Source organism: Salinarimonas sp. (assembly GCF_040111675.1).
In the GTDB taxonomy this organism is placed as follows: domain Bacteria; phylum Pseudomonadota; class Alphaproteobacteria; order Rhizobiales; family Beijerinckiaceae; genus Salinarimonas.
In genome coordinates this window covers 1,120,219-1,233,252 of record NZ_CP157794.1, presented here as the reverse complement: position 1 = coordinate 1,233,252, position 113,034 = coordinate 1,120,219, and the positions used below count along the sequence as shown (strand labels likewise).

The window sequence follows — 113,034 nt, the reverse complement described above, 5'->3', positions numbered from 1 at the left end:
CCTGCGCCGGCGCGCGGAAGAACACGATCGTGTCGCTCATCGCCCACAGGACGAGGCCGAGCGCGATCGCGAGCGTCGCGCCGGCTGCGCCGATCATGGTGAGGCGGCGTTGCTTTCTCGTCATCGCTCGCTGGTCCCGAACTCGGTCATCGTTCCACGGATCATTGTTCCACGGTTCACTGGGCCTGCGCGGCGGGCGGCAGGCCCATCTCGGCGGCGGCGGCGTCGAGCGCGGAGAGCGCCTGCGCGTCCCCCGCGAGCGCCGTCCGCGCGTCCGCGAGGGCGCCCTGCGCCTTGTCGCGCTCGCCGAGGACCGCGTAGGAGCGCAGCAGCCGCACCCACTCGTCCGCCGTGCCGCCTTCCTCCTTCAAGCGCGAAGCGAGGCCTTCGACCATGCCGCCGATCGCCGCAAGGCGATCCGCCTCGGGGAGCGCGGCCAGCGCGGCGCCGGCCTCCGAGCCGGGCGCGCCGGCGAACGGGTTCTCGCGCGGGGCGAGGGGCTCGCCGCCGACGGCGACGAGGCGCTCGTTGACGATGCCCATCCAGGGCGCGTTCGCGGGCGAGCGGCGGGCGATCTCCTCGTAGGCGGCGCGGGCGGCGTCGACGTCCCCGTCCTGCTCGAGGGCCTGGGCGAGGTAGAAGCGCGCCTTGGGGTGGTTCGCGTCGAGCGCCAGCGCCCGCTCGAAGGCCTCGCGCGCCTGCGCCTTGATGACGCCGGCCTCGGCGTTGACCAGCGCCTCGCCGAGATTGGCGAGGCGCGTCGGGTCCTCGCCGAGCAGGCGCATCGCGTTGAGATAGGCCCCGGCCGCGTCGCGGTAGCGGCCCTCGCGCATGTAGACGGGGCCGAGCACGTCCCAGCCGCGACCGTCGTCCGGATCGGCGGCGAGATGCGCCTCGATGCGGGCCACCGCCTCGGTGATGTCGAGATTGCGCGGGTCGATGGTCTGCTCCAGCCGCGCGGAGAGCGGCTGGGCCGGAAGGTGCGGCGAGCCGTAGGCGCCGTAGACGGCCAGCGCGAGCAGCGGCACGGACGAGAGCGCGATGGCGGAGGCCGCGCGGCGCCGGCGCAGGGCCGGCTCGTCGACCGCATCCTTGGGGTCGCGCTCGTTCGAGGCGGCGCGGATCAGGCGGCGGGCGGCCTCGGCCTTGGCGGCGCGCATCTCCTCGGCGGTGATCAGGCCGCGGCCGTGGTCGCGCTCGATCTCGGCGATCTGGTCCTCGTAGAAGAGACGCTCGCCCTCGGCCGCGCTCGCGGCCTCCGTCGGCTTGCGGCGGGACAACGGCACGAGCACCGCCAGCACGGCGGCGCCCGTCATCACGGCGAAGAGGATCCAGATCGTCATGGCCCCGAATGTACTGCGTCGAACGCGGCGGAACGATGCTACCGCTCGGCGACACGGTGTCACGCGAGGAGAAGTACGCACAAAAAAGGGGCTGATCCAGCCCCTTTTCCCGGCGTCCAGCCGCTGAATTATGCGCTTCGGCTCAGCCGACGATCTGCCAGGAGCCGTCCGGCTGGCGGCAGGCGGTGCCGTAGGCCTGCTGCGGACGCCCGCCGATATAGACGGTGTGCTGGTACTCGCGGCAATAGCCGGCGCGGGTCTGGACGGGCTCGAAGGCGATCACCTCGCCGTAGGCGTCGTCGCCCTGCCAGCGCACCGGCCGGCCGGAAGGCGCGGCGAAGGCCTGCTGCTGGGCGATGTAGGCGCGGCGCTGCTCCTCGGCGTCGAGGTTGGCGCCGATCTGGCCGCCGATCAGGCCGCCGATCGCCGCGCCGAGCGCGCCGGCCGCGATGCGCTCGGCGGTGCCGCCGCCGAACTGCGAGCCGATGGCGCCGCCGATCAGCGCGCCGGAGAAGCCGCCGACCTGCTGGTTCGGGCCGGCCCCGGCGCAGGCGCCGAGGGTCAGGGTGGCGGCGACGACGCCCGCCAGGGCGATACGGGAAGTCTTCATGGTGGTCACGACTCGCATGAATGTGAACGGTGTCGCTTGTTCACGCCCATAAAGCGGCAGGATGATGAACGGCGGGTGAATGGCGGGACTGCGGGCCGCGGCGCCGACCCGCATCGCCACCTTACCGAATTGTCATCTTCGGGTGAGGACGCGGCAAGCTCGGCCGTGGCAGGATCGGTCGCGAGGATTCCGCCACAGCACAGGAGCCATGCCGCCATGCCGCGATCGCTCGTCGTCACCGCCCGCGCCGGCCTTCTCGCCGCCGCCGGCCTCGCCGCGCTCGCAGGCGCCGGGGCCGTGGGCACGGGCATGCTGCCGCCGCCGCCGGCGCAGGCCGACCCGCTGACGCTCGAGCAGCCCCTGGTGATGCCCTCCTTCGCCGACGTGGTCGAGCGCGTGCGCCCGGCCGTCGTGTCGGTGCGGGTGCGGGCGCAGACGGTCGCGACCCGTGGGCCGGAGGTCTTCGGGGGACCGTCGCCGCTGCCGGGGATCGAGCCGGGACACCCGCTCTACGACTTCTTCCGCCGCTTCGAGGACCGCGAGCCGCGCGGGCGCCGCGGGCCGCCGCCGGAGCGCTTCGCGGCCTCGCAGGGCTCGGGCTTCTTCGTCTCGCAGGACGGCTATCTCGTCACCAACCACCACGTCGTCGAGAACGCCGCCGAGGTGGAGATCCTGATGGACGACGGGCGCGTCTTCGACGCCCGCGTGGTCGGCACGGATCCGCGCACCGACCTCGCCCTCGTCAAGGTGGACGCCGACGGCGCGCGCTTCCCCTACGTGGAGTTCGCCCCGGAGGCGACGCGCATCGGCGATTGGGTGGTGGCGATCGGCAACCCGTTCGGGCTCGGCGGCACGGTGACGGCGGGCATCGTCTCGGCACAGGCGCGCGACATCGGCGCGGGGCCCTACGACGACTTCATCCAGATCGACGCGCCGATCAACCGCGGCAATTCCGGCGGGCCGACCTTCAACCTGCGGGGCCAGGTGGTGGGGGTGAACACGGCGATCTTCTCGCCGTCGGGCGGAAACGTCGGCATCGCCTTCGCCATTCCCGCCCACGTGGCCGAGGACGTGACGAGCCAGCTGCGCGCGGACGGGGCGGTGACCCGCGGCTTCCTCGGCGTGCAGGTGCAGGCGGTGACGCCGGAGATCGCCGAGGCGATCGGGCTCGGCACGGCGCGGGGCGCGCTGATCGCCCAGCCCCAGCCGGGCACCCCGGCCGCCTCCGCGGGGCTGCGCACGGGAGACGTCATCCTCGCCGTCGCCGGCGAGGCGGTGGAGGACCACCGTGATCTCACCCGCCGAATCGCGGCGATCGCGCCGGGGACGCAGGTGCCGCTCACCGTCTTCCGCAAGGGCCGCGAGGCGACGATCGACGTGCGCATCGGCCGGCTGGGGACGTGAGCGATCGCGCGGGAGCGGGCCGAGAACGGCCGGCTGGGGCGGCCTCGCCACCGTCATCCCGGGCGCCGAACGGCGACCCGGGACCCATACGCGCCGACGCCGGTTTCGCAGCCTTCAGGCTGCGTCGCGCGACATTCGCGTACCCCACTGTCGCGCGACGAGCGCGGCATGCGCGCTCGAGCCAGCGTCGCGGGTATGGGTCCCGGGTCCGCTTCGCGGCCCGGGATGACGGACCTCCACATGCCCCTCTCCCATCCGGGAGAGGCGTTCCTATCTGCCAGGGACCATGAAGATCCTCATCGTCGAAGACGACCGCGAGGCGGCGGCGTATCTGGCCAAGGGGCTGCGCGAGGCGGGGCACAGCGTCGACCAGGCCGAGACCGGGCTCGACGGCTACGCGCTCGCGGAGGCCGGCGAGCACGACGTGCTGATCGTCGACCGCATGCTGCCAAAGCTCGACGGGCTCTCGCTGATCCGCTCGCTACGCGAGCAGGGCGTGGCGACGCCGGTCCTCATCCTCTCGGCGCTCGGCCAGGTGGACGACCGGGTCAAGGGCCTGCGGGCGGGCGGCGACGACTACCTGCCCAAGCCCTACGCCTTCTCCGAGCTCCTCGCCCGCATCGAGGTGCTGGCGCGCCGGCGCGGCGGGCCGGCGCCCGCAGCCGAGCCGACCGTCTACCGCATCGGCGATCTCGAGCTCGACCGCCTCGCCCGGCGCGTGACCCGTGCGGGCCAAGAGATCGAGCTGCAGCCGCGCGAGTTCCGGCTGCTCGAATACCTGATGGCGAACGCCGGGCGCGTCGTCACGCGGACGATGCTGCTCGAGCACGTCTGGGACTATCATTTCGACCCGCAGACCAACGTCATCGACGTCCACGTCTCGCGGCTGCGCGCCAAGGTCGACAAGGGTTTCGAGCCGCCGCTGATCCAGACCGTGCGCGGGGCGGGATACCGGCTGCGCGGGGCGGCGGAGTGAGGGCGCTCGGCAAGCTCCTGCGCACGACGGCGTTCAAGCTGTCGCTGTTCTATCTCGGGATCTTCGCGCTCTCGATCGTGCTGGCGCTGGGCTACGTCGCGTGGAGCGCCGAGCGGATCATGACGCGGGGCATGGTGGAGACGATCGAGGCGGAGATCGCCGAGCTCGAGCTCGTCTATCGGCGCGGGGGGCTGCGGCGGCTCTACGGCGCGGTGGAGCGGCGCGCGCAGACGCCGGGCGCCTCCGTCTACCTGTTCACGACGCCGCTCGGCGAGCGCATCACCGGCAACGTCGTCTCGGTCTCGCCCGGGGCCCTCGACGATCCGGGCCAGCGCGTCATCGAGTACGGCCGCATCGCCGCCGAGGACGACGGGGGGGTCGCGGTGCACCGGGCGCTGGTGCGGGTGTTCGTGCTGCCGGGGGGATTTCGCCTGCTGGTCGGGCGGGACATGGGCGAGCGCGACCGGCTCGTCGAGGCGATCCGGGGCGCCTTCGGCTGGTCGCTGCTGGTCCTCGTCGCGCTCGGCTTCGTCGGCGGCTGGCTCGTCTCGAAGCGCGTGCTCGGCCGCATCGAGGCGATGACGGCGACGACGCGCACGATCATGGGCGGCGACCTCTCGGGCCGGCTCGCGGTGGGACCGTCGGGGGACGAGCTCGATCGGCTGGCGGAGAACCTCAACGCCATGCTCGACCGGATCGGGGAATTGATGGAGGGGATGCGCCAGGTCTCGGACAACATCGCCCACGACCTGAAGAGCCCGCTGGCGCGCCTGCGCGCCCGCGCCGACGAGGCGCTGCGCACGGCGGAGTCGCCGCAGGCCCTGCGCGAGGCGCTGGAGCGGACGATCGCGGAGACCGACGACATCATCCGCGTGTTCAACGCGCTCCTGATGATCGCGCGGCTGGAGGCCGGCAACGCGGAGGCGCCGCTCGCGCGCATCGACGCGGCCGAGATCGCGCGGGGCGTGGGCGAGCTCTACGAGGCGGCCGCCGAGGAGGCGGGCGTGCCGCTCGTCCGCGACGTCGCGGCCTCGCTCCCGATGGACGGCTCGCGCGAGCTCCTGGGGCAGGCGCTCGCGAACCTCCTCGACAACGCCCTGAAATACGCCGCCGAAGCCGCCCCCGGCGCGGCCGTGACGCTGGAGGCGCGGCGCGTCGGGGGCGAGGTTCTGATCGCGGTCGCGGATCGCGGGCCGGGCATTCCCGAGGCGGAGCGCGCGCGCGTGCTCGAGCGCTTCGTGCGGCTCGAGACGGCGCGCACGCGCCCCGGCTTCGGGCTCGGCCTCTCCCTCGTCGCCGCGGTGGCGCGGCTCCACGGGGGAACGCTGAGCCTCCTCGACGCCGGGCCGGGCCTGCGCGCGGAATTGCGCCTGCCGGCCGCGGCGTGAGGCGCGTCAGCCGCGCAGGCGGCGCGTCGCCACCACGCGGAACACGCTCGAGGCGACGAAGCTCGCCGCCGCGACGAGCGTCGCGCCGGCCTCGACGAGGCGCTCCTGGTCGAGGCTCGCCGTGTCGAAGCCCGCGAGCGGCAGGACGAGCGCCGCGAGGCCGACGAGGTTCGCCCAGACGGTGCGGCTGGCGAGGGGGGTCTTGGTCTCGGTCATCGGGGTGGTGTCTCCTTCGGCTGGAGGGGCGCGCGCGAGAAACGGCGCGCGCTCGCGCCCCGGCCGCGAGGGCGGCCGGGGGTGCGAGGGGGATCGGAGGTGGGCGGGGGCGGGGACGGCGTGCGCGGCTCTACCCGATCAGCGCCGCACGCGCGTTCTTTTGGTCGCGTACTGTGTCTTCTGCAAAAATCCGATGCTAAGATCGGCGGTCATGGCACGCTGGTGATGTCTGAAGTCACCGACCCCTGGAGGGTGCATGCCATGACCGGAGAGAAGGGTAAGTCCGTCACGTTGGATGTCCAGGCGCTGCTGTCGCGGGACGAGGATTATCTGCCGCGGATGGTTCAAGCGATCGTGGAGGCGACGCTGGAGGCGGAGATGACGGCGGTGCTGAACGCGGAGAAGAGCGAGCGGACGGAGGGGCGCCGGGGCTACCGTGCGGGCTACTACACGCGCTCGCTGGTGACGCGGGTCGGGACGCTGGAGCTGCGGGTGCCGCAGGATCGGCACGGGCTGTTCTCGACGCAGCTGTTCGAGCGCTACCAGCGCTCGGAGAAGGCGCTGGTGGGCGCGCTGGCGCAGATGTACGTGCAGGGGGTCTCGACGCGCAAGGTCAAGGCGATCACCGAGGAGCTGTGCGGACACTCCTTCTCGGCCTCGGCGATCAGCGCGATCAACAAGCGTATGGACGCGGAGCTGGAGGCGTTCGCGCGCCGGCCGCTGACGGAGGCCTATCCCTACCTGATCCTGGACGCGCGCTACGAGAAGGTCCGCGAGATCGGGATCCAGAGCCGGGCCGTGCTGGTCGCGATCGGGATCGACGGGGAGGGGCGGCGCAACGTGCTGGGCGTCGAGCTCGCCAACCGGGAGAGCCGCTCGAGCTGGCGGGACTTCCTGCTCGGGCTGAAGGCGCGGGGGCTGTCGGGCGTGGAGTTCGTGGTCTCGGACGATCACGAGGGGCTCAAGCGCGCGGTGACGGAGACGCTCACCGACGCGGCCTGGCAACGCTGCTACGTGCACTTCCTGCGTAACGCTCTCGACCACGTGCCGCGCAAGCACGACGACGACTGCCTGCAGGAGCTGCGCTGGTTCTACGACCGGCGCGACCTCGCCGAGGTCCGCCAGGATCTCGCCCGCTGGCTGAACAAGTGGCAGGACAAGTACCCGAAGCTGACGCAGTGGGTCGAGGACAACGTCGAGGAGACGCTGACCTTCTACCGGCTGCCGCGCCAGCACCATAAGCATCTGAAGTCCACGAACATGCTCGAGCGCTTCAACCAGGAGATCAAGCGCCGCACGACGGTGGTGCGCATCTTCCCCGACGACGCGGCCTGCCTGCGCCTCGTCCGCGCGCTGGCGGTCGAGATCCACGAAAACTGGCTGGAGGGCACGCGCTACCTCAACATGAGCCACCTGGCCGAGCACAAGAAGGAACAGATGCGGCAGCTGGACCGCGCAGAAGCCGCCTAACGGCGGCTGGGGCGGGGCGAGCGCCCTGCTATTGAGGAGCCAGCGCTCGCCCCGCCCCCGAACCCCACCGGCGCGCCAAACCGCCACGCTTTTGCAGAAAACACTGGACGTAACTGTTCTTTTCCTTCGTGGACCATGCTCGCCCGCGCGCCGAACCCTTTCCTTCCCTGTAGGGGAAGGTGTCGCCGCGCGAAGCGCGGTGACGGATGGGGCGCGCGGAACGCGCGTTCGGCGAAGCCGAAACAGGGCGGTGGAGCGTGACGGCCGCCGGCGATGTTCCGCTGCGCGGAACGCGTCGCTTCGCGCCGCGCCCCATCCGTCTCGGCTTCGCCGAGCCACCTTCCCCTACAGGGAAGGAAAGCGTCGGTCGTCTGCCCTGCGCGCCGCACAGGGTAGGCCGACGGCGTACTGCCCCGGCTGAAGCCTACGGCGGACTTCAGCACGAGGACGAAGGATGCATTGGCGGGGGTGCGCGAGGCATAGCTTCCTCTCGGGATATCGGTCGGCGCCTCGCGCCACGGCGCGCGCCCTCACAGCTCCGCGTCGAAGGGCAGCCGCCCGGAGCCGTAGGCGCGCCATTGTCCGGCGCGGCCGCGGGGGGTGACGATGCCGGTGGAGAGGCGGAAGCGGGCGGTCTCGCGGCCGGCCTCCAGGAACTCGAGCAGGGTGAGCGTGCGCTCGGCCCAGCCGGTGTCGTCGTCCACCGCCAGCGCGAAGTCGCCGGCGCCGGAGGGGATGCAGGCCGGGGCGGCGCGCATGGCGACGGGGAAGGCGATCAGCGCCTGGTGGTGGGTGTCGTCGAGGCCGGCGGTCGGGGCGATGGAGCGGTTCGTGGCGTCGAGACCGCCCATCCAGAAATAGCGCCGGCACAGCGTCTCCTCGAGGCCGGGCGGGCGGCGCTCGAAGGCGCTGGGCGAGGCGCCGGCCTCGAGCTGCACCTGCCGGAAGGTGGTCTCGCTCGCGGCCTCGATGCGCACGGTGACGTCGCCCACGGCCTCCCAGGGCACCTGCAGCGTCGCCGCGCGCCGCCCCGCGCCGGCGGGGATCGTGCCGCTCGCGAAGACGGTGTCGGCGCCGACGGAGACCGAGAGCGGGCCGGACGGATCGGAGACCGAGAGCGTCACCGTCTCGCCACGCAAATCGGGGCTCTCGATCACCTGCTCGACGAGGCCCGTGAGGGTGAGCGTGCCCTCCCAGGCCCGCGACAGCGTCGCCCCGGCAGCGCCCGCCTTCCAGCGGTCGAAGCCGTAGGCGCCGGCGGCGAGGGCGCCGCCGGCGAAGCCGCGCTGGTTCACGGCGAAGGTCGGGTTGATCAGGAGGTTGCGCCAGCCAGCGCCGAGCCCCGGCAGGCCCGAGGGGAAGCTCGCCTCCCCCGTCGCCGCCGCGATGCGCAACCCGTCGCGCCAGGTGGCGCCGTCGGCGGAGACGCGGATGCGGAAATCGTCGTCGCCGATCAGGCCGGTCTCGGCGCGGCCGGAGAAGCCCGCCTGATAGAGCTGCGAGACGGTGCCCGCCGCGCCCTCCTTGTCGAGCACGAAACGCAGATCGCCGCTGCCGCCCTCCGCGGCCCGGAGCGCCGTGAAGAGCGCGGCGTTCAGCTTCGCGGCGAGCCGGTTCGTCGCGTCGGGCGCGGTGCCGATGCCGAGCTGGGGCAGCTCGACCGGGTCGGGCACGAAATCGCCGATGGGCCGCCAGGCGGCGCCGTCGTGCACCAGCACCGCGTCCGCCGCGGCGTCGTAGAGCCGCCAGCCGGCCTGCGGGGCGAGGAAGCGCCAGGCGCCGGCGTCGAAGAGCGCGATCCGCCCGGCCTGGCCGGCGAAGGCGCCCGTCGGCGCGGGATCGACCAGGAGCCGCATGCCCTCCGCGGGCTCGGCGGGCGCGTCGGCCGCCGTGCCTGCGACCGCGAGGTGGACGAGCGCGTCGAGCAGCGCCAGCGCCTCGTTGTGGGTGACGTGCTTCATCGCCTGCGCCGCCGCGATCAGCGGCAGCGCGAGATGGTTCGTGGTGGTCATGGGAGGGCCTCGTTGGTTGATGACTCGCGCCGCCCCTCGTCCTTCCCTGTAGGGGAAGGTGGCGCGCCGCCGCAGGCGGCGTGACGGATGGGGCGCGCCGAAAGGCGCGTCGGCGAAGCCGAGCTTTCGGTAGAGATCGGGGCTACGGGCCACTTCGGCTTCGCCGAACGCGTCGCTCCCGCGCCGCGCCCCATCCGTCTCGGCTTCGCCGAGCCACCTTCCCCTACAAGGAAGGAGGAGGAGGGCGCCCCGCTATCGCACCGTCACCGTCGCGGTGGTCGCGGCGCCGGGGCCGACGAGGGCGCTGTCCTGGGCGATGCGGAGCGTGAGCGCGGCCTGCGGCGCGCCGAAATCGGCGAGCTCGTCGGCGGCGGGGTAGAGGACGCTCGGCGTCGCGGCGGCGAGCGTGCGCAGGACCGCGCCGCCGGGGGCGAGGATCTCGACGCGGTAGGCCTCCGAGGCCTCGCCCAGCGGCACGTCGACGACGTCCCACGCGTCGGCGTCGAGGCGCGAGCGGCGGGTCCAGGCGAGGACGACGCCCTCCCCCGTGCGCCGCGCCGCCGGGTGGACCGGCGCGAGCGGGAGGAGCGCCGACGGCCCGGCGGTGGCGGTGATCTCGACCACCGCCTCGTCGGCATGGTCGCGATCGGCGGGGCCGATGCGCCAGCGCCAGGTCCGGCCGAGATCGCCGGCGGCCCGCGTCAGCGGCACCAGCGTCTCGTCGAGGCGCACCAGCGCGCTGCCGGCGGGGAAGCCAGCCGCGGCCGCCGCCTCCGAGCCGCCGAGCCCGCGCAGGAGCCGCGAGAGCCGGTAGGTGCGCTCCCCGATCAGCTCGGCCGCGCCCACGCCGACGATCTCGAGCGTCCCGTCCGGCGCGCGCAGGGCGAAGCGGTTGGCGCCGTCGAAAAGCGCCTCGTCCGAGACGCCGGCGACGGCGCCGGAGGCGAGGCGCACGTCCACCGTCCCGGCGGGGTCGATGCGCCAGAGCGGCCCCGGCGCGAGCGGGGTGAGGGTCTGGCCGACCTGCGCCGGCACGTCCGCCACGGCGTGAACCGCGAACGAGGCGCCCTCCCCCGCCCGCCACACCGCCATGGCCCCGGGCCAGGGCGCGGCGTGGATCGCCGCGAAGGAGAGGACCGTCGGGTCGCCGAGGGCGAGGGGCAGGTCGAGGACGAGCACGAAGGGCCGCCCGAAGGTCGCGGGCGCGGCGCGCGCGGCGAGAACGCCCTTCGGCGCGGGCGCGGCGAAGAGCGTCGGCTCGACGGCGCGCGCCTCGATGCGCCGCGCCTCGGCGTCGACGATCCGGGTGATCCGGTAGAGCCCGCCGCCGGGCGCGGCGATCACGTCGCCGGGCTCGAGATCGACGCGCCGCGGCGAGAGCGCCAGCGACAGGCTCTCGCGGCCGGACCAGGCGTCCTGCAGCACCACGTCGGCGAGGAGCCGCGCCTGCGCCCGGCGCAGCACGGCCGCGGTCTCGGCGCGGGCGAGGCGCCGCGCCCCGCCGGCGAGCCGGCGCGAGGCGATCGCGGCGCGGCGATACTCGCCGGCGGCGTCGACGAAGGCGATCTCGACCTCGGCCGGGAGGTCGGTCTCCTGCGCGCGGGTGCGCCGCTCGAGCGGGCCCTCCCCGGCCTCGACGCGATCCTCCGCGGCGATCGGCACGGCGGGCCGCACGCCGCGGCCGATGAAGGCGAGCGCGCCGTCGCGCGCCACGGCGTCGACGCCGAAGAGGCGCAGGAGCGGCTCCAGCGCCTCGCGGGCCGACATCGGGCGGTCGATCACGTAGCCGTCGAGGAAGCCGTCGCACGCGGTCTCGACGGTGAGGTCGACCCCGTGCGCGGCGAGGACGCGGCGGATCAGCTCGTCGAGGGGCAGGCCCTCGAGCCGGCCGTTGAGCCAGTGCCCGGTCTCGTGGTTGCCCCCGTCCGACCAGACGCTCGCGAGGTCCGGCCAGGCCGGAAAGGGCCGCGCGTCGAAGGCCCAGACAGCCATCCGGTCCGGGTCGATCATCGGCCCGCCGTAGAGCGGCGAGATCGGGTTGTGCGCCGGGTCGTGGCCGACGATGCGCGGGTCGAAGCGGCGCATCAGGGCGCCGAGCCCGCGGGCCTGGGCGAGGTCGTCGCGCGCGCCCGACGAGAAGGGCGGAAAGGCGCTCTCCGACGACTTGGCGTCGGGGAAGACGTTGGGCCCGTTCGGCCCCTTGTCGACGGCGGGGATGCCGATCTCGGTGAGCCAGATGGGCTTTCCCCGCGGCACGAAGGCCGTCTGCCCCACGGGCGCGCCGCCGACGCGCTCCACGTGCGGGCTCGACCACCAGCCCACCAGATCCTTGCGGCGGAAGGCGAAATCCTCGCTCTGCGGGTCCGCGATGGGGGTGCGCGCCTGCGCGGCCCGGGCCGAATCGTCGGCGTAGAACCAGTCGAAGGCCTCGCCGGCGCCGAGGCGGCGGTGGAGGTAGTCCGGGTCGAGCCCGCTCCGGGCCTCCGCCTGGTCGAGATGGCTCGCCTCGTCGCGCCAGTCGGAGATCGGGGGGTAGTAGTCGATGCCGATGGCGTCGATCGCCGGGTGCGCCCAGAGCGGATCGAGGGGGAAGCGCAGCTCCTGGCCGCCGTCGCGAACGTGCGCGCCGTACTCGGTCCAGTCCGCCGCGTAGGTGATCCTCGTCGCGGGCCCGAGCAGCGCGCGCGCCTCGGCCGCCAGCAGGCAGAGCTGCTCGACGGCGGGGTAGACGCCCGGGCCGGCGCGCACCCGCGTCAGCGCCGGCAGCTCCGTGCCGATGACGAAGCCGTCGACCCCGCCCGCCGCCTGGGCGAGCGCCGCGCAATGGAGGATCTGGCGGCGGAAGCTCCATTCCGCCGGGCCGCCATACGAGACGCCGTCGCCGACGGGGGTGAAGTGCCCGGCGCTCGCCGTACCGAAGAACGCCGCCACCTGCGCCGCCGCGGCGCTCGTGCCGTCCGGCGAGCCGGGGCGGTCGGCCGCGGGATCGCAGGTGATGCGCCCGCGCCAAGGGTAGGCCGGCTGGCCCGCCGCGCCCGTATAGGGGTCGGGCAGCGCGTTGCCGGCGGGGACGTCCATCATCTGGAAGGGATAGAGCGTGACGGAGAGGCCGCGCTCCTTCAGGTGCCGGATCAGCCGCACCACGCTCGCGTCCGACGGCGTGCCGCCATAGGCCGGCAGGCCGTTCGCGCTGGAGACGATCCGCGCGTCCCCGCGCGCGAGCCCGGAGACGGACCAGGTGGCCCCCTCCGTGGTCTTGTCCGCCACCTCGACCCGCGGGGCGATCGTGCAGGAGCCGACGCGCAGGTCGTCGCCGAACCAGCTGACCACGAGGAAGACGTGGGTTAGGTTCGGGCACAGCGCCTGCAGCTGGTCGAGGGAGGCGAGAACGTCGCTCGGCGCCTGGAGCTGGTGGCGGTTCTGCGGCTGCGAGGCGCCCATGCCCAGCGCCGCGCGCACCGGCGCGGGCTCGTAGCCGAACTCGGTCGCGCCGGGGATCAGGCACACGGCCCGGATCGCCTCGCCGAGCGCGCCCCCGCCGCGCACCACCTCGAAGGCGAATTGCGGCACGCGGTTGGAGAACGGCTCCAGCGGCAGGCGCTCGAACACGACGTAGGCGAGGCCGCGATAGGCGGGGGCGATCCCCTCCTTGGCGACGATCAGGGGATCGGGCGCCTGCGTCTCGTCGCCGCGATGGACCCGCATGGCGATCGTCGAGAGATCGAGCTCGCGCCCGTCGGCCCAGACCCGGCGCACGAAGGCGATGGGGCCCTCGCACAGGCCGATCGCCAGGTTGGCGTAGTAATGGTAGGTCGTCGTGGTGGTGGTCTGCGCCCGCGCCCGGCCGCCGCCGCCCTTGCCGCCGCGGCGGGGCTCGCGCTGGACGGTGACGCGGGTCTCCTCCTCGAAGCGCGTCGCCCAGATCACCTGGCCGCCGAGCCGCACCCGGCCGAAGGCGCGCGGGATCGGCGCGCCCTCGGTGGAGGCGAGCCCCGACATCTCGGTGAGCCGCGGGCCCTCGAAGGCGCGCGTCCCCCCGCTCGCGGTGGAGGACAGGAGCGCGCTGTCGAGCGCCGCGCCGGCGAGCCCGCCGATCGCCCGCCCGACCATCGCGCCGAACGGACCGCCGATCATCCCGCCGACGGCCGCGCCGGCGGTTTGCAGGACGAGTGTGGCCATGGCTGTGTCCTCGGATGCGAGAAGGCGCGACGCCGCCGTCTCCCCGCAGGAGAGGCGGGCCGCGACAAGCGATGAAGCGCGCGACGGAATCCCCCTCTCCCGGGAGTCGGCGGGCGCGCCGAACACTTTCCTTCCCTGTAGGGGAAGGTGTCGCCGCGCGAAGCGCGGTGACGGATGGGGCGCGCGGCACGCGCGTTCGGCGAAGCCGAAATCGACGGGCGCGACCGCCGGCCAACGGAGCACTTCCGCTTCGCGGAACGCGTCGCTCGCGCCGCGCCCCATCCGTCTCGGCTTCGCCGAGCCACCTTCCCCTACAGGGAAGGAAAAGTGGTACGCCGGTCCGGCACGCTCCGCAGCGTCGCCCTGTCGGCGCAGGAGACATGTGAATCGCCTGACCTCGTCAGTCCGTCGGCGCCCGCCGGCTCCTCCCCTCCGGGCCGCTCGCGCGGCCCACCTCCCCTGCGGGGAGATGGCGGCGCGCCGCATCGGGAAACCCGAACACTCCCGCGATGCGCCGCCTCCAGAACGGCGGGATCGTCACCTCGCAGACGCTCGCGCCGTCGTGGGCGTGGACCATGGTCGTGGCCGAGGTGGCGATGGCGCAATGCTTGGCGGGGAGGTTCGGGCGCCAGCGGAAGAGGAGGACGCGGCCCGGCGCGACGCCGTGGGCCGGGACGAGCCAGCGGGTCGCGGCGCGCATCAGCGCGTCGTCCGGGCTCGCCTCCGCCCAGTCCGGCGCGTAGGGGCCCGGCGCCTGCGGCTCCGCGCCGATCACCGCGCGCCAGACGCCGCGCAGGAGGCCGAGGCAGTCGCAGCCCACCCCCTTCAGCGAGGCCTGGTGGGCGTAGGGCGTGCCGATCCAGGCGCGGGCTTCCGCAACGACGCGGCTGTCGAGATCCGGGCTCATCGGAACAGGCTCCCGCCGTCGAGGCCGGGCTCGCCCTGCCGCGGCAGGCGCAGGACGAAATCGTTGCCGGGCATGTGGGGAAAGCCGCGGAAATTGTCGGTGTTGGCGAACTTCGTGCGGCAGGTCTCGAAGGACTTGTCGCAGCCGGGCGTCACCGTGAAGGCGTCGCCGATCGCGATCGCGCGCGGCGCGCGCCGCCACAGGTCGAGCACCCCGCCGGGGCGATGGGCGCGCACCTCGATCGCGACGCCCGCATTCGCGCCCGAGGTGAAGACGAGCCGGCCGTGGGCGAAATGCTCCGGCGCCTGGCCGGCGAGCGCCGCGGCCGTGACCGAGAGCGCGCCGTCGGTGGCGTCCACGCTCGCGGGGACCGGCGGGGCGTTCGCCTTGCAGCGCGCGTCCCCGAGATCGGCCGAGCAGGTGGCGCGGTAGAGCCGGCCTCGCTCCTCGTCGAGCCGGTGCATCGGCCCGCGCAGCTCGGCGACGAAGGCGCCGTCGGCGCGCTTGACCTCGCCGATCGCGGCGACCTCGAGCCGCAGGCGGTTCTGCGGCGCCTCCCAGTCGACCAGGAAGACCTCGACGCGGGCGTCGTCCCACAGCCCGGCGAGGAGGTCCTCCTCGGTGAGCCCGGCCGAGACGAGGGCGCCGGCGACCTCGCCGCCGCCCACCGCGAAGCCGAGCTCGGAGGCGGCCTCCGCCGCCTCGAGCCCGGTCGCGGCGCGGAAGGTCGTGTCCTCGAAGGCGAGGTCGCGGTCGTGATCGGTGAAGCCGAGGACGATTCCGTCGGCCCGCGTCACGCGCCAGCAGCGCGCGAGCGTCGTCGCCCCGCCGCTCAGGCGAGCGGCGAGATCGGGGGGGATGGTGCGCATGGGGGGTGCTCCGATCCTCGGATCAGCGCTTTCGCAGGATCCGTTCGTAATCGCGGCCGCGATAGAAGACGCGGACGATCGTGACTGTCTCGGCCTCGATGCGAAAGGACACGACGCAGCTCCGGTCGACCGGGGCGACGCGGAGCCCCGGCCTCAGATCGGCTCGTGGCCGACCGCGTTCCGGGAAGGTCGCGAGGCCGATGCAGAACGCACGAATTCGGCGAACGTAGGCGATGGCGATCGTGGGTTCGCCACGGCGCTCGCAAATGTACTCGTAGAGTCGTTCGAGATCTCGCTCTGCCGTGGGCCTGAACGCGACGCTACGAGCCATCTCGGCGAGCCGCCATGTCGGCGGCGTATCTGCGCTCGAGACGGTCGAAGACCTCGTCTCCCGGCACCGACGGGCTCGGGTCGTCGAGCGACTCGGCGATCGCGTCGGCGAGCCAATCGTCGTCCTCGGCCCGTTGCCGCTCCCGCTGCTCCAGGAGCGCCAGGGCGGCGCGCACGACGTCGGAGGCGTTCGCGAAGCGCCCCTCGGCGATCTGCCGCGTGATGAAACGCTCGTAATGGTCGCCGAGATCGAGCTCCGGCAAGACCGTCTCCATGGCTGCGCGCATCCCCAACCCCTTCAGAACCGGCGACCCGTGTCAAGGTTCGGCGAGCACGGGACCTTCTCGTAGGGCGCCACGTGCCGCGCCATGTCTTCTCTCGACGACGATATTTCGGAACCCGCAGATTAGTCGATGGCCGACGCCTCCACAAGCCAGATTGCTGATCCGCAAGCAAAGCATCTATAGGTTAAGCCACGGTCTCCACCAGCGGTATCTTCGGCGCCATCCCGGCCGCGCAGGCCTGGAGGTCGATCTCCGGCGTCCTTTTCGAAAGCGAGGTCGCAGTCGTGATCGGTGCAGCCGATCGCGCCTTACAGGTTGAAAGTCAGGCGACTCGACCGAGAATAGCAAATTAACTGAATACAAGAAGGCTCATCGACTATAGGGTGTGGAAAGTCCGCCTACCGTTGCGGACGGCGATCCACAGGCGGACGGGACATGACGTTTTCTCTCAACCAAAGCTACACGGGCCACGGCGTTCCGTCGGGCAATACCGGCTTCTTGACGCTGGCGGGCCAGAGCACCGGCGGCACGACCTTGACGGGCAGCATCACGTGGACGACCGCGGGAGGCCAGAAGACGGCGAACCTCGAGGGCGTCTGGCTGGCCGATCCCAACGATTCGAACGCCCTCTACATCGCGCTCTCGGGCCAATGCAGCAACCAGACGGGCACGATGTCGGTGACGGGCTACACCGAAAGCAGCTACCTCAACCTGACCGTCGCCTACGCCGTCGCCCTGCCGGGCAAGGCGCATGACGGCGCCTGCGAGGTGGCCCACTTCACCCCGACCTGAGTCACGCAACGATCTCCACCAGCGGGATCTCCGGCACCGCGCCCGCCGCGAACGCGGCGAGGTCGATCTCGAGCGCGTCGGTGTCGAAGCGCGCCGGCGTGTCGAAGGCGAAGCCCGCGCTCACCGCCGCGCCCGGCGGCGGCGGCGTCGCGAGCGTGACGATCCCGGTCGTCGCGTCGACGGAGAAGCCGACGCTCTCCGCCAGAGCGACGCCGTCCACCGCGACGAGGACGCTCCCCGCCACCGGCTTGGCGATGGTGCGCAGATAGGGCAGGTGCGCGCCGCCATAGGTCTTCGTCAGCTGGAAGGCGATGCGCGCGCCGTCCCCGATCCCGATCGCCTGGTCCGTCGCGGCGGGCTCCGCGGAGGGGGCGGAGCTCTTCCAGTCGGTACGGTCGTGCAGGCGAAAGCCGATCAGCCGGCCCCGCCGCTCCTCGAAGAAGGCGATCACCGCGTCGAGCGCGTCGAGCGTGCGCACGCCGAGCCCCGCCTCCCAGCGCCGGCGCGAATGCGCCCAGCGCGCGTTGCGGTGCTCGCGGCCCGAGGCGAGCGTGACGATCTCTGTGCGCCGCGTCGGCCCGCCGCGGCTGCCGAGCGCCACGTCGAGCGGAAAGCGCACCTCGTGGAAATCCTGCATCGTCGTCTCCCGAACGCGGATGGTTTGACCTCGCGCAAAGCGCCGGCGACCGCGCTTGCGGCAGGGTGACGCCAGACGGTCGCAGCGGCGGCCGATCGCACGAGAAGGAAGGAAGCACGATGAGCCATGTCCCCCACGAGCTCGCCGAGGAGTTCCCCGAGGCCGTGGAGCAGATCCACGACCTGAAGACCTCGAACGCGCATTTCGCGCGGCTCGCCGACGAGTATCATGAGCTCAACCGGCAGATTCACCGCATCGAGACCCGGGTCGAGCCGGCCTCCGAGGAGGTGGAGCAGGACCTGCGCCGCAAGCGCCTCGTGCTCAAGGACGAGATCGCGGCGATGCTCTCGGCCGCCGCGGCCTGAGGTCAGAGCGCGCGCCGCCCACGCGACACCGCGCGGGCGAGCGCCGCGGCGACCTGCGCCTCGGAGCGGCGGAAGCTCTCCGCATCCGGCGTGTTGATCGTCACGTTGATCGTCGGCGCGCGACCCCCGCTGGCGCCGGCGCGCACGCCGAGCCGCCCGTCCGGCCCACGCGCCAGCGGCAGGATCGCCTCCGCCCCGCGCTCGCCCATCAGGCCGAGCCCGCCGCCGAGCGGAAAGTAGGTCGGCGCGGCCACCACCCCGCCCTTGGCGAAGGGCCGCACCGGCGGCAGCGGCGGGAAGGCCGTCCCCGGGCCCGGGTGGAAGATCCCGCCGATGAGCCGCGAGACGCCGCCGGACAGGGCCTGCTGCAGCGGCGAGAGCGCCGCCTTGAGGCCGATGTCGACGAGCGAGCGGCCCATCTGCCGCAGCATGTCGTCGAAGCGCCGTCCCTCGGACACGCCGCGCGCGAAGGTCGACGCGAAGCTCGCGCCGAGCCGTTCGGTGAGCTGGGTGAGGCGCGCGATCTCCTGCGCGCGCTCGGCCGGCATCAGGGGGCCGGTGAAGGGGTTCTCGCTCTCGCCGAACATCGTCGCCTCTCTCTCAAGTCCGATCGGGATGGGCCGCCATCAGGGCGGCGAGCGCCTCCCGCGACGGCGCGTCCCGGCCTGCGCCGAAGCGGACCGCGAGCGCGGCCGCGAGCTCGCGCGGCGTCGCGCGCCAGAGCGTCTCCGGCGTCCAGCCGAGCCCGCCGAGAGCGGCGGCCAGTACGTCGTCCCAGGGAAACGGCGCGGGCGCCGCGCTCACGCCCGCGCCGGCGGAGGGTTTCCCGCGCCCTCCCCCGCCGTGCCGAAGGCCCGCGCCAGGGCCTCCATCGCCGCCCGGGCGAGGGGCTCGAGCCCGTGCTCGAGCGGCAGCGCCGCGATCTCCGCGTCGGAGATCTCCCGACCGCCCCCACGAAGCGCCGCGCCGAGGATCGAAACGAGGTCGCGCGCCTTGAGCCGCCCCTCCGCCAGCCGCGCCGCCAGCGCGCCGAGATCCTCGGCGCAGAGCGCGTCCTCGAGCTCGGCCAGCGCGCCGAGCGTGATGCGCAGCGTCCAGGTCTCGCCGCCGATCGTCACGGCGACGTCGCCGCGTCGTGCGTTCGCCATCGTCTCCCCTCCCCGCTCAGAGCGCCGCGAAGGCGATCTCGCCCGCCGATTCGAAGGCGGCCTCGAAGGTCACCTCGCCGGCGTGCTCGCCCCGATATTCGAGGCCGGTGATCTGGAACGGGCCTGTCAGCGTGCCGAAATCCGGCACGATCGCCTCGTAGGCGCGGATCTCGCCGGCGAAGAACACCGCGCGCATCAGCGCGTCGGAGGCCTGGTCCCGGAACACCCCGGAGCCCGCGATCGCCGCCCGGCGCACGCCGGCGCCCGCGAGCAGCTCGCGCCAGCGCCCGGCGCTCTCGGCGTTGGTTACGTCGACGATGTCCGCGTTGAGCGCGATCTGCCGCGCCCGCAGGCCCGCGATCGTGACGAAGACGCCCGTGCCGTCGTCGATCTTGATGAGGAGGTCCTTGCCCTTCTGCGCCGCCATGTGTCCGTCTCCGTCAGGTGAGCGCCCAAGTCAGGTGAGTGCTTCGGTGAGCGCGGTGAGCTTGAGCCAGGCCCGCGCCGCGCCGGACCCGGGATCGCGGGTCGCGCCGCTCTCGGCGACGCGCAGCCGGATCAGCCGGTGGCCGGAAAGCGCGAGATCGGCGTCGTCGAGGAGCGTCGCGATCCGGTCGGCGACGGCGAGGCCCGCCGCGGCCGAGCCGGGGCGCGACCACACGACGATGTCCGCCTCCTGCGCATGCGCCCGCACGCCCTCGCTGGAGGCGTCCCGCGCGACGGCGCGGCCGAACAGCGCGTAGACCGGCAGCGCGCCGCGGGGCGGCTCGTCGTGCAGGCGCACGCTCCCGCCGAACAGGTCGGCGAGCGCCTGGTCCGCGCCGAGGGCGGCGAGGATCGCCGTGCGCAGCGCGAGGACGGGTCCGGGATCGCTCACGGCTTGATCTCCTCCACGAGGCAGACGGTCTCGCGCCGCATTCCGTCGGGGTCCGTCGCCGCGCGGATCCGGAAGCGGCGCGCGCCGAGGATCAGGCGCATGCGCCCGTCGACGTCGGCGCGGTGGCGCAGGCGCACGCGGTGCGTCACGGCCTCCTCGGGCCGGCCGGCGCGCTCGCGCTCGTCGAGGTCGAGCGCCTCGATGGCGCCCCACACCCGAGGCCCGGGCTGGAAGGTGCGGATCACGCCGCCGAAGCCGTCGGGGCTCTCCTGCGGCAGGTCGAGGGTGAACAGGCGCCGGCGGGCGCCGATCGCGGTGCGTCGCGGCTTCATCGCCTCACCCCATGCGCAGGCGCCGGAACGGCGCGATCAGGGCCGCGACGTCGAGGGGCAGGCTCGCCTTCTCCGTCGGAGGCGGGCCGTCGCCGCGATTCTCGAACCAGTGCGCCGCGAGAAGCCGGATCGCCTGGACGAGCGGCGCGGGCGCGGCCTCCGGCGCGGCGCCGTAGCCCGCCGCGAGGTCGATCTCGAGCCCGCCCGTGGCCTCCAGCCCCGCGCCGGAGAGGATCACCTTGGCCGGATCGGCCCGCGTCTCCAGCCGCCAGTCGGCGGTCGCGAGCACGCTCGCCGCGCCGGCGGCGTCGAAGACGCGTACCTCGGAGACGGCGCGGATCGGCGCGAGCGGGAGGCGCACCACGCCGTCCGCGGGAACACGCTCGAGCGCGATCCGCCAGGTCTGCTCGAGCACGACGAGCCGCGTCGTCGCCTCGATCACGAGGCGCGCGGCCTTCAGGAGCGCGCCCAGCAGCGCGTCCTCGTCCATGTGATCGAGGCGCAGGAAGTCGCGCATCTCGGGCACGCCGACGGGCTCGACGGCGGGGCCGGCGAGATATAGGGGGATCATGGTTCCCTCCGGTTCGTTCAGGAGATCTCTCGGTGAGACGTGGCGTTTCGGCCGCCTTCGCGGCGGCCTGCCTGATGCTCGCGCTGGCGCTCTCGCCGGCGCGCGCGGTGATCGGCGGCGGGCCCGAGACCGGGCCGATCGCCGCCTCGATCGTGATGATCCTGTCGTCGAACGGCGGGGCCTGCTCGGGCGTCGTCGTCGCGCCCGACGCGGTCGCGACCGCCGCCCATTGCGTCGCCGGCGCCGCCGAGCACCGCGCCCATTGGCGCGATCCGTCGGGCGCGCCGATCCTCGCCGAGATCGCCGAGATCGCGCTCCATCCGGGCTACGACGCGGGCGCCATCGCGGGCCGCCGGCGCTCGATCGACCTCGCGCTCGTTCGCCTCGCCGAGCCGCTGCCCCGCGGCTTCCGCCCGGCCGCGCTCGCGGCCGCGACGGCGCCGGCCGGCGAGACGGTCGACCTCGTCGGCTACGGCGTCTCGCAGGAGGGCGAGGCGGGGCGCCTCACGGGCGGAACGCTCCGGCGCGCCCGCCTGTCGGTGATCGAGCCCTACGGCCCCTCGACCATCCTGGTCTGGCTCTCCGCCGGCGGCGCCGGGGCCTGCCACGGCGATTCCGGCGGCCCGATCCTCCGCGGCGGCGCGGTCTTCGCGGTGACGTCGTGGACCCGCGGCGCGAACGGCGCCGCCTGCGGCGACGTCAGCCAGGGCGTGCTGCTCGGCCCGCAGCGCGATTTCGTCGACGCGACGCTGGCGCGCTGGGGGCGCGAGGCGGAGTGGCGGTGACGCACGCCCGAAAACGCGAAAGGCCCGCCGAAGCGGGCCTCTCGCAATGACTCGCTATGAGCACGACTCATGCAGCGTTGAGGTTCGCCTCGTCGTCGTCGAGCGGATCGGGGTCGAGCCCGCAAGGGTCCTCGACAAGGCACTCCTCGTCGACCAGGTGCCAGGTCGCCCAATCGGCGTCCGGGATGCGCGACACGAAGGAACGGGAACCGGACGCATAGACGGCTTCGACGCGGGCCTGAGCCTGCGCAATCGCATCCATCAGCGTGTCCGTGCCCTCGACGGAAACGCCGAGTTCCTTCTCGACCGGGGTCATGTCACAGCTCCTTGCTCAGGTACCGCCCCTTCACACCCTTGATGTGAAACGGGCCGTACCCGTACCTCTCGTATTTTTCCGGGTCAACCGGGTCCTTGATCACAACACGACACGATCCGAGGAGTTTCGCATACTCCTCGGCACAGGCCAATATGGGGACCAATGCCCCCTTTAGATAGTTCGGCGCGAAAGACCTTTCCACCCAGTTAAGGCAGAGATGGGTCTTGGCGTTCGACGGTTTGCCGAGTGTGAGCGCCTGGAGCACGCGCCGCCCGCTCACAATCTGCCAGACCGCCAGATCGAAGAACGAGGGTCGCGCGCGATGTTTCTTCCAAAGGGTCTCCCAGCTGTGGGCGAACCCATTGTGCGTGGCGTCACCGTAGTGCCGCACCCACTCCAGCCGTGCGAACTCGATAGCTTCCTCGTCGATCCTGGCGAGTTCCATGCCCCGCCAATTGTCACGCGCGCCGGCCGCCTTGATCTTGGCGTTTATGTCCTCGGCGACGACCTCGCGCGCCTTGCGCTTGAGGACGTAAAAGTAAGCATGATCCCCGATCGACAACGCAAGCTCCCCAGCCGCGTGCATAAATGTCATATGCACGATTCATGCGGGCATGACAACCCTCGAGACCTCGGTTCAAAGCGATCGGTGCCCATCCTGTAAGCTTCGCTTGCGCCCGGGCCCGCCACGCCGCACATTCATCCCCATGAGCCTTCCTCTCCAGGCGCGCCGTCTCGCCCTCGCGGCTTCCCTCGCCCTCTCGGGCGCGCTCGCCGGCCTCGCGCCGGCGGAGGCGATCACGCGCGGGCGCGCTGCGGATGCGACCGACGGGCTGCGCGAGAGCGTGGTGCGCATCGAGAGCTCGGACGGGGAGCTGTGCTCCGGCGTGCTGCTGCGCGAGGACATCGTGCTGACCGCGGCGCATTGCGTGATCGAGGACGTCAACTACCGCGTCACCGCGCTGGATTACGGCTTTCGGCCGATCTCGATGCGCGTGCTCGCGAGCGTGCTGCATCCGAGCTTCGTGCCCTCGATCCCGCCGCGCGAGCAGCCCGGCGTCGATCTCGCCCTGCTCAAGCTCGACCGCCGCCTCGCGGCCGACTTCGCGCCCTTCGACGTGGCGCGCGCCCGCACGCCCTCCGCCGGCTCCGACGCGACCATCGCCGGCTACGGCACGACCCGCTTCCGCCAGAAATCGACCGCCCGCACCTTGCGCTTCACCTACGTCGTGGTGATGGGCGAGGCGCGGCTCGGCAACCGCATGATCATGGCGGCGGACCCCGAGCGCCTCGGCGAGAGCGAGGGCGCGGGCGCCTGCCAGGGCGATTCCGGCGGCCCGCTGCTCGCGGGCGCGCCGGGGGGCTACCGCCTCGACGGGATCATCTCCTGGTCGTCGGGCGCCTTCTCGGACACGCGCGGCGCCGCCTGCGGCGGGCTCACGGCGATCACGCCGCTCGTCCCCCATCAGCGCTGGATCGCCGCGCGCATCCGCGATCTCGACCGCGTCGTGCCCGAGGGCCCGCCGCAGCCGATCGACATCACCCCGACGCCCGGCTCCTACGTCGACACGCGCTGAGATCACGCCGCGAAGCGCAGGAGCTTGATCGCGGCGAAGTCCTGCACGCCGCCGCCGACGCGCTTCGTCGTGTAGAACAGGACGTAGGGCTTGGCGGAATACGGGTCGCGCAGGATGCGCACGCCCGCCCGGTCCACCACCAGGTAGCCGCGCTTGAAGTCGCCGAAGGCGATCGCGTCCTCGCCGGCCGCGATGTCCGGCATGTCCTCGGCCTCGACCACGGGGAAGCCCATCAGGCTCGCGGACTGGCCGGGGCCCGCCGGCGGCTGCCAGAGATAATGGCCCTGGCCGTCCTTGAACTTGCGGACCACGGCCTGCGTCTTGCGGTTCATCACGAAGGACGCGTTCTGCCGATATCCGCTCTTGAGCGCGTAGATCAGGTCGACGAGCACGTCGGACGGGTCCGCGGCCGGGAAGGCGCCCGCCGCCCCGGTGGCGATGAAGCCGAGATTGCCCCACGACCAGGAGGCGTCCGCCGCCGTCGGGTAGGCGAGGAAGCCCGTGGGCTTCGCCACGCCGTCGCCGTTGACGAAGGCCGCGCCCTCCTGCTCGGCGAAGGCGGTCTCGACCTCGTCGGCGATCCACTGGTCGATGTCGACGATGGCGTCGTCGAGCAGCGTCTGCGTCGCCGCCGGCATGGCGTAGAGCTCCATCGCCGGGAAGGAGAGCTCGGCGAGCGTCGGCGAGCCGGTCTCGGGGCGCGCCGCGGTCTCCGCCACCCAGCCCGAGGCCGCCCCGGACACGGCGTGCGCCACCTTGTAGAGCCCGCCCGAGATGGTGCGGTTCGCCGAGATGGCGCGGATCGGCGAGAGGCTGGAGAGCCGCCGGATCACCTCGCGCTCCACCTGCGGGGGCGCGAGATAGCCGCCGTCGGGGCCGGAGCCGGCGGAGAGCGCCTTCTCCTCGAGCCGCTTGAGGCCGGCGCTCTCGCCGGAGCGGACGTAGAGGTCGAAGGCGGCCTTGTGCTCGGCCGCGAGCGGGTCCTCGCGACCCTTGTCCTCGTGGCCCAGCGGCGGGCGCTGGCGGGCGAGCGCGAGGCGGTCGGCCCGCGCCTTCTGCTCGTCGAGGAAGGCGTCGATGCGCGCGATCTTCTCCTCGACGACGACGTCGACGGAGCCGCGCGTCTCGAGCGCGGAGAGCCGCGTGTCGTTCTCCTCCTTGTAGGCCTCGAAGGCCCGCGCGAACTCGGCGAACGCCGCCTGCGCGTCCGCGGACTTGGTTTCCGGGGAGGGGTCGTGGGTCTCGTGCATGGTGGGATGTCCTCGTTGAGGGTGGATGAAGACGTGGCGTGCGTGGCCCGCATCGCTCCTTCCCTGCAGGGAAGGAAAAAAGGGCGCAGCCGTATCCGAGGGCGTCCGCTCGACGACGACCTCGAGCACAGCAGACGCGCCGAAGCCTTTCCTTCCCTGTAGGGGAAGGTGTCGCCGCGCGAGAGCGCGGTGACGGATGGGGCGCGCGGCACGCGCGTTCGGCGCAGCCGAAATCGACGGACGCGATTGCCGGACGCCGGGGCTTCCGCTTCGCGGAACGCGTCGCTTCGCGCCGCGCCCCATCCGTCTCGGCTTCGCCGAGCCACCTTCCCTACAGGGAAGGAGAAGTGCGGGCCGCTCGGCCCCTCCGGCCCGCGGCTACGCCGCCGCGGGCGTGGGAAACAGCTTCTTCGCCGCCCGGCGGATGGTCTCCGCGAGGCCGGGCGGCGCGCCCTTCACCGCGGCGACCCGCGCCGCGGGGAGCATGGGGAAGGTGACGATCGAGATCTCCCACAGGTCGACCTCGTGCAGGAGCCGCTTGCCCGACGCGCGATCGCTCGCCGCCTTCGTCGCCCGGTAGCCGATGGAGAGGCCGTCGATGGCGCCCTCCCGCATCAGCGCGTGGATCTCCCGGGCGCGTCCGACGGCGAGGTTGAGGCGCCCGCGCACGCGAAGCCCGCGGGCATCCTCCTTGAGCGACAGCCAGGTTCCGATCGGCTCGGCCGGATCGTGCTGCCAGAGCATGCGCACGCCCCGCGGCCCGCGCAGGGCGAGGCTCTTGGCGAAGGCGCCGGGCTGGACCACGTCCTTGGCGAGGTCGGTGACCCCGAACAGGCTGGCATAGCCCTCGAACACGCCGCCCTCGCTCACCGCATCGGGCCTGGCGGCGAGGAGCTTCGTCTCCGGCGCGCCGCGCACGGCGGCCTTGCTTCGCGCCAGCGCCGTCATCGCGCGCCCTCCCCCGCCCGCTCCCGCGGCGCGGCGGCGAGGCGCGCGAGCGTGCGCACGAAGGTCCGCATGGTCTCGCGCGCGGGGTCCGGGGCGGGCCTGCGGCGCGCGAGGGCGTTGAGCATGCTGGTCATCGGTCGTCTCCCGAGAAACGGCGGTTGAAGCGCGCGAGCTCGCGCACGAAGGCGTCGAAGCGCCGGCTGGCGAGCGCGGACTCGCGAAGCAGGATCAGGGCGAAGAACGAGGCGGCGAGCGCCCAGGCGAGGAGCGCCAGATGCGCGAGGTCGCCCCGCGTCGCGATGGCGGCGAGGAGGCGCTCGAGCGTCTCCCCGACGGAGAGCGAGGGCAGGTTCGGAGGCGGGGTCGGCGCGCTCACGAGCCGCCCCTCCCGTAGCCGACGGCCTCGCGCTTCTCGTCGTCGCCGAGGAACGTCGCGCCGGACACCCGCCGCCAGAGCGACTCGCGCTCCTCCGACAGGGCCTCGATCGCATCGAGATCGGGCTCGAGCGCGAGATCCGCGCCGAAGCCCGGCGCGAGCCACAGCGCCAGCGCCTGCGCCGTGCGCTTGGCGAGCGGGATCACCGTCTGCCGGTAGAAGGCCCGGTTCGCCTCCGCGTAGTTGGAATGGGTGGCGTCGCCCGGCAGGCCGAGGAGCAGCGGCGGCACGCCGAAGGCGAGCGCGATCTCGCGGGCGGCCGCGGCCTTGGCCTCGACGAAGTCCATCTCCTTGGGCGAGAGCGCGAGCGGCTTCCAGTCGAGCCCGCCCTCCAGCAGCATCGGCCGCCCGGCGTTGCGCGCGCCCTGATAAGCGTCCTCGAGCTCGGCCTTGAGCTTCGAGAACACCGCGTCCGACACGTTCGCCTCGCCGGTGAAGACGAGCGCCCCCGAGGGCCGTGCGGCGTTGTCGAGGAGCGCCTTGTTCCAGGCGGAGGCGGCGTTGTGCACGTCGAGCGCCGCGGCCGCCGCCTCCATGGGCGAGAGGCCGTAATGGTCGTCGGTCGGGTGGAACAGGGTGAGGTGCAGGATCGGCGGCACGCCCTCCGCGGGCATGGCGAAGCGCACGACCTGCGAGCCCACCTGGTACTCGTATCCCGCCGGCCAGCCGTTCGCCCCGGGCACGACGCGCATCCGGTCGGGCCTGAGCGCGTGCAGCTCGCGGGGCGCGCCGTCGATCAGCCCGGCCTCGACATAGGCGTTGCCGGAGACGAGGAGGTGGCCGTAGAGGCTCTCCAGGAAGCGTCCGCCCTCCTCGCGCGGGTTCGGCCGGCGCAGGAGGTCGAGCAGCGGATGCGCGCGCAGCTCGCGCGCGCCCTCGACGAGGGTGAGCGGCAGCGACGCCGCGGCCTCGGCGACGAGCCGCACGCAGCGATGCACGACGGCGTTCTTCTGGTAGCCCTCGCGGGCGAGCGCCGCGTAGTCCCGCGGCGTCCAGGCCGGCCGCCCGCCGTGATAGAAGGCCATCGCCGCGCCCGCGCGCGAGGCTTTCCCCTCCGGCGCGGCGAGCCGCGCCAGGGCTTGGATGAGCGCTTTCATGAGGAGGTCTCCTCGGGTGGGGTGAACGGCGCGCTGGTCATTCCCGGCCGGAGCCGCGAAGCGGCGCAGGGGAAGGGAACCCAGCGCAGAATGTCGCGCCGAAGGCGCTCCTTGCGCCGCCGGCCAGGCGGCTGGTCGCCGCCGGAAGCCGCGGCTTCGCCGCGAACACGTGGTGCTGGGTCCCCTTCCCCTGCGCGCCTTCGGCGCTCCGGCCGGGGATGACACGGCGTTGCTACACGATCCGCAGCCGCGGGCTCGCGGGCTTGGGGCCCAGCGCGAGATGGGTGATCGCCCAGACCAGCGCGTCGAGCCGGTCGGGCGAGCGTCCCCCGCTCAATCCTTCCGGCCCGAAATCCGCCATCTCGTCCTCGAGCGCCGGGAAGGCGCCGGCGTGCTTCACGCGGCCCTGGGCGTAGAGCACCGCCACCGGCTCGGCGCGCAGGTGCTTGCCCCGGGTCGCGCGCACCGAGACGACGGCGCAGCCCGGGTCGACCTCGCGGATCACGGCGGCGGCCATCTCGCCGCCCTGGTTCACCTCGACGACGAGGGCGTCCGCCTCGAGCCGCCGATAGAGCATCGTCGCCTTGGAGGCCCAGACCTGCGGGCGCATGCCCTCCCCGCTCTCGTCCGCCAGCACGTGGCACACCCCCGCGGCGTCGATCCCCGCCGCCACGATCCCGCAGGCGTCCGCACCCTTGCGCGAGGTCGCCGGCGGGTCGATCGCGACCGCGATGCGGCGCAGCGGCGGCGCGTGATCCTCGCGCGCGGCCTCGATCTGGTCGCGCGTCCAGAGCGCGTCGGCGCGGTCCTCGATCAGCTCGCCGTCGAGCTCCTGGCGGCCGAGCCGGGTGCCGGCGTAGCGGTCCACCACCGCCTGCAGGAAGGACGGCGCGAGGTTCGCCCGGTTCGCCTCGGTGGAGGCCCGGGTCAGCGCCACGCGCGGGTCGGTCACGAGCCGCTTCACCAGGGGGATCGTCCGCGGCGTCGTCGTCACCACCTCGCGCGGGCGCTCGCCGAGCCGCAGGCCGAACTGCAGCTGGTCCCAGGTCGCGTCCGCATAGCGCCACTTGCCGAGCTCGTCCGCCCAGGCCGCCTCGAACTGGGGCCCGCGCAGGGCCTCCGGATCCTCCGCGGAGAAGGCGAGCGCCACCGCGCCGGTGGAGGGCCATTCGAGGCGCCGGCGCGTCGCGGTCCAGACCGGCCGCTCGCGCTTCGGGTGGATCGCGAGCAGCCCGGACGGGCCGTCGATCATCACGTCGCGCACGTCGGCGAAGGTCTCGCCCACGAGGGCGATCTTGCCGACCTTGCGCCGGGTCAGCCAGGGCGCGCCCATCACCATGCCGCGCACCCATTCGGCGCCGGTGCGGGTCTTGCCCGCCCCGCGCCCGCCCAGCACGAGCCAGATCGTCCAGTCCGAGCCGTCCCGCGCCGCCACCGGCGGCAGCTGGTCTTCCCGCGCCGAAAGCGCCCAGGCCGGCGCGCGGCGCGTGCCCTCGAGATAGCGGCGCAGCCGCGCGCTATACCCGCTCCAGATCGCCTCCCGCTGGCTGTCGTTCGTGCAGGCGCTCAACCTCTCCCGCAACGAGATCAGCCAGCCGAGGTGCCGCTCCGGCGCCCAGATCCGCATCGGGCTCATCGGTTTCTCCCTCGGCGTCGGCCGGCTTCGCTCCGAGGCTGCGCTCGAGCGCGACCAGCTCCCGCAGGCAGCGGGTCAGCTCGGCGACCGTGCGCGCCGCGACCTTCGGGTCGTGGCGCTCCTCCGATCCGGCGAACGTGGCGAGACGCTCGGCGACGAAGCGGCGCAGCGTCTGCGCCAGGCGCGCGAGATCCGGCGCGCATTCGCGCGGCGATTGCGTTTTGTTCCGGCTCATCATTCTTTGAGATTGTACGACGGCGATTGCGCAGAGCGTCCAGATCGGCCGTCCCGAGAAACGGAAAACGCCCCGGTGGCAACCGAGGCGTTCATCTTGGAGCGAGGAGGGACCGAGGCGCATTCCTCGCCCATGCACAATCCATAGCTAATCAGCGTTACGGTGTCAAGCGGATTTCATCTTGGCGTTGCCGACGCCGAGCGCCACCAGTTGCGGTGCGCGCCGGTAGGCCGGTAATTCCCTTGCGGCAATAAAAAAATTGCAGATTTTGTGGTCGAAGGGCACTATACAGCCGGTAATTGTCGTCTAGATGACAGACGGGCCGGCGAATCTGGTTGTGATTGGGATCGGGCCTGCGCCCTCCGCTGTCGGAAGGGGTGACGTGATGGCGGGGAGCACGAGAAGCCCAGATCAAGAACCATCGGGCGCCGTCGAGCCGGGCGGCGTGTCCGAAGAGGGGCGAAAGACCGAATCCATGCGCTCAGTTCTACGCTTGCACGACGACGAGAACCGGCTTCTCAAGGCGCTCCCAGAGGAGGATTTCGCGCTGTTGAAGCCGCACCTGCAACCGGCGGCGCTCCTGCGCGGCGACGTCCTCTTCGACGCGGCCGAGCCCATCGAGCACGTCTACTTCCCGCAGAGCGGCGTCGTCTCGCTCGTCACACTGATGCGCGACGGCGCCAGCGTCGAAGCCGGCACGATCGGTCGCGAGGGCGGCGTCGGTCTGGTCACCGCATCGGGCACGCGCCTCGCGGCGGCGCGCGGCGTCGTGCAGATCCCCGGCCGCGCCCGGCGCATCGAGGTCGCCCGCTTCCGCGCGGCGCTCGAGCGCAGCGCGGCTCTGCGCGATCTCGTTCAGCGCTACACCGAGGCGCTCCTGACGCAGGTTCTCCAGACCGTCGCCTGCAACGCGCTCCACTCCGTCGAGCAGCGCTTCTGCCGCTGGCTCCTGACCTGCCGCGACCGCACCGGCACGGACGTCATCCCGCTCACCCAGGAGGCCGTGGCCGAGATGCTCGGCGTCCAGCGCACCACCGTCACCGCCGCGGCGAAGGCGCTCCAGGCGCAGGGCCTGATCCGCTACAGGCGCGGGCTGATCGAGTGCGTGGATCTGCCCAAGCTGCAGGCCACCTCCTGCGAGTGCTACGACGTGGTGCGCAGCCGCTTCGAGCAGCTCCTGCCGATGACGTACCGCGATCCGCCCTCGAGCAGCGAGAATCAGTAGACCCCGCCCACGGGCGCCGGCGGCGCGAAGCCCAGAGGCAGCGCGCCTGTCGTCGGTACGGGGCGCAAGGACGTTGTCGGTAGCGTCGGCAATGCCGGCAGCCCCGGTTGCGGCGCGGCCCCGATCAAGGGGCGCGGATCGTCGAGGCGGGGATCGAAATCGATCCGCGGCCGGCAGACGCTGCGCTCGCCGCGCGCGTCGTGACGGGCGAGATCGAGGTGGAAGTGGTCGTAGTGGAACGCGTCAGAGCCCGGGCCGAGCACGGTGGTGAACGTGCCGCAGGCGCCGACGAAGACCTCGCGCAGGAAATCGCGCTCCGCCGGCTCGCCGCGCCAGCCCTGCGCGACCGTGATACGCCGCCCGTCGGCGAGGGTGAAGGACATCACGTCGACCGCATTGCCGAAGGCGTGCTCCGAGAGGCGGGCGCCGCGCTGGGAATTGCGGGTTCGACAGGCGTAGGAGCCGGAATCGAGCTCCACCACCGGCGACCCGAAATAGAGATACGCGGCCGGCTGGACCGTCTCGGCGAGCCAGCTCTCCGTCGCCGCCGTCACCGGGCAGCCGAGCGTCGCCTCGCGCTTCAGCCGCACCTGGCCGTCGAGCAGCGCCGTGATCTCGAAGGGCTTGTCGATGCCGCAGACGCCGGGGCCGTCGAGCCGGGGGCGCTGGGACATGTAGGCCGTCGGGCGCACGTCCTCGCGCGCCATGCAGGCGGCTTCCGCCTGGGCGCGCCATTCCTCGCGCTCCTCGAACTCGAACCACCCGCAGCCCGAGAGCGCGAGGACGAGGGAGGAGGCGAGGAGGCATGTCGATACGCGACGCGACATGCCGCTGAGAATGCGGCCGACCCCGTAAAGGAAGCGTCAAGCACGCCGCCCCGGGGTCGACCCGAATCGGGACGCGCCGGGCTCACGCGCCGGCGCGCGCGGCTCACGCACCGTTAGCCTTGCGGCGCTCGGCCATGAAGCGGTCGAAGGTCTCGCGGTCGCGGGTGCGCTTGAGCTCGTCGAGGAAGCGGGCGAATTCGCGCTGCTCCTCCTCGAGCTTGCGGCGCTCCTCCTCGAGGCGGGCGAGCTGCTCGCGCTTGTAGGCGTCGAAGGCCGCGTTGCCCGTCGCGCCGCCGCCGGCGAAGTCGAAGCGGGCGCGGTCGAAGGCCGGCCAGTCCCAGGCGCCCTCCTCCTTCAGCTTCCAGAGCTTCCAGACGAGGAAGGCGGCGCCGAGGGGCCACCAGACGACGAGACCGGCGACCACCGCGACGATCTCCCAGGTCTTGAACCGTCGCAACAGGTCCGACGGGTTGAAGGTGCTCGCGTTCATGGGCGTCTCCAGAAGTGAACGATCCTCACATAAGCACGCGCGCGCGCCGTTCAACGCCCCGCCCCGCCGTCGGGATGCGCTTCCTTCACCGCTCCCGCGACGAGCGCGTCGACGCCGCGTTCGAGAACCGCCTCCGGGTCCTCGCACAGGCCTCCGAGCCGGCCCGACGCCGCCAGCGTCGCGACCCCGTGCGAAAGCCCCCAGACCTGAAGCGCCAGCGCCCGCGGATCGTCGACCTCGAGCCCCCGTGTCGCGAGCGAGGCGGCGAGGCCGTCGACCAGCATGGTGAAGGCCCGGCGGGCCTCGGGCGTTTCGGTCGCGCCCTGCGGCGCATTGGTCGAGAACATGGCGACGTAGTAGCCCGGCTCCTCGCGCGCGAAGGCGAGATAGGCCGCGCCCATGCCGCGGAGCGCGTGCGCCGGGTCGGCGCCGCGCGACAGCCGCGCCGTGAACGCCTCGAAGCCGCGCCGCGCCACCTCGGCGAGCAGCGCCTCGCGGTCGGCGAAATGGCGGTAGGGCGCGGCCGGGCTGACGCCGGCGCGCCGGGCCGCGTCGGCGAGCGTGAAGCCCTGCGGGCCCTTGTCGGCGAGGAGCTGCTTCGTCGCCTGGACCAGCGCCTCGCGCAGGTTGCCGTGGTGATAGCCGCGCCGCGCCGTCGCGTCCGCGACGGGCCTTTCGCGCACCCGGCTCATGCGCCCGCGCCCCGACCCGTCGGCGGCCCGCCCATGCTAGGCTGTGGCGAAATCCAACGGGAACCTGTCGCCGCCATGCTGTCTCTCCTCGATCTCCGGCGCCGCATCGACGCCGGCGACCTCACGCCCGCCGCCGCCCTCGACCTCTGCCGCGCGGCGATCGCCGCCCGCGAGCCCGAAATCCGCGCGCTCGTCCATCTGGACGCGCATGCCGCCCCCGGTCAATCCGCGGCCGGCGCCCCCCTCGGCGGGATCGCCGTCGGCGTGAAGGACATCATCGACGTCGCCGGCCTGCCGACCCGGATGGGCTCGCCGCTCTACGACGGCGACGTCCCGCGCGCCGACGCCCCCGTGGTCACCGCGCTGCGCCGCGCCGGGGCCGTGCCGCTCGCCAAGACCACGACGACGCCCTTCGCCTTCCTCGACCCCACCGAGACCCGCAATCCCGCCGCGCCCGGCTGCACGCCGGGGGGCTCCTCCTCCGGCTCCGCCGCCGCGGTGGCGGCGGGCATGCTGCCGCTCGCGCTCGGCACCCAGACCGGCGGCTCCGTCATACGCCCCGCCGCCTTCTGCGGCGTCGCCGCGATCAAGCCGTCCGCACGGCTGCTGCCGACCGTCGGCGTCAAGTGCTTCTCCTGGACGCTCGACACCGTCGGCCTGTTCGCGGCCACGGTGCCGGACGTCGCCTACGCGCTCGCCGCGATCGCCGGCCGCCCGGAGCTGTGCCTGCCCCCGGGCGACCCGCGCGAGACCGGCGCGGGCCTGCGGCTCGGCGTTCTGCGCCAGGGCTTCGCCGGGGAGGCCGAGCCGGAGGCGCAGGCCGCCCTGGACGAGGCCGCGCGCGCCGCCGAGCGCGCCGGCGCGCGCATCGTGCCGCTCGCCGATCCGCCGCTCCTCGCCGAGGCCTGGCGGCTGCATGCGACGATCCAGAACTTCGAGGCCGCCCAGGCGCTCGGCTGGGAATACGACACCCATCGCGACGCCCTGCCGCCGCTGCTCCAGGCGCTGCTCGACGAAGCGGCCATCGTCGAGCCCGGCGCCTACGACGACGCCCGCCGGGTGGTGCACCGCGCCCGCGGCGCCGCCGGCGCGCTCTTCGAGGAGGTCGACGCCATTCTGGCCTACGCGGCCCCCGGTCCGGCGCCGCGCGGCCTCGGCTCGACGGGATCCTCGAGCTTCAACCGGCTGTGGACGCTGACCGGCGACCCGTGCGTCGCCGTGCCCGGCATCCTCGCCCCCGACGGCCGTCCCGTAGGCGTGCAGACGATCGCGCGCTTCGGCCGCGACGAAGAGGCGTTGCGCGCCGCGGATTTCGTCGCCGCTGCCGTTGCTGCAGCGCGGTAACGCGCTGTGGAGAAAGAGTCGCTATCTCAGGCATTTCAATGCTTTAACCGATGATTAACCAATCTCCGGCCAGCCTGTCTCGAACAATCGTCGTCGCGACGCTTGCGGGCCGCCCGTTGCCTGCTAAATTGTCGTCGGTCCCTCGACAGGGAGGATGTCAAATGGGCCGCTACGCGAAGCTTCATCTCGTACCGAAGTTGAACATCGCGGCGTTTTGCGCGGCGCTGGTTTTCGTCGGCGCCATCGTGATCGGGGCCTTCTGAGGAAGGTTCGGACGCGCAAGGGACACAACGACAAGCACCGTATCCCCCACCAGTTTCGCCGCCGCCGGCGCCCGCCGGCGGCGGTTTCGCTTGAAGGGCCGGGCCGGGCGCGCCACATCGGTCGCGAACGCCGCAGAGGCCCGTCAGAGAGCCCATGAGCGAGACCCCGAGCTTCGACACCGACTTCGACCAGCCGCCCGGCGCCTGCGTGCGGGTCTCGCCGCTCGTGCGCCGCATCGTCGCCGGCAACAGCGGGCCGGTGACGTTCACCGGCACCTGCAGCTACGTCGTCGGCCGGGGCGAGGTCGCCGTCGTCGATCCCGGCCCGGACGATCCCCGTCACGTCGAGGCGATCCTGGCCGCGACGCGGGGCGAGCGCATCACCCACCTCGTCGTCACCCACACGCATCGCGACCATTCCCCCGCCGCCGCCCTGCTGCGGCAGGAGACCGGCGCGGCGATCGTCGGCTGCGGCCCGCATCGCGAGTCCCGCGCCCTGGGCGCCGGCGAGGCCAACCGCATGGAGGCCGCGGGAGACCGCGCCTACGCGCCCGAGCGCATCCTCTCCGACGGCGATCGCGTCGAGGGGCCGGGCTGGACGCTCGTCGCCGTGGAGACGCCGGGCCACACCGCGAATCACGTCGCCTACGCGCTGCCGCAGGAGAACGCGCTCTTCTCCGGCGACCACGTCATGGCCTGGTCGACCACCTTCATCGGGCCCCCCGACGGGGCCATGGGGCCCTACATGGCCTCGCTCGCGAAGCTCCTCTCCCGCGACGAGACGATCTACTGGCCGGGCCACGGCGGCCCCGTCACGGAGCCCAAACGCTTCGTGCGCGCGCTGATCGCCCACCGCCGCCAGCGCGAGGAGGCGATCTTGTCGCGCCTGCGCGCCGGCGACGAGACCATTCCCGACCTCGTCGAGACCGTCTATCGCGGCCTTTCCCCCGCGTTGAAGGGCCCCGCGGCGCTCAACGTCTTCGCCCATCTGGAGGACCTTCGGCGCCGCGGCCTCGCGGTGGCCGAGGAGCCCGCCACGGTCGAGAGCCGCTGGCGCCCGGCCTGAGCCGTCGCGCGCCGTCTTGCTAAAGGTCGCGGCGGGCCTAGTTCGAGCCGAGACAGCCGGAGCGGGAGGAGCCTCTGACAGACCTCGTCGTCAAGATCGCCGGCGGGCTCGCGCCCGTGGACCCGCAGGCCTGGGACGCCTGCGCGCTGGGTCCACAGGCGGCGGCGTTGGGCGTCGATCCCGCCTGCCCCTTCGTCACCCACGCTTTCCTCTCGGCTCTCGAGGAATCGGGCTGCGTCGGCGAAGGCACCGGCTGGGGTCCCGCCCATGTCCTCGTCGAGGACGCGGCGGGAACGCTGCTGGCCGCCGCGCCGACCTATCTCAAGAGCCACAGCCAGGGCGAGTACGTCTTCGACCACGGCTGGGCCGACGCCTATGAGCGCGCCGGCGGGCGCTACTACCCCAAGCTCCAGGTCAGCGTGCCCTTCACCCCCGCCACCGGCCCGCGCCTCCTGGTGCGGCCGGGGCCGAGGGCCGAGGAGGCCGAGCGCCTGCTGATCGCCGGCCTTCAGGCCCTGCGCGCCAAGGTCGGCGCCTCCTCGATCCACGCCACCTTCCTGCCGAAGCCCGACTGGGAGCGCCTCGGCGCCGCCGGCTGGCTGCAGCGGATCGACCAGCAGTTCCACTGGCTCAACGACGGCTATCCCAGCTTCGAGGCCTTCCTCGAGACGCTGGCCTCGCGCAAGCGCAAGACCATCCGCCGCGAGCGTCGCGATGCGCTCGCCCCCGGGATCGAGATCGACTGGGTCCGCGGCGGTGACATAACGCAGGCGCATTGGGACGCCTTCTACGAATTCTACGTCGACACCGGCTCGCGCAAATGGGGCCGTCCCTACCTGAACCGCGACTTCTTCTCACGCGTCGGGGAGCGGCTCGGCGAGCGCGTGCTGCTGATCCTCGCCCGCCGCGAGGGCCGCCACATCGCCGGCGCCATCAACTTCATCGGCGACGAGACCCTCTACGGCCGCAACTGGGGCTGCGTCGAGGATCACCCCTTCCTGCATTTCGAGGTCTGCTATTATCAGGCCGTCGACTTCGCCATCGCGCACGGGCTGCGGCGCGTCGAGGCCGGGGCCCAGGGAGAGCACAAGCTCCTGCGCGGCTATCGCCCGGTCGAGACCTATTCCGCCCACGAGATCGCCGATCCGGGCCTGAAGCGGGCCGTGGCCGATTATCTCGAGCGCGAGCGCGCCCATGTCGGCGAGATCGGCGAGGCGCTCGCGGCCGCTCTCCCCTTCAGGCGCGGGAGCGCTTGACCGGCGGCGCAGCGCGTCGTCTCCTCGCGCGAGCGAATCCGGGAGCCCGCCATGACAGCAGCCCAAGAGACCGCCGCCTACGACCCGAGCAACGTCTTCGCCAAGATCCTGCGCGGCGAGATGCCGGCGCACAAGATCTACGAGGACGACGAGACCCTGGCCTTCATGGACATCATGCCCCGCGGCGACGGCCACAGCCTCGTCGTCCCGAAGGCGCCCTGCCGCAACCTGCTCGACGCGCCGCCCGAGGCGCTCGCGGCCGTGATGCGCACGGCGCAGAAGGTCGCCCGCGCGTCCGTGGCCGCGCTGGGCGCCGACGGCGTGACCGTGCAGCAGTTCAACGAGAGCGCCGGCGGGCAGGTCGTCTTCCACCTGCACGTCCACGTCATCCCGCGCTTCGCCGGCGTCGCCCTGCGACCGCACAGCGGCGAGATGGCGAACCAGGAGGTGCTGGCGGCGCAGGCGCGCACGATCGCGGCCGCGCTCGCGACGTGACCGCGCGGACGACGCGCGTGCGCGTCGTCAGTTCAGCGCCTCCCAGGCCTGCTGCGCGCCCGCCACCACGTCGTCGAGCGTGAGCCCGAACAGCGACAGCCCCCAGAGAATGGCGAAGTAGAGCCCCACGAGGATGACCGGCACCAGGATCCAGCCGAGGATCTCCTCGAGCAGGTAGCGCCGCTTGCGCCGGCGCCAGCGCTCTTCCTTCGGCGTCAGCGGCCCGCGCTGCGTCTCCGTCCGGCTGCGCCGCGCCCGCGTCTCGGGCCGGCGCTGCGTCGGCGTCGGCTTGCGGTCGCGCGAGCGCCGGAACCGATCGAGAAGCCCGCCGCGCCGCGGCGCCTCCACGTGATCGTCGGTGACGATGCCGTCGTCGAGGTTCTCGGGATCGCCCAGCCGGTTGCGTCGATCGTAATCGTCCAGCACCGGCGCAGGCGGCTCGGGAACGGGCCGCGGCGCCGGCTGGGCATGCGCCGGACCGGGATGCGCCGACCGCGCCTGCGCCGGGCGCGGCTCGGCCCGTGGCGTCGGCGCGCTCTGCGGGGTCGCGCGCCCGCGCGCCTCGACCGCCGCGCGCAGCTGCGCCTCCGCGCGCGCCCGCGCTTCGGGGGAAATCGCCGCCCCCTGAGGCGAAACCGGTTGCCGCTGCGGCGGAGGGCCGACGACCGATTCCCGCGGCAACGGCTGCTCCCAGTCGGAGCGCGGCAGCGCCTGCCCGCCGGAGGGCGGAGGCGCTTCGTGGCCGGTCACCACGTGCGCGTGGGCGTCGACGATGTCGGGGTCGAGCGGCCCCTGCCCCGCGGTCTCGGGGCGGCCGCGCGGCGGGCCGAGATCCGGATCGAGATCGGCCGCCGTCGGGTCGTTGCGCGACGAGGCGGCGCGCAGGCGCGCCACCGCCTCGTCGAGATCGCGTTGCGTCATGCGCGCACCAGCGGGACCTTCGGTACGGTGCGCACGCCGCCGCCGCCGTTGCCGCCGTCACCGTTGCCGCCGTTGCCCGGCTTCTTCGGCGCGGCCTTCTTCGACGTCCGCGGCTTGCGCTTCGGCTTCTTGGGCGGATCGGTCGGCTTCTCGAGCTTCACCTTCGCCGGCTTCTGCGGCGCGGGATAGTACTCGAAGCCGAGCTTGTCGAGCCCGTCCACGTCCTTCTCGACCACGACCCGGACCGAGCCGCCGTCCTTCAGGCGCCCGAACAGCACCTCGTCGGCCAGCGGCGTCTTGATCGAGGTCTGGATCAGGCGGCCCATCGGCCGCGCGCCCATGGACTCGTCGTAGCCGTGATCCACCAGCCACTCGCGCGATTCCGGCGAGAGCGCGATGGTGACCTTGCGCTCGGCGAGCTGCCCCTCGAGCTGGGCGACGAACTTGTCGACCACCTTCATGATCACCTCGCGCGGCAGGTTGCCGAAGGAGATGATCGCGTCGAGACGGTTGCGGAATTCCGGCGCGAACAGCTTGTTGATCGCCTCCGTGTCGTCGCCCTCGCGCTTCGTGCGGGTGAAGCCGAAGGCCGCCTTGGCGAGGTCCGCCGCACCCGCGTTCGTGGTCATGATCAGGATCACGTTGCGGAAATCGACGTGCTTGCCGTTGTGGTCGGTGAGCTTGCCGTGGTCCATGATCTGCAACAGAATGTTGAACAGATCCGGATGCGCCTTCTCGATCTCGTCGAGCAGCAGCACGCAGTGCGGATGCTGGTCGACGCCGTCGGTCAGGAGCCCGCCCTGGTCGAAGCCGACATAGCCGGGAGGCGCGCCGATGAGCCGGCTCACCGTGTGCCGCTCCATGTATTCCGACATGTCGAAGCGCAGGAGCTCGACGCCGAGCGCCTTCGAGAGCTGGCGCGCGACCTCGGTCTTGCCGACGCCGGTCGGGCCGGCGAACAGGTAGTTGCCGATCGGCTTCTCCGGCTCCCGCAGGCCCGCGCGGGCGAGCTTGATCGCCGAGGTGAGCGCCCCGATCGCCGCGTCCTGCCCGTAGACCACGGACTTGAGCGAGCCCTCGAGGTTGGCCAGCACCTCCGCGTCGTCCTTCGAGACGGTCTTGGGCGGGATGCGGGCCATGGAGGCGATCGTGGTCTCGATCTCCTTCACGCCGATCGTCTTCTTGCGCTTCGATTCGGCGAGCAGCATCTGCGAGGCGCCCGTCTCGTCGATCACGTCGATCGCCTTGTCGGGCAGCTTGCGGTCGTGGATGTAGCGGGCCGAGAGCTCGACCGCCGCCTTGATGGCGTCGTTCGAGTAGCGCAGCTTGTGGAAGGTCTCGTAATAGGGCTTGAGGCCCTTGATGATCTCGATCGTATCCTCGACCGACGGCTCGTTGACGTCGATCTTCTGGAAGCGGCGCACCAGCGCGCGGTCCTTCTCGAAGTACTGGCGGTACTCCTTGTAGGTCGTCGAGCCGATGCAGCGCAGCGTGCCGGCCGCGAGCGCGGGCTTGAGCAGGTTCGAGGCGTCCATCGCGCCGCCCGAGGTCGCCCCCGCGCCGATCACCGTGTGGATCTCGTCGATGAACATGATCGCCTTGGGATGCGCCTCGATCTCCTTGACGACCTGCTTGAGCCGCTCCTCGAAATCGCCGCGATAGCGCGTGCCGGCGAGCAGCGCGCCCATGTCGAGGGCGTAGACGGTGGCGTCCGCGAGCACGTCGGGCACGAGGCCCTCGTTGATCTTGCGGGCCAGCCCCTCGGCGATGGCCGTCTTGCCGACGCCGGGATCGCCGACCAGCAGCGGGTTGTTCTTCTGCCTGCGGCAGAGCACCTGGATCGTGCGCTGGACCTCGCCCTCGCGGCCGATCAACGGGTCGATCTTGCCCTCGCGCGCCTTGCGGTTGAGGTTGACGCAATAGGCGTCGAGAGCATCGCCCTTCTTCTTCGTGCGCGTGTCGCCGTCCTCCCCGGAAGGCCGCTCGCCGCTCTCCTCCTCGACGCCGCGAGGCGGTCGGGCCTCGGTGGCGCCGGGGCGCTTGGCGATGCCGTGCGAGATGTAGTTCACCGCGTCGTAGCGCGTCATGTCCTGCTCCTGCAGGAAGTACGCGGCATGGCTTTCGCGCTCGGCGAAGATCGCGACGAGCACGTTCGCCCCGGTCACCTCCTCGCGGCCGGACGACTGGACGTGGATCACCGCGCGCTGGATCACGCGCTGGAAGCCGGCTGTCGGCTTCGCGTCGGCGCGATGGTCCGAGACGAGGTTGGCCAGCTCGTTGTCGACGTATTCCACGAGATTGCGCCTCAGCGCCTCGATGTCGACGTTGCAGGCCCGCATCACCGCGGCAGCGTCCTGATCGTCGACCAGGGCGAGGAGAAGGTGCTCCAGCGTCGCGTATTCGTGACGCCTCTCGCCGGCGAGGGCGAGAGCCCGGTGGAGCGCTTGTTCAAGAGAGCGAGAAAAGCTCGGCAAGGCTGGCCTCTGAGAATCTCGTGAGAGCTGCGGCTACTTCTTTTCCATCACGCATTGCAGCGGATGCTGGTGCTTGCGGGCGAAATCCATCACCTGCGTCACCTTCGTCTCCGCCACCTCGTAGGTGAAGACACCGCATTCGCCCACGCCGTTGTGATGGACGTGGAGCATGATGCGCGTGGCGTCCTCTCGCGATTTATGGAAGAACCGCTCGAGAACGTGGATGACGAACTCCATCGGCGTGTAGTCGTCGTTCAACAACAGCACGCGATACAGGTTGGGTCGTTTCGTGCGCGGCTTCGTCTTGGTGATGATCGCCGTGCCCGAACGCCCCTCGTCGTCGCCGCCGGTCCCGTCGGGATCTCCGGCGCCGATCGTCGGCTCAACGCCCGGCGCGCCCTTACGCGGCGCGCCGCTCACGCTTCCCCTTTCGAAGTTCCACCGAACCATGACAGCCGGGTCATCCATTCTTCTGCCGGATCGGACGCCCCGCTCGGGCGACGCGCCCGATGTCGATGAAAGCGCGTTGAAGCTCCAATGTATAGTCCCCCCACCCGGTTCGCCAGTGGTGGAAGCCGTATCCCGTGTCGCACGGTGCTCGACCCCCGCCGCGGCGCCCTTCGTCCTCTTCGTCATACGAACTGCTGAAGCCCCGGGATCGATCCCACGATGGGGCCGAGCGTGTCCTCGCCCACCTTCTCGCGGCCGTAGGCGAACAGCTCCTTGCCCAGCGGTTGCATCTGGTTCATCTCGACGCCGATCTGCATGAGCTTGCCGCCGAGCTGCATGACGCCGCCGCCCATCATGCCGCCGAGCGAGCCCATCAGCCCGCCGGCGCCCGACGCCTCCTCGCCGTCGGCCATGGCCTGCTCGGCGGCGGGCATGGCGGCGATGAGCGCGTTCACCTCCGTCTCGGGCCCCTCCTTGCGCAGGAAAGCGAGGATGATGCCCACCGCCTTGCGCGCGGTCTCCGCGTCGAGGCCGGTCTTCTCGGTGATGCGGGCGATGAGGTCGTCCATGGTGTGATCCTCTGTAATGCGGTCGTGCGCTTATGGGTGGCATCGCTGCGCGCGGGGCGCAAGCGCGACAGGCGAGCCGACGGGGGGAGAGCCGCAGGCCTCGACGCCGCGCGTCGGCGCCCCGCGCCACCCTCCGGGGTGGACATCGCCGTCTCCGCCGCTACCCTCCCCGGCAAAGGAGAAGCCTATGGACGCCCCCATCCGCCCCCACGCGGCAGCGCTCGATCGCGCCGCGACGGATCGACTCGTTTCCTGGATCGCCGACGAGCTGCAGACCTCCCGCTCCGCCTTCGACACGGCGAAGGCCGTCGCCGCCCGGCTCGGAGCGCAAAAGCACGGCGATCTGTGCGAGGTGATCGTCTGGGCGCCGGAGCTGCTCGAGCGGCGCGTGCCGGAGGACGACGTCTTCATCGAGGTGCTGGAGCCGGAGGACGAGCTCTCCCTCACCCGCGCGCGCCAGACGCTGCGCTTCCGCCGCACGCGGGTGCCGGTGGCGCGCATCGAGAACTATTGCGTCGCCGCGATCGCGGGCATGCGCGCGGGCACGCGCGATCACATCGGCAGCTTCTACTCCCTCGTCTGGCGCGACGCCGAGGAGCGCTGGACGCGCGTGCACGACCCGCTCGCCGCCTCGCTTCCCTTCGGCGCCTTCGCGCCGGCGGAGTACTACGACGTCGAGGCCATGCTCGCGGCCCGCGGCGACGCGGACTACTGGGCGGCGCTCCCGCCGGGAGATCCCGTGAAGCTCGGGCCGGTGGCGAACATCCTGCAGATCCACGCGCCCACCGCCACCGCGGCGATGACGCTCGCCGGGCTCACGCGCCACGTCGAGACGCTGGCCGACCGCGTGCGCCACGACGTTCCGCTCGCGCCGGCGGATCGGATCTTCCTCGGCTACGAGGCGGTGCAGCTCCTGCCCGTCGAGCCGACCACCGTCTACGAGGCGGGGCCGGCCTTCTGGACCGAGGAGGCGGAGGGCGCGGACGACGAGGGCGTGACGGTCGACCTGCGCCGGCCGGACACGACCAACTGGGGCTACGACATCGTCATTTCCGGCATGGCGGCGGTGAACCCGGCGCTGCTCGAGACCGGGCGGCCGGACGAGCTCGTCGACCTGATCGCGGCGCTCCACAATTTCCCCGGACGGCCGAAGAAGGTGATCCTCGACGTCGTCTTCGGCCATTCGGACAACCAGGGCCTCGACGTCCTCAGCCACCACTACTTCGCCGGGCCGAACATGTACGGCCAGAACGTCAACTACCGCAACCCGATGGTGCGGGCGATCCTGCTGGAGATGCAGCGGCGCAAGGTGAACTACGGCGCCGACGGCGTCCGGGTCGACGGCGCGCAGGACTTCAAGTGGTGGGATTCGGACGCCCAGGTCCTGCGGCACGACGACGAGTACCTGCAGGAAATGGCCGACATCGTCCAGGAGGCGGCCGGGCGGCGCTACAGGCCGTGGTTCATCTTCGAGGACGGCCGGCCCTGGCCGGAGGAGGACTGGGAGCTCTCCTCGACCTATCGCGCCGTGATCGAGACGCAGCGCGACGAAGACGTGTTCCAGTGGGGTCCGCTGACCTTCGCCCACAACACGCCGTTCCTCTACACCTTCTGGCTGACCAAGTTCTGGCGCATCGAGGAGATCCTCCACCACGGCGAGAACTGGATCTCGGGCTGCGCCAACCACGACACGCTCCGCCGCGGCACGCAGATCAACCCCAAGCTGAACATCAACACGCGGCTGGGCGACACGCGGATGGAGATCCTCGACAAGGCCTACGACCATCCCGCCGCGCAGATGCTCACCTACGCCGCCTTCCCCGGCGTGCCGATGGACTTCCTCAACGCCATGGCGCGCGCCTCCTGGGGCTTCATCCGCAACCAGGACGACCGCTACGGGGTGAAGATCGTGGCCGAGGAGGCGGTCTCGCTCGGCTGGCAGGTCGACTCGTACACCTACTCGATGCCCGCCTCCTTCCCGCGGCTGAAGGAGCTCGGCTTCACCGATCGCGACGGGCTCGACCGCTTCTTCCGCATCCTCGCAGCCCTCGTCGAGGTGACGGATTACGATCTCGACGTGATGGCGAAGCTCTTGAACGAGGTCGACCCGCCGCTCGAGGGGCCCACGCCCTTCACCGCGCCCGTGCTGAAACGGATCGCGCGGGCGTGGATGGACGACATGCACGACTATTGCAACGTCTCCAAGTACCTGGATTCGCTGGGGGACGCGCACACGGACTACATGCTGCGCCTGCGCGAGTTCCGCATCGCCCGGCCCTGGCTGCGGCAGGCGTTGGGGCCGCGGGACGTGTTCGACTTCGAGAAGCCGACCCGCGGCTCGGTCGCCTTCCGCTCGCTCCGCCACGGGCCCGACGGCGAGCAGGTCTTCGCCGTCGCCCATCTGGAGGGCAAGCCCTACCTCGACCTCGACCCGACGACGCTCCCCGTGCCGGGGCTCGAGGGCGGCGGCTGGGAGGTGGCGCTGCGCTCGCCGCCGATCGGGCCGGACTACATCGGCGGCCCGCTCGACCTGCACGACGGGATGGCGGTGCTCTATACGCGCCGGCGGGGGTGAGAGGCTCCACCCGTGTCATCCCCGGCCGGAGGTCGCGTAGCGACCGGAGGGGAAGGGGACCCAGCATGACATGGGCGCCGCGTAGCGGCGGCATTCGGCGGCGACCAGCCGCCTGGTCGGCGGCCGTGGAGCGCCTTCGGCGCTCATCCTGCGCTGGGTCCCCTTCCCCTCCGCGCCTGCGGCGCTCCGGCCGGGGACGACAGGAGGGGCGCCCCGTCGCCGGAGCGCCCCATGGCCTCACGTCACAGCGTGATGCGGAACCGCGCGAAGCCGTTCTCGCCCTCGCCGGCGGGCTCGATCGTCACCGCCTTCACGTCCGCGACGAGGTCGCGGGCCTTCGGGCCGGTGTCGAACAGCACCGTCGCGCCGGAGACGGGCGCGAAGCGCCAGTTGGCGTCCGCGCGCGGGTCGATCGTGCCCTGCTCGACGATGTAGCGCACCAGCACGTCGCGGTTGGTGTCCGGCCCGACGAAGACGACCTTGTCCTCGGTCACGCCGGGGAAATTGCCGCCGCCGCCCGCGCGGTAATTGTTCGTCGCGACGACGAAGCGCTCCGCCGGGTCCACCGGCCGGCCCTCGAAGGACAGGTTCACGATGCGCGAGGCGTCCGGGTTCGCGAGCTCGCCCTTCGAGTCGTACCTCGCCGGCCGGGTGAGGTCGATCTCGTAGGTCACGCCGTCGATGACGTCGAAATTGTAGCTCGGGAAGTCGGGATTGATCAGCGCCTGGTCGGCCGCGCCCGGCTCGACCCGGTTGAACATGCCCGCCGACATCTCGAGCCATTCCTTCACCGTCGCCCCGTCGACGACCATCGCGCGCACGGTGTTCGGGTAGAGGTAGAGGTCGGCGACGTTCTTGATCGCCACCGGCCCCACCGGCACGTCCGTGTAGTACTCGGGCCCGCCGCGGCCGCCGGCCTTGAATGGCGCGGCGGCGGAGAGGATGGGCAGGCCCTCCCACTCGGTGCCCTGCATCATCTGCGCGATGTACCAGGTCTGCGCCTGGCTCACGACCTGCACCGACGGATCGTCGGCGACGAGCGCGAAATAGGAATGCAGCGGCGCCGCCGTCTCGCCCACCGGGCGGCGGACATAGGCGAGCGTCGCCTCGTGCTCGGCCTGCACGGCCGCGAGCACGTCGGCCTCGTCCGCGACGAGCGCGGTGATCGAGCGATCCTCGTTGCGCTTGGAGATCGGGCGCGCCTCGGAGGTGGAGGCGGCGATGCGCCAGCCGTCCGCCGTGCGCTCGAGCAGCAGGTCGAGGACGCCCAGATGCGAGCCCCAGAAGCCGCCCATGGCGGCCGGCTTGCCGCGCAGGAGGCCCTTCTCGGCGTCGACGCCGGCCATGTCCGCGAAGGCGTCGCCCGGGAAGACGAGGTGCTGGTGGCCGAGCACGAGGGCGTCGATGCCCTCGATGCCGGCGAGCAGCATCGCGGCGTTCTCCGCGCCCTCGCCGGCGGCGGGGTCGATGCCGGAATGCGAGAGGGCGATGACGATCTGCGCGCCCTCCTCGCGCATCTGCGGCACGAAGGCCTTGGCGGCGGCGGCGATGTCGCGGGCGGAGACGTTGCCCTCGAGGTGGCGCTTGTCCCAGTTCATGATCTGCGGCGGCACGAAGCCGATGAGGCCGATCCTGATCGGGTGCTCGGCGCCGGCGCCGTCGCGGACCATGCGATCGAGGATCACGTAGGGCTTCACGTAGGTGCGGTCGTAGCGGGCGTTGGCGGCGAGCGCGCCGGTGGCGACGTTCGCGCAGACCACGGGGAAGTTCGCGCCGGCGAGCGTCTTCTCCAGGAAGGACAGGCCGTAGTTGAACTCGTGGTTGCCGAGCGTGCCGGCGTCGTAGCCGAGCACGTTCATCGCCGCGACGATCGGATGGAGGTCGCCGTCCTTCATGCCGCGCTCGTAGGCGATGAAGTCGCCCATCGGGTTGCCCTGCAGGAAGTCGCCGTTGTCGACGAGGAGCGCGTTGTTCGCCTCGGCGCGGATGGCGCGGATATGCGCCGCCGTGCGCGACAGGCCGAGCGTGTCGACGGGCTTGTCGGCGTAGTAGTCGTAGGGGAAGACGTGAACGTGGAGGTCCGTCGTCTCCATGATGCGCAGATGCGCCGTGTTCGCCTGGGCCAGCGCCGAGAACGGATGCAGCGCGACGAGGGCGCCGCCGGCCGCGGCGCCGGCGAGGAAGCCGCGGCGGGTGAGGATCGGGGTGGTTCGGGTCATGAGCTGTCGTCTCCGGGGTCGCGTCTTCGCGCGCGACCGCTGATCGGCAGCGATGCGCCGGAAACGTGACCGGGGGAAGACGATACGCCCGATTTCCACAGGGCCAAAAAGGCGAATTTCGCACCTCGTCCGCACCCGGAGCCCCAAAAAAATTGGGCCGTCCCGAAGGACGGCCCGCCTCTGACTGTTTTCGTTCGGAACCCCGATGAACCGGGGGGCTGGGGGGCTGACGTGTCCGGTAGACCGGGGCCCGAACCAGCGAGGCATGATCATTGATCGCAGCCCATCGGGGCGGCGTTCGGGCGCGAAAACGGCGAAACTGTGGTTTTCGCGATTTCTCGCGATTTTCGCGCCTAATCTTTGATCCTCGTCATTGCGGAGGGCCATAAAGCGGTATTTCTCGCCATTCATGAACGTCGAGACCCCTCCCCCGCTCGTCTTCAGGACGTCGAAGCTCGCCAAGGTCTACCGGACCGGCGAGGTCGAGGTGCATGCGCTGCGCGGCGTCGACTTCGAGGCCCGCGCCGGCGAGTTCGTCGTGCTGCTCGGCCCGTCGGGCTCGGGCAAGTCGACCTTCCTCAACATCATCGGCGGCCTCGACCGGCCGAGCTCCGGCGACGCCTGGTTCCAGGACCACGATCTCGCCCGCTCGAGCGACGCGGAGCTCACCGTCTACCGCCGCGACCACGTCGGCTTCGTCTTCCAGTTCTACAATCTCGTGCCGAGCCTCTCGGCGCGCGAGAACGTCCGCCTCGTCACCGAGATCGCGAGGAACCCGATGCGCCCGGAGGAGGCGCTCGACATCGTCGGGCTCGGCGACCGGATGGACCATTTTCCGGCCCAGCTCTCGGGGGGCGAGCAGCAGCGCGTCGCCATCGCCCGCGCCATCGCCAAGCGCCCGGAGGTGCTGCTCTGCGACGAGCCCACCGGCGCGCTCGATTCCAAGACCGGCGTGAAGGTGCTCGAGGCGCTCATGCGCGTCAACGAGGCCTTCGGCGCGACGACGCTCGTCATCACCCACAATGCCGGCATCGCCGCCATCGCCCATCGGGTGGTGCGCTTCGCCGACGGGCGCATCCACGCCGTCGAGGAGAATGCCGGCCGTCTGCGGCCCGAAGAGATCACGTGGTGAGGTGATGGGCGCTCTCGATCGCAAGCTCCTGCGCGACCTGGTGCGGCTCTGGCCGCAGGCGCTCGCCATCGCGCTCGTCATGGCGGCGGGGGTCGCGACGCTGATCCTGGGGGTGGGCGCCCACGCCTCGCTGTTCGAGACCCGCGCCGCCTATTACGAGCGCAACCGCTTCTCCGACGTCTTCGCCGGCGTCACCCGTGCGCCCGAGCGCGTCGCCGCCGAGATCGCGGCGATCGACGGTGTCGGCGCGGTCGAGACCCGCGTCGGCAAGATCGCGCTCCTCGACATCGCCGGCATGCCGGAGCCGGCCTCCGCCATCTTCGTCTCGCTGCCCGATTACGGCCCGCAGGCCCTCGACTTGATCACGCTGCGCTCCGGGCGCACGCCGCTGCCGGGCGCCACGCGGGAGGTCGTCGTCTCCGAGCCCTTCGCCGAGGCCCACGGCTACGGGATCGGCTCGAGCTTCGAGGCGATCCTCAACGGCGTGAAGCGCGAGCTCGTGATCGTCGGCACCGCGCTCTCGCCGGAATTCGTCTACGCGCTCGGCCCCTGGGACCTGATGCCCGACGACCGGCGCTTCGGCGTCGTGTGGATGTCGCGCTCCGCCCTCGCCGCCGCCTACGACCTCGAGGGCGCCTTCTCGGACCTGCGGGTGCGGCTCCTGCGCGGGGCCTCGGAGAGCGCCGTCGTCGAGGAGATCGACCGCGTCCTCGCCCCCTACGGCGGCGAGGGCGCGCACGGGCGCAAGGACCAGCTCTCCCACGCCTTCCTCGACGCCGAGCTGACCCAGCTCCAGGCCATGAGCCGCATCCTGCCGCCGATCTTCCTGGTCGTCGCGGCCTTCCTCGTCAACATGACGCTGGCGCGGCTGATCACACTCGAGCGCGAGCAGATCGGGCTCCTGAAGGCGCTCGGCTATTCCAACCTCGCCGTGGGGATGCACTATCTGAAATTCGTCGCCGCCATCGCGCTGATCGGCGCAGCGCTCGGCGCCGGCGCCGGCACCTGGCTCGGCGCCTCGCTGACGCGGCTCTACGGCGAGTTCTTCTCCTTTCCCTTCCTGATCTTCCGCATGGACCCCGCGGTCTACCTCGTCGCCGTCGGCATCACGCTCGCCGCCGCGGTCGTCGGGGCGCTGAAGGCGGTCTGGGGCGTCGTCACCCTCGCGCCCGCCGTCGCCATGACCCCGCCCGCGCCGGCGCGCTACCGGCGCACGCTGCTCGATCGCCTGCACGGGCTGATGCGCCTGCCGCAATCGGGCGTGATCACCATGCGCCACCTCGTGCGCTATCCCGGGCGCTCGCTCGGCGGCCTCTTCGGCGTCTCCCTCGCCACCGCGATCCTGGTCGGCTCGCTGTGGTCCTTCGGCTCGATCGAGTACATGATCGACGTCACCTTCCACCGCGCCGACAGGCAGGACGCCACCATCACCTTCGTCGGCGAGCGCGAGGCCACCGCCGCCTACGAGATCGCGCGCCTGCCCGGCGTGATGGCGGCCGAGCCCTACCGCACCGTGCCGGTGAAGATCCGCCACGGCCACGTCGAGCGGCGCGTCGCCATCACCGGCAAGCCGCAGGACCCGGACCTCTCGAGCGTCCTCGACAGCGATCTCGACCCCGTGCGCATGCCCGAGACCGGCCTCGCCCTCTCCGACCAGCTCGCCGCCATCCTCGGCGCGGAAACAGGGGACGTGGTCGAGGTCGAGCTGATGGCGGGCGATCGCCGCACGGTGACGATGCCCGTCGCCATGGTGGTCGAGGGCTATCTCGGGCTGATGGCCTATGCCGACATGGGCGTCGTCAACCGCCTGATGCGCGAGGGCGCCCTCGTCTCGGGGGTGCATCTCTCCCTCGACGAGACGCGATCCGAGGCCCTTTTCGCCGAGCTGAAGGCGATCCCGGCCGCGAGCTTCGTCGCGCTCCAGCGCGTGTCGCTGGCCAAGTTCCGCGAGACGCTGGCGGAGAACCTCCTGATGATGGCCTCCGTCTACGTCTCCCTCGCGGCCATCATCGCCTTCGGGGTCGTCTACAATTTCGCGCGCATCTCGCTCTCCGAGCAGGGCCGCGAGCTCGCCTCCCTGCGCGTGCTCGGCTTCACCAAGGCCGAGATCTCCTGGATCCTGCTCTCCGAGCTCGCGATCCTCGTGCTGCTGGCCCAGCCCGTCGGCTGGCTGATCGGCTACGGCTTCGCGGTGGCCATGGCAACGGGTTTCGAGAGCGAGCTCTACCGCGTGCCCCTCGTCGTCAACCGCGAGGTCTACGCCTACGCGAGCCTCGTCGTCATCGGCGCCGCCCTCGTCTCGGGGCTGATCGTGCGCCGGCGCATCGACCGCCTCGACCTCATCGCCGTCCTGAAAACCCGAGAATGACGCCATGAAGCGCCTCGTCATCGCGATCGCGATCCTCGCCCTCGTCGCCGCGACCGCCTGGGCCCTGTGGCCCCGGCCGATCCCCGCCGACCTCGCGATCATCGCCGCCGGTCCGATGTCCGTCACGGTCGAGGACGAGGGCGTGACGCGCATCGAGGACGTCTACACGATCTCCGCGCCCATCGGCGGCACGCTGCAGCGCTCGCCCCGGCACGTGGGGGACGTGGTCGTGGCCGACGAGACGCTGCTCGCCGTCATCGAGCCGATGGCGCCGGGCTTCCTCGACATCCGCTCCCAGCGCGTGGCCGAGGCCGCCGTCGAGGCGGCCGCCTCCGCCGTGGCGCTGGCGGAGGCGCAGGTGAGCCAGGCCGCCGCCGAGCTCGAGTTCGCCGAGAGCGATCTCGAGCGCGCCATGGAGCTCTCCCGCCGCGAGGCGATCTCCGCGCGCGAGCTCGACCGCACCCGCCTCGCGGTTCGCACGGCGGAGAGCGCGCTCGCCTCGGCGCAAGCGACCCGCGACGTACGGGTGCGCGAGCTCGAGAGCGCGCGGGCGAACCTGATCCAGCCCGGCAGCGAATCCGAACCGTCCGCGTCCTGCTGCGTCCAGGTGCGCTCGCCGGTCGACGGCCGGGTGCTCGACGTGGTGGTCGAGAGCGAGCAGGTGGTCCAGCCCGGCGCGCCCCTCGTCGAGGTGGGCGACCCCTCGCGGCTGGAGGTCGTGGTCGACCTCCTCTCCCGCGAGGCGGTGCGGGTCGAGCCGGGCGCTCCGGCGGTGATCGACGATTGGGGCGGGGAGAAGCCGCTCCAGGCCCGGGTCGTGCGGGTGGAGCCCACGGCCTTCACCGAGGTCTCCGCGCTCGGCATCGAGGAGCAGCGCGTGCGCGTGATCATCGCCCTCCTCGATCCGACGGCCGCGAACGGCAAGCTCGGCCACCGCTACCGGGTCGTGGCCCGCATCGTGGTCTGGCAGGAGGAGGACGTGGTGCAGGTCCCCCTCGGCGCGCTCTTCCGCGAAGGCGAAGACTGGGCCGTCTTCGTCGTCGAGGACGGCGTCGCGCAGGTGCGGGTGGTCGCGCTCGGCGAGCGCACGATGCGCAGCGCGCAGGTACTCTCGGGCCTCGAGCCGGGCGAGACCGTCATCCTCCACGCGAGCGACCGCATCGCACCGGGCGGGGCGGTGGTGGCGCGGGAGGAGATCTAGGAGGCTGTCCAGCTAATTCGTTCTGCGACGCGAGTGCGTTTCGTTCGCGGGACGCGTTCGCCCCGTCTCATCCGGCCGGCCTCGGTCGGTTGTGAGCGGCGACGAGCTTCGCGATGTTGTGAGCGGTGCAGACGAGCGCCCATTCGGCCCTGACGGCGCCGAGGCCGCGCAAGAGGAGCTGGCGCATCCCGCGATCCTGCTTGATCTGCCCGAAGACGGGCTCGACGACCTGCTTGCGCAGCCTGTAGCGGCTGCGCCGCCCGGCGCGGGCGAGCGTCTCGGCCATGGCCCGGGTCAGGGGTGATTTCGAGAGGCGCCGCTCGGTCGCCGGGACCCCGGTGGCGTGCTTGGCGCGGCCGACGGCGACGTAGGCGCGGATGCGGCGCGCCTTCAGGGCGCCGAGGTTCGCCTCCGAGCAGAAGCCGGCGTCCGCCGAGATCTCGCGGGGCTTGGCTCCGAGATTGCGGCGCACGGCGTCCACCAGGGGGACGAGGGCGTCGACGTCGCCCGGATTGCTCTGGAGGCGGTGGGCGACGATCACCTGGTGGGCGGCGTCGACGGCGATCTGGGCGTTGTAGCCCTGGATGAAGCCGTCGCGGGTCGGCTGGATGCGGCTGTCGGGGTCGGTGAAGTTGCGCTGCGCCTTGTCCGGCGGGCCGCCGTCGGGCGCGCGCTTGGGCCGCCCGCGATCCTGCATGCCGCTGGAGGGACCGGGGCCGTCCTCGTCCTCGCCGCCCGCCGGCGCCGCCGCCTCGGCCTCCAGCGCGGCCTTGGCCGCCCGGATCCGCTCCAGCCGGCGCAGCTTGTCCGCCGCCCAGTCCGGCATCTCGTCCCCGCGCCGCTCGCCGTGCGCGGCATCCTCCTCGCGGTCCGCCGTCTCGGCCCGGTCGAGCCAGCCCGCCACCGCATCGGCCAGCGCCGGCTCCGCGCTCTTCATGCGGCCATAGCTCATCGCCTTGTGCCGCGAGGCGTTCGCCTTGATCTTCGTGCCGTCCAGAGCGACGTGCCCGAGCTGCACCAGTCCCGCCGCCCGGCACAGGCGCAGCACCTGCTCGAACAGGCGCCCCAGCGCCTTGAGATGGCGCTTGCGGAAGTCCGCGATCGTGCGGAAGTCCGGCCGCTGCAGGCCCGTCACCGCCATGAAGTCGACCCGCTCCTCGCAGGCTCGCGCCAGCTGGCGCGAGGAGTAGACCCCGCGGCTGTAGCCGTACAGCAGAAGCGCCACCATCATCGCCGGATGATACGGCGGATAGCCTCGCAGCTCGATGTAGGCGCTCAGGATATCCCGCAGATCCAGCCCCTCACGCACCGTCTCGCGCACGAAGTGCGCCGCGTGCCCAGGCGGGACGAAGTCGTGAATGGACGGCGGCAGAAGCCAGCTCTGCTCGACATCCCAGGGGCGAAACGTCTTGCTCGTGCTCATGAAACAAGAGAATCACGACCGGATTCCCACGTCCAGAAAATTACTCGGACAGCCTCCTAGCCCTAGAGCAGATCGCTTCCTGATGGAATCGCGCGGGGGATTCCCTTCGAGGCCAGTTCGTGATTCACGGTAGAGGCTGGCGGAGGAGGCCAGCCGCCATGACGAAGCCCCTCTCGATGGATCTGAGGCAGCGCGTCCTCGCTGCGGTCGATGCCGGCATGAGCCGCCGGGCCGCGGCGGACCGCTTCGGGATCGCGCCGTCCGCGGCGGTGAAGTGGTTCAACCTTCGGCGCGAGACGGGCTCGGTCGCGCCGCGGGCGCAAGGCGGCGACACGCGGTCCGGGCGGATCGAGGCGCTCGGCCCGGTCATCCTCGCGATGGTGGAGGAGGCGCCGGATCTCACCCTCGTCGAGATCGCCGAGCGGCTCGAGCGCGAGCACGGCGAGCGCTTCGCGCCCTCGACGGTGCACCGCTTCTTCGGCCGCCACGGCCTGACGTTCAAAAAAAGTCCGGCCACGCCAGCGAGCAGGACCGCGCCGACGTCGCCGCGGCCCGCGAGGCCTGGTTCGAGGAGCAGCCCGAGCTCGACCCGCAGCGGCTGATCTTCATCGACGAGACCTGGCTCAACACCAAGATGGCGCGGTTGCGGGGCCGCGCCCCCGAAGGCGAGCGCCTGCGCGCCGGCATCCCTCACGGCCATTGGCGCACCACGACCTTCGTGGCCGGGCTCAGGATCGGCGGGATCGACGCGCCGATGCTGATCGACGGCGCGATCAACGCGGCGAGCTTCCTCGCCTACGTCCAGCAGGTCCTGGTTCCGACGCTGAGCCCCGGCGACGTGGTGATCATGGACAACCTCGCCAGCCACAAGACCCCCGCCGTGCGCGAGGCCATCGAGGCGGCCGGAGCCGAGCTGCGCTTCCTGCCGCCCTACAGCCCGGACTTCAACCCCATCGAGAACGCCTTCGCCAAGCTGAAGGCCCTGCTCAGGAAGGTCGCCGCCCGGACGCGCGACGCCCTCTGGAGCGCCGTCGCCGACGCCATCGAAGCCTTCCCGCCAGAGGAATGCGCGAACTTCTTCACCGCAGCAGGATATGAACCCGAGTGGTGAGAATCTGCTCTAGCGCGAGCGCGACGGCGTTCCCCTCTCCGGGTGGCTGATCCATTTACCCGGGGCTTGAATCCCTTTGGCGCTGGTGCGAGCGGCTCGGCCGCTCGTCCTTCTCCCTTGCGGCTCGGCCGCTCGTCCTTCTCCCTTGTGGAGAAGGTGCCCCCGCAGGGGGCGGATGTGGGTCGCGATGCAGCGCGAGTGGTCTCGGGACGAGCTCGACGGTGCCGGTTCGCGCGGCATCCACGTCGAGACGGTTCTGCACGACCCACACCCCCGACCCCTCGCCACAAGGGCGAGGGGAGTCCGTCGGCGTTCTATCCTTCATGTCGCGACCGTCCCGTAAAGCGCGTCCGCCGCGGCACGTGCTCATGCGGACGGGGCGCTGGGAGAGAGGGGAGTCGCCGCGCCTCGTAGACCGCCCCGTCCCACAGCGAGTACGGCCGCGCTCCGAGCCGCGCGACGACGAGCCCCTCTCCCTCCGCGCGGCGGGCGAACTCCACCGCGTCGGCCTCGGCGTCGCCGCGATAGGAATAGTTCGCGACGACGAGCGCGCCGCCGGGGGCGAGCGCCCGGGCGGCGTCGCGCCAATGCGCCGTGACGGCGTCCGCGCCGGCGAGAACGACGTAGGGAAAGCTGTCGACGAACAGCACGAGATCGGCGCTCTCCGGCGCGAGTGCGTCGAGGGCGACGCCGGAGGTCGGCGCGAAGGCGACGTTCGGCAGGTGCGCGCAGCGCGCCCGCGCCCGCGCCAGCATGCCCTCGGAGACGTCGAGGCCGGTCACTCTCGCGCAGAGCGGGGCGAGCGCCTCCTCGAAGCGCCCGGCGCCGCAGCCGACCTCGACCACCCGCGCCGTCTCCCCGACGAGCCCCCGGGCGACGAGATCGGCCACGACCTCGCCGGTCGCCTCCGCCAGCGCGGCCTCGTCGCCGAGAGAATGGAGCGCGACGCCGACCTCCGGCGCCTCGCGGGCGATGGCGTCGTAGACCCGCGCCCAGGCGGCGGCGGTCTCGGGCCCGCGCCCCTCCGGCTGATGGTCGTGCAGCGCGAGGCCGAAGGCGCGGCGCACGGCGTCCCAGGCGCCGGCATTGGCCCGCCAGAGCGCCTGGAGCGTGAGGATGCGGCCCCGCTCGGCGCGCGTGGCCGCGCCCGCGGCGGCGTCCGCGAGGGCGGCGTCGAGGCTCTCCGCATCCGGCGCCTCGACCATCAGATGCGCGAGCGCCACCCGCGGCGGCGTCTCGCCGCGGCGCGCGGCGTCGAGGATCGCGTCGAAGCGGCTCATGACGCGTAATGAGCAAGTCAAGCAGCTTTTCGATCGGGATCGAAGGCTTCGCGGCGCTGAAGCATGGTCCAGATCACGGTGACGCGGCGCCTTGCGAGTGCGATGAGGGCCTGGGTGTGGTGCTTTCCTTCGCGTCGCTTGCGGTCGTAGAAGGCCTTGGAGAGAGGGTCTTTGGTCGTGACGGCGCAGAAGGCGCTCTGGTAAAAGACGCGCTTGAGGGCCTTGTCGCCGCCGTAGGCGCGCCGCCAGCCTGCGCGCTTTCCGGACTGGCGCTGGACGGGCGCGAGACCGGCAGCGGAAGCCAGCGCGTCGGCCGACCCGAAGCGCCGGATGTCGCCGACGCAAGCGATGAACTCTGCCGCGAGGACCGCCCCCATCCCCGGCAGCGAACGGATGAGGGCGCCGTCAGGGTGGTCGGCGAGCAAGCCTTCGAGATCGCGCTCGATCCGGACGATCCTGGCGCGCGCCTCGAGTGCCTCGTTTGCAAGCTCGCGGATCAGTTCGGCCGTAGGCGCCTCGCCCGGCACGACGATCTTCTGCGCCCGGGCGGCCTCCAGCGCGCGATCGACGAGGGCGTCCGTCCCGTGCAGGTGCGGCGTCCTCTTCAGATGCGCGAGCAGGCGGGGTTTTCCGGCGCGTCGGATCTCGGACGGCGTGACGTAGCGCGTGAGCAGGGCCAGCGGCCCCTTGCAGGTGAGGTCCAGCGTCCGTTCGAGGCCGGGGTGGATGCCGCACAGAAGTCCACGCAGGCGGGAGATGCGCCGCGTCTGATCCTGGATCAGCTCGCGCCGGCGACCGACCTTCAGCCGGAGCGCGACGAGCGTGTCGTCGTCCGGCAGGATCGGGCGCAGATCGCGGGTGCGCACCAGGTCCGCGATGGTGCGCGCATCCCGCGGGTCGGACTTGCGTTCGCCCCCCGAGAAGCCCTGGCCGGCGCGGTTCACCGCGATGCCGGGCGTGTGCACGAGGGCAAAGCCCTCGGCCAGCAGGACCGCTTCGAGGAAGCGGGCGAAGGAGCCCACGACGTCGAGCCCGATCACCACCTCTCGCCCGAGCGCGCGAAGCTCCCCGACCAGCGCGTCGATCGCGTCCGGGTCGTTCTCGACCGCGCGGTCGAGAACGACCCGGCCCTCGCCGTCGACCGCCACCGCCCAATGCGTGCCCTTCGCGGCATCGATGCCGACGCATATCCTCATCGTTCACCCCCCCTTCCGACCCCGGAACGCAGGCCTCGTCTCGCCGGCATCGCCTTACAAAGCCATCGAGGGCATCGCGTAATCAGCGGTCGATCAGAGGCGGCGATGCGGGCGGCCAAGCCTCCCGAGCCATCGAGGACAGCCGGCATGACAGCCATACCCGCATCGCCTGCGCCACAGCAGCTTCTCACTACCGACAGCGCTAGGAAAAGGGGTAAGGCGGCCTCCTCCCGGCCGCCGTCCCGGCGAAGCGTGAGGCGCGCGTTCCAGCGGTCCCGCGCGCCGAAGGCGTACTTGTAGGGCTCCCGCCCGCGCAGGAGATCGTAGTCGCGCGCGCCCTCCGCCGCCGCCCGCCGGATCGCGTGCTCCATCGCGAGCGCGCCGGGGCTCGCCTGCGCGAAGGCGATGTCGAAGCCGCCGAGATAGGCGTAGGCGCGGCCCGCGGCCTGAAGCCCGTAATACGCGGCGGCGTCGCGCCCGCCGATGCGAACGGCGTAGAGCCGCGCGATCCCGGCGACGGCGAGCGCCGCAATCGCGTCGGCATGGAAGGCGCGGGCGGCCTCGTCGGCGAGGACGCCGTCCCCGCCGCGCGCGCGCCAGCGGGTCTCGTGCAGCGCGACGAGGTTGGAGAAGAAGCCGGCGGGGTCGTCTCCCATGTCCACGATCGCGAGCCCGCCCGCCTCCTCCGCCAGCCGATGCGCCCGGCGCAGCTTGCGTCGGCGCTCGCGCGGCACGCAGGCGAGCGTCTCGGCGTCGTCCGGAGCGAGCGGGACGACGGGGCAGGCGCTCGCGGGCTCCTCCTCCCAGGCGAAGCCCGCCGGCGCGGGCAGGCGGCGTACGGCGGCGCCGGGCGGCGTCTCCTCGCAGACGAGCGTGCGCCAGCCCGGGATCGCCGCGAGGCCCGCCGCCAGAGCCGCACCCGCCGCCTCGGCGCGATCCGGCGCGAGGAGCACGTCGAGCTGGTCGCCGAGCGAGATCCCGAGCGGGAGCAGCCGCGCGCTCTCCTCCTCGCGCCAGAACGGCGCGAGCCCGACGAGCCGCGCGCCCTCGAACACCGCGACGCTCGCGAGGGGCCCCGGCCGGAAATGCCGCCGCCAAGGGATCAGGAAGGCGGGCGCCTGGAACGGCGTCGCCTCCGGAGACGCGCGCCAGAGCTCCCACCAGGCCGGCGCCAGCGCCTCGAGCGCGGCGTCGTCGGCGACGAGGCGGGTGTGGAGGTCGCCACCGCCGTCATCCCCGGCCGGAGCCGGCGAAGCCGGCGCAGGGGAAGGGGACCCAGCGCGAGATGTCGCGCCGCAGGCGCGTCCGTCGCCGCCGGCGAGGCGGCTGGTCGCCGCCAACGGTCGCGGCTTCGCCGCGAGATTTTCGTGCTGGGTCCCCTTGTATCTTCGTCGGCGACCTTGAGCGCTGCTAAGCTTGGGGTTGCGACGGGGTCGGTAGCAGCCGACCCCGTCGCGGGCGGGACGCGCTCGTGAGTCCCCTCTGGCCGACAACCGTGGGAAGCCTGGGACGCCCGCCCTGTCGCACGCGACCGCACAGTCGCTTGGTCTCCAACGATCGCATGCGCAAGGAAGGCTACCGTGACGACACCGATTTGTGGAGTGGACATCGGCATGGAGCGGCTCGACGCCGCCCTGTCCGGACAGGAGAACGCGAGGAAGCACCTCGTCGTCGAACGAACGCCCGAAGGCGTCGCACGTCTCGCGGAATGGTGCCGCGCGCACCGCGTCCGCCTCGTCGTGCTGGAGGCCACCGGCGGGTACGAGCGCCTCGTCCACCGCCTGCTCTGGGCGGAAGGGCTGCCTTGCGCCATCGCCAACCCCCGCCAGGTCCGCCACTTCGCCGAGGCCATCGGCAAGCTCGAGAAGACCGATCGCATCGACGCCGGCGTCATCGCCGACTTTGGGGCGACGGGAAAGCTGCGCCCCAAGGCGCCGGACGACGCGGCGCAGGCCCGCCTCGGCGAGCTCGTCACGCGTCGACGCCAGCTCGTGCGCGACAAGGTCGCCTGCCAGAACCGCGCACGCCTGGTCGAGGACGAGGCCGTGCGCGCCTCCATCGAGCGCCAGATCGACTTCCTGCGCGAGGAGGTCGCTTTGTTCGATCGCGAGATCGCCGAGCAGACCCGCACCGCCCCGCTCGCCAGCGCACTGCTCGACGCCTTCTGCGAGATCAAGGGCGTCTCGACCGCCAGCGCCGCCCTCGTCCTCGCCGACCTGCCCGAGATCGGGCTCCTCACCGGCAAGCAGGCCGCCAAGCTCACGGGAACGGCTCCTCTCGCCAAGGACAGCGCCACCATCGCCGGCAAACGCTCCACCCGTGGCGGCCGCGCCAGCGTCCGATCCGGCCTGTACCCGATCGTCACCGTTCTCGTCCGCCACAACCCCGACTTCGCCGCCAAGCACGCCGCCCTCAAGGCCAAGGGAAAAGCGCCAAAATCCATCCGCATCGCTCTCCTGCGCAAGCTCGTCGTCCGCCTCAACGCCATCGCCAGAGACGTTCGAAAAGCCCTTGCCGAAAGCCAGCACAATGCCGTAGCCGCTTGACAGACAAGACAGTCGCTTCCCCTCCGCGCCTGACGGCGCTCCGGCCGGGGATGACACGGAAGCGACCGCGTCCTGCGATCCGCCCGCCATCGCCTCGTAGAGCGCGAGATACCCCTCCACCATCGCCGCCTCCGAGAACCGCGCCCGCGCGACCGCGCGGCAGGTCTCGCGGCGGATCGCGCCCGCATGCGCCATCGCCTCGGCCATCTCCGCCTCGTCGGACACGAGAAACCCCGTGCGGCCGTGCTCCACGACGTCCGCCAGCGCCCCATTCGGATAGGCGATCACCGGCGTGCCGCAGGCGAGCGCCTCCATGGCGACGAGCGAGGCGGTCTCGGCGACGAGGCTCGGCACGAGCAGGCAATCCGCCGCCGCGAGGAGCCGGCGCTTGCGGGCGAAGCCGACGGGCCCGAGGAAGCGGCGGCGCCCGTCGAGGAGCGGCGCGACCGTCTCGCGAAAATACGCCTCGTGCGCGGCGTAGCGGAACACCTGCCCGCCGATCAGCAGGCTCCGCCCCGCTTCGTGCGCGGCGCGCAGGGCGTGATCGACGCCCTTCTCCTCGCAGATCCGCCCGAGCATCAGCGCGAAGCCGCGCTTGGTCTGGCGCGTCGTGAACAGCGCCTCCGGCACGCCGTTGCCGATCGGCTCCGAGAGGCGCGCGCCGACGGGCTTCGTCGCGTGCTGGGCGGCGCTCACCGCATGCAGCGTGAGCCCGGTCCGCGGCGCGAAGAGCGCGGGCGGGTACCAGTCGAGCGGCAGATGCAGCGTGACCAGGGTGGCGCCGTCGTCCGGCAGGTAGGCGGCGCAGTCGATCCCGTGGAGATGGACCACGTCCACCCGCTCCCGGCTCCGCATGGCGGCGATAGCCGCGCGCACCCGCGCCTGCGCCGCGACCCGGGCGGCGTCGTCGATCGGGCCGGGCGTCTCGGGGATCGCGATCAGCGCGCCTGCGACCGTGGAGCCCTCCGCAGCGACCACCAGCGAGCGATGTCCCGCGGCCACGAGCGCCCGGTCGAGCGTCGAGAGCACCTGCTCCGCGCCGCCCACCGCATCGGGACCGACGCGGGCGTGAGGATAGGCGACGGAGAGCACCGTCAGGGGCATGATCAGAGCTTTCGCGGCAGGTCGAATTCCACCCGGGCGGCGGCGACCCGCGCGAGCCAGGTCTCGCCGTCTAGCCCCCAGGGGTGGACCTCGTAGTGCAGCGCGCCCTCGTTCGGCAAAACGTCCGTGTCGACGGGCGCGGCCGGTCGCAGGCGCTCGACCTCCGGCGCGAAGGGCGCGAGCACCGCGGCCTGGGTCCCGTGCGCGGCGATCATCCGGCGCTTGAGCGCGAGCTGCGTCTCGTCGAGCGCCAGCGTCGCCGCCTCGGAGGCTTCCTCGTCGCCGAAATGCTGGAGCACCCGCATCTTCTCGCGCATCCGGTAGAGCGGGGCCTCCACGATCTCCGGCGCCTGCGCGCCGCCGCGCATCGCCAGCAGCCGCGCGGCGCGCACCGCGAAAGCGACCGCGTCGTGATCCGGATGGCCGCCCTCGAGCGCGTGGGTGACGACGATTTCCGGCGCGCGCGCGGCGAACAGGGCGGCGAGCACGGGACAGAGGTCGCCGACCCGATGCGCCGCGCTCTGATCGGCGAAGCCGAGATGCCCGATCCGGTCCTCGCCCACGCCCGCGAGCGCCACGGCCGCCGCCTGCTCGCGCCGGCGCGCTTCGGCATAGGCCTCGCGCGTGGGAAAGCCGTGGGCGCGCGCGTCCGTCATGTCCTCGGGGGCGCCGTCGGTGACCGTGACGATCTCCAGCCGGGCCAGGCGCGGCATCTGCGCGCCGAGCATGATGGTCTCGTCGTCGGGATGCGCGACGACGAGCATGACGGACGTCTCGACGATCGCGTCGGGCGAGGCCGCGAGCGCTTCGAGAAAGGCGCGCGCGCCATCACCGCTCGGCGCGTCCGCACGCCCGGCCATCACGCCGCTCCCGCCGCAGTCGCGAGCGTGCGGGCGTCCGCCACGCCCGTGCGCGCCGCGTAGCGCTCGATCATCAGCCGGCAGAAATCGGCGAAGTCCTCCTTGCGCTGCGGCGGGCTCGTGTGGTGGGGCGCGATCCCCATGTGCTCCGGGGTGAAGCAGAACGTCACGGTGACGTCGAACTCGGCGAGGGCGTCCATCATGCGGTCGAACCAGGCCTCGGCGTTGGGCCGGTACCAGTCCGCCCAGGACAGGCCGGTGCGCAAGTGGCGCACGCCGAGCCGGCGCATCCAGGCGACGGCGTCGTCGAGCCGGTGGTCCTCGAAATGGAACCACTGGCACAGGCCGAGATCGGGCGTGTGCTCGGCGAAGACCTCGAGCGAGGGCTTGGGCGTGCCGTCCTCGCGGATGAGGCCGAGGTAGAAATGCCGGTAGTAGGACGAGCCTTCCGCCTCGCGGTGGCGCGTGGTCGCCTCCCAGGACTTGGGCAGGTCGAAGAGCGAGTACCACAAGACGCGCGGCGCCTGGCCCTTGAGCAGCGCCGCCGTGCGCGCGAGGCCCCAGGCCTGGACCTCCTCGGCCCCGAAGGTCGAGACGCCCACCTCGCTCACCCAGACCGGCAGGTGCGTCAGCGCCCGGATCTCGGCGACCTTCTCCGGCCAGTCGTGCAGCGACCAGTGGTTCCAGTCGAGCGGGAAGCCGTGCACGGCGATGGCCTCGACGTGGTCGAGCACGCCGCGCATCTGCATATTGCGCACGAAATTGGCGTCGATGGGCGACATGCCGCCGAGCACGCGCGGGATCGCGGGATTCACGTCGTGGATGGCCTGCGCCCCCGCGATCGCGGTCTCGGCGAAGAGCCGGAAGTCGGGATCGAGCTCGAGGTCCCAATGCGACTTGTTGTTCGGCTCGTTCCAGAGCATCGCGGCTTCGATCATGCGGCCCGTCCCTTCTTCTCTCTCGTGCTGATGGCCTGTGCCGGCGCGCGCGCCGGATAGACCGGCTCGGCGCCCTCGGCGCGCTGGACGCGCCGGCAGAGGAAGACCTCCTTCTCGGGCTGCGCGAACGGCCGGAAGCCGGCCGAGCGCAGCATGGCCTGCGTGCAGGCGCTGTTGGGCGCCCACCAGTTCGTCGGGTCGCCGGAATAGCTCTTCTCGATGAAGTGCAGCTTCGGCCAGCCCGGCTCGTCGAAGGCCTGCGTGTCGAAGAAGTCCATGTCGTCCGGCGGCGTCACGACCTCGGTCGAGCCGCGCTGCATCGACTGGAAGACGAGCACGTCGTCGGCGACGTGCTCCCACAGGAGGTCGAGCGCGAGCAGCGGATGGCGCAGGTGGTAGGCGACGCCCATGAACAGCACGATGTCGAAGCGCTCGCCCAGCGCCCCGACGTCGTAGACGCTCATCTCGTGGAACGCGCTGTCGTGCCCGAGCACCTCGGCGGCGAAGCGCGCCTGCTCCAGGTAGAACGGCTCGGAATCGATGCCGACCACGCGCCCCGCCCCGCGCCGCTTCATCTCGGCGCAGTAGAAGCCCGAATTGCAGCCGATATCGAGGACGGAGCGGCCGGCGAGGTCGTCCGGCAACGCGTGGCGGAAGCGCCGCCACATGATGCCGGGGAAATCGCCGAGGAAGTGGTTCGGCGCGGTCCAGACCCCGTCGAGATAGAGGTTGTGGAACCAGGGGCCGAGAGCCTCCACGCGCTCGGCGACGGCGTCGTGCGACAAGCGGGTCAAGCGGGTCCTCCCTGGCTGTGGACGGGGCTCGCGCGGCCGAGCACGGCGAACGGCCGCCCGCCCGGCGCCCCGCGCATCGCGGGCGCGGGCCCCGCGCCGTCCGGGGCCGCGCGCTCGGCCAGCATGGCGATGGCCGCACGCCAGCCCTCGAAGGTGCCGACGTCGACATACGCCTCGCCGGCGCGCACGCTCGTCGCGGCGCCGCCCTCGGCGATCCAGGCGTTCACCAGCGTGCCGATGAACTCGTCCCGGCAGTCCCGGCGACGCCAGAGCGCCTCGAGGTCGCGCAGGATGCGCCCGTTCATCTTGAACGCGCCCCAGATCCAATACGTCGAGGCCCGCGGGCTCTTCACCTCGATGGCGAGGACCCGGCCGGTCTCGTCGGTCGCCACCGCGTCGAAGGCGCCGGGATTCGCGACGGGAAACAGCAGGAAGGACAGCACCCCGTCCGGCAGCGCCGCGAATCCGTCCTCGGGCAGCCAGATCGTGTCGGGGAGGCCCACCAGCACCGGCTCGTCGTCGGCGACGAGAGGCACGGCGCGGAAGATCGCGTCGCACAGGCCCTTCGGCTCGGGCTGGACGGCGTAGGCGAGGAAGGCCTCGCCGTAGAAGCCGCCGAAATATTCCATGATGTCGGACTTGCCCGGCGAGACGACGAAGCAGATCTTGTCGGCCCCCGCGCCGATCATGCGCTCGCAGAGATATTCCCCCACCGCGCAGGGCCGCTCGACCCCGCCCTCGCGGCGCGAGCCGACGGGGAGGAGCTCCTTCGAGAAGGCGAGCGGCTGGATGCGGCTCCCCTGCCCCGCCGCCGGAATGACGCCCCACATGGCTCACTCCCCCGGCTGGCGTGCGCCCGCGCGCACGGAGGCGGAGGCCCGGGCCGTGGCGAAGGCGGCCTCCAGATCCTCGGCGCGCTTCGCCGAGGTGTGGCGGGCGAGCACCTTCTCGCGGGCGGCCTCGGCGATGCGGGCGAGCTCGGCATCCGTGCGCTCCATCGCGCGCAGCGAATCCGCGCCGTCATGGGCGACGAGGATCTCTTCGCCGGGCGTGAACACCTCGGAGAGGCCCTCCCAAGCGTCGGTGAGGATCGCCGCGCCGCAGGCCGCGGCCTCGAACAGCCGGCCGGAGGGGCAATGGCCCATCCGCGCCATGGCCTCGCGGGTGACGTTGAGCGTCAGCCGCGAGGAGCCGTAGAAGGCCGGGTGCTGCGCGGGCTCGAGGTGGCGCATGAAGAAGATGTTGTCGCACCAGGGGAACGTGTCCGGATATTGCGCGCCGGCGATCACGAAGCGCCGGTCCGGGCGCATGCGCGCGGGCAGCACGAACAGCTCCTCGAGCGCCGCCTGCCGATCGGCGGCCCAGGTGCCCAGATAGGACAGGTCGTAGAGCTTGCGCGCGCCCTCCGCCGGGCGGTGCACGTCCGGGTCGACATGGCCGTAGAGCGGCAAAGCGAGCGGCGCGCCGAGCCGGTCGGACAGCGCGGTCAGCGCCGGCCCGCCGGTGAAGGACAGGGCGAGATCGAAGCCCGTCAGCCCCTCCTCGCCGATGTACGCCACCGGCTCGCCGCGGGCGAGGCGGGCCATCGTCACCGGCGTGTCCATGTCGTAGAACACCTTGAGCGGCCGCCCCGCCGCCCGCACGAGCTCCGCCGCCGCGACGCCGTCGGGGCAGTAGGACGTCACCATGGCGACGTCCGCCTCCGCGAGAGCGGCCTGCGCTTTCGCCCGCGCCTCGGCCCAGTCGTCGTAGAGCGCGAGCGTCCCGCCGGGGATCTCGGCGAGGTCGCGGTGCTCGCGATAATAGGCGACGTCGCGCTCGAAGAACGTCACCGACCAGCCCCGGGCCGCCAGCGCCGAGATCAGCCCCCGCCAGAGCGTCGCGTGGCCGTTGCCCCAGGAGGACGAGACGGTCAGTCCGAAGACGACGAGCTTCATGGGCTGCGCGCTCCCGGGAGGGGGGGATTGGAGTCGGGTCCTCGCGTGTCATCCCGGACGCCGAAGGCGATCCGGGACCCATGACCGCGACCGCCGTCTTGCGGCGCAGGCGCCGCATCGCGAGCCGGCGCCGCGCCGTACGGTCGAGGCGCGCGCGCGGAAACCGCGCGCGAGGACGCGTCGGCGGTTCTGGGTCCCGGACTTGCTTCGCAATCCGGGATGACAGCGGAACCGCCCGGCTTGTGGTTCACCACCAGCACCCGCGCGCCGTCCCCACCGAGGGCGAGCGTGGTGCGGCTCGCGGTGTCGATCTCCGTCTCGAACACCCGAGAGAAGGGCAGCCCCCGCGCCCGGCAGAGCACCGCGCGAACGACGTCGCAATGCGTGACGAGGGCGATCTCGGCGCCGTCGGGACGATCGTCGCGGAGCGCGGCGACGAGCCCTTCGACGCGGTCCGCCACGTCGGCCATGCGCTCGCCCGCGGGCGTCTGCGCCGTGTCGCGCTCCGCGTTCCAGCGGCGCCACAGCGGGTCGTCCTCGAGCTCGGCGAAGGACCGCCCCGCCCAGGGGCCGAAATCGATCTCGTCGAGCGCCGCGTCGATGGTAACGCCGCGCCCGCGGGCGAGGATCTCCGCCGTCTCCACCGTGCGGGGCTGCGGGCTCGCGACCACATCCGCGAGCGGGCGCCCCTCGAGGCTCTTCGCCAGCGTCTGCGCTTCGGCGCGCCCCTCCGGCGACAGCCGGACCGCGGGATCGCGCCCGGCGAGCGTTCCGGGCGTCCCGTCGTGGGCGCCGTGGCGCACGAGATGGAGGACGAGCAGGCTCATTGCAGCGTCGGCCCGGTCGCGTCGTCGTCTTCGTCGCCGGCGATGAACGCCTCGGTGCGGTCGTGGGCCGCGGCGTCGGTGAACTGGCGCGGCGGCGACTTCATGAAATAGGAGGACGGTCCCACCACCGCGCCCGCGAGCTTGCGGTCGAGCGCGATCTTGGCGCAGCGCACGGCGTCGATGACGATGCCCGCCGAGTTGGGGCTGTCCCAGACCTCGAGGCGCATCTCGAGCGAGATCGGCGCATTGCCGAAGGCGGTGCCCTCCATGCGGATATGCGCGACCTTGCGGTCGCCGAGCCAGGGGACGTGGTCAGAGGGTCCGATGTGGATGTCGTCAGGGTTCATCGGCGTGCCGAGCTGGCTGTCGACGGCCTGGGTCTTGGAGATCTTCTTCGATTCGAGCCGATCGCGCTCGAGCATGTTCTCGAAGTCCGCATTGCCGCCGACGTTGAGCTGGTAGGTACGGTCGAGCCGCACGCCGCGCTCGCGGAAGAGGTTCGTCAGCACCCGGTGGGTGATGGTGGCGCCGACCTGGCTCTTGATGTCGTCGCCGATGATCGGCACGCCGGCCTGCGCGAAGCGGCGGCGCCAGTCCGGGTTCGAGGCGAGGAAGACCGGCATGCAATTGACGAAGGCGCAGCCCGCCTCCATCGCCCGCTCGGCGTAGAACTCGGCCGCCTTCTGCGAGCCGACGGGCAGGTAGGAGACGAGCACCTCCGTCTCCGTCCGCTTGAGCGCCTCGGTGACGTCGGCGACGGGCGCCTCCGATTCGGCGACGCGGGCGCGCAGATAGCGTCCGAGCCCGTCCAGCGTCGGCCCGCGGGCCACCGTGACGCCGGTCTTCGGCACGTCGGCGAAGCGCAGCGTGTCGTTCGGCGCGGCGTGGATCGCCTCGGCGAGGTCGAGCCCGACCTTCCCGGCGGTGACGTCGAAGGCGCAGGAGACGACGATGTCGCGCACGCGATAGCCGCCGAGATCGGCGTGCATGAGGCCGGGGATCGGCTCGTTCGCGGCGGCGCTCTCATAGAAGCTCAGGCCCTGGAGGAAGGCGCTCGCGCAATTGCCGACGCCGACCACTCCGACGCGCACGGTGCCAGCGGCCATGAGACATCCTCCTCGTTCGGCGAGCGGAGCGCACGCGGGGTGCGCGGCTCGCGATCCCCGTTCGGGAGGCGCTACGCTTGAGACGCCGGCTTTGTTCCAGGACCGGGGGCGGATCGTTGTCGCATCGCGAGGAAACTTTGTCGCCGTTGGAGCCGACGGCGCGCGGAACGGCCGCCGCGTCGTGTCATCCAGGCGTCACGCTCCCGGTCCAGCTTGCAGCCGTTCGAAACGAGACGCCACGCGCGGGGCCGCCGGCCCGGCGGATGGCGAGCCATGCTGGGAAGCCGTCCATGAAAGACATCGACCTCAACGAGATCTCCGCCGACGAGTGGGACGAGAAGAACTTTCCCCGTCCCGAGGAAAGCGAGTTCGACCGCGTCGTCGAGCGCGCCATCTCCCGCCGCGGGTTCCTCGGCGGCGTCTTGGCCTTCGGCTCCGCCGCGGCCGTGATGGGCGCCGGCGCTCTGGTCGCCCCGTCGACCGCGAAGGCGCAGCAGACCTCGCGATTCGCCTTCGAGGCGATCCCGATCGCGACGGACGGCACCGTGCACGTGCCCGAGGGCTACACCTGGCGGACGCTGGTGCGCTGGGGCGACCCGCTGTTCTCGGGCGTCGCCGAGTTCGACCACGAGACCGGCGGCTCGGTCGAGGATTCGGACAAGATCTTCGGCGAGAACACCGATGGCATGGAGCTGTTCCTGATCGGCGACCGGACGGTGATCGCGATCAACAGCGAATACGCCAACCGCAAGGTCAACCTGCCGCAGGCGACCGACGGCGTGCCGCGCGACGCCGCCGACGTGCTCAAGCTGCAGAACCTGCAGGGCGTCACGGTGATGGAGATCGCCGAGGGCGAGAACGGCTGGGACGTCGTCGTCGACAGCCCCTACAACCGCCGCATCACGCACAACACGCCGATGCGCATCTCCGGCCCGGCGGCCGGCCACGACCTGATGAAGACCGACGCCGACCCGACGGGGACGATGTCGCTCGGCACGATGAACAATTGCGGCTCGGGCAAGACCCCCTGGGGCACCTACCTGACCTGCGAGGAGAACTTCAACGGCTATTTCGGCTCCACCGAGCCGGTGCAGGATCAGAAGCCCAACGCCCTCGTGGACGGCTACGCCCGCTACGGCATCGGCCCGGACGGCTGGGGCTATGACTACCACAAGTGGGACGCCCGCTTCGATACGTTCAAGAACCCGAACGAGCCGCACCGCGCCGGCTGGGTCGTCGAGATCGACCCGGCGAACCCGGACGCGATGCCGGTGAAGCGCACGGCGCTCGGCCGCTTCAAGCACGAGAACGCCGCCGTCGCGCTCGCGCCGGACGGCCGCGTGGTCGTCTACATGGGCGACGACGAGCGCGGCGAGTTCCTCTACAAGTTCGTCTCGCGCGACATCTACGTGCCGGGCGGCGACACCTCGACCCTGCTCGACGTCGGCCAGCTCTACGTCGCGGTCTTCGCCGACGACCAGACCGGCCGCTGGGTCGCGCTGACGCCCGAGGCGACGGACATGGACGAGGCCGAGATCGCCATCTTCACCCGCATGGCCGCCTCGAAGCTCGGCGCCACGACGATGGACCGTCCGGAGTGGGTCGCCGTGAACGGCCTCTCGCCCGAGGTCTATTGCTGCCTCACCAACAACCGCAACCGCGGCGTCAAGGCGAATGCCGGCGGCGACCCGACCCCGGTCAACGGCCCGAACCCGCGCGAGGTCAACCATTACGGCCAGATCGTGCGCTGGCGTCCCGAGGGCGGGGATCACGCCGCCGAGGGCTTCACCTGGGATCTCTACGTGATGGCCGGCAACCCGACCGTCCACTCGGACGCCTATGCCGGCTCGCCGAACATCAACCCCGGCAACCTGTTCAACTCGCCGGACGGCATGGTCATCGACACGGCCGGCCTCGTCTGGATCCAGACCGACGGCGACGACGACAACGAGGGCGACTTCGTCGGCATGGGCAACAACCAGATGCTCGCGGGCGATCCCGTCACCGGCGAGATCCGGCGCTTCCTCACCGGCCCCCACGGCTGCGAGGTGACGGGCCTGTGCTGGTCGGCGGACCGCCGCACGATGTTCGTCGGCATCCAGCACCCGGGCGCGCCCTTCCCGGACGGCGAGGGCAAGCTGCCCCGCTCCAGCGTCATCGCGATCAAGCGCGAGGACGGCGGGCTGATCGGCTGACGCGCCGACAGACGTGACCCGGCGCGTCGGCAACGGCGCGCCGGGTCCTTTCGCGAGACTACCCCAGGAACGCTCGCGCGAGATCCAGGTCCGCGCGGGTCAGCCCGTGGCCCGTCGGCAGCGCCTCGTGCGCCACCTCCGCCCCCGCTCCCGACAGGGCCGCGGCGAGGTTCGCCGCGTCGGCGGCGGGCACGATCGGGTCCATGCGCCCGCTCGCGATCAGGACCCGCTTGCCGTCGAGGCGCCCCTCCGGCGGCGTCGAGAGCGGGGTCATCGCGCGCCAGAGCACCGCGCCGGCAAGGACCTCCGGGTGGAGGTAGAGCAAGGCCGCCGCGATGTTGGCGCCGTTCGAGAACCCCACCGCCACCGGCGCCGCGAGCCCGTAGGCGTCGCGCGCCTCGGCCACGAAGCCGGCGAGCTCGCCCGCCCGGGCGCGTACGTCCGCCTCGTCGAAGACGCCTTCCGCGAAGCGGCGGAAGAAGCGCGGCATGCCGTTCTCCAGCACCTTGCCGCGCGGCGAGACGTAGGCCCGCCCCGGCGCGATCTCGGCGACGAGAGGCACGAGGTCGTGCTCGTTTCCGCCGGTCCCGTGCAGGAGCAGAAGGGGCGCGCGCGCCGCATCGCCCGGCGCGTGCGCGTGGACGAAGGAGAGGTCGGCCATCGTTCGTCTCCTCACAGGGGCGGCAGCACGGCCTCGATCCGCGCGCGCTGCGGCTCGAGGACGGGCGGCAGCTTCAGGGCGGCGCCGAGGCTCTCCGCCGGCTCGTCCGCGGCGAAGCCCGGATCGTCGGTGGCGATCTCGAACAGCACGCCGCCGGGCTCGCGGAAATAGACCGATCGGAAGTAGTTGCGGTCCTTCTGCTCGGTCGTCGGCAGGCCCATGCCGGCGAGCGCGTCCGCCATCGCCGCCTGCGCCGCGTCGTCGGCGGCGCGGAAGGCGACGTGATGGACCGAGCCCGCCCCGAGCCGCGGACGCCCGGCCGCGCTCTCGACCAGCTCGACCGCGGCCCCGAGCGGCGCGGCGCCCTCGTAGCGCACCCGGTTCCCCTCGCGCGCGCTCTCCCGGAAGCCGAACACCTCGGTGAGCACCCGCGCCGTGCCCTCGAGCGCCGGCACCTCCAGCGTCACGCCGTCGAAGCCGCGGATGGCGTGGGCGGCGTCGATGTCCTCCGTGGTCCAGGCCGGCTCGGCCTCGACCCCCTCGACGCCGACGAGCGCGAGACGCATGCCGTCGGGGTCGCGGAAGGTCAGGACGGGGCGGCCGAAGCGCGTCGTGGGCGTGTCGTGATCGACCGAGAGCTCGACGAAGCGCGCGACCCAGAAGCCGATCGCCTCCCGCGGGACGCGCAACGCGGTCTCCCGCGTCTCGCCCGCACCCTCCCGGCCCCGCGCGGCATTCGCCCAGGGGAAGAAGGTGAGGATCGTGCCGGGCGCGCCGGCCTCGTCCCCGAAATAGAGGTGGTAGGTGCCGGGATCGTCGAAATTGACCGTCTTCTTCACGAGACGGAGCCCGAGGATGCGGGCGTAGAAGTCGCGATTGCGGCGGGCCTCGCCGGAAATCGCGGTGACATGGTGAAGACCGCTGCTCGTCATGGCGCATCTCCGTAGGGGTGGGCGCGTCCTGCGCCCTCGCTTGCCTCAGAATATGCGAGAGCGAAAGCAGAAAGCGAGCACGGAAAGCGGGTCCTTGCGTCGACGCAAAGGTAGACGCCAGGCCTTCGCTGCGTCTCGTCAACGCGCCGAAAACCATGCCGGGCGAGACACGCTTAACCTGAACGCGCGTTGACGGTTTCGGATTAACGCCTCGCCAAGTCACCTGGCGCACAGTTCTCGCATGGAACAACACACCGGTCCCGAGAACAAGACCGGGGAGGCGTCAAACATGATTCACGACGATTTGCGTCGATTTGCCGACGAGATCTGCGAAGCGGGCGCGATGACCGCCGCAGACGTCAAGCGGCTCTCGGATCTCGTCCTCGAGATCGGCATCTCCGCCCGCGAGGAGGCCGACGTGCTGATCGCGCTCGACCGCGCGGTGAAGCGCGCCGACGAGGCCGTCGAGGCCGCCTGGAGCGACCTGTTCACGGCGCTTCTCGTCGACTTCGCGGTCTGGGGCGCGCGCCCCACGGGCTACGTCGACGGCAAGACCGCGCGCTGGCTCGTCACCGCCGCCAATGCGTGCGGCGGCCCCTCCGAGAACGCCCGGCGCGCGATCGCCCAGATGGTGCGCGAGGCCAAGCGCGTCGACGAGACGCTTCTCGTCTTCGTCATGCGTCGCGGGGTGATGCGCCTGCGCGACGTTCTGGAGGCCGAAGGCGGCGAGGAGGTCGCCGCGCGCCCCGAGGGAAAGTCCGGGGCGCGCGCCGCGTGACGCGCGCCGAGCGGCTCTAGATCGAAAGAGGCGTGGACGGACCGGGTTTCGGGTGGCTACAAGCTGAGGCGTCTCATCGCCAGTAACGCCCGAGGCCCGCCCGTCCATGTTCGACAAGATCCTGATCGCCAACCGCGGCGAAATCGCCTGCCGGGTCATCAAGACCGCCCGCCGCATGGGCATCCGGACCGTCGCCGTGTATTCCGACGCCGATCGCGACGCCGTCCACGTCGACATGGCCGACGAGGCCGTGCACATCGGCCCGGCCGCGGCCTCCGAGAGCTATCTCGTCATCGACAAGATCGTGGAGGCCTGCAAGCGCACGGGCGCGCAGGCGGTGCACCCGGGCTACGGCTTCCTCTCCGAGCGCGAGGCCTTCCCGCAGGCGCTCGCCGCCGCGGGCATCGTCTTCATCGGCCCCAATCCCCGCGCCATCGCCGCCATGGGCGACAAGATCGAATCGAAGAAGGCCGCGGCCGAGGCGAAGGTCTCCACCGTGCCGGGCTTCCTCGGGGTGATCGAGAGCCCGGAGCATGCGGTCGCCATCGCCGAGGAGATCGGCTTTCCCGTGATGCTGAAGGCCTCGGCCGGCGGCGGCGGCAAGGGCATGCGCATCGCCCATTCGCGGGACGAGGTGGCGGAAGGCTTCGCCCGCGCCCGCTCGGAGGCGGCGTCCTCCTTCGGCGACGACCGCGTCTTCGTCGAGAAGTTCATCACCCAGCCGCGCCACATCGAGATCCAGGTGCTGGGCGACAAGCACGGCAACTGCATCTGGGTCTCCGAGCGCGAATGCTCGATCCAGCGCCGCAACCAGAAGGTCGTCGAGGAGGCGCCCTCCCCGCTCCTCGACCCGCAGACGCGCCGCGAGATGGGCGAGCAGGCCGTCGCGCTCGCCAAGGCGGTGGGCTACGATTCGGCCGGGACGGTCGAGTTCGTGGCGGGGCAGGACAAGTCCTTCTACTTCCTGGAGATGAACACCCGCCTCCAGGTCGAGCATCCGGTCACCGAGATGATCACCGGCATCGACCTCGTCGAGGAGATGATCCGCGTCGCGGCGGGCGAGACGCTGCGCTACGCCCAGGACGACGTCCAGCTGAACGGCTGGTCGATCGAAAGCCGCATCTACGCCGAGGACCCGACGCGCAACTTCCTGCCCTCGACGGGGCGCCTCACCATCTACCAGCCGCCGGCGGAAGGCACGGTGGACGGGGTGAGCGTGCGCAACGACACCGGCTTCGAGGAAGGCGGCGAGATCTCGATCTTCTACGATCCGATGATCGCCAAGCTCGTCACCCACGCCCCCACCCGCGAGGCCGCGATCGACGCCCAGGCCCGCGCGCTCGACGCCTTCGCCATCGACGGCATCCGCCACAACATCCCCTTCCTCACCGCCATCATGCAGAATCCGCGCTGGCGCGAGGGGGCGCTGTCGACGGCCTTCATCGCCGAGGCATTCCCCGAGGGCTTCAAGGCTCCGGCGCCCGACGGCGTCGTCGCGACGCGCATGGCCGCCGTCGCGGCCTGGATCGATTTCCTGGAGGCCAGGCGCAAGCGCACCATCACCGGCCAGATGCACGGGCGCCAGCTCCACGTCGCGCGCTCGCGGGTCGTGATGCTCGGCAAGGAGCGCTTCGACGTGACCCTCGAGGAGGAGGGCGAGACGGTGATGGTCGGCTTCGCCGACGGCTCGACCTATCCCGTGATCTCGGCCTGGCGGCCGGGCGAGCCCGTCTGGTCGGGCCTCGTCGGCGGGGTGGCGATCGCGGTGCAGGTGCGCCCGATCCTCAACGGCCATTTCCTCCAGCACCAGGGCGCCTCCGCCGAGGCCAAGGTCTTCACCGCCGCCGAGGCGCGCTTCGTCGAGCTGATGCCCGAGAAGAAGGAGGCGGACACCTCGAAGCAGCTGCTCTGCCCGATGCCCGGCCTCGTCAAGGCCCTGATGGCGGGCGTCGGCCAGGAGGTGAAGGCGGGCGAGCCCCTCGCCGTGGTGGAGGCCATGAAGATGGAGAACGTGCTGCGCGCCGAGCGCGACGGCACGGTCAAGGCGATCCACGCCAAGGAGGGCGACAGCCTCGCCGTCGACGCGGTGATCCTCGAGTTCGCCTGATCGCGCCCGATGCCGCTCTATTTCGCCTACGGCTCCAACATGGACCGCGCGCAGATGGCCGCGCGCTGCCCGGCCTCGACGCCGGTCGGCCTCGCGCGGCTCATGCGCCACCGCGTGGTGATCATGCGCGAGGGCTGGGCCTCGGTCGCCCGCGCGCCGCACGGCGCCGTCTGGGGCGTGCTCTGGGAGCTCGCCTTGCGCGACGTGCCGGCCCTCGACCGCTACGAGAGCCTCCACACCGGCCTCTACACGAAGGTCGTCCAGCCGGTGGTGACCGACAAGGGCTCGCGGCGGGCGATCGTCTATGTCGGGCGCCCGAGCGAAGGCGGCACGCCCCAGCCCGGCTATCTCGAATCGGTCGTCGCCGCGGCCGAGGCGGCGGGACTGCCCGGCTCCTACTGCGCGGCACTGCGTCTGCTGCATCCCGAAACCGCGCGCGTTCGCGGGGCGAGATGAGGCGCACGCGCGTTCCGCGCGTCGGCATCTGTACGATTGAGCGCTTTCCGGCCTTTCTCCGAAGCGCGGCTTGGCGCATGATAGGGGAAAATACGGAATGGGAAGCGCAGCGAGCGAGCGAGCCATGACGGATCTGTATCCCCCGACCTTCATCGCGGTCGCGCCGAACGGCGGACGCCGCTCGAAGGCCGATCATCCGGCTCTGCCGATCACGATCGAGGAGAGCGCGGCCGCGGCCCGGGCCGCCCAGGCCGCCGGCGCGGCCATGATCCATCTCCACGTGCGCGATGCGCAGGGGCGCCACAGCCTCGATCCCGGCCTCTACCGCGACGCGATCGCCGCCGTGCGCGACGCCGTCGGCCCGCGCATGGTGATCCAGATCACCACCGAATCGATCGGCATGTACGCGCCCGAGGAGCAGGTCGCCGTCGTCAAGGCGGTCAAGCCCGAGGCCGTCTCGGTCGCGCTGCGGGAGATCGCGCCCCAGGAGAGCGACGCGAAGCGCCTCTCCGACCTCCTCGCCTTCTGCGAGGCCGAGCGCATCGCCCCGCAGATCATCGCGTTCGACCGCGGCGACGCGGACCGGCTGGCGCGCTGGGTGCAGGCGCGGGTCATCGACGGGCGCACCACCTCGGTCCTCTTCGTCGGCGGGCGCTACACCACGCCTCCGACCATCGCCAAGCCGGCCGAGCTCGTGCCGATGATCGAGAGCTGCAGCGACCTCTTCCGCGACTTCATGGTCTGCGCCTTCGGCCCGCGCGAGTCCGGCTGCGGCGTGCTGGCGGGCCTGCTGGGCGGGCACGTCCGCTGCGGCTTCGAGAACAATTTCGTCCTACCGAACGGCGAGACCGCGCCGGACAACGGCGCCGTCGTGGCTGCGCAGGCCCAGGCGCTCACCTGCGCGGGCCTGCGCATCGGGGATGCGATCGCGCTGCGCTCGCTGTGGGGTATCGAAGGTCGCTGACGTTAAGTAAGCGGCAGGCGAGGCGCGCACGGGGCGTGTGGCGCCGAACCAGCTGGAGGACGGACGTGGCCCCCCGGGCGGACTGGCGAGACGTGATCGGGGGCCTCGTCTTCGTGGCCGTGGGACTCGCCTTCGCGGCGGGCGCGCTCGACCTGCCGCTCGGCGACGCGCGGCGGATGGGGCCAGGCTACCTGCCCCTCGCCGTCTCGCTCGTCGCCATCGCGCTCGGCCTGCTCATCGCCGTTCCCGCCCTGCGCCGCGCGGGCGGGCCGCTGCCGCCGATCGAGTGGCGGCCGTTCCTCGCCGTGATCGGCGCCATGGGCGTGTTCGGGCTGGTGATGGCGCGCTTCGGCCTGCTCCCGGCCGTCGCCGCCGCGGTGCTGACGAGCGCGCTCGGCGACGGGCGCTCGCGACCCCTGCCCGCCCTCCTCCTCGCGGCCTTCCTCGCCGCCATGGCCTGGCTCGTCTTCGTCGAGGCGCTGAGGCTCCCCATCATGCTCTGGCGGAGCCCGTTCTGAGATGGATCTCCTCGCCAACCTCGCGCTCGGATTCGCCACGGCGCTGACGCCCACGAACCTGTTCTACTGCTTCGTCGGCGTCTTCCTCGGCACCTTCATCGGCGTCCTGCCCGGCATCGGCGCGCTGGCCGCCGTCTCGATGCTGTTGCCCGTCACCTTCTACCTCGAGCCGACGACGGCGCTCGTGATGCTGGCCGGCGTCTATTACGGCGCGGAATACGGCGGCTCCATCGCCTCGATCCTGCTCAACCTCCCCGGCACGCCGTCCGCCGCCGTCACCTGCCTCGACGGTCATCCGCTGGCGAAGCAGGGCCGCGCCGGCGTCGCCCTGTTCATGACGACGATGGCCTCCTTCGTCGGGGGCACGATCGGCATCGTGGTCCTCACCTTCTTCGCGCCCGCGCTCGCCGCCTTCGCCCTCGCCTTCGGCCCGGCGGAATACGTGGCGGTGATGACGCTCGGCCTCATCGCCGCCTCCGCCGTCGGCCAGGGCTCGCCGGTCAAGGGCATCGCCATGGTGGTGCTCGGGCTGCTGCTCGGCTTCGTCGGCACCGACATCAATTCGGGCTACGCGCGCTACACGCTCGGCATCCCGGACCTGCGCGACGGCATCAGCCTGATCGCGCTGGCCATGGGCCTGTTCGGCCTCTCGGAAGTGATCGCCTCGATCCGCGCCTCGACCGGCTCGATGACGGCGAAGAAGATCCCCTTCCGCTCCATGCTGCCGACGCGCCCGGAGGCGCGCGCCTCGCTCGCCCCGACGGCACGGGGCACCACGATCGGCTCGATCTTCGGCACGCTGCCCGGCACCGGCCAGACCATCGCCGCCTTCATCGCCTATGCGGTGGAGAAGCGCGTCGGCCGCGATCCCGCGCGCTTCGGCAAGGGCGCCATCGAGGGGATCATGGCGCCCGAGAGCGCCAACAACGCCGCCGCCCAGACCGCGTTCATCCCGACGCTGACCATGGGCATCCCGGGCTCCGCCACCATGGCGCTCATGCTCGGCGCCCTGATGATCCACGGCATCCAGCCCGGCCCGCAGCTGATGACGACGCATCCGGACATGTTCTGGGGCCTCGTCGCGAGCTTCTGGATCGGCAACGTCCTGCTTCTGATCCTCAACATCCCGCTGATCGGCATCTGGGTGCGGCTCCTGCGCATCCCCTACCAGCTGCTCTACCCGGCCATCGTCGTGCTGATCTGCGTGGGCGTCTACGCCATCTCGAACAACGTCTTCGACGTCGGCCTCGCCCTCGTCTTCGGCGTCGTCGGCTACGGCCTGCGCCTGCTCGGCTTCGAGCCCGCGCCGCTGCTCATCGGCTTCATCCTCGGCCCCACCTTCGAGGAGAACCTGCGCCGCGCCCTCCTCCTCTCCCGCGGCGACGTCACGGCGCTCGTCGAGACGCCCATCGCGGCGGGCCTCTTCGCCGCGGCGGGGCTGCTGCTGGCCTGGGCGCTGTGGGCGAGCCTGAGGCCGCGCAGGCCCACGAAGGTGGAGACGGTGGAGGGATAGCCGGGTGGTGGGCGCGGGCGCCCTCCCCTCCGGTCCGCGGCGACGCCGCGGCAAACCTCCCCTGCGGGAAGAGGGCGGCCGCCTCCGTCGCTCGACGGCGGATCAGGCCCCCGGCCGGCGATACACCCACACCCTTGCGGGCGGCAGGTTCAGCCAGATGCGCTGGGAGGGCGTCGCGGTGTACTCGCTCGGCTGCTTGGGGATCGGCGGCACCACCGCGTAGGTGAACTGCACGAAGGGCGCGCCGGGACGCGAGAGGTCGTGGGCGGCGCGCAGGAGGGCGAGGCGCTGCTCGACGGGCTTGGTGAACAGGGGCAACGAGGAGATCGTCGCCGCGCACGGCGTCTCGATCAGCTCGCCGAGCGTGGTGCGGATGTCGTAGGCGTCGCCCTGGACGATGGTGGCGCGCGGAAAGCGGGCCTTCAGCAACCGGCAGAAATCCGGGTTGAACTCGACGAGGACGAGCCGCTCCTGCTCGACGCCGCGGGCGAGGAGCGCGTCCGTGACGGGGCCGGTCCCGGGGCCGAGCTCGACGACGGGGCCCGACATCCGCGGATCGACGTAGGCCGCCATCGTCTTCGCCAGAAGCTTGCCCGACGGCGTCACCGCGCCGGTGACGAGCGGCCGCTCGATCCAGGAGCGCAGGAAGCGCGCCTCGTCGTCGAGCTTGATCGGAGCCTTCTTCTGCGGTTGCCGATGAGACTGAGGCAGCACGCGCGAATCCCTTCTGCAACGGCCCGGCTCACCGGGCGCCCGTTTAGATCAACGACGCCTTGTCGCGTCAAGCCCGGCCCGAACCGCCGAGACCGTCGAAGAACTCGCGTACGCGGTTGAGGAAGCCGTGGCTCTCCGGATGAGTGTCGCGCGAGCACTCCGACTCGAATTCGCGCAAGAGCTCCCTCTGCCTTTTCGTCAAGTTCTGCGGCGTTTCGATGACGACCTGGATGTAGAGGTCGCCGAAGTCGCGCGAACGCAGAACCGGCATGCCCTTTCCGCGCAGACGGAACTGCTTGCCCGTCTGCGTCCCCTCCGGGATCTTCACCCGCGCGTCGGAGCCGTCGATGACGGGCACGGTCACCTCGCCGCCGAGCGCCGCGGTCGCCATGGGAATGGGTACGCGCGCGAAAAGATCCGCTCCGTCGCGCTGGAAGAAGGAATGCGGCGCGATCGACAGGAAGATGTAGAGGTCCCCGGCGGGCCCGCCGCGCAGGCCGGCCTCGCCCTCTCCGGCGAGGCGGATGCGGGTGCCTTCCTCGACGCCGGCCGGGATGTTGACCGAGAGCGTCCGCTCGCGGGTGACGCGCCCGGCGCCCTGGCAGATCTCGCAGGGATCGTCGATCACCTCGCCGCGGCCGAGGCAGGTCGGGCAGGTGCGCTCGATGGTGAAGAAGCCCTGCGTCGCCCGCACGCGGCCGTAGCCGTTGCAGGTGCCGCAGGTCTTGGGCTTCGAGCCCGGCTTCGCGCCCGAGCCGCCGCAGGCCTCGCAGGCGATGGCGGTGGGGATCTTGAGATCCTCGGTCTTGCCCTTGAAGGCGTCCTCGAGCGTGATCTCGAGATTGTAGCGCAGGTCCGCCCCGCGCTCGCGGCCCGTGCCGCCGCCGCGCCCGCCGCGCCGGGGACCGCCCTCGCCGAAGAAGTTCTCGAAGATGTCCGACATGAAGTCGGAGAAGTCCGGGCCGAAGCCCGGGCCGCCGCCCGGCCCCCCGCCGCCCTGGAACGCGCCGTGGCCGAAGCGATCGTAGGCCGCGCGCTTCTGCGGATCGGAAAGGACCTGGTAGGCCTCGTTCAATTCCTTGAACTTCAGCTCGGCCTCGGCGTTGCCCGGGTTCCGGTCCGGGTGCCATTGCATCGCGAGCTTGCGGAAGGCGCTCTTCAGAACCTTCTCGTCAGCCGTCTTCTCGACGCCGAGGATCTCGTAATAGTCGCGCTTCGACATCGGGGCCGGTGCCTTCGGTCAGATCGCCGCCTCGCGGGTGGACCTCGCGGGGTGTGGCGGCGAGCGGCGCGGGGCTGGGACCCGGGCCGCGCTCGGGGTCGGAACGCGTCCCGCGGGGGGACACGCGGACGCCGCGCCCGCCGAGCCGGAAGGCTCGATCGGACGCGGCGCCGTTCATGCGCGCGCGCGGATCACGCGCGCTTCTTCTTGTCCTCGTCGTCGACCTCCTGGAAGTCGGCGTCGATGACGTCCTCGTCGCTCTTCTGCTCGCCGCCTTCACCACCCTCGGCGCCGGCCTCGCCCTGCTCTGCTTGAGCCTTGTACATGGCCTCGCCGAGCTTCATGGAGGCCTGCATCAGGTCGTTGGTGCGCGACTTGATGGTCTCGAGCTCCTCGCCGCCGAGCGCCTCGCGCAGCGCGTCGATCGCGGTCTGGATGCCCTGGCGGTCGTCCTCCGAGACCTTGTCGCCGTAATCCTTCAGCGACTTCTCGGTGGAGTGGACCAGGGCCTCGCCCTGGTTCCTCGCCTCGACCAGCTCGCGGCGCTTCTTGTCCTCGGCCGCATGGGCCTCGGCGTCCTTGACCATCTTCTCGATGTCGGCGTCGGTGAGGCCGCCGGAGGCCTGGATCCGGATCGCCTGCTCCTTGCCGGTCGCCTTGTCCTTGGCCTGGACGTTGACGATGCCGTTGGCGTCGATGTCGAAGGCGACCTCGATCTGCGGCACGCCGCGCGGGGCCGGCGGGATGCCGACGAGATCGAACTGGCCGAGCAGCTTGTTGTCCGCCGCCATCTCGCGCTCGCCCTGGAAGACCCGGATCGTCACGGCGTTCTGGTTGTCCTCCGCCGTGGAGAAGACCTGGGACTTCTTGGTCGGGATCGTGGTGTTGCGGTCGATCAGGCGGGTGAACACGCCGCCCAGCGTCTCGATGCCGAGCGAGAGCGGGGTGACGTCCAGCAGCAGCACGTCCTTGACGTCGCCCTGGAGCACGCCGGCCTGGACCGCGGCGCCGATGGCGACGACCTCGTCCGGGTTGACGCCCTTGTGCGGCTCCTTGCCGAAGAAGCCCTTCACCGTCTCCTGCACCTTCGGCATGCGGGTCATGCCGCCGACGAGCACCACCTCGTCGATCTCGCCGGCCGAGAGGCCCGCGTCCTTGAGCGCCTTGCGGCAGGGCTCGACGGTGCGCTGGATCAGGTCGTCGACCAGGCTCTCGAACTTGGCGCGCGAGAGCTTGAGCGCGAGGTGCTTCGGCCCGGTCTGGTCGGCGGTGATGTAGGGCAGGTTGATCTCGGTCTGCGTCGTGGACGAGAGCTCGATCTTCGCCTTCTCGGCGGCCTCCTTGAGGCGCTGGAGCGCAAGCTTGTCCTTGGTCAGGTCGATGCCCTGCTCCTTCTTGAACTCCGCCGCGAGGTACTCGACCACGCGCATGTCGAAGTCCTCGCCGCCGAGGAAGGTGTCGCCGTTGGTCGACTTCACCTCGAACACGCCGTCGCCGATCTCGAGGATCGAGATGTCGAAGGTGCCGCCGCCCAGATCGTAGACCGCGATCGTGCCGGTCTGCTTCTTGTCGAGGCCGTAGGCGAGCGCGGCCGCCGTCGGCTCGTTGATGATGCGCAGCACCTCGAGGCCGGCGATCTTGCCGGCGTCCTTGGTGGCCTGACGCTGGGCGTCGTTGAAGTAGGCCGGAACGGTGATCACCGCCTGGGTGACCGGCTGCCCGAGATAGCTTTCCGCCGTCTCCTTCATCTTCTGAAGGGTGAAGGCGGAGATCTGCGAGGGCGAATACTGCTTGCCGTCCGACTCGACCCAGGCGTCGCCGTTGCCGCCGCGGACGATCTTGTAGGGGACGAGATCCTGGTCCTTCTTCGTCGTCGGATCCTCGAAGGTGCGCCCGATCAGGCGCTTGATCGCGAAGAAGGTGCGCTCCGGATTGGTGACGGCCTGGCGCTTGGCCGGCTGGCCGACGAGGCGCTCGCCCTCGTCGGTGAAGGCGACGATCGAGGGCGTCGTGCGCGAGCCCTCGGCGTTCTCGATGACCTTGGGGTTCGACCCCTCCATCACCGCGACGCAGGAGTTCGTCGTGCCCAGATCGATACCGATGACCTTACCCATGGCGGGATCCCTCACTTTCAAGCAGACCGCCGAGCCCCGTAGCGACTCGGCCCATGGCTGACTTCACTGCAAACTGTCGGCTGGAGCCGGCCCGCGCGGCGCGCTCGGCGCCCCGAACCAGCCCCGTTCGGATCGCGGCTGATATAGGCTCGCCCAAATCACGCCGCAAGGCGGGACATGGGCCGCCGGACGCGGCCGTTCAAGGGCGAGCGGGGCGCGATCTGCTCGGCGGAAGGGTCTGGGACGGACTTCCTTCCGATGGACTCCCGCGCGGCGCGCGCGTAGGGTCGCGGCTCCATCGTCGACGACGGGTCCCGTACTTGCCTCGCATGCCCGCTTCCGCGCCTTTCGTCGCGCTTTTGGCCCTGTTCGCCGCCGGCTCCGCCTCGGGCCAGCCGCTCGAGCTGCCGGGCGCGCAGTTCAACCTGCCGCCCCTGAGCGTCCCCGAGCTGCCGGCCCCGCAGGCGCCGGACGCGCCGACGGCGCCCACAGCGCCCGCCGGGCCGCAGCCGATCGATCCGGCCGCGCCTTCGCCGCCCGCGGGCGCCACAGCCCCCGCGCCGCAGGCCGACGTCACGCAGCTCACCCTGCGGCGCGACGCGCGCGAGGGCGAGCTGCGCCTCTCCCGGGCCGATGGCGGCCTCGCCGCGACGCTGACGCTGGAGGGCCGCGGCGTCACGGACGCGCAGGAGATCTGCCGCGTCACCATCGCGGACGAGGCGGCCGGCGGCGTACGGCTGGAGCCCGTACCGTCGCTCGGACGCTACGCCCGCTACCGGCTCGCCGCCCCGGCCTGCCCGGTGGTGCTGACCCTGTTCTCCGACGCCGCCCTCGTCGCGCACGAGGGCTTCTGCACCTTCGAGGCCGCGGATTGCCGGGTCGACCCGAACGGGATGTGGGGACCCGAGCCCGAGGCGCTGCCGACCGACCCCGAGCGCATCGCCCGCGACCGCGCCGAGGCGGACGAGGACGTGCGCGCCGCCTACCGGATGATGACGGAGCGCTCCGACGGCGACGCGCTGCGCGCCGTGCTCGCCGAGCAGGCCGGCTTCTCGGCCGAGCGCGTCACCGCCTGCGCCCGCTTCGCCGGCGAGGAAGCGCACGGCCTGTGCGCGGCGCGCTTCACCCAGGCCCGCGCCGCGCTCCTCCAGCAGCGCCTCGGCTTCCTGCCCCCGCCCGCCGCCGCGGGCGCCGAGACAGACGCCGCCCCCGGCGCCGCGCCGCTGTCGATCCTGCCGCAGGACAATTGAGGACGGGGCGTCAGCCCCGCTTCGCCTCGATCGCGTCCCACACGTCCACCGCGACGTCCGGGCCGCCGAGGCTCTTCACGGCGCGCACGCCGGTGGGCGAGGTGACGTTGATCTCGGTGAGGAGCCCGTCGATCACGTCGATGCCGACCAGGATCAGCCCCATCCGCTTCAGGTGTGGCCCGATCGTCTCGCAGATCTCGCGCTCCTCGTCGCTGAGCGACGTCGCCACCGCGCCCCCGCCGCGGACCATGTTGGAGCGGATGTCGCCCGTCGCCGGCACGCGGTTGACCGCGCCCCGCGCCTCGCCGTCGACGAGGAGGATGCGCTTGTCGCCCTCGGTGATGCGCGGCAGGAACTTCTGGATCACCCAGGGCTCGCGGAAGGTCACGGAGAACAGGTCGAACAGCGAGCCGAAATTCGGGTCGTCCGGCATCAGCCGCACCACCGCCGCGCCGCCGTGGCCGTGGAGCGGCTTCATCACCACGGCGCCGTGCTCGCGGCGGAAATCCTCGATCTCCGCCTTGTCGCGGGAGATCAGGGTCGGCGGCATCAGGTGCGGGAACTCGGTGACGAAGATCTTCTCCGGCGCGTTCCTCACGTGGTGCGGATCGTTGACGACGAGCACCTTCGGGTGGACGCGCTCGAGCAGGTGGGACGCCGTGATGTAGGCGAGGTCGAAGGGCGGGTCCTGGCGCATCAGCACCACGTCGACCGCGTCCTCGAGCGCCACGCGCCGCGCCTCGCCGAGCGTGAAATGCGCGCCCTCGACATCCTGCACCGTCAGGTCCCGCACCCCCGCGACCACCCGCCCCTCGCGCATCGAGAGCTTGTCCGGCGTCCAGTAGACGAGCGCATGCCCCCGCCGCTGCGCCTCGAGCAGCAGGGCGAACGTCGTGTCGCCGGAGATCTTGATGTGCTCGATGGGGTCCATCTGGACCGCGACGGTGAGGGGCATGGGCGTTCGTCCTCGGGTTCGGAGGGCCGGACCATAGCGAGGCGGACGGCGGACGGGAAGCGCCGGGCGAGCCGCCCTCCCCCGCCGCGGGCGCGGGTCCTCCGCCTCGCTTGGGCCGCTTCGCCATCGATGGTATGCTGCATCTCCGACGCGCGACCGGCGACAGAACGGTCACGAGGATCGCGGTGGGGGACCCGATCGCGCGGGCAACGAAGAGGCGTCAGACCATGCGAAACCTCCTCCTCACCCTCCTCGCCGCCGCGGCGCTCGCAGCGGCGTCCCTCGGCGCCGCCTCCCCCGCCGCCGCCGAGGGCCGCGGCGTCTGGTACGCGAGCCCGAGCTACGATCGCGGCCATCCCGGCATCTCGTTCCACGTCGAGGCCTATCGCGGGCCCGTCTACTACGACCGCCGCCGCCATTACGACGGCTACGCCTACCATCCTCGCCGGGTCTACCGGCACCGCTACCCGCGCGACCTCTACCGGCCCTACGATCCCGGCGCGGCGGTGGCCGCCGGCATCATCGGGCTCGCCACCGGCGCGATCCTCGGCCAGGCGCTCACCGTGCCGCAGCCGCCGGTGCGGCGCGCGCCGCGCGTGCGCTACGGCGACGCCGACGCGATCGCCTATTGCGCGCGCAAGTACCGCTCGTTCGACCCGCACAGCTTCACCTTCCTCGGCTACGACGGCCGGCGGCACTACTGCCGGATCCCGTGACCCATCAGCCCGGCTGATCCGAACGATCGGCTTTTGTCATCGCCGCCCCGCGCTTTTCCGAGTTGACGCGCGGAACGGCGCGGGCTTCGATCGGGCAGAAGCACTGACCAATTCGTGTGAGGAGGAAGCGGCCGTGGCGCAGTTCTCGCGGACCTGGACCTATTTCGAGGGCGACTGGCACGAAGGCAATCCCGGCATCATGGGTCCGCGCACTCATGCCGCCTGGCTTGCCTCCATGGTGTTCGACGGCGCGCGCGTGTTCGAGGGCACGGCGCCGGACATCGACCTGCACGCCCAGCGCGTCAACCGCTCCGCGCGGACGCTGGGGCTGAACCCCACCATGTCGGCCGAGGAGATCGTCGGGCTCACGCAGGACGGCGCGAAGAAGTTCGGCGGCGACGTCGCGCTCTACGTCAAGCCGATGTACTGGGGCGTCGGCGAAGGCCCGTCGACCATCCTGCCCGACCCGGACGACATCGGCTTCTGCCTGTGCCTGTTCGAGGCGCCGCTGCCGCCGCCGGGCAAGGGCGCGCGCATCACCAAGAGCAAGTTCCGCCGCCCTTCCCTCGAGACGATGCCGACGGACGCCAAGGCGGGCTGCCTCTACCCCAACAACGCCCGCGCCCTGAAGGACGCGATGGACCAAGGCTTCGACAACGCGCTCGTCCTCGACATGCTGGGCAACGTCGCCGAGACCGCGACCGCCAACATCTTCATGGCCCGCGGCGGCGAGGTGCTCACCCCGGCCCCGAACGGCACCTTCCTCAACGGGATCACCCGCCAGCGCGTCATCGCGCTCCTGCGCGAGAGCGGCGCGACCGTGCGGGAGACGACGCTGACCTACGACGACTTCCTCGCGGCCGACGAGATCTTCATGTCGGGCAACTATTCGAAGATCACGCCCGTGGTGAAGATCGAAGACCGGGAGCTGCAGCCCGGTCCGTTCGCCCGCAAGGCGCGGGACATGTACTGGGAATTCGCGCATTCCGGCGTGAAGGCCGCCTGATCCTTATCCGCTCTCACGGATTGTTTGCAGCGCCCCGGAGCGCATCCGGGGCGCGGAGTCTTTCATGGCGCGATCACCGTCCTCATCTCGGCACGAGAAGAGGAGCAATTGTGATGCCCCGCGCTCTGACGCGGGTCGCGGCCGTGGAACGGCGAGAGGGGCTCGAACGGCGGCTTCGGCGTCGGCGTCGGGATCGGTCCGGATCAGCCCTCCGGCGTGCCTGTCGACGCCGACGGCACGACGGTCGACATCGAATGAGCCGCCCGGCGGTCCCGAGCCCGTCAGCCCTCCACGGGCACGAGTCCCGGGTCGATCGCGCTGTCACGCTCAAGCCAGGCCGGCGCCGGCAGGCCCTTCTCGCGCAGGAAGGCCGGGTCGAACAGCTTGGACTGATAGCGCGTACCGTAGTCGCACAGGATCGTCACGATCGTGTGCCCGGGCCCGAGATGGCGGGCGAGGCGGATCGCGCCGGCGACGTTGACTCCCGAGGAGCCGCCGAGAACCAGCCCTTCCGTCTCCAGCAGATCGAACACGATCGGGATCGCCTCCTCGTCCGGGATCTGGAAGGCGACGTCCACCGGCGCGCCCTCCAGGTTGGCGGTGATGCGGCCCTGGCCGATGCCCTCCGTGATCGACGAGCCCGAGGCCTTCAGCTCACCCGTCGTGTAGTAGGAGTAGAGCGCCGCGCCCATCGGATCGGCGAGGCCGATCATCACGGTGGGGTCGCGCTCCTTGAGCGCCATGCCGACGCCGGCGAGCGTGCCGCCCGTGCCGACGGCGCAGACGAAGGCGTCGACCTCCCCGCCGGTCTGCTCCCAGATCTCCGGCCCGGTGGTACGGTAGTGGCCCAGCCGGTTGGCGACGTTGTCGAACTGGTTCGCCCAGATCGCCCCGTTCGGCTCCTCCTTCGCCAGCCGCTCGGCGAGGCGCCCGGACACCTTCACGTAATTGTTCGGGTTCTTGTAGGGGACCGCCGGCACCTCGACGAGCTCCGCGCCGGCGAGCCGAAGCATGTCCTTCTTCTCCCGGCTCTGCGTCTCGGGAATGACGATCACCGTGCGGTAGCCCAGCGCGTTGCCGACGAGCGCGAGACCGATGCCGGTGTTGCCCGCCGTCCCCTCGACGATGACGCCGCCGGGGCGCAGCAGGCCCTTCTCCTCCGCGTCGCGAACGATCGCGAGCGCCGCGCGATCCTTCACCGACTGGCCGGGATTCATGAACTCGGCCTTGCCGAGGATCTCGCACCCGGTGGCGTCCGACGGCCCCTTCAAGCGGATGAGCGGCGTGTTGCCGATGGCGTCGACGATGCCCTTGCTGATCATGTCCTGACCCCGTGAACCGCGTGGCCGATGGTGATACCGCGTTTCACGTCCTTGCGCGAGGATTTTGTATTTTCACGGCAGTTCACGTGCTTTTGGGCATGACCCGCGCCGCCGGCATCGAGAGGCGATAGGACAGCCCGGCGGGATCGAAGCGCGCCTCGACCGCCGCGTCGAGAAAGCGCTCCGCCATGCGCCCGATCACGGTCGAGCCGAAACCGGCGTGCGTCGGCGGCGAGACCGCCGGCCCCCCCGTCTCGCGCCAGGTGAACACCAGGCGGTCCTGCTCGCACGTGCAGGCCACGGCGATCCGTCCGGACGCGAGGCTCAACGCGCCGTGCTTCGCGGCGTTGGTCCCCAGCTCGTGCACGATCATGGCCAGGATCTGCGCCGCGTGGCCGTCGATCGCGATCTCGCCGCCCCTCATGTCGAAATCCGCCATGCGGTCGCGGAAGGGCTCCAGCTCGCATGCGACGATCTCGCCGAAGGTCGTCGCGCGCCAGCCCGATTCCGCCAGGCGCGCCTGCGCCGCTTCGAGCGCGGCGAGGCGGCTCTCCACGGCGCGCTTGAACGGCAGCGCCTCGGGGTGGCCGCGAACGGACAGGTTGAGGATCGCGCTGACCATGGTGAACAGGTTCTTGATGCGGTGGCGCATCTCGCCGATGACGTAGCGGTCGCGCTCGGCGCGCAGGCGTCGCGCCTGATCCTCCTTGCGCTCCGTGATGTCGCCGGCGACGCCGACGAGATGCAGGGCCGCGTCCCGGCAGGCGACCCGCCCGCGCATGGCGATCCAGACCTCGGCGCCGTCGACGCGCCGCGCCCGCGCCTCGAAATCCAGGTCGGCTCCGTTCGCCGCCGCGTGCACCTGGGCCTGCAGGCGCGCCATGTCCTCCGGCACGAGCCGCTGGGCGAGGTCCGCGCAGCGGATCGCGGCGTCGGGCGCGAACCCGAACACGGCGCGGAAGCGCGCGTCCGCGCGAATCGTCTCGCGCGTGAGATCGATGTCGAACGAGCCCAGCCGGCCCGCCTCGAGGGCGAGCTCGAAGCTGGTCTCGCTGCGATCGAGCGCCTCGTGGGCGCGCCGAACGTCGCTCACGTCCCGCAGCAGGCCGACGAACACGCGCTCCCCCGCGACCACGGTCTCGCGCACGGTCAGGCGCACGGGGACGGCGGCGCCGCTCCTGTGCCGCCCCTCCACGATGCGCTCGCGCCCGATGATCTTCGCCCTGCCGGTCACGAGAAAAGCGGAGATCCAGCCGTCGTGGCGGCTCGCGTCCGCCTCCGGCATCAGCTTGGCGACGTTCTCGCCGATGAGCTCGTCGGGCCCGTAGCCGAACAGGGTCTCGACCGCCCCGTTGGCGTCGAGCACCCGACCGGCCGCGTCGATGCTGATCATCGCGTCGGAGGACGCGTCGCGGATCGCCTCGAGGCGCGCCGCGAGGCGGGCGGCCTCCGCGACGGCGCGGCGCTCCGTGGTGGTCTCCCGATAGCGGGCGAGGATCGCGCCGCTCGCGAGACGCGAAACCTCGATGCGCGCGTGGCGCGGCGGATCGGCCGGCTGCACGTACTCGCAGGCCGCGTGCCCCGCTTCCGCGAGCGCCGCGATGGCGCGCGTGCGCGCGTCGTCCGCCTCCGGACCGTAGGCGAGGGTCGCGGCGCCGGACGCGCACAGAGCCGGCGGGCGCGCCGCGATCGCGTAGGCGGCGTTCCCGGCGAGGAACGCGCCGGCCCCGTCCACGAGCGCGGCCGGCTCGGCGATCGCGTCCAACAGATCCTGCACCGAGACGTCCATTGCGAGCCGTGAATTTCAGCTTGGTCTTGCGAAAAATCACGTCTTCCGGATGGAAAACACGACCATTCCGACTCGGTGTCGCGCTCATGTCAACAGCGCAGCCTTGCGCCCTGCGCGGCCATCCGGGCGGCAGAGCTCGCAGGGATCGTATGAGGCGCGCCTTCACACGCCCGTGCGCGATGCACGAAGCGCGGGGTTACCCCGCCGTTAAGGAAATCACACCCCTGCGCAATCACAGGCCTAGCGTGTGAGAACCGTTCCTTTACGGGTTGGCGATCAGTGTCGCCCTGACGACCACTTCAAAGGCGAAGCCGTGCAGGAGCCGCGCGATCCGAGCCGAGACGAGCCCGCCGAGCCGCCGCTCGACCGGATGCTGCGCCGCGCGTGCAGCGTCGCGGAGGCGACCGGCGCGACGGTTCTCGCGGCCGTCGGCCCGCCGGCGCAGCTCGCTCGCTACGGCGAGACGGAAGCCGGCGCGAAGACCGTCACGCTGCGCGCCGGCGACGACGGCGAGGCGATCCGTCTCGTCCTGCACGGCGCGTCCACGCCGTCCGCCGAGCAGCGGACCCGGCTCCAGGAGATCGCCGAAGGTATCGCCGCGCTCGTCGGCGCCGCGCGGACGACGGAGAGCGAGCGCCAGCGCTTCGAGGCCTGGCGGGAGCGGATCACGGCGGCGCTCGACTGCCTGCCGCATCCGTTCTGGACCATGGACCGCGAGGGTCGCTACGAGCTCCAGAACCGTCTCGATCGCGCCGCCTTCGGGGATCTGGTCGGCCGCAATCCGCTGGAGACCGCGCTCGACGACGAGATGACCCGCGAATGGCGCCGCCACCAGGAGCAGACGCTGTCGGGCGAGATCGTCCGCTTCACCATGCTGAAGCGGCAGGAAGCCGGCCGCGAGGTGTTCTCCGAGACGACGATGGCGCCGATCGTCGTCGATGGCGCCGTCGCGGGTCTCGTCGGCATCGCGCTCGACCACACCGAGCGCGTCGAGGCCGAGGCGGCGCTGCGGGAGAGCGAGAAGCGCCTGCGCGACTTCCTCGCCACCACCTCGGACTGGCTCTGGGAGACGGACGCCGAGCACCGCTTCACGATGATGCGCGACGACAATGGGAAGTCGGGCCTCGACATCGCGTCCGTCGTCGGGAAGACGCGGTGGGAGCTGGCGGACGAGGATCTGTCCGATCCGTTCTGGGCGGCGCACAAGGCGGATCTGGACGCGCATCGCCCCGTTCGCGAGTTCGTCTACCGCCGCCGCCGGCTCGACGACCTCATCGGCTATACGGAGGTGAACGGCGACCCGGTCTTCGACGAGGGCGGCCGCTTCCTCGGCTATCGCGGCACGGCACGCGAGGTGAGCGAGCGCGAGGTCGCGCGCGAACGCCTCAAGCGGCTGACGCTCATCGCGCGCCTCACCAAGAACGCGGTGATCCTGTGCGGCGCGGACCGCACCATCGAATGGGTCAATCCCGCTTTCGAGGAGCTGACGGGCTACACGCTGGACGAGGTCGCGGGCCGCAGCCCCGGCAGCGTCCTCCACTGCGAGGAGACCGACCCCGAGGCCGCCGCCGCCATCGGGCGCGCGCTCGATCGCGGCGAAGGCGTGCGCACGCAGCTCGTCAGCCGCTCGAAATCCGGCCGGACCTACTGGGTGGACATGGACATCCAGCCGATCCCCGGCGACGACGGCGGGATCGAGGGCTTCGTCGCCATCGAGACCGACGTCACCGAGCAGCTGACCGGCCGCCGCCGGCTGGAGACCGTGCTCGAGAACGTCGCGGCCGGCATCGTCATGCAGGACGCGTCCGGCGCCGTGATCGACTGCAATCGCGAGGCGGAGACGCTGCTCGGCCTCTCGCGCGACCAGATGCTCGGCCGCAAGTCCATCGATCCGCGCTGGCGGGCGGTCCGGGAGGACGGCGCGGAGCTGCCCGGCGACGAGCATCCGTCGATGATCGCGCTGCGGACGGGCGGAAGCGTGCGCGATTCGATCCTGGGCGTCCACCGTCCCGACGGCGAGCTGCGCTGGCTCAAGGTCAACGCGCGCGTGCTCGACGCCCATGCGACGCTCGGCCGGACGGTGATCTCGAGCTTCACGGACGTCACCGGCGAGCGCCTGCATCGCGAGCGCCTCACCGAGGCGCACGAGGAGACCAAGCGCGCGCTCTCCGAGCTCGGCGCCTACAAGGCGGCGCTCGACCAGCATTCGATCGTCGCCGTCACCGACCGGTGCGGCCGCATCACCTACGTGAACGACCTGTTCTGCGCCATCAGCGGATACGACCGCGACGAGCTCGTCGGCAAGACGCACAGGATCGTCAATTCCGGATCGCACCCGAGCGACTTCTTCGTCGAGATGTGGGAGACGATCGCGCGCGGTCGCTCCTGGCGCGGCGAGATCTGCAACAGGGCCAAGGACGGGCGGCTCTACTGGGTCGACACCACCATCGTGCCGATGCGCGACAGCGCCGGGCGCATCGAGAGCTTCGTCTCGATCCGCTACGACATCACCGAACGCAAGCGCGCCGAGGCCGCGGCGGAAGCCGAGATGTCCAAGCGCGCCGCCGCCGAGGGCCTCCTGCGGGACGTGCTCGACACCATCCCCGACGCCGTCGCCGCCTACGACAGCGACGAGCGATTGGTGCTCTGCAACCAGGCCTACAAGGACTTCTACGCGATCTCCGCACCCGCGATCGTCGTCGGCGCGCGCTTCGAGGACATCCTGCGCTACGGCGTCGAGAACGGCCAATACGTGGACGCCGGCGAGACGCCCGAATCGCGCGCGGCCTGGCTCGCCAAGCGGCTCGAGGTCCACCGCGAGCGCCCGACCGAACGCATCGTCCAGCCGCTCGGCGACGGGCGCTGGCTGCAGGTGCGCGAGCGGCGCTCCGCCTCCGGCCATACGGTGGGCGTGCGCACGGACATCACCAGCCTCAAGCAGGCCGAGGCCGCGATCAAGCGCCATGCCGAGCAGGACACGCTGACGGGGCTCGCCAATCGCGCCGTCGTCAATCAGCGCCTGCGCGAGCTCCTGGACGGACGACGCGCCGCGGACGGCATCGGCGCGGTCGTGCTGCTCGATCTCGATCACTTCAAGGACATCAACGACACGCTCGGCCACGACGCCGGGGACGCGCTCCTGCGCGAGGTCGCGCGCCGGCTCTCCAGCGCGGTTCGGCAGAGCGACGTCGTCGCGCGGCTCGGCGGGGACGAGTTCGCCCTCGTTCTCCCCGGGCTCGCCGATGCGGGAGACGCGCACGCCGCCGTGGTCAAGATCCACGAGAGCCTGCGCCGCGAGATCGTGATCGCCGGGCGCGAGTTCCGCCCGAGCGGCTCCATCGGCGTCACCCTGTTTCCCGCCGACGGCGAGACCCCGGCCGACCTGTTCAAGAACGCCGACATCGCCCTCTATCAGGCGAAGGCGCGCGGGCGCGACACCTGGTGCTTCTTCGACCCGGCGCTGCGCAACCGGCTCGAGCGCCGCCAGGAGATCGCCGCCGCCCTGCGCGAGGCCATCGCCGCGGAGGAGCTCCAGATCGCGCTGCAGCCGCAGGCGCGGACCCGGGACGGCTCCCATACCGGCTTCGAGGCCCTGGTGCGCTGGCGTCGCGCGGGCGAGACCGTCTCGCCGGCCGAGTTCGTCCACGTCGCGGAGGAGACCGGCCTCATCGTCGCCCTCGGGACGGCCGTCCTCTCGCAGGCGCTCGGCAGCGCCCGCGCGTTGCTCGATCGGGGCCTCGATCCGGGGCAGATCGCCGTGAACGTGGCTGCGGCGCAGCTCAAGCACGACGGCTTCGCCGCGGAGGTCGAGCGCCTGCTCCGGCGCTACGGCCTGCCCTCCGCCCGCCTCGAGATCGAGGTGACCGAGAACGTGCTCCTGGACCGCTCGAGCGACAGGATCGCCGAGACGCTACGGGCCCTGCACGCCATGGGCGTCACCATCGCGCTCGACGACTTCGGTACCGGCTACGCGTCGCTCGCGCACCTGAAACGCTTCCCCGTGGACCGGCTGAAGATCGACCAGTCCTTCGTGCGCGACATCGGCACCGACCCGGAGGACGCCGCGATCGCGCGCACCATCGTCAACCTCGCCCACTCCCTCGGGATGGAGGTGGTGGCGGAGGGCATCGAGACCCGCGCCCAGCTCGAGTTCCTGCGCCTGCACGGCTGCGATGTCGCGCAGGGCTACTTCATCAGCCGCCCGCTGCTGGGGCTGGACGCGGTCGCGCGCTATCTCGAAGCGCGCGGGCGCGCGGCGCTGCGGGCCGCGGGCGCCTGATGCGCGCGGCGCACGCGCCGTCTCACGCGACCTGGATCTTCGGGTCGCGCTCCAGCACCTTGCCGAGCTGCTTCAGGCGCCCGAACAGGCGCTCGCCCACGAGATCCGACATGTCCTCGGGCAGGTGCAGCACGATGCGCGGGGCGCCCTTGGAGGACGTGCGCGCCATCAGGGCGGTCTTCGGCAGCACGCCCTCCATCGCCACCGAGATCGGATAGGCGACCCGGAAAGCGCCGCCGAGAATTCGAGCCAACGTGATCAGCCGCGGCGTGGCGAGGCCCTTGAGCTGGCCGGACGCCTTCTCGACCGAGAGCCCCTCGTGGCGGAAATAGTTCGCCAGGGCGAGATAGGCGCGACCCGGATGGTCGATGCCGATGAAGGCCGCGTTGGCGATGATGTTGACGCTCTGCTCGCCGCGATAGTCGGGATGCGCCCGCCAGCCGATATCGGCGAGGAGGCAGGCCGCGTGCCGCAGGCGGCGCTCCTGCGGCGTCTCGTCGAGATCGAGCGAGTCGAACAGCGCGTCCGTCCACCCCATCAGCTCGACCCCGTGCCCCGGCGAGCGGGCCCGCAGGAGGTTGAAGTCCGCCGCCGCGGTGATCAGCGGGTCGGCGCCCTTGAGCTCGTCGTCGAGGCGGTCGAACAGGATGCCTTCGCGCACGCCGAGCGCCGAGATCGCCACGCTCGCCGGCTTGCCGAGGCGGATGATCTCCTCGAGCACGATGGCGCCGTAGGCGAGGAGAGGCCGGCGCGCGTCGGAGACCGATTCGATCTCCTTGAGCGCCGACGCCGGGGTGCGCTCCACCATCTCGAGGAAGGCCAGCCCGTCGGCGGGGTCGATGCGGTAGTCCTGCATCACCCGCAGCGGATAGCCGCGCTCGGCCATGTGCAGGCGCGCGAGGTTTCGCCAGGTGCCGCCCACGGCATAGAAGGTGCGGCCCTTCAGCCGGGCGAGCTGCGGGGCCCGCGGCAGCGCCTCGCGCACCAGGCGCTGCGCCTTCCTCGGGCTGTCGTCGGAGAGGTCCTGGAGGGTGAGGCCGCCCAGCGGCAGGGTGACGCCCTGGTCGGCCTTCAGCCCCTCGACGTCCACGAGCTCGAGCGAGCCGCCGCCGAGGTCGCCGACCACGCCGTCCGCCTCGTGGAAGCCGGAGATCACGCCGAGCGAGGAGAGCTCCGCCTCGCGCGCGCCGGAGAGGAGCTCGATCGGGCGCCCGACGATCGCCTCGGCGCGCTCCAGGAAGTCCGGGCCGTTCTGCGCGTCGCGCGCCGCGGCGGTCGCGAGCACCAGGATCTCGCCGACGCGGATCGTCTGGCACAGAGCCTTGAAGCGCGCGAGCGCCTTGAGCGCCCGCGCCACCGCCTCCTCGTCGAGCCGCCCCGTGGAGACCACGTTCCGGCCGAGCCCGCACAGGACCTTCTCGTTGTAGATCGGCATCGGCGCGCGGGTGAGGCCTTCGTAGACGACGAGGCGCACCGAGTTCGAGCCGATGTCGATGATGGCGATCGGCCGCCCGACCTTCAGACGTCCGGGCGCGTCGTCGCGCGCCAGCAGCTTTTCGGTCGCGATATCCACGTGTCCCGCCCCCGTAGGTCGCTCGCGTGACGTCTCAGCGCCGAGCCCGGCGCCGCGACAGCTCGCGCGGGCTCGAGGTCTTCAGGGACTTGCCGCGTCCCGAAAGGCTCGGGTTGGTCATGAAAAACTTGTGCGCGTTGAAGGGTTCCTCGTCCGCCTCCGGAACGATGCGCGCGCTCGATCCGTCGGGCAGGACGCGCCAGCTCTGCTGGTTGTCGAGGAGATTCGCAAGCATGATTTGATCCAGCACCTGCTGGTGCACCGTCGGATTGAGGATCGGCATCAGCGCTTCCACTCGCCGGTCGAGATTGCGCTGCATCAGGTCCGCCGAGGAGATGTAGACGTGCGCCTTGGGGTGGGGCAAGCCATGGCCGTTGCCGAAGGCGTAGATCCGCGAGTGCTCCAGGAAACGCCCGACGATCGACTTCACCCGGATGTTCTCGGAGAGGCCGGCGATCCCCGGCCTCAGGCAGCAGATGCCGCGCACCACGCAGTCCACCTGCACGCCGGCGCAGGAGGCGTCGTAGAGCGCGTCGATGATCTGCCCGTCGACGAGCGCGTTGCACTTCAGCCAGATCGCCGCCGGCCGCCCGGCCTCGGCGTGAGCGATCTCCTCGGCGATGTGCTGCAGGAGCCGCTTCTTCGCGGTCACCGGCGAGACGGCCATGCGCTCGAGCTCGGCCGGCTCGGCGTAGCCGGTGATGAAGTTGAAGATCCGCGAGACGTCGCGGGCGATCACGGGATCGGCGGTGAAGAAGGAGAGGTCGGTGTAGATCCGCGCCGTGATCGGGTGATAGTTGCCCGTGCCGACGTGGCAATAGGTCACGAGGTTGCCGCCCTCGCGCCGCACCACCATCGACAGCTTGGCGTGGGTCTTCAGCTCGATGAAGCCGAACACGACCTGCGCCGAGGCGCGCTCGAGGTCGCGCGCCCAGCGGATGTTGGCCTCCTCGTCGAAGCGCGCCTTGAGCTCGACGAGGGCGGTGACGGACTTGCCCGCCTCGGCCGCCTCGGCGAGCGCCGCGACGATGGGCGATTGCGACGAGGTGCGGTAGAGCGTCTGCTTGACTGCCACGACGTTGGGATCGCGCGCCGCCTGCTCCAGGAAGCCGACGACCGAATCGAAGCTCTCGTAGGGATGGTGGACGATGATGTCCTTCTCCCGGATCGCCGCGAAGGCGTCGCCGCCCTTCTCGCGGATGCGCTCCGGAAAGCGCGGCGTGTAGGGCTTGAACTTCAGCTCCGGCCGCTCGAGCCCGACGATCTGCGAGAGCTCGTTGAGAGCCAGCATGCCGTCGACCTTGAAGATCTCGTCGGGCGCGACGTCGAGCTCGTCGGCGACGAACTGGGCGAGGTCGTCGGCCATGGAGGCCTCGATCTCGAGCCTGATCACGCTCCCGCGCCGGCGCTGCTTCAGCGCCGTCTCGAAGACCCGCACCAGGTCCTCGGCCTCCTCCTCGATCTCGAGGTCGGAATCGCGGATCACCCGGAAGGTGCCCTGCCCGATCCGCTCGTAGCCGGGGAAGAGGCGCGAGGCGTGGATCTCGATCGCCTGCTCCAGCGCCACGAAGCGCAGGCCGCCCCCCCCGTCGGGCAGCTTGATGAACCGATCGATCTTGAGCGGCAGGCGGATCAGCGCGTTGAGCAGCCGGCCGTCGCTCTGCCGGCGCAGCTTGAGCGCGATCGACATGCCGAGATTGGGGATGAACGGGAAGGGGTGCGCCGGGTCGATGGCGAGCGGGGTGAGGATCGGGAAGACGTGGTGGAGAAAGTGCTCCTCGAGCCACGCTCGCTCGGCCGCGTCGAGATCGTCCTCGCCCACGAGCGCGATGCCCTCCTCGAGCAGCTCGGGCGCGAGCGTGCGCCAGCGCGCCTGCTGGTCGCTCGCGAGCGCGGAGACCTCCTGGGCGATCCGCGCGAGCTGCTCGGAGGGCGTGAGCCCGTCCTGGCTCACCGCCGTCACGCCCGAGCGCACCTGGCCCTTCAGGCCGGCGACGCGCACCATGAAGAACTCGTCCAGATTGTTGGCCGAGATCGACAGGAAGCGCAGCCGCTCGAGCAGCGGGTGGTTGGGGTTCTCCGCCTCCTCCAGGACGCGGCGGTTGAACTGCAGCCACGAGAGCTCGCGATTGACGAACCGGTGCGGCGTGCCGCGCAGGTCCGCGCCCTCGGGCGCCTCGCCCTTCTGCACCGCCGGCGGGCTGTCGACCTGCGCGATCTCTTCCGCTTCCTCGCGGGTGATGTTGGCGCGCAAGACGACCTCCTTCTCGCTCATGGTCCCGCCCGTTCGACTAGGACGACCTCGTGACGCGGCGATGATAGAGACATCGCGAGCGGCTCGAAAGGGTAGGGCTTACCCGTCCTCGGCGCCCTCCCCCGTCGTGCGCGCGATGTAATCCGCCGCCATCGGCCGGGTGATGCGCCGCTTCTGCGAGAGCGCGTCGGCGTCGAGCGCGGCGACGGCCTGCGCGGCGGCGGCGAGCGAGCGCTCGAGGCGCAGGGCGAGAAAGTCGACGACGCTCGTGTCGACGACGAGCTGACGGTCGACGAAGAGCTTCACCAGGACCGCCTTGAACACGGCGTCGTCAGGCGGCGCGAGGCGGGCGCAGGGCGCGAGCCGCAGGCGCGAGAGCAGGTCCGGCGTCGCCACGCCCCAGGCGTCGGGCGCCGCGCTCGCCGTGATCACGGTGGCGATCCCCCGCTCGCGGGCGAGGTTGAGCAGGTGGAAGAAGGCCGCCTCGTCGGCGATGCCGCGATCGGCGTCCTCGATCAGGAGGGCCGGCGCCTCGGCCAAGGCCGGCACGCGGGCGTCGACGACGTCCGCCGCGGCGATGCGGAGCGCGCCGGCGCGGGCGGCCCAGATCGATGCGAGGTGGCTCTTGCCGGAGCCCGGCGGGCCTTCGAGCCGCAGCACCGAATGGCTCCAGTCCGGCCAGGCTTCGAGCGCCGCATAGGCCGCCTCGTTGGAGGGGCCCACGAGGAAATCCTCCTCCGCGTAGCTCGGCGCGCCGGCGAGGTCGAGCGCGAGCTGGCGGGCGCCCGCGCGCCGCTCACGCATCGGGATCCTCCGAGGGCTTCGTCGGGATCCGCGGCGTCCGCGCGCGGGCGGGATCGTAGAACGGGCTTGCGAGATAGCGCTCGAGCCCGAAACGGGTGAGCACGCCCACCATCGCCGCGAGCGGCACCGCGAGGAGGAGCCCGACGAAGCCGAACAGCGAGCCGAAGGCGAACAGCGCGAACATCAGCCAGACCGGATGGATGCCCACCGCCCCGCCGAGCAGCTTCGGCGAGAGGAAGTTGCCCTCGACGAACTGCCCGAACAGGAAGACGGCGAGCGCGGCGACGATCCAGAGGTAATCCGGCCAGAACTGCACGATGGCGACGCCCACCGAGAGCAGGAGGCCGGTGAAGGAGCCGACATAGGGGATGACGGAGAGGAGCCCCGCCACGATGCCGATCAAGGCGCCGAAATTCAGCCCGATGAGCGTGAGCGCCACGGCGTAGAAGCCGCCCAGGATCAGGCAGAGCGTCGCCTGCCCGCGCACGAAGCGCGAGAGGACGTCGTCGATCTCCCGCGCCAGCCGCCGGATCGTGTCGCGATAGCGCAGCGGCAGCCAGGCGTCGATCTTGGCGACCATCCGGTCCCAGTCGACGAGGAGATAGAAGGCGATGATCGGGGTCAGCACGAGAAGCGAGAAGACCGAGATCACCGCCTGCCCGCTCGCGAGCAGCGTGCCGAGCACCGTGCCGAGATAGCCCGCCCCGCGCGAGACGACCTCGCCGATGTTGCGCTGCAGCTCGGGCCCGGAGATCTCGACGCCGAGATAGGCCAGCACCGGCGCGCCGCGCTCGACGAGAAGGCTCTGCAGGCGCGTCACGTAATCCGGCAGGAGCGTGAGGAAGCTCGTGATCTCGCGCACGAGGAGCGGCAGGAACAGGACGAGGACGATCACCACCACCAGCACGAAGACGAGCAGGATCAGCAGCGTCGCCCCCAGCCGCCCCATGCCCAGCCGCTCCAGCCGGTCCGCGATCGGGTCGAGCAGGTAGGCGAGCGCGAGCGCCGCCACGAAGGGCAGCAGGATGTCCGAGAACAACCAGAGAAAGAACCCCGCCGCGACCAAGGCGGCGAACCAGAACCCGGCCTGCTTCTGGATGGTCATCGTGCGCACGCCCCGTCCCGCGCCCGCCGGCGCGACCCGCTAAGGGCTACGGCGAAGCGGGCGCGGACGCAAGGGAGGGGACGCTCGGCCCGCCCTCAGCCCTGACGGGCGGGCGTTCTCACCACGAGGCCGTCGAGGTCGTCGCGCACGCGGATCTGGCAGGACAGGCGCGAGCTCGGCTTCACCTCGAAGGCGAAGTCGAGCATGTCCTCCTCCATCGGCTCGGGCTCGCCGACCTTCTCGCGCCATTCCTCGTCGACGTAGACGTGGCAGGTGGCGCAGGCGCAGGCGCCGCCGCACTCGGCCTCGATTCCGGGCACCCCGTTGCGCACGGCCGCCTCCATGACGGTCGAGCCCGGCTCGGCTTCGACGGTGCGCGCCTCGCCCTGGACGTCGATGAAGGTGATCTTGGCCATGAAGGGGTTCCTCGGGGTCGGTCCGCTCGCGATCGTTGCGCGGCTGACTTAGAGCCGCGCGGCGCTCCCCGCAAGAGGAGCGGCGGGACACGACGGCCGCTGCGCGACGTGATCTCGGCCGCCGCGCGTCAGCGGCCGGTCTCGAGACGACGCGCGATCTCCGCGTCCGTCTCCGCCAGCGCCCGCTCGAGGCGCGCGACGGCGTCCGACGCAGGCGCGCCGCTCCGCAGGGCGTGCTCGCAATCCTCCGCGCAGGCGGCGACGCGCGCAGCGCCCACGCCGCGGGCCGAGCCCTTGAGCGTGTGAGCCGCGTCGATCCGCGCCGTCGCGTCCCCGGCCCCGGCGACGAGCGGCCGCAGCCGCCGCATCTGCTCCCGGAACAGCTCGAGGACCTCGCGGGCGAGGTCCGCGTCGTCGAAGGTCTGCGCGGCGAGATGCGCGCGGTCGAGGAGAACGGGCTCGGGACGGGTCGGCTCCGGACGGGCTGGGGCGGGCGTCATGCGGGTGGCGGGGCTCGCGGCGGAGAGGTTCTCCACAGAGGCTTTCAGGCCACGGTAACCATAGCGTTAACGAAAACCTAAAATCGCCCGAAAGCCCGGGTTTCCTCACGGCGTGCGGCTGTCTACAGTCGGCCGGAAGATCGCGGAGGTCCGTCCGCGCGCCCAGGAGGCGGGTGCCGGGAGGACGGGGGGTCGTGGCCGGCGCATCGCGCGCCTCCGCGGACCCTCGGCCGCGGAGTTGCGTCACCGAGGCGGCGAGATGGCCACAGAAAAGAAGCTCAAGGATCCGACGGAAGCGGCGCTGTCGGCGATCGAACAGGCGCTCAACCTCGAGAGCGAGGGAGAGAGCCGGGCGCCGGAGCCGGGCGAGAAGGACGGATCGCCCTCGGCGAGCGGCGACGCCGCCCCGGCGTCGGTCGACGAGGAGCGCATCGCCAAGGTTCGCGCCAGCTTCGCGGAGGATCTGCGCCTTCCCGAGATCGACGAGAACGAGCTCATGCGTGTGCGCGGCGCCGGAACCGCCTCGTCCCAGGACGCGAGCACCGCGGCGGCGACCGCCGCCGCCGCCCCCGCCGGATCGTCGGCGCCCATCGAGTTCGGCCCGGACACCTCCCGCGTCGCCAACGACGACCGCGCCAATGTCGGGGCCCTGATGCAGGCGCTCCAGGCCCGGCCCTCGCGCAAGCCCTACGCCTACGCCGCCGCGGCCTCGCTCGCCTGGCTCGGCGGCCTCGTGGCCGTGGCGACGGCCGAGGGCGGCTCCGACGCGCTTCTGGGTCCGTGGACCGCGGCGGAGGCGGCCGTCGCGCTCGTGCTCGCCATCGCGCCGATGACCTTCCTGTTCACCGGCGCCATCCTCGCCGTGCGCTCGCAGGAGATGAAGCTCGTCGCCCGCTCCATCCGCGAGGTGGCGATGCGGCTCGGCCAGCCGGAGACCTTCTCCACCGACGCCGTGCAGACCGTCTCGCAGGCCGTGCGCCGCGAGGTCGCCGCCGTCGGCGACGGCATCGAGCGCGCGCTCGCCCGCGCCGGCGAGCTGGAGACGCTCGTGCGCTCCGAGATCGCGACCCTCGAGCGCGCCTATTCCGACAACGAGATCCGCATCCGCTCGCTGGTCGACGAGCTCGTCGCCCAGCGCGAGGCCATCGTCACCAACGCCGAGCGCGTGCGCGGCGCCATCGCCGGCTCGCACCAGACCTTCACCCAGGACCTCGAGAGCGCCTCGGCGCGCATCGTGGACGCCATCGGCGCCACCGGCGAGCGCGTCTCCGGCTCGCTCGACGCGCAGGGCGAGCAGATCACGCTCGCGCTCGGCAAGGCGGGCGAGCGCGTGGTCGAGGACATCGGCCTGCGCGGCGAGGAGCTGATCGGGCGGCTCGCGCACGCGTCGGAGGACATCAAGGCCGGCATCGTCGTCAGCGGCGAGCAGCTCACCGGGGCGCTCGACGCGCGCGCGACCGAGCTCACCGCGACGCTCGACGAGACCGGGCGCACCCTCACCGCCGGCCTCGGCGAGAGCGCGGCGGAGGTCAATCGCGCTCTGGCGCAGACGGGCGAGAGCATCGTCGCCTCCCTCACCCGCCAGGGCGAGGACATGCGCGAGGCCTTCGAGCGCACGGCCTCCACGCTGGAGACGAGCTTCGTCGCCCGCGGCGAGGAGCTGAACGCGCGCCTCGCCAAGACGGGCGAGAGCGTCGCCGCCGAGATCGCCGAGCGCGGCGAGGACCTCGGCGGACGCCTCGCGGGAACGGGCGAGGCCCTGCTGGCGCGGCTGGAGCAGACCGGCGACACGGTCGTCGCCGGCATCGCGGACCGCGGCGACGGCGTGCGCGCCGAGATCGCCGCGGCGGGGGAAAGCATCGTCGCGAGCGGCGACGGGGTGCGCGCGCGCATCGAGGAGGCCGCGCAGACCCTCGTCGCCTCGCTGGGCGAGCGCGGCGATACGCTGGCGAGCCGGCTCGAGGCCACGGGCGATCGCATCGACGCCGCCATCACGGGCAACGGCAAGGCGCTCGAGGAGAACCTCGCCGCCGTCGGCGATCGCCTCGCCGGCCTGATCGAGGCGCGCGCCACCGCGGCGACGGCCTCGATCGAGCGCGCCTCCGAGGACGTGGCCTCGACGCTCGAGACCCGCACGCAAGCGTTCCGCGCCGCCTTCGACGAGGCGGCCGAGGCGCTCGCCGGCGCCCTCGGCGGCCATGCGGACACGTTCCGCGAGGCCATCGGCGCGCACGAGCGCTCGCTGGCCGAGGCGCTCTCCTCCGGCGCGAGCCAGACCCGTGACGACCTCGCCGCCACCGGCAAGGAGGTCGTCATGGCGATCACCTCGCAGGGCGTGCGCATCAACGAGGCCCTGCAGAAGACCGGCGAGACGCTCACCGCCACGGTGGGCGAGCGCGGCGGCGAGCTCGACCGGCTGCTCGGCGAGCGGCTGGCGGGCTTCGAGTCGATCATCGTCGAGCGCGGCGGCGCGCTCGCGGAGAAGCTCGGCTCCACCGCGAGCGAGATCGACGGCGCGATCTCCGACAAGCTGACGAGGCTCGAGGCGACCATCGTCGAGCGCGGCGGCGCGCTGGCCGACCGCTTCGGCCAGGACGTCGAGACCTTCACCACGACCGTCGTCGAGCGCTTCGGCGAGATCGACCGCGTCATCAACGTCCAGGGCGCCGAGCTCGCCGAGGCTCTGGCGGCGCGCGCCCGCGAGGCGACGGAGAGCGTCGAGACGCAGCTCGCGGCGCTGGAGCAGCGCTCCGAGAAGCGCGCCCTCGAGATCACCGCCACCTTCGACGAGCTCGTCGCCAAGGTCGACCAGAGCCTCGGCGCGCGGTCGAGCGCGCTCAACGAGGCGCTCGTGGTGCGCACCGGCGAGATGGCCCGCGTGCTCGCCGAGGGCGGGCGCGAGGTCGCCCGCTCGCTGGAGAGCCGCGCGGCCGAGATCGGCGAGCTCATCGCGTCGCGCTCGGCCCAGCTCTCGGACACGCTGTCGGACAAGGCCGCCGAGATCAACGGCGTGCTCGGCGGCCGCGCCGAGGAGATCGCGCAGACCCTCGACGACCGGGTCGCCCAGCTCGAGACCCGCGTCGTCGGCCGCCTCGAGACCGTCGCCGACACGCTCGACGAGCGTGGGCTCGCCATCGACGCGCGGCTCGACGAGCGCGCCCAGAGCCTGGTGGCGCTCTACGACGCCAGCGGCAAGGCCATCGACGAGAAGCTCGCCGCCCGCGCCGCCGAGCTGGAGAACCTTTTCGACGCCCGCGCCCGCCAGGTCTCGGAGGCCCTCGACGCCAGCACCGCCGGCCTCGCCTCGGTCTTCGACGACAAGCGCGACGTCCTCGCCCGCACCCTCGACGAGCGCGGCCAGGAAGCGGCCGCCGCCCTCGACGCCCGCACCCAGGAGGTCGCGGCCTCGCTGGGCAATCGCATGGCCGAGATCGCCCAGCTCCTCTCGGACGCGAGCCGCTCCGTCGCGGCCGTGATCGACGAGCGCGGCGAGGAGGTGATCGGCTCGCTCACCGCCCGCATGTCCGAGATCCGCTCGCTGTTCGACACGCGCACGGGCGCCTTCGCCAGCCTCATCGAGGAGCACGGCCAGAAGGTGCTGGACACGCTCGGATCGCGGGTCGAGGAGGTCACGCACCTGCTGGACGACCGCTCCGGCGTGCTCGCGGGCCTGCTCGACGAGCGCACCGGCGCCATCGCCGGCCTCATCGACGAGCGGGGCCAGGGCCTCGTCGACGCGCTCGGCCAGAAGCTCGACCAGGCGAGCGCGCTGTTCGACACGAGCGGCCAGATGTTCGCGAGCCTCGTCGACGCGCGCGGCGAGCGGCTGGTCGCGAGCCTCGGCGCCCGCATCGGCGAGGTGGAGGATCTGCTCTCCTCGGGCGGCGAGCGCCTGACCATGGGCCTCGACCAGCGCGGCGAGGCCCTGATCGAGAGCCTCGAGGAGCGTATCGCCCGCATGGGCTCGCTCTTCGACGAGCGCGGCGCGGCGCTCGGCGTCTCCCTCGCCAAGACCGGCGAGAGCCTCGTCGTCGATCTCGAGAGCCGGATCGGCCGGGTCGAGAGCCTGTTCGACGAGGGCGGCGCCAAGCTCGGCGCCACGCTCGACCAGCGCGGCGAGACCCTGGTGGGCCAGCTCGAAGGCAGGATCGGCCGCGTCGAGGCCCTGTTCGACCGCGGCGGCGCCACCATCGCCGAGATCCTCGACAAGCGCTCGGATTCGATCATCGTCTCCATGGGCGAGCATATCGACCGGATGACGCATCTGCTCGACGATCGCTCCAGCGCCCTCGCCCAGTCGCTCGACGAGCGCACCGGCGCCGTGGCGCACCTGATCGAGGACCGCGGCGACGCCCTGGTCGGGGCGCTCGGCCATCGCCTGGGCGACCTCGAGGGCCTCATCGACGGCCGCGGCGGCGAGCTGGTGGCGGCGCTCCAGGCCCGCGCGGACGCCATCGGCCGCGACGTGGACGTGCTCTCGCAGCGTCTGACGGACACGCTCTCCGACCAGAGCCGGGCCCTGCTCGACGGCCTGCGCGGCCAGGGCGCGGCCCTGGAGCAGGCCTGGACCGAGTCGGCCCAGGCGCTGCGCGCGAGCCTCGACGACGGCACCCGCCAGACGGTCGACACCCTCGTCTCCACCAACGAGCGCATCCGCACCGAGCTCGGCGGCGTGCTGCTGCGCCTGCACGACGCCAATCGGGCGCTGCGCGACGTCGCCGGCTCCGCCACGGGCACGCTCTCCGAGGTCGAGCAGGCGCTCGGCGGCCGGGCCCACGAGATCGCCTCGCTCATCAACGAGGTCGCCGCCCAGACCCAGTCCGCGGCCGAGCGCGTCGAGCGCCAGGTGGAGGCGCTGGGCTCCGTCTCCGGCGGCGCCCTGCGGGAGGCGGGCGAGCTCGCCGTCCTGCTCGACGAGCGCGGCCGGCAGGTGGCGGATTCGACCCGCGACCAGCTCTCCGCCCTGACCGAGGCGGCCGGCGCGCTGGAGCGGCTCGAGGGCCGTCTCGACGGCTCGCTCGGCGAGCGCTCGCGCACGCTGGAGGCGCTGCTCGCGCGCATCGAGGCGCGCTCCGACGAGATCGCCGATGCGACCCGCGGCTTCGCCGGCCTGATCGAGACCTCTCTCCACGAGGCCGAGCAGAAGGCCCGCGACATCGGCGGCCTGCTCTCGACCACCGCGGAGAGCACCTCGAAGGCGATCGAGAGCGAGTTCGAGAAGGTGCGCGTCGCCACCGGCGACGAGCGCGCCCGCACCGCGCTCGCCATCCGCGACGCCTATGCCGAGGTCGCCTCCGAGATGAACGCGGCGCTCGAGGGAGCGGCCTCCCGCTTCCGCGACGCGGCGCAGGAGCTGCGCGGCATGACGGCGCAGATCCAGCGGGAGCTGGAGGCCACCCGCGCCGAGCTCACCCGCGGCGTGCTCGAGCTGCCGAAGGAAACGGAGGAGAGCGCCGCCGCCATGCGCCGCGTCGTCTCCGACCAGATCAAGGCGCTCAACGAGCTCGCCACGCTGGTGACGCGCTCCAACAAGGCGGTCGACGCCATCTCGGCGCAGGCGGCTTCGGCTCAGGGCGCGGCGCAGGCCCGTGCGGTCGCCGGCGCGGCCGGCGGCGCGGTGAGCGCGGCGCAGGGGAGCTACCAGACCGCGGCGATCCAGGCCGCCGCGCCTGCGGCGCGCTCGGCCGACCCGTTCGCCGCGACCCCCGCCCTGCGCGGGGCCGCCGGGCCGTCGACGAGCGGCAACGGCAACGGCGGCGCCCGGAGCGGCGAGAAGCTCTCGCTGCGCCGCGAGGAGCCGGCGCCGCGCGAGAGCGGCCGCGGCGGCTGGCTCTCCGACCTCCTGGTCCGCGCCTCCGAGGACGAGGCCGCCGGCCCGCCGGCCCCGGCCCGCGAGCCGGAGCCGGAGGAGCCCCGCGCCCGCGGCGGCAACGCGCTCGAGAGCCTCAACTCGATCTCGGTCGACATCGCCCGCATGATCGTGCACGAGGCCGCGGTCGAGCTGTGGAAGCGCTACGAGCCCGGCGCCATGGCGCGGCTCGAGGGGCGGCTCTACACGCCGCAGGGCCGCCAGACCTTCGAGGAGATCCGGCGCAAGTACCGCCGCGACGGCGAGTTCCGCCAGACGGTGGACCGCTACGTCGAGGAGTTCGAGCGCCTGCTCACGGAGGTCGCCCGCGACGACCGGGACCAGGTGCTCACGCGCACCTACCTGACCTCGGAGACGGGCAAGGTCTACACGATGCTTGCCCATGCGAGCGGGCGCTTGCAATGAGCGCGGCGCCAGGACGGATTTGGGGGGAGACGGCCCGGACATGACCGACGGAAAGCCCTGGGACCCGGCGGACGTCGAGCGCCTCCAGGCGGCGATGCCCGCCTGGTGCGCCGAGCTGCAGGGGCGGATCACCGCCGCCTTCGAGGCGATCGAGGACGACGCGACCGGCCCCTTCGACACGGAGGCGCCCGCCGATGCCGGGCGCTTCGAGCGCACGCCCTGGGCGCGCCGGGACCATTCCGGCGCCGATGGCGGCGGCGGCGTCATGGCGATGATGCGCGGGCGCGTCTTCGAGAAGGTGGGCGTGCACGTCTCCACCGTCTACGGCGAGTTCGCGCCCGAATTCCGCGGCCAGATCCCGGGCTCCGACAAGGACCCGCGCTTCTGGGCGGCGGGCATCTCGCTCATCGCGCATCCGTGGAACCCGCACGCGCCGACGGTGCACATGAACACCCGCTTCGTGAAGACCACGAAGCCGTGGTTCGGCGGCGGCGCGGACCTCACGCCGGTCCTCGACCGCCGGCGCACGCAGGACGATCCGGACACGGTCGCCTTCCACGCCGCCATGCGCGCGGCCTGCGACGACTTCGCCGACATCGCGGACTACGACCGCTACAAGGCCTGGTGCGACGAGTATTTCCACCTCAAGCACCGCAACGAGCCGCGCGGCATCGGCGGCATCTTCTACGACTATCATTGGTCGGCCGACCCGGACCGCGACCTCGCCTTCACCAAGCGCGTCGGCCTCGCCTTCCTCGAGGTCTATCCGGAGCTCCTGCGCCGCAACATGGCGACGCCGTGGACGACGCAGGACCGCCACGAGCAGCAGATCCGCCGCGGCCGCTACGTCGAGTACAACCTGCTCTACGATCGCGGCACGATCTTCGGCCTCAAGACCGGCGGCAACGTCGCCTCGATCCTCTCCTCGATGCCGCCGACGGTGCGGTGGCCCTGAGGCGGGCGCGCGTCAGGCGGCGTCGAGCGCGCGCCGCACGACGTCCGGCTCCTCGCGGATGACGGTCAGGTACGCGATCAGCGCCGGGTCGGGCCGGAAACGGCCTTGCTCGAGATCACGAACGCGCCCGAGGCTGATCTGAAAGCGCTCGGCGAATTCGGCCTGCGTCAGGCCCGTGCGCTCACGGGCCTCGCGTGCGACGCGGGCCGCGCGCATCCGGGCGATCTGATCGTCGCTGAGCGGCGGATTGTCGGGATCGTCCGCGGCGGCGTGCTCGATCTCCGCCTCGGTCATCCCCTCGAGCCGCGCCCGCTCCTCCGGCGTGAACCGGAAAGGCTCAGCCGCTGCCAGACTCTTTCGAACGGTCGCCATAGTCGACCCTTTCCCTCCTGCTGGCGCGCCGCGCCGAGATGATCCGGCAAACGTCGCCGCGCCTCGTGTAGACCACCGAGATCGCCACTCCGTCGACGGCGCCGACAGCGACGAAGCGGTCCTCGCCGTAGTCTCGACGGTCGTCTGGCGTTTCGGTCCGCCTCGGATCGCGAAACACCTCCATGGCCGCCTCGAACGGGATGCCGTGCTTCGCCGAATTGGCGGCTGCCTTACGGTCGTCCCATTCGAACTCGGCCGGCGCGAAGAGAGTACGGGCATCCCGTACAGACGTCAAACGATCCTTGGATCGCCGCATGCCCCGCGCTCCCGTCGGCCTGCAGCTGCGCCGCGGCCCACCTCTCCTTACCGCCGCCCGCGCCGCGAGTCCCGCGCACGGTCCGCGCGCCCCGTCCAGAGTCTATCCCCAGTCTTCGCCGCCCCGGAACGACTCGCGCAGAGTCACGTTCGATTCGGGTGCCGAGTCGAACGACTCGCGCGGCGAGTCCCGAAGACTCGCGCCCTCGCGCGAATTCGCGCCGAGACTGGGAGAACACGCCATGGCGGCGCGCGCGATCTGGAAAGGTTACTTGAAGCTCTCGCTCGTGTCCTGCGCGGTGGCGCTGTATCCGGCCGCGACCTCGACCAGCAAGGTGCGCTTCAACACGCTCAACCGGCAGACCGGAAACCGCGTCAAGCGGCTCTACGTCGACAGCGAGACGGGAGAGCCGGTGGAGCCCGAGGATCAGGTCAAGGGCTTCAAGGTCGGCAAGAACGAGTACATCCAGGTCGAGGACGAGGAGATCGATGCGCTCAAGCTCGAATCGACCCACACGATCGACATCGAGAGCTTCGTGCCCCGCAAGGAGGTCGACGAGCGCTATCTCGACAGCCCCTACTACCTCGTTCCCGACGACAAGGTGGCGCAGGAGGCCTTCGCGGTGATCCGCGACGCCATCCGCGAGAAGGGCATGGCCGCCATTGGGCGCGTGGTGATGGCGCGCCGCGAGCGGCTGATCCTGCTCGAGCCCCTCGACAACGGTCTCGTCGGCACGACGCTGCACTACGCCTACGAGATCCGCGGCGAGAAGGAGGTCTTCGAGGACATCCCGAAGGTGGACTATCCCGACGAGGTCAAGGATCTCGCGCTCCACATCGTCGAGACGAAGAAGGGCCATTTCGAGCCCCGGACCTTCGAGGACCGCTACGAGAACGCCCTCGTCGAGCTGATCCGCGCCAAGCAGTCCGGCGCCACGGAGCTGCCGACGCCCAAGGCCGCGCCGCCCTCCAACGTCGTCAACCTGATGGACGCGCTCAAGCGCTCCCTCGCCGCCGAGGAAGGCGGCAAGCCCGCCGAGAAGGGCCCGCCGACGAAAAAGTCCGCCGGCAAGACCACCGCCGCCGCCGAGGCGGCGGCGCCCGCGGGCAAGGCGGCCAAGCCGGCGCCGAAGAAGGCGGCCGCGAAGTCGGCGGCGACGAGCGCGACCAAGTCGTCGGGCAAGAGCACGGGCGGGACGAGCACGGGCAGGACTTCGGGCAAGAAGCCCGCCGCGAAACAGAAGAAGGCGAGCTGAGGGCGCCATGGCGCGACGCGCGACCAAGGCGAAGGCGGCGGAGCCGAAAGCGGCGCCGCCCGGCGATCCGCTCGGGCGCTATCGCGACAAGCGCGACTTCGCCGCGACGCCCGAACCGCGCGGCCGTCCGTCGGGCCGGCGTGGAGGCAGGAAGGCCGCGCCCGCCCCCCTGCGCTTCTGCGTGCAGAAGCACGCGGCGCGCCGGCTGCACTACGACCTGCGCCTCGAGCTCGACGGCGTGCTGCTCTCCTGGGCCGTGACCCGCGGCCCGAGCCTCGTTCCCGGCGACAAGCGCCTCGCGGTCCACACCGAGGACCACCCGCTCGACTACCTCACCTTCGAGGGCCTGATCCCGGAGGGCTCCTACGGCGGGGGCGCGATGATCGTCTGGGACGAGGGCGCATGGGAGCCCGAGGGCGATCCGCGCAAGGACATGGAGCGCGGCCGGCTCACCTTCACGCTGAAGGGAAAGCGCCTCGGCGGCCGCTGGCATCTCGTGCGCACCGGCGCGGGCAAGGACCGCCGCGCCAGCGCGAAGGAGAACTGGTTGCTGATCAAGTCCGACGACGAGGCCGCCCGGCCGGACGGGGCCGGCGATGTCCTCGCCGAGGAGACCACCTCGGTCCGCTCCGGGCGCACGATCGAGGACCTGAAGTCCGAGAACGTGCTGCGCGCCGACTGGGACGACAAGCTCGCCGACCCGAAGGCCAAGCCGTCCGCGAAAAAGCCGTCCGCGAAAAAACCCGCCGCCGAGAAGACGACGAAGACGAAGCGCACCGTGAAAGCTCCCGAGCCCGGCCCGGGCGACGTGAAGGGCGCGAAGAAAGCCGCCCTCCCCGCCTTCGTCCCACCCTGCCTCGCGAGCCTCTCCGACAAGGCGCCGTCGGGCGAGCGCTGGCTGCACGAGATCAAGTTCGACGGCTACCGCCTCCAGGCCCGCATCGAGGGGAGCAGGGTGAAGCTCCTCACCCGCAAGGGCCTCGACTGGACGGCGAAGTTCGGCGCCCTCGCAGAGGCGCTCGCCGCACTCGACCTCGGAGCGGCCCTGATCGACGGCGAGGCCGTGGTCGAGGACGAACGCGGCGTCTCCGACTTCGCCGGTCTCCAGGCCGCGCTGAAGGCGGGGGACACGGCGCGCGTGGTCTTTCAGGCCTTCGACCTCCTGCATCTCGACGGCGTCGACCTCGCCGGCGCGCCGCTCGCGGAGCGCAAGCGGCTGCTCGCGCTCCTCCTGGACGACGCGCCCGCCGGCGGCCGGGTGCGCCTCTCCGAGCACATCGCCGGCGACGGCGAGGCGATGAAGCGCCACGCCTGCCGGATCGGGCTCGAAGGGATCGTCTCCAAACGCGCCGACCGGCCCTATTCCTCCGGCCGCGGCGGCGACTGGCTCAAGACCAAGTGCTCCGCCCGCCAGGAATTCGTGGTCGCCGGCTACGTTCCGGCGACGAACCTGCGCAAGGCGGTGGGCTCGCTCGTGCTCGGCGTCTACGAGGGCGAGGATCTCGTCCATGTCGGGCGCGTCGGCACCGGCTTCACCGAGAAGGAGGCGCGCGCCCTCCACGAGGCCATCGAGGCGGTCCACGCCGACGCGCCGCCCTTCGCGGAGCCCCTCCCCCGCGCCGCCGCCGCGAAGGTCCGCTGGGCGAAGCCGGAGCTCGTCGCCGAGATCGAGCTCAGGGGCTGGACGGCGGACGGGCTCCTGCGGCACGCGTCCTACAAGGGGCTGCGCGAGGACAAGGACCCGCGCGAGGTCGCCCGCGAGGCGCCCGCGCCGACGCCCGTCGACGCGACGCCGGACGAGCCGGCGAAGACGGCGAAGAAACCCGCGCGGAAGAAGGCGGAATCGATGACGGAGCCGGCCGGCGCCTATTCCGGAATCAAGCTGACGAGCGCGGACCGCGTTCTGTGGGAGGGCCAGGGCGTCACCAAGGCGGGGCTCGCCGATTTCTACACGCAGATCGCCGACTGGATCCTGCCGCAGATCGAGAACCGCCCGCTCGCCCTGATCCGCTGCCCGTCCGGCGCGCAGAAGGAGTGCTTCTTCGCCAAGCACCCCTGGAAGGGCATGGACAAGGCGGTGCTGACGCCCACCATCGGCGACGACGAGGTGATCGCCGTGCGCGACCTGCGCGGGCTGATGACGCTGGTCCAGTTCGGCGTGCTCGAGATCCACCCGTGGGGCTCGACCCTGAAGAACCCGGAGAAGCCCGATCGCCTCGTCTTCGATCTCGACCCGGGCGAGGGCGTCGGCTTTCCGGAGGTGATCGCGGCGGCGCAGGCCGTGCGCGAGCGGTTGGCGGCGGACAAGCTCGAGAGCTTCGTCAAGACGACCGGCGGCAAGGGTCTGCACGTCGTCGTGCCGATCGCGCCGAAGGTCGGCTGGGAGGAGGCGAAGGCCTATACCTCGGGCATCGCGACCGCCATGGCCAAGGACGACCCCGCGCACTACACCGACACGCTCGCCAAGAAGGCGCGCCAGGGAAAGATCTTCGTCGACTACCTGCGCAACGGCCGCGGCGCCACCGCGGTCGCGGCCTATTCCACCCGCGCTCGCCCCGGCGCCCCGGTGGCGACGCCGCTCTTCTGGGAGGAGCTCGGCCCCGAGATCGCGCCCAACCATTTCACCGTCGACAACCTTCCCACCCGCCTCGCGTACCTGAACCGCGACCCGTGGGAGGGGATGCAAGAGCTGAAGCAGACGCTGCCGCGAGCGAAGGCGGCGCGCGCCCGGCGCTAGATCACGCCGTCCACGAGCAGCACGGCGTAGAGCGCCGATGCGAGGCCCATCTGCGGCGGGCGCAGACGCTCGAAGAACAGCGGCGCCTCCGCGCGGCGCGCCGCCGCCGGGTCGAGGACGAGCAGGCTCGCGAAGCCGAGCGTCGTCAGCGCCGGACCGAGCCAGGGCAGCGTCGTCGCGAGGCTCGCGAGCGCCGCGGCGAGGCCGACGGCGAAATACCACGTCATCGTCGCGATCTGGATCGCCCGCGCCCCGCCGGGGGTGCGGAACGAGAGGCCACGCCTCACGCCGGCGAGGAAGACGAGGATCGCCGCGCCCCAGAGCACAGCGAGCTGGCGCGCGAGCGCGGCGAGCGCACCCTCCAGCACGATCGCGCCGACGACCAGGATCGCCACCGGCGCGACCGCGCCGTAGCCGAGAAACCGGCTGATCGCGGAGGGGCGCGCGCGCTCCTCGACCGAGAGGCGGCGGCGGGCGTCCATCAGGAGCGCTCCCGGGTCTCCCGCCGGCTCCGGCTGCCGGGCGCGTCCGTCGCGATCTTCGCGCGATCCGCCGGCGCCGCGTCGCCCGGGTCGGGCTCGGGCCCGGCCCGGCGGCTCGCGTTGACGCTCTCGTCCGCGAGGCCCGGCGCCTCCGCGGGCTCCGGTCTCTGCTTGCGCTTGACGTCGCCCATCGCTCAGGCCGCCGACGGGTTGACGACGGACTTGGCGAGGTCCGTCAGCGTCTCGTCGGCGCGCTTCTCCTCGTCGAGGATGGCGAGGAGCTGGTCGAGATCCTCCTGGAAGCCGAGCTGCTTCGCCCAGGTCGCGAGCGAGCCGTAGGCGGCGATCTCGTAATGCTGCAGGCGCTGGGCCGAGGCGATCAGCGCCGTGTCGCGGCACTCGGGATCGTCGATCTGCCCCGCCCATTTCTCGGCCTCGGCGACGAGCGCCGCCATCGACTGGTCGCGGTGCTCCCGCGGGTTCGCCCCGTGGCGCGTGAGGATCGCCTCGAGCCGCTCGCGATGCGCGCGCGTGTCGGCGACGTCGTCCTCGAGCATCTTGGAGAGGCCCGTATGCGTCGCCTGGCGGGCGAGCTTCGGCATCGCATTGGTCATCAGGTCCTCGGCGGAGCGCATCTCCTGCAGCTCCTCGAGGTAGAGATCGCGCAGATGGGACACGGCCATGGGTTCGCCTCCGATCGGGTGGGGTGGCGTGATCTCGGGCCAACGCCTCGACCCTCTCGGAGTTCGGGGGATCAGCGCTCCGTGAGCTTGAACTCGATGCGGCGATTGCGGGCGTAGGCCTCGTCCGTCTCGGCCGTGTCCAGCGGCTGGAACTCGCCGAAGCCGGCGGCGAGGAGCCGCTCGGGCGGAACGCCGGCCTCGATCAGATAATCGACCACCGCGATCGCCCGTGCAGCGGAGAGATACCAGTTCGACGGGAACTGGGCGGTGTTGATCGGCCGGATGTCGGTGTGCCCGTCCACGCGCACGATCCAGGGGATGTCCGGCGGGATCTCGTCGGAGAGCTCGAGGATCGCCCGGGCCATCGACTCGAGCTCGGGCTGCGGCCCGGCGCGGAGCGAGGCCTGGCCCGGTGGGAACAGCACCTCCGACTGGAAGACGAAGCGGTCGCCGACGATGCGGATGTCGGGGCGCGTGCCGATGATCTGCCGAAGCCGGCCGAAGAAGTCCGAGCGAAAGCGGGCGAGCTCCTGGACGCGCTGGGCGAGCGCCACGTTGAGCCGCGAGCCGAGATCGGCGATGCGGGCCTGGCTCTCGCGGTCGCGCTGCTCGGAGGCCTCGAGCGCGGCCTCGAGCGCACCGATCTGCCTGCGAAGCGCCGCGAGCTGCTGGTTGAGGATGTCGACCTGGTTCAGCGCCCGGCGCGTCTCGTCGCGCTCGAGGTCGAGCTGCTCGGTGAGCGCGGCGGCGCGCTCGTCGAGGCCGATTCCGGCGGCCAGGAGCGATTCGAGCCGGGCCTGCTCCTCCTCCGTGGCGGAGAGGGTCGATTGCAGGGCGGCGAGCTCGTCCTCTGTGTCGCGCCGCTGGGCGCGCTCCAGCGCCAGGAGGTCGGTGAGCTCGGCGATCTGCCGATTGAGCCGGTCGAGCGCCGTGTCGCGCCCGGCGATCTCCTGCGTCAGGAAGAACTGCCCGAGCACGAAGATCGAGAGCAGGAAGACGATGACGAGGAGGAGGGTCGAGAGCGCGTCGACGTAGCTCGGCCAGTAGTTCAGGCCGCGCTCGCGTCTGGTGCGGCGGGTCGCGAGCGCCATGGTCTCAGGCCTTCTCCGAGGCGATCCGCTCGAGCACCTGCTTCAGCTCCTTCTCGCGCTGGGCCTGAGCCTCGACCCAGTCGCGGATCATCTGCTGCTCGGCGCGCATGTGCTGGACGAGGCCCTGGATGCCCTCCGCGAGGTTCGCCATGGCCTGGCTCGTGGCGCGCCCGCCCTGCCCCGCCTCGACCGCCTGGGTCAGCCGGGCGATGGCGGCGGCGAGCTCGGGCGGCACCCCGGCGGCCGCGCCCGGCTTCGAGAGGCTCACCGGCGGCGTGTCCTCCACCGCGTAGGCGGAGAGGTGATCCTCGAGCTCGGTGAAGAACCTGTTCTGCGCCTGCCCCGCCTGCAGGTCGAGGAAGCCCACCACCAGCGAGGAGCCCAGCCCGAACAGCGAGGACGAGAAGGCGATGCCGATGCCGGTGAGCGGCGCGGCCAGGCTCGACTTCAGCTCGTCGAAGAGCACGGCGGCGTCGCCGCCGGACCGGAGCGAGGCGATGTTCGCGCCCACCGCGCCAACCGTCTCGATCAGGCCCCAGAAGGTGCCGAGCAGGCCGAGCAGGATGAGCAGGCCGGCGAGATAGCGCACGATCTCGCGGCTCTCGTCGAGGCGAGCCGCGACCGAATCGAGGAGCGAGCGCAGCGTCGCGACGGGAAGGCCGATCGGCCCGCCGCCATTCGCGCGGGAATTGACCGCCTGCGCCACGGGCGCGAGCAGGACGGGCTGGCGCGTCGCCACGCTCTCGCCCGTGTCGAGATCGACGGAATTGACCCAGCGCGTCTCGCGGAAGAGCCGCACCACCTGACGCAGGGCAAGGACGATGCCGATGAAGAGCACGCCGACGATGATGCCGTTGAGGCCGGGATTGGCGAGGAACGCCTCCCAGATCGGCTCGTAGAGGATGAAGGCGAGGAAACCCGCCAACACCAGGAAGACGCCCATGCGGACCAGGTAGATCCGCGGCGCGCTCATCGGTTTTTTGGACGCGGCCGCCATCGTGCTCCCACTACCCAGCTTCCCGCATAGGTGACCACGCGGGCGCGCGC

Annotated in this window: 100 protein-coding genes and 2 pseudogenes (1 of these 102 only partly in view); 34 read left to right on the top strand and 68 right to left on the bottom strand. The window is 71.9% G+C overall.

The features are described 5' to 3' along the window. The 3 genes from ccmE to ABL310_RS05720 form a co-directional block, all read right to left on the bottom strand. Positions 1-124 carry the 5' end (the start) of a cytochrome c maturation protein CcmE gene (ccmE, locus tag ABL310_RS05730; protein ID WP_349370733.1) on the bottom strand. The gene continues 368 nt to the left of window position 1, outside the view, so only the first 124 of its 492 coding nucleotides appear in the window; it begins with the start codon at positions 122-124; the stop codon falls past the left edge of the window. A 52-nt stretch (positions 125-176) separates the two neighbouring features. After that, on the bottom strand, positions 177-1,343 hold the full coding sequence (gene ccmI / locus ABL310_RS05725) for a c-type cytochrome biogenesis protein CcmI (protein ID WP_349370732.1): 1,167 nt from the start codon (positions 1,341-1,343) through the stop codon (positions 177-179). 142 nt (positions 1,344-1,485) lie between these two features. Further along, positions 1,486-1,953: a glycine zipper 2TM domain-containing protein gene (locus tag ABL310_RS05720; protein ID WP_349370731.1), complete on the bottom strand. Its 468-nt coding sequence runs from the start codon at positions 1,951-1,953 to the stop codon at positions 1,486-1,488. Positions 1,954-2,169: 216 nt separating this feature from the next. On the opposite strand from ABL310_RS05720, the gene ABL310_RS05715 reads away from it, so the two are divergent. From ABL310_RS05715 to ABL310_RS05705, 3 genes are all read left to right on the top strand, one after another. Next, on the top strand, positions 2,170-3,357 hold the full coding sequence (locus ABL310_RS05715) for a trypsin-like peptidase domain-containing protein (protein ID WP_349370730.1): 1,188 nt from the start codon (positions 2,170-2,172) through the stop codon (positions 3,355-3,357). 286 nt (positions 3,358-3,643) lie between these two features. After that, positions 3,644-4,333: a response regulator transcription factor gene (locus ABL310_RS05710; protein ID WP_349370729.1), complete on the top strand. Its 690-nt coding sequence runs from the start codon at positions 3,644-3,646 to the stop codon at positions 4,331-4,333. After that, positions 4,330-5,721 (top strand): HAMP domain-containing sensor histidine kinase, encoded by a 1,392-nt coding sequence (locus ABL310_RS05705; RefSeq protein ID WP_349370728.1) that lies wholly within the window; start codon positions 4,330-4,332, stop codon positions 5,719-5,721. The genes ABL310_RS05710 and ABL310_RS05705 overlap by 4 nt, the downstream gene beginning before the upstream one ends. Positions 5,722-5,727: 6 nt before the next feature. On the opposite strand, the gene ABL310_RS05700 is transcribed toward ABL310_RS05705, so the two are convergent. Then, positions 5,728-5,937 carry a hypothetical protein gene (locus ABL310_RS05700; protein WP_349370727.1) on the bottom strand — a complete coding sequence of 70 codons (210 nt, stop codon included), beginning with the start codon at positions 5,935-5,937 and terminating at the stop codon, positions 5,728-5,730. Positions 5,938-6,198: 261 nt separating this feature from the next. Between ABL310_RS05700 and ABL310_RS05695 the strand changes: the two genes are divergently transcribed. Continuing rightward, positions 6,199-7,407: an IS256 family transposase gene (locus tag ABL310_RS05695; protein WP_349367334.1), complete on the top strand. Its 1,209-nt coding sequence runs from the start codon at positions 6,199-6,201 to the stop codon at positions 7,405-7,407. A 530-nt stretch (positions 7,408-7,937) separates the two neighbouring features. On the opposite strand, the gene ABL310_RS05690 is transcribed toward ABL310_RS05695, so the two are convergent. The 6 genes from ABL310_RS05690 to ABL310_RS05665 all read right to left on the bottom strand — a co-directional run bounded on the left by ABL310_RS05690 (position 7,938) and on the right by ABL310_RS05665 (position 15,979). Next, positions 7,938-9,419: a DUF2793 domain-containing protein gene (locus ABL310_RS05690; protein WP_349370726.1), complete on the bottom strand. Its 1,482-nt coding sequence runs from the start codon at positions 9,417-9,419 to the stop codon at positions 7,938-7,940. 252 nt (positions 9,420-9,671) lie between these two features. Then, positions 9,672-13,598: a glycoside hydrolase/phage tail family protein gene (locus tag ABL310_RS05685; protein ID WP_349370725.1), complete on the bottom strand. Its 3,927-nt coding sequence runs from the start codon at positions 13,596-13,598 to the stop codon at positions 9,672-9,674. 400 nt (positions 13,599-13,998) lie between these two features. Further along, positions 13,999-14,505 carry a peptidase P60 gene (locus ABL310_RS05680; protein ID WP_349370724.1) on the bottom strand — a complete coding sequence of 169 codons (507 nt, stop codon included), beginning with the start codon at positions 14,503-14,505 and terminating at the stop codon, positions 13,999-14,001. Next, positions 14,502-15,374, bottom strand: coding sequence for a DUF2163 domain-containing protein (locus tag ABL310_RS05675; RefSeq protein WP_349370723.1), 873 nt, complete (start codon positions 15,372-15,374; stop codon positions 14,502-14,504). The genes ABL310_RS05680 and ABL310_RS05675 overlap by 4 nt, the downstream gene beginning before the upstream one ends. A gap of 22 nt (positions 15,375-15,396) precedes the next feature. Beyond that, a complete protein-coding gene (locus ABL310_RS05670) occupies positions 15,397-15,705 on the bottom strand; it encodes a type II toxin-antitoxin system RelE/ParE family toxin (protein WP_349370722.1) in 309 nt (102 codons plus the stop codon). Then, the gene (locus ABL310_RS05665; RefSeq protein WP_349370721.1) at positions 15,695-15,979 is read right to left on the bottom strand and encodes a type II toxin-antitoxin system ParD family antitoxin; all 285 of its coding nucleotides are present in this window, start codon (positions 15,977-15,979) and stop codon (positions 15,695-15,697) included. The genes ABL310_RS05670 and ABL310_RS05665 overlap by 11 nt, the downstream gene beginning before the upstream one ends. A gap of 444 nt (positions 15,980-16,423) precedes the next feature. Between ABL310_RS05665 and ABL310_RS05660 the strand changes: the two genes are divergently transcribed. After that, complete coding sequence (locus ABL310_RS05660; RefSeq protein ID WP_349370720.1) at positions 16,424-16,780, top strand: hypothetical protein; 357 nt, start codon at positions 16,424-16,426, stop codon at positions 16,778-16,780. A gap of 1 nt (position 16,781) precedes the next feature. Here the strand turns inward: ABL310_RS05660 and ABL310_RS05655 are convergent, their stop codons facing one another. Further along, positions 16,782-17,417 carry a DUF2460 domain-containing protein gene (locus ABL310_RS05655; protein WP_349370719.1) on the bottom strand — a complete coding sequence of 212 codons (636 nt, stop codon included), beginning with the start codon at positions 17,415-17,417 and terminating at the stop codon, positions 16,782-16,784. A 119-nt stretch (positions 17,418-17,536) separates the two neighbouring features. Between ABL310_RS05655 and ABL310_RS05650 the strand changes: the two genes are divergently transcribed. Continuing rightward, the gene (locus ABL310_RS05650) at positions 17,537-17,782 is read left to right on the top strand and encodes a DUF465 domain-containing protein (protein WP_349370718.1); all 246 of its coding nucleotides are present in this window, start codon (positions 17,537-17,539) and stop codon (positions 17,780-17,782) included. A 2-nt stretch (positions 17,783-17,784) separates the two neighbouring features. Here ABL310_RS05650 and ABL310_RS05645 read toward each other — a convergent pair whose 3' ends face one another. From ABL310_RS05645 to ABL310_RS05615, 7 genes are read right to left on the bottom strand one after another with little or no spacing between them, the layout of a single operon-like run. Further along, complete coding sequence (locus tag ABL310_RS05645) at positions 17,785-18,369, bottom strand: phage tail tape measure protein (protein WP_349370717.1); 585 nt, start codon at positions 18,367-18,369, stop codon at positions 17,785-17,787. A 13-nt stretch (positions 18,370-18,382) separates the two neighbouring features. Beyond that, entirely contained in the window at positions 18,383-18,586 is a 204-nt protein-coding gene (locus ABL310_RS05640) for a phage tail assembly chaperone (protein ID WP_349370716.1), read from the bottom strand. Continuing rightward, complete coding sequence (locus tag ABL310_RS05635; RefSeq protein WP_349370715.1) at positions 18,583-18,930, bottom strand: gene transfer agent family protein; 348 nt, start codon at positions 18,928-18,930, stop codon at positions 18,583-18,585. The genes ABL310_RS05640 and ABL310_RS05635 overlap by 4 nt, the downstream gene beginning before the upstream one ends. A 16-nt stretch (positions 18,931-18,946) precedes the next feature. Next, on the bottom strand, positions 18,947-19,357 hold the full coding sequence (locus ABL310_RS05630; RefSeq protein ID WP_349370714.1) for a phage major tail protein, TP901-1 family: 411 nt from the start codon (positions 19,355-19,357) through the stop codon (positions 18,947-18,949). A 30-nt stretch (positions 19,358-19,387) separates the two neighbouring features. Beyond that, entirely contained in the window at positions 19,388-19,807 is a 420-nt protein-coding gene (locus tag ABL310_RS05625; RefSeq protein WP_349370713.1) for a DUF3168 domain-containing protein, read from the bottom strand. Continuing rightward, entirely contained in the window at positions 19,804-20,139 is a 336-nt protein-coding gene (locus ABL310_RS05620) for a phage head closure protein (protein WP_349370712.1), read from the bottom strand. The genes ABL310_RS05625 and ABL310_RS05620 overlap by 4 nt, the downstream gene beginning before the upstream one ends. Before the next feature lie 4 nt (positions 20,140-20,143). Next, positions 20,144-20,710, bottom strand: coding sequence for a hypothetical protein (locus ABL310_RS05615; RefSeq protein ID WP_349370711.1), 567 nt, complete (start codon positions 20,708-20,710; stop codon positions 20,144-20,146). A 32-nt stretch (positions 20,711-20,742) separates the two neighbouring features. Here ABL310_RS05615 and ABL310_RS05610 point away from each other — a divergent pair, with 32 nt between their 5' ends. Then, complete coding sequence (locus ABL310_RS05610) at positions 20,743-21,495, top strand: trypsin-like serine protease (protein ID WP_374730370.1); 753 nt, start codon at positions 20,743-20,745, stop codon at positions 21,493-21,495. Between the two features lie 67 nt (positions 21,496-21,562). Here ABL310_RS05610 and ABL310_RS05605 read toward each other — a convergent pair whose 3' ends face one another. Further along, positions 21,563-21,811 carry a hypothetical protein gene (locus ABL310_RS05605; protein ID WP_349370710.1) on the bottom strand — a complete coding sequence of 83 codons (249 nt, stop codon included), beginning with the start codon at positions 21,809-21,811 and terminating at the stop codon, positions 21,563-21,565. Position 21,812: 1 nt separating this feature from the next. Beyond that, positions 21,813-22,373 (bottom strand): hypothetical protein, encoded by a 561-nt coding sequence (locus ABL310_RS05600; RefSeq protein ID WP_349370709.1) that lies wholly within the window; start codon positions 22,371-22,373, stop codon positions 21,813-21,815. A gap of 145 nt (positions 22,374-22,518) precedes the next feature. Between ABL310_RS05600 and ABL310_RS05595 the strand changes: the two genes are divergently transcribed. Beyond that, positions 22,519-23,388: a trypsin-like serine protease gene (locus ABL310_RS05595; RefSeq protein WP_349370708.1), complete on the top strand. Its 870-nt coding sequence runs from the start codon at positions 22,519-22,521 to the stop codon at positions 23,386-23,388. 2 nt (positions 23,389-23,390) lie between these two features. Here ABL310_RS05595 and ABL310_RS05590 read toward each other — a convergent pair whose 3' ends face one another. The 7 genes from ABL310_RS05590 to ABL310_RS05560 form a co-directional block, all read right to left on the bottom strand. Beyond that, on the bottom strand, positions 23,391-24,638 hold the full coding sequence (locus ABL310_RS05590) for a phage major capsid protein (protein ID WP_349370707.1): 1,248 nt from the start codon (positions 24,636-24,638) through the stop codon (positions 23,391-23,393). Between the two features lie 378 nt (positions 24,639-25,016). Further along, positions 25,017-25,586, bottom strand: coding sequence for an HK97 family phage prohead protease (locus ABL310_RS05585; protein ID WP_349370706.1), 570 nt, complete (start codon positions 25,584-25,586; stop codon positions 25,017-25,019). Then, complete coding sequence (locus tag ABL310_RS05580) at positions 25,583-25,720, bottom strand: hypothetical protein (protein WP_349370705.1); 138 nt, start codon at positions 25,718-25,720, stop codon at positions 25,583-25,585. Before ABL310_RS05580 ends, ABL310_RS05585 begins: the two co-directional genes overlap by 4 nt. After that, positions 25,717-25,962, bottom strand: a complete 246-nt coding sequence (locus ABL310_RS05575) for a hypothetical protein (protein ID WP_374730422.1) — start codon at positions 25,960-25,962, stop codon at positions 25,717-25,719. Before ABL310_RS05575 ends, ABL310_RS05580 begins: the two co-directional genes overlap by 4 nt. Next, on the bottom strand, positions 25,959-27,119 hold the full coding sequence (locus tag ABL310_RS05570; RefSeq protein ID WP_349370704.1) for a phage portal protein: 1,161 nt from the start codon (positions 27,117-27,119) through the stop codon (positions 25,959-25,961). The genes ABL310_RS05575 and ABL310_RS05570 overlap by 4 nt, the downstream gene beginning before the upstream one ends. A 232-nt stretch (positions 27,120-27,351) precedes the next feature. Continuing rightward, a complete protein-coding gene (locus tag ABL310_RS05565; protein ID WP_374730398.1) occupies positions 27,352-28,746 on the bottom strand; it encodes a DNA-packaging protein in 1,395 nt (464 codons plus the stop codon). Next, the gene (locus ABL310_RS05560; RefSeq protein ID WP_349370702.1) at positions 28,637-28,993 is read right to left on the bottom strand and encodes a hypothetical protein; all 357 of its coding nucleotides are present in this window, start codon (positions 28,991-28,993) and stop codon (positions 28,637-28,639) included. The genes ABL310_RS05565 and ABL310_RS05560 overlap by 110 nt, the downstream gene beginning before the upstream one ends. A gap of 472 nt (positions 28,994-29,465) precedes the next feature. Here ABL310_RS05560 and ABL310_RS05555 point away from each other — a divergent pair, with 472 nt between their 5' ends. Beyond that, the gene (locus ABL310_RS05555) at positions 29,466-30,215 is read left to right on the top strand and encodes a Crp/Fnr family transcriptional regulator (RefSeq protein WP_349370701.1); all 750 of its coding nucleotides are present in this window, start codon (positions 29,466-29,468) and stop codon (positions 30,213-30,215) included. Here ABL310_RS05555 and ABL310_RS05550 read toward each other — a convergent pair. From ABL310_RS05550 to ABL310_RS05540, 3 genes are all read right to left on the bottom strand, one after another. Beyond that, positions 30,209-31,042 carry an extensin family protein gene (locus ABL310_RS05550; RefSeq protein ID WP_349370700.1) on the bottom strand — a complete coding sequence of 278 codons (834 nt, stop codon included), beginning with the start codon at positions 31,040-31,042 and terminating at the stop codon, positions 30,209-30,211. The genes ABL310_RS05555 and ABL310_RS05550 overlap by 7 nt on opposite strands. 103 nt (positions 31,043-31,145) lie before the next feature. Further along, the gene (locus ABL310_RS05545; protein ID WP_349370699.1) at positions 31,146-31,532 is read right to left on the bottom strand and encodes a DUF2852 domain-containing protein; all 387 of its coding nucleotides are present in this window, start codon (positions 31,530-31,532) and stop codon (positions 31,146-31,148) included. Between the two features lie 50 nt (positions 31,533-31,582). Next, positions 31,583-32,224: a TetR/AcrR family transcriptional regulator gene (locus ABL310_RS05540; protein ID WP_349370698.1), complete on the bottom strand. Its 642-nt coding sequence runs from the start codon at positions 32,222-32,224 to the stop codon at positions 31,583-31,585. Between the two features lie 75 nt (positions 32,225-32,299). Between ABL310_RS05540 and ABL310_RS05535 the strand changes: the two genes are divergently transcribed. The 4 genes from ABL310_RS05535 (at position 32,300) to ABL310_RS05520 (ending at position 36,648) form a co-directional block, all read left to right on the top strand. Continuing rightward, on the top strand, positions 32,300-33,568 hold the full coding sequence (locus ABL310_RS05535) for an amidase (protein WP_349370697.1): 1,269 nt from the start codon (positions 32,300-32,302) through the stop codon (positions 33,566-33,568). 417 nt (positions 33,569-33,985) lie between these two features. Then, positions 33,986-34,897: an MBL fold metallo-hydrolase gene (locus ABL310_RS05530; protein WP_349370696.1), complete on the top strand. Its 912-nt coding sequence runs from the start codon at positions 33,986-33,988 to the stop codon at positions 34,895-34,897. A gap of 74 nt (positions 34,898-34,971) precedes the next feature. Continuing rightward, a complete protein-coding gene (locus ABL310_RS05525) occupies positions 34,972-36,153 on the top strand; it encodes a GNAT family N-acetyltransferase (protein ID WP_374730397.1) in 1,182 nt (393 codons plus the stop codon). A 51-nt stretch (positions 36,154-36,204) separates the two neighbouring features. Continuing rightward, positions 36,205-36,648: an HIT family protein gene (locus tag ABL310_RS05520; protein WP_349370694.1), complete on the top strand. Its 444-nt coding sequence runs from the start codon at positions 36,205-36,207 to the stop codon at positions 36,646-36,648. A 27-nt stretch (positions 36,649-36,675) separates the two neighbouring features. Here ABL310_RS05520 and ABL310_RS05515 read toward each other — a convergent pair whose 3' ends face one another. From ABL310_RS05515 to ABL310_RS05500, 4 genes are all read right to left on the bottom strand, one after another. Further along, positions 36,676-37,569: a hypothetical protein gene (locus tag ABL310_RS05515; protein WP_349370693.1), complete on the bottom strand. Its 894-nt coding sequence runs from the start codon at positions 37,567-37,569 to the stop codon at positions 36,676-36,678. Continuing rightward, positions 37,566-40,043, bottom strand: coding sequence for an ATP-dependent Clp protease ATP-binding subunit ClpA (clpA, locus tag ABL310_RS05510; protein WP_349370692.1), 2,478 nt, complete (start codon positions 40,041-40,043; stop codon positions 37,566-37,568). The genes ABL310_RS05515 and clpA overlap by 4 nt, the downstream gene beginning before the upstream one ends. A 33-nt stretch (positions 40,044-40,076) precedes the next feature. Beyond that, positions 40,077-40,463 (bottom strand): ATP-dependent Clp protease adapter ClpS, encoded by a 387-nt coding sequence (gene clpS / locus ABL310_RS05505; RefSeq protein WP_374730369.1) that lies wholly within the window; start codon positions 40,461-40,463, stop codon positions 40,077-40,079. A gap of 212 nt (positions 40,464-40,675) precedes the next feature. Beyond that, entirely contained in the window at positions 40,676-41,062 is a 387-nt protein-coding gene (locus ABL310_RS05500) for a DUF2267 domain-containing protein (RefSeq protein WP_349370691.1), read from the bottom strand. Positions 41,063-41,249: 187 nt separating this feature from the next. On the opposite strand from ABL310_RS05500, the gene gghA reads away from it, so the two are divergent. Beyond that, the gene (gene gghA / locus ABL310_RS05495) at positions 41,250-43,637 is read left to right on the top strand and encodes a glucosylglycerol hydrolase (protein ID WP_349370690.1); all 2,388 of its coding nucleotides are present in this window, start codon (positions 41,250-41,252) and stop codon (positions 43,635-43,637) included. Positions 43,638-43,879: 242 nt separating this feature from the next. Here the strand turns inward: gghA and ABL310_RS05490 are convergent, their stop codons facing one another. Next, positions 43,880-45,856: a bifunctional 2',3'-cyclic-nucleotide 2'-phosphodiesterase/3'-nucleotidase gene (locus ABL310_RS05490; RefSeq protein ID WP_349370689.1), complete on the bottom strand. Its 1,977-nt coding sequence runs from the start codon at positions 45,854-45,856 to the stop codon at positions 43,880-43,882. A gap of 409 nt (positions 45,857-46,265) precedes the next feature. Here ABL310_RS05490 and ABL310_RS05485 point away from each other — a divergent pair, with 409 nt between their 5' ends. The 3 genes from ABL310_RS05485 to ABL310_RS05475 are packed head-to-tail and all read left to right on the top strand — an operon-like array spanning position 46,266 to position 50,557. Beyond that, positions 46,266-46,988, top strand: coding sequence for an ABC transporter ATP-binding protein (locus ABL310_RS05485; RefSeq protein ID WP_349370688.1), 723 nt, complete (start codon positions 46,266-46,268; stop codon positions 46,986-46,988). A 4-nt stretch (positions 46,989-46,992) separates the two neighbouring features. Next, complete coding sequence (locus ABL310_RS05480; RefSeq protein WP_349370687.1) at positions 46,993-49,356, top strand: FtsX-like permease family protein; 2,364 nt, start codon at positions 46,993-46,995, stop codon at positions 49,354-49,356. 4 nt (positions 49,357-49,360) lie between these two features. Next, the gene (locus tag ABL310_RS05475) at positions 49,361-50,557 is read left to right on the top strand and encodes an HlyD family efflux transporter periplasmic adaptor subunit (RefSeq protein WP_349370686.1); all 1,197 of its coding nucleotides are present in this window, start codon (positions 49,361-49,363) and stop codon (positions 50,555-50,557) included. Positions 50,558-50,624: 67 nt separating this feature from the next. On the opposite strand, the gene ABL310_RS05470 is transcribed toward ABL310_RS05475, so the two are convergent. Then, positions 50,625-51,980: an IS1182 family transposase gene (locus ABL310_RS05470; protein ID WP_349368221.1), complete on the bottom strand. Its 1,356-nt coding sequence runs from the start codon at positions 51,978-51,980 to the stop codon at positions 50,625-50,627. A 158-nt stretch (positions 51,981-52,138) separates the two neighbouring features. Between ABL310_RS05470 and ABL310_RS05465 the strand changes: the two genes are divergently transcribed. Next, positions 52,139-53,091 (top strand): IS630 family transposase gene (locus ABL310_RS05465; RefSeq protein ID WP_349368028.1). Its coding sequence is split into 2 segments (ribosomal slippage): positions 52,139-52,481 and positions 52,481-53,091, totalling 954 coding nucleotides; the frame shifts between segments, so codons are not numbered across the junction. Between the two features lie 314 nt (positions 53,092-53,405). Here ABL310_RS05465 and ABL310_RS05460 read toward each other — a convergent pair. The 3 genes and pseudogenes from ABL310_RS05460 to ABL310_RS05450 all read right to left on the bottom strand — a co-directional run. Beyond that, positions 53,406-54,371, bottom strand: coding sequence for a class I SAM-dependent methyltransferase (locus ABL310_RS05460; protein ID WP_349370685.1), 966 nt, complete (start codon positions 54,369-54,371; stop codon positions 53,406-53,408). Positions 54,372-54,388: 17 nt separating this feature from the next. After that, positions 54,389-55,567, bottom strand: a complete 1,179-nt coding sequence (locus ABL310_RS05455; protein WP_349370684.1) for an IS110 family transposase — start codon at positions 55,565-55,567, stop codon at positions 54,389-54,391. Beyond that, a pseudogene (locus ABL310_RS05450) lies at positions 55,564-56,280 on the bottom strand (GNAT family N-acetyltransferase); the annotation flags it as partial. The gene ABL310_RS05455 and the pseudogene ABL310_RS05450, both read right to left, overlap by 4 nt. Before the next feature lie 900 nt (positions 56,281-57,180). Here ABL310_RS05450 and ABL310_RS05445 point away from each other — a divergent pair. Beyond that, entirely contained in the window at positions 57,181-58,113 is a 933-nt protein-coding gene (locus ABL310_RS05445; protein ID WP_374730396.1) for a transposase, read from the top strand. A 150-nt stretch (positions 58,114-58,263) separates the two neighbouring features. Here ABL310_RS05445 and ABL310_RS05440 read toward each other — a convergent pair. The 8 genes and pseudogenes from ABL310_RS05440 to ABL310_RS05405 all read right to left on the bottom strand — a co-directional run. After that, a pseudogene (locus ABL310_RS05440) lies at positions 58,264-58,968 on the bottom strand (glycosyltransferase); the annotation flags it as partial. 251 nt (positions 58,969-59,219) lie between these two features. Next, complete coding sequence (locus ABL310_RS05435) at positions 59,220-60,077, bottom strand: PIG-L family deacetylase (RefSeq protein ID WP_349370683.1); 858 nt, start codon at positions 60,075-60,077, stop codon at positions 59,220-59,222. Beyond that, a complete protein-coding gene (locus ABL310_RS05430) occupies positions 60,077-61,015 on the bottom strand; it encodes a beta-xylosidase (protein ID WP_349370682.1) in 939 nt (312 codons plus the stop codon). Before ABL310_RS05430 ends, ABL310_RS05435 begins: the two co-directional genes overlap by 1 nt. Continuing rightward, positions 61,012-61,809, bottom strand: a complete 798-nt coding sequence (locus tag ABL310_RS05425) for a TIGR04290 family methyltransferase (protein ID WP_349370681.1) — start codon at positions 61,807-61,809, stop codon at positions 61,012-61,014. The genes ABL310_RS05430 and ABL310_RS05425 overlap by 4 nt, the downstream gene beginning before the upstream one ends. After that, positions 61,806-62,639 carry a nucleotidyltransferase family protein gene (locus tag ABL310_RS05420; protein ID WP_349370680.1) on the bottom strand — a complete coding sequence of 278 codons (834 nt, stop codon included), beginning with the start codon at positions 62,637-62,639 and terminating at the stop codon, positions 61,806-61,808. The genes ABL310_RS05425 and ABL310_RS05420 overlap by 4 nt, the downstream gene beginning before the upstream one ends. A 3-nt stretch (positions 62,640-62,642) precedes the next feature. Continuing rightward, entirely contained in the window at positions 62,643-63,746 is a 1,104-nt protein-coding gene (locus tag ABL310_RS05415) for a glycosyltransferase (protein WP_349370679.1), read from the bottom strand. Next, positions 63,743-64,573 carry a histidine phosphatase family protein gene (locus tag ABL310_RS05410; RefSeq protein ID WP_349370678.1) on the bottom strand — a complete coding sequence of 277 codons (831 nt, stop codon included), beginning with the start codon at positions 64,571-64,573 and terminating at the stop codon, positions 63,743-63,745. The genes ABL310_RS05415 and ABL310_RS05410 overlap by 4 nt, the downstream gene beginning before the upstream one ends. Beyond that, positions 64,570-65,679 (bottom strand): inositol-3-phosphate synthase, encoded by a 1,110-nt coding sequence (locus ABL310_RS05405; protein WP_349370677.1) that lies wholly within the window; start codon positions 65,677-65,679, stop codon positions 64,570-64,572. Before ABL310_RS05405 ends, ABL310_RS05410 begins: the two co-directional genes overlap by 4 nt. A 290-nt stretch (positions 65,680-65,969) precedes the next feature. Between ABL310_RS05405 and ABL310_RS05400 the strand changes: the two genes are divergently transcribed. Further along, complete coding sequence (locus ABL310_RS05400) at positions 65,970-67,874, top strand: PhoX family phosphatase (protein WP_349370676.1); 1,905 nt, start codon at positions 65,970-65,972, stop codon at positions 67,872-67,874. Positions 67,875-67,932: 58 nt separating this feature from the next. Here ABL310_RS05400 and ABL310_RS05395 read toward each other — a convergent pair whose 3' ends face one another. After that, entirely contained in the window at positions 67,933-68,535 is a 603-nt protein-coding gene (locus ABL310_RS05395) for an alpha/beta hydrolase (RefSeq protein WP_349370675.1), read from the bottom strand. Between the two features lie 11 nt (positions 68,536-68,546). Next, positions 68,547-69,467: a VOC family protein gene (locus ABL310_RS05390; protein WP_349370674.1), complete on the bottom strand. Its 921-nt coding sequence runs from the start codon at positions 69,465-69,467 to the stop codon at positions 68,547-68,549. A 241-nt stretch (positions 69,468-69,708) separates the two neighbouring features. On the opposite strand from ABL310_RS05390, the gene ABL310_RS05385 reads away from it, so the two are divergent. The 6 genes from ABL310_RS05385 (at position 69,709) to ABL310_RS05360 (ending at position 75,803) form a co-directional block, all read left to right on the top strand. Then, complete coding sequence (locus ABL310_RS05385) at positions 69,709-70,245, top strand: hypothetical protein (RefSeq protein WP_349370673.1); 537 nt, start codon at positions 69,709-69,711, stop codon at positions 70,243-70,245. A gap of 106 nt (positions 70,246-70,351) precedes the next feature. Continuing rightward, on the top strand, positions 70,352-72,352 hold the full coding sequence (locus ABL310_RS05380) for an acetyl/propionyl/methylcrotonyl-CoA carboxylase subunit alpha (RefSeq protein WP_349370672.1): 2,001 nt from the start codon (positions 70,352-70,354) through the stop codon (positions 72,350-72,352). Between the two features lie 9 nt (positions 72,353-72,361). Continuing rightward, complete coding sequence (locus tag ABL310_RS05375) at positions 72,362-72,808, top strand: gamma-glutamylcyclotransferase family protein (protein WP_349370671.1); 447 nt, start codon at positions 72,362-72,364, stop codon at positions 72,806-72,808. Between the two features lie 124 nt (positions 72,809-72,932). Further along, the gene (locus tag ABL310_RS05370) at positions 72,933-73,772 is read left to right on the top strand and encodes a 3-keto-5-aminohexanoate cleavage protein (RefSeq protein WP_349370670.1); all 840 of its coding nucleotides are present in this window, start codon (positions 72,933-72,935) and stop codon (positions 73,770-73,772) included. A gap of 65 nt (positions 73,773-73,837) precedes the next feature. Then, complete coding sequence (locus tag ABL310_RS05365; RefSeq protein ID WP_349370669.1) at positions 73,838-74,290, top strand: tripartite tricarboxylate transporter TctB family protein; 453 nt, start codon at positions 73,838-73,840, stop codon at positions 74,288-74,290. Between the two features lies 1 nt (position 74,291). Beyond that, a complete protein-coding gene (locus tag ABL310_RS05360) occupies positions 74,292-75,803 on the top strand; it encodes a tripartite tricarboxylate transporter permease (protein ID WP_349370668.1) in 1,512 nt (503 codons plus the stop codon). Between the two features lie 102 nt (positions 75,804-75,905). On the opposite strand, the gene ABL310_RS05355 is transcribed toward ABL310_RS05360, so the two are convergent. The 3 genes from ABL310_RS05355 to dnaK form a co-directional block, all read right to left on the bottom strand. Next, positions 75,906-76,517: an rRNA adenine N-6-methyltransferase family protein gene (locus tag ABL310_RS05355; protein WP_349370667.1), complete on the bottom strand. Its 612-nt coding sequence runs from the start codon at positions 76,515-76,517 to the stop codon at positions 75,906-75,908. Positions 76,518-76,584: 67 nt separating this feature from the next. Then, positions 76,585-77,739, bottom strand: a complete 1,155-nt coding sequence (gene dnaJ, locus ABL310_RS05350; protein ID WP_349370666.1) for a molecular chaperone DnaJ — start codon at positions 77,737-77,739, stop codon at positions 76,585-76,587. Positions 77,740-77,930: 191 nt separating this feature from the next. Further along, a complete protein-coding gene (dnaK, locus tag ABL310_RS05345; RefSeq protein WP_349370665.1) occupies positions 77,931-79,853 on the bottom strand; it encodes a molecular chaperone DnaK in 1,923 nt (640 codons plus the stop codon). Positions 79,854-80,182: 329 nt separating this feature from the next. Here dnaK and ABL310_RS05340 point away from each other — a divergent pair, with 329 nt between their 5' ends. Further along, a complete protein-coding gene (locus ABL310_RS05340; protein WP_349370664.1) occupies positions 80,183-81,103 on the top strand; it encodes a hypothetical protein in 921 nt (306 codons plus the stop codon). A 10-nt stretch (positions 81,104-81,113) separates the two neighbouring features. Here ABL310_RS05340 and gshB read toward each other — a convergent pair whose 3' ends face one another. Continuing rightward, positions 81,114-82,058 carry a glutathione synthase gene (gene gshB / locus ABL310_RS05335; RefSeq protein WP_349370663.1) on the bottom strand — a complete coding sequence of 315 codons (945 nt, stop codon included), beginning with the start codon at positions 82,056-82,058 and terminating at the stop codon, positions 81,114-81,116. 227 nt (positions 82,059-82,285) lie between these two features. On the opposite strand from gshB, the gene ABL310_RS05330 reads away from it, so the two are divergent. Both ABL310_RS05330 and ABL310_RS05325 read left to right on the top strand, forming a co-directional pair. Next, positions 82,286-82,774, top strand: coding sequence for a BA14K family protein (locus ABL310_RS05330; RefSeq protein ID WP_349370662.1), 489 nt, complete (start codon positions 82,286-82,288; stop codon positions 82,772-82,774). Between the two features lie 133 nt (positions 82,775-82,907). Beyond that, a complete protein-coding gene (locus tag ABL310_RS05325) occupies positions 82,908-83,780 on the top strand; it encodes a branched-chain amino acid aminotransferase (RefSeq protein ID WP_349370661.1) in 873 nt (290 codons plus the stop codon). 281 nt (positions 83,781-84,061) lie between these two features. On the opposite strand, the gene ABL310_RS05320 is transcribed toward ABL310_RS05325, so the two are convergent. Continuing rightward, positions 84,062-85,102, bottom strand: coding sequence for a cysteine synthase A (locus ABL310_RS05320; RefSeq protein WP_349370660.1), 1,041 nt, complete (start codon positions 85,100-85,102; stop codon positions 84,062-84,064). An 82-nt stretch (positions 85,103-85,184) separates the two neighbouring features. After that, a complete protein-coding gene (locus ABL310_RS05315) occupies positions 85,185-86,879 on the bottom strand; it encodes a PAS domain S-box protein (RefSeq protein WP_349370659.1) in 1,695 nt (564 codons plus the stop codon). Between the two features lie 325 nt (positions 86,880-87,204). On the opposite strand from ABL310_RS05315, the gene ABL310_RS05310 reads away from it, so the two are divergent. Next, positions 87,205-91,170: a PAS domain S-box protein gene (locus ABL310_RS05310; RefSeq protein WP_349370658.1), complete on the top strand. Its 3,966-nt coding sequence runs from the start codon at positions 87,205-87,207 to the stop codon at positions 91,168-91,170. Positions 91,171-91,192: 22 nt separating this feature from the next. Here ABL310_RS05310 and ppx read toward each other — a convergent pair whose 3' ends face one another. The 6 genes from ppx to ABL310_RS05280 form a co-directional block, all read right to left on the bottom strand. Continuing rightward, entirely contained in the window at positions 91,193-92,737 is a 1,545-nt protein-coding gene (gene ppx, locus ABL310_RS05305; protein ID WP_349372000.1) for an exopolyphosphatase, read from the bottom strand. A gap of 40 nt (positions 92,738-92,777) precedes the next feature. Then, complete coding sequence (locus ABL310_RS05300) at positions 92,778-95,018, bottom strand: RNA degradosome polyphosphate kinase (protein ID WP_349370657.1); 2,241 nt, start codon at positions 95,016-95,018, stop codon at positions 92,778-92,780. Between the two features lie 78 nt (positions 95,019-95,096). After that, positions 95,097-95,801, bottom strand: coding sequence for a hypothetical protein (locus tag ABL310_RS05295; RefSeq protein WP_349370656.1), 705 nt, complete (start codon positions 95,799-95,801; stop codon positions 95,097-95,099). Next, entirely contained in the window at positions 95,794-96,906 is a 1,113-nt protein-coding gene (locus ABL310_RS05290) for an AI-2E family transporter (protein WP_349371999.1), read from the bottom strand. Before ABL310_RS05290 ends, ABL310_RS05295 begins: the two co-directional genes overlap by 8 nt. Before the next feature lie 95 nt (positions 96,907-97,001). Then, complete coding sequence (locus ABL310_RS05285; protein WP_349370655.1) at positions 97,002-97,322, bottom strand: 2Fe-2S iron-sulfur cluster-binding protein; 321 nt, start codon at positions 97,320-97,322, stop codon at positions 97,002-97,004. A gap of 128 nt (positions 97,323-97,450) precedes the next feature. Further along, complete coding sequence (locus ABL310_RS05280) at positions 97,451-97,822, bottom strand: Hpt domain-containing protein (protein ID WP_349370654.1); 372 nt, start codon at positions 97,820-97,822, stop codon at positions 97,451-97,453. 259 nt (positions 97,823-98,081) lie between these two features. Here ABL310_RS05280 and ABL310_RS05275 point away from each other — a divergent pair, with 259 nt between their 5' ends. Together ABL310_RS05275 and hemF are read left to right on the top strand one after the other, a co-directional pair. Then, the gene (locus tag ABL310_RS05275) at positions 98,082-104,096 is read left to right on the top strand and encodes a hypothetical protein (protein ID WP_349370653.1); all 6,015 of its coding nucleotides are present in this window, start codon (positions 98,082-98,084) and stop codon (positions 104,094-104,096) included. 94 nt (positions 104,097-104,190) lie between these two features. Next, positions 104,191-105,051 (top strand): oxygen-dependent coproporphyrinogen oxidase, encoded by an 861-nt coding sequence (hemF, locus tag ABL310_RS05270; RefSeq protein ID WP_374730395.1) that lies wholly within the window; start codon positions 104,191-104,193, stop codon positions 105,049-105,051. A gap of 12 nt (positions 105,052-105,063) precedes the next feature. Here hemF and ABL310_RS05265 read toward each other — a convergent pair whose 3' ends face one another. Then, positions 105,064-105,423: a helix-turn-helix domain-containing protein gene (locus ABL310_RS05265; RefSeq protein ID WP_349370651.1), complete on the bottom strand. Its 360-nt coding sequence runs from the start codon at positions 105,421-105,423 to the stop codon at positions 105,064-105,066. Further along, positions 105,389-105,739 carry a BrnT family toxin gene (locus ABL310_RS05260; protein WP_349370650.1) on the bottom strand — a complete coding sequence of 117 codons (351 nt, stop codon included), beginning with the start codon at positions 105,737-105,739 and terminating at the stop codon, positions 105,389-105,391. The genes ABL310_RS05265 and ABL310_RS05260 overlap by 35 nt, the downstream gene beginning before the upstream one ends. Positions 105,740-105,980: 241 nt before the next feature. On the opposite strand from ABL310_RS05260, the gene ABL310_RS05255 reads away from it, so the two are divergent. Beyond that, positions 105,981-106,994 (top strand): Ku protein, encoded by a 1,014-nt coding sequence (locus ABL310_RS05255; RefSeq protein ID WP_349370649.1) that lies wholly within the window; start codon positions 105,981-105,983, stop codon positions 106,992-106,994. 7 nt (positions 106,995-107,001) lie between these two features. Further along, the gene (ligD, locus tag ABL310_RS05250) at positions 107,002-109,731 is read left to right on the top strand and encodes a DNA ligase D (protein WP_349370648.1); all 2,730 of its coding nucleotides are present in this window, start codon (positions 107,002-107,004) and stop codon (positions 109,729-109,731) included. Here ligD and ABL310_RS05245 read toward each other — a convergent pair. The 5 genes from ABL310_RS05245 to ABL310_RS05225 form a co-directional block, all read right to left on the bottom strand. Then, entirely contained in the window at positions 109,728-110,213 is a 486-nt protein-coding gene (locus ABL310_RS05245; RefSeq protein ID WP_349370647.1) for a DUF3429 family protein, read from the bottom strand. The genes ligD and ABL310_RS05245 overlap by 4 nt on opposite strands. Further along, positions 110,213-110,404, bottom strand: coding sequence for a hypothetical protein (locus ABL310_RS05240; protein WP_349370646.1), 192 nt, complete (start codon positions 110,402-110,404; stop codon positions 110,213-110,215). Before ABL310_RS05240 ends, ABL310_RS05245 begins: the two co-directional genes overlap by 1 nt. Positions 110,405-110,407: 3 nt before the next feature. Beyond that, a complete protein-coding gene (locus tag ABL310_RS05235; protein ID WP_349370645.1) occupies positions 110,408-110,896 on the bottom strand; it encodes a DUF892 family protein in 489 nt (162 codons plus the stop codon). A gap of 71 nt (positions 110,897-110,967) precedes the next feature. After that, on the bottom strand, positions 110,968-111,987 hold the full coding sequence (locus tag ABL310_RS05230) for a peptidoglycan -binding protein (protein ID WP_349370644.1): 1,020 nt from the start codon (positions 111,985-111,987) through the stop codon (positions 110,968-110,970). A 4-nt stretch (positions 111,988-111,991) separates the two neighbouring features. After that, a complete protein-coding gene (locus tag ABL310_RS05225; RefSeq protein ID WP_349370643.1) occupies positions 111,992-112,960 on the bottom strand; it encodes a flagellar motor protein MotA in 969 nt (322 codons plus the stop codon). Between the last annotated feature and the right edge of the window lie 74 nt (positions 112,961-113,034).

Bases quoted from the DNA above. Each gene is read 5' to 3' on its own strand.
- ccmI (WP_349370732.1), bottom strand. From the start codon at position 1,343: ATGACGATCTGGATCCTCTTCGCCGTGATGACGGGCGCCGCCGTGCTG.
- ABL310_RS05720 (WP_349370731.1), bottom strand. From the start codon at position 1,953: ATGAAGACTTCCCGTATCGCCCTGGCGGGCGTCGTCGCCGCCACCCTG.
- ABL310_RS05715 (WP_349370730.1), top strand. From the start codon at position 2,170: ATGCCGCGATCGCTCGTCGTCACCGCCCGCGCCGGCCTTCTCGCCGCC.
- ABL310_RS05710 (WP_349370729.1), top strand. From the start codon at position 3,644: ATGAAGATCCTCATCGTCGAAGACGACCGCGAGGCGGCGGCGTATCTG.
- ABL310_RS05700 (WP_349370727.1), bottom strand. From the start codon at position 5,937: ATGACCGAGACCAAGACCCCCCTCGCCAGCCGCACCGTCTGGGCGAAC.
- ABL310_RS05695 (WP_349367334.1), top strand. From the start codon at position 6,199: ATGACCGGAGAGAAGGGTAAGTCCGTCACGTTGGATGTCCAGGCGCTG.
- ABL310_RS05690 (WP_349370726.1), bottom strand. From the start codon at position 9,419: ATGACCACCACGAACCATCTCGCGCTGCCGCTGATCGCGGCGGCGCAG.
- ABL310_RS05685 (WP_349370725.1), bottom strand. From the start codon at position 13,598: ATGGCCACACTCGTCCTGCAAACCGCCGGCGCGGCCGTCGGCGGGATG.
- ABL310_RS05680 (WP_349370724.1), bottom strand. From the start codon at position 14,505: ATGAGCCCGGATCTCGACAGCCGCGTCGTTGCGGAAGCCCGCGCCTGG.
- ABL310_RS05675 (WP_349370723.1), bottom strand. From the start codon at position 15,374: ATGCGCACCATCCCCCCCGATCTCGCCGCTCGCCTGAGCGGCGGGGCG.
- ABL310_RS05670 (WP_349370722.1), bottom strand. From the start codon at position 15,705: ATGGCTCGTAGCGTCGCGTTCAGGCCCACGGCAGAGCGAGATCTCGAA.
- ABL310_RS05665 (WP_349370721.1), bottom strand. From the start codon at position 15,979: ATGGAGACGGTCTTGCCGGAGCTCGATCTCGGCGACCATTACGAGCGT.
- ABL310_RS05660 (WP_349370720.1), top strand. From the start codon at position 16,424: ATGACGTTTTCTCTCAACCAAAGCTACACGGGCCACGGCGTTCCGTCG.
- ABL310_RS05655 (WP_349370719.1), bottom strand. From the start codon at position 17,417: ATGCAGGATTTCCACGAGGTGCGCTTTCCGCTCGACGTGGCGCTCGGC.
- ABL310_RS05650 (WP_349370718.1), top strand. From the start codon at position 17,537: ATGAGCCATGTCCCCCACGAGCTCGCCGAGGAGTTCCCCGAGGCCGTG.
- ABL310_RS05645 (WP_349370717.1), bottom strand. From the start codon at position 18,369: ATGTTCGGCGAGAGCGAGAACCCCTTCACCGGCCCCCTGATGCCGGCC.
- ABL310_RS05635 (WP_349370715.1), bottom strand. From the start codon at position 18,930: ATGGCGAACGCACGACGCGGCGACGTCGCCGTGACGATCGGCGGCGAG.
- ABL310_RS05630 (WP_349370714.1), bottom strand. From the start codon at position 19,357: ATGGCGGCGCAGAAGGGCAAGGACCTCCTCATCAAGATCGACGACGGC.
- ABL310_RS05620 (WP_349370712.1), bottom strand. From the start codon at position 20,139: ATGAAGCCGCGACGCACCGCGATCGGCGCCCGCCGGCGCCTGTTCACC.
- ABL310_RS05615 (WP_349370711.1), bottom strand. From the start codon at position 20,710: ATGATCCCCCTATATCTCGCCGGCCCCGCCGTCGAGCCCGTCGGCGTG.
- ABL310_RS05605 (WP_349370710.1), bottom strand. From the start codon at position 21,811: ATGACCCCGGTCGAGAAGGAACTCGGCGTTTCCGTCGAGGGCACGGAC.
- ABL310_RS05595 (WP_349370708.1), top strand. From the start codon at position 22,519: ATGAGCCTTCCTCTCCAGGCGCGCCGTCTCGCCCTCGCGGCTTCCCTC.
- ABL310_RS05590 (WP_349370707.1), bottom strand. From the start codon at position 24,638: ATGCACGAGACCCACGACCCCTCCCCGGAAACCAAGTCCGCGGACGCG.
- ABL310_RS05585 (WP_349370706.1), bottom strand. From the start codon at position 25,586: ATGACGGCGCTGGCGCGAAGCAAGGCCGCCGTGCGCGGCGCGCCGGAG.
- ABL310_RS05580 (WP_349370705.1), bottom strand. From the start codon at position 25,720: ATGACCAGCATGCTCAACGCCCTCGCGCGCCGCAGGCCCGCCCCGGAC.
- ABL310_RS05570 (WP_349370704.1), bottom strand. From the start codon at position 27,119: ATGAAAGCGCTCATCCAAGCCCTGGCGCGGCTCGCCGCGCCGGAGGGG.
- ABL310_RS05565 (WP_374730398.1), bottom strand. From the start codon at position 28,746: ATGCGGATCTGGGCGCCGGAGCGGCACCTCGGCTGGCTGATCTCGTTG.
- ABL310_RS05560 (WP_349370702.1), bottom strand. From the start codon at position 28,993: ATGATGAGCCGGAACAAAACGCAATCGCCGCGCGAATGCGCGCCGGAT.
- ABL310_RS05555 (WP_349370701.1), top strand. From the start codon at position 29,466: ATGCGCTCAGTTCTACGCTTGCACGACGACGAGAACCGGCTTCTCAAG.
- ABL310_RS05550 (WP_349370700.1), bottom strand. From the start codon at position 31,042: ATGTCGCGTCGCGTATCGACATGCCTCCTCGCCTCCTCCCTCGTCCTC.
- ABL310_RS05545 (WP_349370699.1), bottom strand. From the start codon at position 31,532: ATGAACGCGAGCACCTTCAACCCGTCGGACCTGTTGCGACGGTTCAAG.
- ABL310_RS05540 (WP_349370698.1), bottom strand. From the start codon at position 32,224: ATGAGCCGGGTGCGCGAAAGGCCCGTCGCGGACGCGACGGCGCGGCGC.
- ABL310_RS05535 (WP_349370697.1), top strand. From the start codon at position 32,300: ATGCTGTCTCTCCTCGATCTCCGGCGCCGCATCGACGCCGGCGACCTC.
- ABL310_RS05530 (WP_349370696.1), top strand. From the start codon at position 33,986: ATGAGCGAGACCCCGAGCTTCGACACCGACTTCGACCAGCCGCCCGGC.
- ABL310_RS05520 (WP_349370694.1), top strand. From the start codon at position 36,205: ATGACAGCAGCCCAAGAGACCGCCGCCTACGACCCGAGCAACGTCTTC.
- ABL310_RS05515 (WP_349370693.1), bottom strand. From the start codon at position 37,569: ATGACGCAACGCGATCTCGACGAGGCGGTGGCGCGCCTGCGCGCCGCC.
- ABL310_RS05500 (WP_349370691.1), bottom strand. From the start codon at position 41,062: ATGGACGACCTCATCGCCCGCATCACCGAGAAGACCGGCCTCGACGCG.
- gghA (WP_349370690.1), top strand. From the start codon at position 41,250: ATGGACGCCCCCATCCGCCCCCACGCGGCAGCGCTCGATCGCGCCGCG.
- ABL310_RS05490 (WP_349370689.1), bottom strand. From the start codon at position 45,856: ATGACCCGAACCACCCCGATCCTCACCCGCCGCGGCTTCCTCGCCGGC.
- ABL310_RS05485 (WP_349370688.1), top strand. From the start codon at position 46,266: ATGAACGTCGAGACCCCTCCCCCGCTCGTCTTCAGGACGTCGAAGCTC.
- ABL310_RS05480 (WP_349370687.1), top strand. From the start codon at position 46,993: ATGGGCGCTCTCGATCGCAAGCTCCTGCGCGACCTGGTGCGGCTCTGG.
- ABL310_RS05475 (WP_349370686.1), top strand. From the start codon at position 49,361: ATGAAGCGCCTCGTCATCGCGATCGCGATCCTCGCCCTCGTCGCCGCG.
- ABL310_RS05470 (WP_349368221.1), bottom strand. From the start codon at position 51,980: ATGAGCACGAGCAAGACGTTTCGCCCCTGGGATGTCGAGCAGAGCTGG.
- ABL310_RS05460 (WP_349370685.1), bottom strand. From the start codon at position 54,371: ATGAGCCGCTTCGACGCGATCCTCGACGCCGCGCGCCGCGGCGAGACG.
- ABL310_RS05455 (WP_349370684.1), bottom strand. From the start codon at position 55,567: ATGAGGATATGCGTCGGCATCGATGCCGCGAAGGGCACGCATTGGGCG.
- ABL310_RS05445 (WP_374730396.1), top strand. From the start codon at position 57,181: ATGGAGCGGCTCGACGCCGCCCTGTCCGGACAGGAGAACGCGAGGAAG.
- ABL310_RS05435 (WP_349370683.1), bottom strand. From the start codon at position 60,077: ATGGCCGGGCGTGCGGACGCGCCGAGCGGTGATGGCGCGCGCGCCTTT.
- ABL310_RS05430 (WP_349370682.1), bottom strand. From the start codon at position 61,015: ATGATCGAAGCCGCGATGCTCTGGAACGAGCCGAACAACAAGTCGCAT.
- ABL310_RS05420 (WP_349370680.1), bottom strand. From the start codon at position 62,639: ATGTGGGGCGTCATTCCGGCGGCGGGGCAGGGGAGCCGCATCCAGCCG.
- ABL310_RS05415 (WP_349370679.1), bottom strand. From the start codon at position 63,746: ATGAAGCTCGTCGTCTTCGGACTGACCGTCTCGTCCTCCTGGGGCAAC.
- ABL310_RS05410 (WP_349370678.1), bottom strand. From the start codon at position 64,573: ATGAGCCTGCTCGTCCTCCATCTCGTGCGCCACGGCGCCCACGACGGG.
- ABL310_RS05405 (WP_349370677.1), bottom strand. From the start codon at position 65,679: ATGGCCGCTGGCACCGTGCGCGTCGGAGTGGTCGGCGTCGGCAATTGC.
- ABL310_RS05400 (WP_349370676.1), top strand. From the start codon at position 65,970: ATGAAAGACATCGACCTCAACGAGATCTCCGCCGACGAGTGGGACGAG.
- ABL310_RS05395 (WP_349370675.1), bottom strand. From the start codon at position 68,535: ATGGCCGACCTCTCCTTCGTCCACGCGCACGCGCCGGGCGATGCGGCG.
- ABL310_RS05390 (WP_349370674.1), bottom strand. From the start codon at position 69,467: ATGACGAGCAGCGGTCTTCACCATGTCACCGCGATTTCCGGCGAGGCC.
- ABL310_RS05385 (WP_349370673.1), top strand. From the start codon at position 69,709: ATGGAACAACACACCGGTCCCGAGAACAAGACCGGGGAGGCGTCAAAC.
- ABL310_RS05380 (WP_349370672.1), top strand. From the start codon at position 70,352: ATGTTCGACAAGATCCTGATCGCCAACCGCGGCGAAATCGCCTGCCGG.
- ABL310_RS05375 (WP_349370671.1), top strand. From the start codon at position 72,362: ATGCCGCTCTATTTCGCCTACGGCTCCAACATGGACCGCGCGCAGATG.
- ABL310_RS05370 (WP_349370670.1), top strand. From the start codon at position 72,933: ATGACGGATCTGTATCCCCCGACCTTCATCGCGGTCGCGCCGAACGGC.
- ABL310_RS05360 (WP_349370668.1), top strand. From the start codon at position 74,292: ATGGATCTCCTCGCCAACCTCGCGCTCGGATTCGCCACGGCGCTGACG.
- dnaJ (WP_349370666.1), bottom strand. From the start codon at position 77,739: ATGTCGAAGCGCGACTATTACGAGATCCTCGGCGTCGAGAAGACGGCT.
- dnaK (WP_349370665.1), bottom strand. From the start codon at position 79,853: ATGGGTAAGGTCATCGGTATCGATCTGGGCACGACGAACTCCTGCGTC.
- ABL310_RS05340 (WP_349370664.1), top strand. From the start codon at position 80,183: ATGCCCGCTTCCGCGCCTTTCGTCGCGCTTTTGGCCCTGTTCGCCGCC.
- gshB (WP_349370663.1), bottom strand. From the start codon at position 82,058: ATGCCCCTCACCGTCGCGGTCCAGATGGACCCCATCGAGCACATCAAG.
- ABL310_RS05330 (WP_349370662.1), top strand. From the start codon at position 82,286: ATGCGAAACCTCCTCCTCACCCTCCTCGCCGCCGCGGCGCTCGCAGCG.
- ABL310_RS05320 (WP_349370660.1), bottom strand. From the start codon at position 85,102: ATGATCAGCAAGGGCATCGTCGACGCCATCGGCAACACGCCGCTCATC.
- ABL310_RS05300 (WP_349370657.1), bottom strand. From the start codon at position 95,018: ATGAGCGAGAAGGAGGTCGTCTTGCGCGCCAACATCACCCGCGAGGAA.
- ABL310_RS05295 (WP_349370656.1), bottom strand. From the start codon at position 95,801: ATGCGTGAGCGGCGCGCGGGCGCCCGCCAGCTCGCGCTCGACCTCGCC.
- ABL310_RS05290 (WP_349371999.1), bottom strand. From the start codon at position 96,906: ATGACCATCCAGAAGCAGGCCGGGTTCTGGTTCGCCGCCTTGGTCGCG.
- ABL310_RS05285 (WP_349370655.1), bottom strand. From the start codon at position 97,322: ATGGCCAAGATCACCTTCATCGACGTCCAGGGCGAGGCGCGCACCGTC.
- ABL310_RS05280 (WP_349370654.1), bottom strand. From the start codon at position 97,822: ATGACGCCCGCCCCAGCCCGTCCGGAGCCGACCCGTCCCGAGCCCGTT.
- ABL310_RS05275 (WP_349370653.1), top strand. From the start codon at position 98,082: ATGGCCACAGAAAAGAAGCTCAAGGATCCGACGGAAGCGGCGCTGTCG.
- hemF (WP_374730395.1), top strand. From the start codon at position 104,191: ATGCCCGCCTGGTGCGCCGAGCTGCAGGGGCGGATCACCGCCGCCTTC.
- ABL310_RS05265 (WP_349370651.1), bottom strand. From the start codon at position 105,423: ATGGCGACCGTTCGAAAGAGTCTGGCAGCGGCTGAGCCTTTCCGGTTC.
- ABL310_RS05260 (WP_349370650.1), bottom strand. From the start codon at position 105,739: ATGCGGCGATCCAAGGATCGTTTGACGTCTGTACGGGATGCCCGTACT.
- ABL310_RS05255 (WP_349370649.1), top strand. From the start codon at position 105,981: ATGGCGGCGCGCGCGATCTGGAAAGGTTACTTGAAGCTCTCGCTCGTG.
- ligD (WP_349370648.1), top strand. From the start codon at position 107,002: ATGGCGCGACGCGCGACCAAGGCGAAGGCGGCGGAGCCGAAAGCGGCG.
- ABL310_RS05245 (WP_349370647.1), bottom strand. From the start codon at position 110,213: ATGGACGCCCGCCGCCGCCTCTCGGTCGAGGAGCGCGCGCGCCCCTCC.
- ABL310_RS05240 (WP_349370646.1), bottom strand. From the start codon at position 110,404: ATGGGCGACGTCAAGCGCAAGCAGAGACCGGAGCCCGCGGAGGCGCCG.
- ABL310_RS05235 (WP_349370645.1), bottom strand. From the start codon at position 110,896: ATGGCCGTGTCCCATCTGCGCGATCTCTACCTCGAGGAGCTGCAGGAG.
- ABL310_RS05230 (WP_349370644.1), bottom strand. From the start codon at position 111,987: ATGGCGCTCGCGACCCGCCGCACCAGACGCGAGCGCGGCCTGAACTAC.
- ABL310_RS05225 (WP_349370643.1), bottom strand. From the start codon at position 112,960: ATGAGCGCGCCGCGGATCTACCTGGTCCGCATGGGCGTCTTCCTGGTG.